This window comes from Psychrobacter sp. APC 3279, assembly GCF_030407795.1.
GTDB lineage: Bacteria > Pseudomonadota > Gammaproteobacteria > Pseudomonadales > Moraxellaceae > Psychrobacter.
The window spans coordinates 57,672-153,869 of the sequence record NZ_JASDCR010000007.1 but is presented as its reverse complement, the minus strand read 5'-3'; the positions used below and the strand labels follow the sequence as shown (position 1 = coordinate 153,869).

Sequence of the window (96,198 nt, the reverse complement as noted above, 5' to 3'; positions counted from 1 at the left end):
GCTTGCTGCTGTTCTCGCGGTAGAACCGGCAACAAATAACTCGATTAGTCTGCTTTGTTTATACCAACTTAGTTTACTCTTTCTCATAGTGCTATCCTAAATAATTTTACTTATCTAGGACAGCCCCTAAAATAATTATCATGGTGAAAACTCAGTCCATACTGATAGGATTCATAGTATCTTAACGCTAGCGTCTTTTATATGTTAGGTTAGTTTTAAACGAAGATATAAAGTAAAAAAATAATAGATAACACGACGTACGACTAAAAGGCTCCTTATGCGCTCTCAATCTCTTTTGAATTTATTGGTGATCAATGATGATCAGCTCTACGCTGAACGTCTTGTACAGTTATTGAGTCCTTATTATGATAGTGTAAATTTAGGGTTTTTGGACGATAAAGAAGAGCTATTGAAACTTCTGCGCCAACCGTGGGATGTACTGGTATTTGGCAAAGCTTATAATATGAGCTTTACCGATGTGGTAAGCATTGTACAAGAGCAAAATATCGATCTGCCGATGATCTGTTTAATGAATGAAGAGGTAGCGTCAACTGCCTACAATGAGTATGAGCTACCGACTATTATTAGTGGCACGATGGTCAAAGCGCTTGAAATGGATCAAGAAATGCCAGTCGTAATGGCTATTTGTCTGCAGCATAGTAGTTTGCGCAGTCGCCGTGAGCTAAAAACCTTACGTCAAGTGCTTTCTGAAGCAGAACAACGTGCCAATGTGTTGATTAAGAACTCTAAGAGCGCGGTCGCTTATATAGACGAAGGTATTCATATATTTGCTAATGAGCCCTATCTTCAGCTATTCGGCTTTAAATCGATGAATGAAGTGGTAGGCGTGCCTATTATTGACTTGATTTCAGGTAGAGATAGTGTCCAAGGATTTAAACAGTTTTTACGTCAGTTTGACAAAGGCAGTCGCCAAGACGTTGAGTTTAATTTTGAAAGTGTACGGACAGATGGTAGTACTTTTGAAGCAAAGCTACAACTAGCATCAGCCACGTTAGAGGGCGAGCCAGTCATTCAGATTATTATTCAGCAGAATAGTAATAATAGTGCGGAGGTTGCTAAGCGTTTAGCTGAAGCTGAACGTAAAGATAATTTAACGGGCCTAGATAATCGTCGCGGTTTTGAAGATCAGATGATAGCGATACATCAGCAGGCGTCCCAAGGACTAATAACAGCAGCCCTGCTATATGTGCAGGTTGATAATGTAGGAAAAATAAGAAGTAGTTTGGGTCTACAAGGAATAGATGCAACGGTCAAACAAGTTGCCCACACGTTGACTGAGCTAGTACCTGATGGGCATGTAAGCCGTTTCAGCGATACCGCATTCACGATATTAGTAAAAAACAAGACGACGAATGATCTTGAAGAACTTGCTGCGCATATCGGTTCGTCTATAAAGGGTATGTTTATTGAAGTTGATAAACGTACAACGAATACAACAGTTAGCATTGCTATTGTCAAAATCGAAAAAAATACGGTAGAGCCTGTCATCATATTAGAACGCGCCATGGATGCTATCAGCCAAATCATGGTAGAGACTTCTAATAGTGGTGGGTCTTACCGTATATATGACCCAAGCGAACATGCCAATAGCGATGATCATGCACTTGCTGAGTCATTAGTGGATGCCATTACTAATAACCGCTTTGAGCTATCATTTCAGCCGATATACGACATCAACAACGATCGTAGCGACTTTTTTGAAGTGTATCTGCGGTTACCGCTGTCAGATGCTGACAATACGGTATTAACCCCTGATCAATTTATGGCGGTGGCTAAAAAACATCAACTGTTAGAAAAGATTGATCGATGGGTGCTTATCAATGCCTGTAAGAAAATCAATGACGTCCGTAAGGTTCATCCTGAAGCCAGATTGTTAGTACAATTAACTAATGCTTCACTGGTTGATAAAAAACTGCCGATTGTCGCCAGTCAATTGATAAAAGCGGTAGGCGGCGCAGCTGGTGTATTGACACTACAGTTCAATGAAATAGATATCTCTGATCACTTAACCGTCGCCAAATCTCAATTTTCCGCACTCAGCGATGTTAGCTGTCAACTAGGTATTAATAATTTTGGCTCTTCTGTCAAATCTATTGAAATTGCCAATTTTGTCCAGCCTGATATGGTACGCTTGGCGCGCAGTTATATCCAAGATATTGGTTCAGCAGAAAATCTAGAAACGGTTAAATCTCTTATTGCGCGTACTAATGATATCAAGGTTGATGTGCTCATGCCTTATATCGAAGATGCAGCAACGATGTCGGTCGCTTGGAGTGTGGGCGCGCGCTATTTGCAAGGGTATTATTTAGAAGAGCCTAGTAGCACAATAAAGGTAGCGAGTTAAAAGGCCAATACATCATATCGTTTATGTTATGGCGATGATATTCCTCAACCAAAGATTGCTAAAAATGTCCCTTATCAATAGATATCAAATGAGCAGCCTTTTGGCTGCTGTTCTGTTGCTCACAGCTTGTGAGAAAACACCACCTGACCACCGTGCTCCTGTGACTCTACCCTTATATACTGACGGCGATGCAGACAACGGCTCGATAATTTATAAAGATGCCTGTGGTCAATGTCACCAACGTAATGCGGGCCTGAATAAGAAAGGCCCACAATTAATGAATATATATGGTGCGCCGGCTGCCGAGTTAAAAGATTATACCTACAGCAAAGGACTAGAAGATTCAGGTTGGGTGTGGGACGCAGAGACACTCGATCCATATATTGCAGATGCCCAAAAAGCCATGCCAGACTCCAAAATGCTGTCTGACCCGATGCCAGATGCGAAAGAGCGTGCCGATATCATTGCTTATTTATCTACGCTCCGTGCTGCTGCACCAACCGCTACAGATGATATAAACTGACATCTGACTTATCATCGTTATGACCCAAAAAATGAGCCAATAACCTACTATGACCCATGCAGCTAACGATAGATCATTATCCACCTCTGAAAAAACAGCGAATCCGCTCAGCCAGTCCATACCTAGTACGGCTGATTTTCAACGCAATCAGCAGCAAATTGCACAGCTGTTAGCGCAATTAAATCAGATTGTATTGGACAAACCGCAAGCAGTTAGGCTAGCACTCAGTTGTATCTTAGCAGGCGGTCATTTGTTGTTACAGGACTTGCCCGGTATGGGTAAGACGACTTTGGCACAGGGCTTGGCACAGTTGTTAGGTTTGAGTTTTAGCCGAGTGCAATTTACCAATGATATGTTGCCTGCTGATATTTTAGGTATGAGCATCTATGACCAAAGTAAACAGCAATTTGAGTTTCGTCCGGGTCCTATCTTTACTCAGTTATTACTTGCTGATGAAATCAACCGTTCCAGTCCCAAAACGCAGAGTGCGCTACTTGAAGCGATGGAGGAGCGACAAGTCACGCAAGATGGCCAGACGTATCCTTTGCCGCAACCGTTCTTTGTCATTGCCACTCAAAATCCATTGCAACAAGCAGGTGTCTATCCGCTCCCAGAGTCGCAGTTAGACAGATTTTTATTATGCTTATCGTTGGGTTATCCATCGCCTACCGCAGAGCGTGAGCTGCTAAAAGGTAAAGATCGTCGCGAGCTACTCAAAGACTTGAATACGGTACTTGATACTGAAGCTGTACTATTGGCTCAGCAGGGTGTTAGGCAGGTTTATGTGGCAGATACTGTATTGGATTACTTGCAAAGACTGGTTGCAAAAACTCGCGCAAGCCAGGAGTATCATGGCTTATCACCTCGCGGCGTATTGTCGCTACAACGTGCTGCCCAAGCGCATGCCTATGTATCGGGATATATGGAAGTGACCCCTGAAGATATCCAAGCGGTGTTTGCTGCGGTTACTGATCATCGCCTCGGTCAGCGTTTCGTACCCGCGCATGTGACTGGTGGACAAGCGACAAAAACCATCGCCCAACGTATCCTAGCAGAAGTATTAGTCGTCGCTTAGCAGCTGATATGCTGTTTGACCGTATTGATTAACTGCATCGGTGAAATGTAGTTCTACACATAGTCAAATCTATATAACTTAGAGAAAATATCAAAGTCACTCAGTTCACTATTTACGGTATTTTCACCCGCTTTTCTTGTATTCAAATTGTCCTGAATCAACTGTATCGTTCTATTCGTGAGTTTGTTTGTCAGTCAGATACAAATACTGACAGCATTGTTATTTAGATGGTAATAATAGGGTAGTCATGAGCTTGTTGCCAAAGGCCTTAACCGCACCAATAAAATCAGCTCTGAGCCGCTGGTTTGCCGCGCGTGCACCTAAGAGTGATAGTGCTACGCTTAATTTGCGTAATGTCTATATTTTCTTTAGTCGTGAAGGGATGCTATTCGCCGTATTGTTAGTAATTACCTTTATCGCGGGTATCAATTATGGCAACAATTTGGTGCTTGGTTTGTGCTTTTATCTGGTCAGTATTTGGTTAATTAGTTTTCATGTTACTTTTGCTCATATATCTGGTCTGCAAGTGCGTCTGCTAGAAGTCACTATGACAGAAGCTGGCTTGCCTGTTTGGGTTACACTACAGTTGAATAGTGATAGTCGCCAACCACGGCGTCAGTTGCTATTTGAATTTGAGCAGATAACCAATAAGAAAACCAAAAATGGCACAAACACGCAAAGCTCAATACTCATCACGCGATTACAAGGTGAGCAAGTCGTTCGACTGCCTGTCCAGACCTACAACCGTGGTCAGCTTGAACTACCGCGGTTAAAAATAAAAACAGTTTATCCATTAGGTATTATGCGTGCATGGTCTTATGTCTACTTTGCGCGTACAGCTTGGGTATATCCAAAACCTGAAGTTTTTGACTGGCAAGCAAAATATGCAATTGCAAGCTTAGAGGATTTACCAACAGGTGGGCAGTATAGACAGGGTCAGGACGACTTTGAGCGATTAGATAACTATGTCGAGGGTGAGTCATTGGCCCGAGTCTCTTGGGGGCATGTGGCGCGGGGACAAGGTATGCTAACCAAGCACTTCGCTGATCCGGTTGGTCATGAGCAAATGCTTGATTATGCAGATATGCCAGCTGCACATCACGAGCACAAACTTGCACAATTGGCTTATGGCGCATTGACGCTAGGTCAGCTAGGCGTGCCGTTTCAAATGCGTTTACCTAGTGATACTCCTTCTACTGCGGAGATGGGTAACGGGGAATCCTTTGCGCAAGCATGCTTGCTAAGGCTTGCGAAAGCACCATGATCAACTCTATACGCTCATCTTCTGCTGATGTTGATACACTGTCCACTGAGTATTCTGCGGTCGATGCTACAAAAACGGCCAGCTTTGAGCAGTTGGCGTTAGGTCAAAAAGTCTCAATTCGACCTGAGCGAAATGACGCTAAATGGTATCGTAAGTTATTTGCACTGCCAGCTTATTATTGGGTATTAATTGCCCAAGTCGTCGTTGTGTTACCGCATGCCGCACATTTACCATTATGGCTGATAGGATTTGCCGCCGTCAGTATCGTCGCTCAACTGCCTCATATCAAAGCTAAATTCAAAAAACTATCGCACCTAAAGCGTATTTATCAAAGTATGCAAATGCTAGGATTTTTGTTGGGGCTATTAGGTCTATGGCTAACCTACAATACAGCATTTGGGCTTGATATGGGTGTGGCATTTTTGGTGTTATGCCTAGTTAGTAAGCTATGGGAGCTGTATAAGCGCCGCGATGCCTATGTGATATTGAATTTATCATTATTCGTGCTTGCGGCATTATTTTTGATGGACCAAGGTTTACTGACTACTTTAGAAGTGATCGTTGGCGCAGTCATTGTATTGCTAGCATTTATTGCGCTTAATGATGATAGCAATGCGAGCGGTGATGGACGCTTGCGTACATTGGGCGTGTTAGGTGTTGGCGCATTGCCATTATTGGTGGTGCTATTTCTGTTTTTTCCGAGACTGCCACCACTGTGGTCCGTACAGCTCTCAGGTCAGCAAGCAACCACAGGTGTCTCTGATAGTATGTCTCCTGGTGACTTTGCTAATTTAGGACAGTCAACTGAGCTGGCCTTTCGGGTAGAGTTTGCTGATGAGCGTCCACCGCAACAGCAGATGTATTGGCGCGGTTTGGTATTTAGTGATTTCGATGGTGTCACATGGCGACCGGCTTCCCAAAAGGATCAATGGTCATCGAGATTGCAAGCACCTGCATGGATTCAGAACGCCTTTGCTACTGTACCTGATGAATCAAGGGCGGCACCTGTCAATTACAAGGTTATCTTAGAACCCACTCAGCAAAATTGGCTATTTGGTCTTGATTATCCGTTCTCTGAGCAGCCAGATATCAATACTACCTCTGAATTTACCTTATCAAAGGGTCAACCTGTTACGCAGCAGCTTCGCTATGATGTGTTGCAGTTTGCACAGATGCGTATTGATCCGGTTCTGACAGAGGCATCAAGACGTGAGAACCTTGCCTTGCCTAATGAAGGTAACCCTCAATCGCGCGCGCTGGCTAAGCAATTATTTAAGCAGTCAGGTTCAGACCCTGTGCGCTACATAGCGGCTATCGAGCAATGGATCAATCGAACAGAGTTTCGCTATACGTTGTCGCCACCACGGCTCAATACCAATCGGATTGATGAATTTTTATTTGAAACCAAAGCAGGGTTTTGTGAGCATTATTCGTCAAGCTTTACCTTTATGCTACGCGCCGCTGGTATTCCTGCACGAGTAGTAGCGGGCTATCAAGGCGGTGAGCCGAGTCGCAATGGTAACATATGGGAAGTGCGGCAAATGGATGCGCATGCATGGACTGAGGTTTGGCTTGAGGGTCAAGGCTGGGTACGTGTGGATCCGACAGCCTTTGTGGCGCCTGAGCGAGTAGAGCAAGGTATGAATACGATGACCCAGCAGCAAGGGGCGGCTATGTTTGGCAATGGCGCCAGTGCACAAATCAGCTATCAGCAGTATCAAATGCTGCAAACGCTACGCCGCCTATCAGACCAAGCGAGCTACTACTGGCAAAAAGACATAGTCGGCTATGACCAAGACAAACAGGCCGACTCGCTACTCAAATGGTTCAATATCAGCTCAATCATGCAGCAAATCATTTGGTTAGCCACCAGTGCAGTTTCCGTTATGGCTATCTTAATATTTGTCATTTGGTATCGCCGCCGCAAACGTTGGCATCCAGCAGACCTGCCTCTTGCTCAGCTCTCAAAACGTGTTGCCAAACACGACAAATTATTAGCCCGCAATGATAACGAAGGTCAGCTAGCTTGGTTGGAACGTTTGGCATCGGCTATTGATAGCCGTCAGGGTGACAATGCCCAATCTGCTACGAGTCAGCTAACAGATAGTAGTGACCCAATCGTTATTCAGACAAAGCTTATTGAAGTTAGACAAAACTACCGTCAGTTACGCTATGGACGACTGAGTACATTTGATAGCAGTCATAGCGAGTATCAAGAACGACTCAAACAACTTAAAAAAGACGTACGTGCATTGTTATAAAGATTTTGGGTGATAGTACTATTAAGTTACTAAGGTATTTTGAGCTAATTAAAAAACAGATAAGCGAATTAGTGGATAAGTAGATAGGTGGTTAGATGGCAATATATGTAGATTTTGTGCAGATAAAATTCAAAGGCCATAAGTGGTGTCATATGCTGGCGGATAGCTTGCAAGAGCTGCATGATTTTGCAGCATTTATTGATGTGGATGCGCGACTATTTCATCGTAATGCCAGCTATCCTCATTATGATATCACGGTTCAAATGCGTGAAATCGCTATTGCACAAGGTGCTATTCCTGCCGATAGAAAAAAGATTATCGAATGCGCAAAGAAATTAAAAGTAGAGTTGAATGACCAGATAGAGCAAACTAGTCATTCTTGATATGAGGGATTTTTAAGTAAATAAGTAATATTTCCACCGCACATTTCACTTATTTACTAAACTATATATTTATTCAACTATATCGAGCACATTATTTTGCCGTTGCTGCAGTACTGATAGTGTTAAGTGCTTTTGAGATATTAGCAATCTCGGTATCACAACCTTTGATATTGTGGCGTGTCTTGAGGTAGTCAGGGTTATTGTATGACAGCCATACTTTTTTATCAGCATCTTCGCTAATTAAGATTTTCTGCGGCAAATCAATGGCAACGGTTTGTTCACAGTTCATTAATGGCGTACCTGCTTTAGGGTTACCAAACATAATGACTTGCGTTGGCCTCAATGATAAGTCGGCACTCTGTGCATTTTTCTGATGGTCGACTCGTGCAAATACTTTCATACCTTTGCTTTCGATAACTGAGACCAGCTTGTCTGCGGTATCTTTGACGGAGTGATTGCTCTGTAAAGTTACCAAGCCTTTTTCGGCATTGATAGAGGTAGTAGTGTCTGTCATAGCACCAGTGCTCTTGGTTTTATCTAGCAGCGTATCGATACTGGCACAAGAGGAAACGGCCACTGCTAGTGCAGCGATAGAGACGATTTTAATCATAATGACACCTTTAAGTTGTCTGTAGTATGGTTAGTCCTAACTATAATGAGCAACATCGAATATTCATTGTGCGTAATCAGGTTTGTGATTGCAATACGTCTTAACAGAACGTTAAACCAAATGTTCTGCTAGATAATCTACGAGCAGTCTAATCTTTGGTGATAAATGACGGTTATGTGGATAAATGGCCCAAATGCTTTCTTCGGGCTCTCTATAGTCATCAAGTAAACTGACCAACTCGCCAGACGCTAAATACTTTTGCACATAGTAATCAGGCAGCTGTACGATACCTAACCCTTTTAGTGCAGCATCGACCAGACTATAGCCGCTGTTATATTGCACCGTACCAGAGACACGCAGGTTCCTTTCTACGCTCGTTTGTTGGTTGTTCGTCTTACTATGAGCATCCCTGTTCTCTTGTACTTTAGCAGTATCTATAAAGTGCCAGTAGTCACGAGTACCCAATAGGCAGTTATGTTGACTTAAATCACTTAGATGGTGTGGTACGCCGTGTTTTTTTAGATAAGAGGGTGCCGCGCAGACAAAGTTAGTACGCAGGCTAAGTTTCTTTGCCATCATCGTCGAGTCATGCAATTTGCCAATACGAATGGCCAAATCATAACCCCCTTCAATCAAATCAATTTTCTGATTACTCAAAAAGGCAGTCACTTCGATATCGTGATATTGCATCATAAAATTATTGATAAGTGGTAATAACTGCTGCTCACCATAAGTAACGGGCGCTGTTAGTTTTATTCTGCCTTGAGGCTTTGATTGTAAGTTGCTTACGGCTTGCTCAGCGGCATCCAAGCCATCGAGCACACTGCGGCAGTGCTGATAGAATACGCGGCCTTCTTCGGTTAATGAGACCTTGCGTGTGGTTCGATATAGCAGCTTTATATTTAAGCGTTTCTCTAACGCGCTGATCTGACGGCTGATTTGTGCCGTCGAGATACCCAGCTCTTTTGCACCACGCGTAAAACTCTCATATTCTGCGACATAGACAAACTCGCTAATCCCTTCCCAGTGCATGATTATTACCAATATGTAAAAGATATTTGCAAATATAGCATATTGTTATCCGCTCAGAAACAAATATAATGGTTAGTATCAATGTAAATAGATGGTGTTTTACTGTCATCGATGCTTGCCTAGAGAGGGCAGGCAAGATAAGCTCAGTCTATCTTTATTTGTTTTAACTGTGGATATAGTGAACGCCAAAATCCATAAAGTGTGTTAGCAAGTTATTAGAATTGTTTGTGCTTATAGCGAAACTTTCATGTCGTCATCCATAAATAACAATCAATTAAAAAAGAGAGATTCTTATGTCAGATAAATTTATTAAATCAAAAGCCGCCATCGCGTGGGGTCCAAAGCAGCCACTATCTATCGAAGAAGTGGACGTCATGCTACCGCGCAAAGGCGAAGTATTGGTAAAAATCGTTGCTAGTGGTGTTTGTCACACAGATGCTTTTACCTTATCTGGTGAAGATCCAGAAGGCGTGTTCCCTGCGATCTTGGGTCATGAAGGCGGCGGTATCGTTGAGCAAGTTGGCGAAGGCGTGACCAGCGTTCAGGTCGGTGACCATGTCATTCCGTTATACACGGCAGAATGCGGCGTCTGTAAAATGTGCCGCTCAGGAAAAACCAATCTTTGCTCGGCAGTACGCGAGACTCAAGGTAAGGGCTTGATGCCAGATGGCACCACACGTTTTTATAAAGACGGCGAGCCTATCTACCATTATATGGGTTGCTCAACTTTCTCTGAGTACACGGTTTTACCAGAGATTTCTTTGGCTAAAGTTAATAAAGAAGCGCCATTAGAAGAAGTTTGCTTGCTTGGTTGCGGCGTGACTACTGGCATGGGTGCGGTCATGAATACTGCAAAAGTTGAAGAGGGCGCTACAGTAGCTATCTTTGGACTGGGCGGTATTGGACTGTCAGCAGTGATTGGTGCTGCCATGGCAAAAGCCAGCCGTATTATCGCGATTGATATCAATGAAAGCAAGTTTGAGTTAGCCAAAAAGCTAGGGGCAACTGACTGTATTAACCCAAAAGATTATGACAAGCCGATTCAAGAAGTTATCGTTGAGCTAACTGATGGCGGTGTTGATTATTCGTTTGAATGTATCGGTAATGTCGATGTTATGCGTTCAGCGCTAGAGTGCTGCCATAAAGGTTGGGGCGAGTCGGTCATCATCGGTGTGGCTGGCGCTGGACAAGAAATCTCAACCCGTCCATTCCAGTTAGTGACTGGTCGAGTCTGGAAGGGCTCAGCATTTGGCGGGGTAAAAGGTCGCACAGAACTACCAGGTTATGTCGAGCGCTATCTAGCGGGTGAGATTCCTTTACAGGACTTCATCACTCATACTATGCCGATAGAAGACGTCAACGAAGCGTTTGACTTGATGCACAAAGGCGAAAGTATCCGTACGGTTGTACATTTTTCAGAGTAATTAGCAACAATATTACTGTTTTAGAAATGCTTTATTAAAAATAAAAAGGCTGCTTCAATATTGAGGCAGCCTTTTTTAATGTTATTTGCACACATAGCTTAAAGGTTAAATGTATCAAGCACTTTTTTTGCTAATGATTAGATCCGCTAGTGTCGATAAATCTGATGCGGTCAAATTAGGAACTGGTACATTGGGCGCGTTCAGCATAGCATTATAGGGACGGGTCAAAAATGCACCGCGACAACCTGCTGCCTGCGCGCCTATGGTATCCCAGAGATGACAGGCGACAAGGCATAAATCTGACGTATCAACGGCTAGCGTATCAGCCACCAGTTGATAAGCATCAGGTGCTGGCTTGAACTTGCCAACAGTCTCAATACTAAAGTGCTGCTCAAAGAATTGGCTGAGACCTGCTTTTTCTAATGGCGTTGGGGACGCACTGCTTGCTGAATTGGTCAGCGTGACCAGTCGAAACCCTGCATCGCGCAAACGAGTCAGTGCTGGTGCAGCATCAGGATGCGCCGGCAACGCGCTCATTCTTTCTTTGAGCTCATTGATATCGTCGTCTGTCAAAGTCACTTGTCTGATATCAGCAACCATTCGCAACGCCCCAACGCCAAGCTCACCAAAAGGTGTATAGAGGTCAGACAATGTCATAGTCTGCGAGTACAGTATCAGTTGAGCGAACCATTCTCTTAGTACTCTTTGCTTACCAAAGACGCGCGTGAATAAAGGCGTTAGCGTGTCGATATCGAGCAATGTTTCATTGACGTCAAACACAATAATCAAGGGAAAGCGTTCAGAAGACATAAAGCATCCTTTTATAGAATGACATTTTTATAACGTCGTATGGTTTACTCAGTCATGTTGGCCAATTGCTCTAAAATACTGATGTAGTTCTCGACCCCTTGAGCACCGCTGACCAGATGACGCTCATTAAAGATAATCGCTGGTACACTTTGGATGCCTTGCTGTTGCCAATGCTGCTCTTCTGCTCGTACTTCTTTCGCAAAAAATTGACCTTCCAACACTGCCAACGACTCACTACGATCAAGCCCAGTCTCTGCTGCAATATCGGCAAGCACATTGATATCTGAGATCTCTCTGTTATTGGTGAAATGCGCGGCAAACAAGGCTTGCTTTAGCTCATGCATGCGGCCTTGTTGATCAGCGAAATGTAGCAGCTGATGCAAGTTAAAGGTGTTGTGCATACGTGTGTCATCATTGAAATTAAATTCAAAGCCAACTTCCTGTCCAGCTTCAGTCATTCTGATTCGGCTAGCATCTGATTCTTGCTTAGTAGAGCCATACTTCTCGATGATGTGCTCACGTAGATTTTGACCTTCGCTTGGCATATTTGGGTTTAGCTCAAACGGATGCCAGTGGATAGTGTGAGCGGTATTGGTTTGCTCAAGTGCTGCTGCCAATTGGCGATAACCGATAACGCACCAAGGGCAGACGACGTCTGAGACGATATCTATTCGGAGTGGTTTTTCTGATGTGCTCATATTTCCTCGCGGGTATTATTATGTATGTTTTATTTGAGATGTATAGATAGAGGCATATCAGTTGGAATCAAGCAGATTTACCTAGTTATCAGACAACTATAACTAGTTACCATATATCAAGTCAGTTCATACTAAGAGAATGACTAAGTGATTACAATGTAGTCTGCGCAGTCGGCGTCGCCAATTCGGTAGCGTAATTGTAACCATTACTAATAAGAAAGTAGGCGTTTTTGCAATACGCTGACTCAGTCATAACAAAACCTACGAATACTTAACCAAGCAGGCATGGTCATAAAATAGCTTTTTATTTAAAGTGGCTTCGTTGAAATGATAATTGAAAAAGAAAAATTCTAAGCAAGAATAAAAATTAATATCAATAATGGAGTCACAGATGAAAAATATCACTGAAGCAATGAACTGGCGCTACAGCACAAAAGAGTTTGATACCAATAAGAAAATCTCAGCAGAAGATTTCCAAAGTCTAAAAGATATTTTGCGCCTAAGTCCTTCGAGTACGAATATTCAGCCTTGGCATTTTGTCATTGCTGATGATGAAGCTGGTAAAGCCCGAATCGCGAAAGGTACTGAAGGCATGTACGAGTTCAACGATGCCAAAGTAAAAGGTGCCTCGCACGTCATTGTATTCTGTAGCCGTGTCTATGCAGATGATGAGTTTTTGGATGAGATACTAGAAAAAGAAGAGGCAGATGGTCGTTTCGCAGAGCCAAAATTTAAAGAGCAAATGCATCAGACGCGTAAAATGTTTTTAGACATTCGTCGTTATGAGCAAAAGGACGAACCACATTGGTTGATAGAGCAGTTGTATCTTAATATGGGCGCTCTACTACTAGGAGCGGCAACCTTAGGTATTGATGCGGTTCCGATGGAAGGGGCAGACTTAAAGGCACTTGATGAAGAGTTTGATTTACGTAGTAAAGGCTACACTGCTGTGGCGGTCGTATCGCTTGGTTATCGTAGTAAAGATGACTTTAACGCTGAGCTGCCAAAATCACGTTTTGATGAAGAAACGATTATCACGAAAGCCTAGCCATTTATTATCTAAGCAAAGAACATTTTTAATAGACATATTTACTAAATACTATATGTAAAAAGTCTATTTAAGAGCCACATAAACTGACTGTTTATGGGGCTTTTTTTATCGAGATTTACTTTGAAATAACGTTAAAAACTGAGGATGAAAAATATACCACCTATTAGCAGCGCTAACATTTCGATACTCTCGCAGATTAGAAACTACACTGGAATCCCTACAAAGTAAAAACAAAACAACTGTTTTCATACGTCATAATAAATTTATTGACGCTGTCATTTTGAAGCGTATTTCACCATTCCATTATATTCATCTGCCAGCGAGAAGCCAGCATGTCTACTTTGACCTTAACAATCAATAAGCAAGATTATCAGCTCGAGAATCTTGACGCCCGTACGACACTGCTCGACGTCTGTCGTCAGCACCTACAAATTACTGGACCCAAAAAAGGCTGCGACCACGGTCAATGCGGAGCATGTACCATGCTCATCAATGGACGACGGGTTAACTCTTGTCTGACACTCGCCGTTATGCATGATGGTGATGACATTACAACGATCGAAGGCATTGGAATGCCAGAGTCATTATCGGCATTGCAGCAAGCATTTAAGGATAATGACGCTTTTCAGTGCGGATATTGCACGCCTGGTCAGATTTGCTCAGCGACCGCATTGATAGAAGAAGTGAAACAAAATTGGCCAAGCCATGTGAGCACCGACTTAAAAAATCCTGATGGTCGCCTTGTACAAGAAATTGCTGAGCGCATGAGCGGTAATATCTGCCGCTGCTCAGCCTATCCAAATATCATTAAAGCCATTTCACAAGTGCTTGAGAGCCAGGTTTCAGAGAGTCAAGTATCAGAATCTAGTACTCAAACAACAGGCAACGTAGTGCAAAACTCAAGCGTAACAGGTATCTGGTCACCGCCACCGAGCGAGGCGCAACTTGGTAAGACCTCAGCGAATAACAAGACAGCAACTGCTACAACAGGAGGTCGCTCATGAAACGCTTTGAATATAGTCGTGCTGATGTACCAGAGCAAGCGGCAATATCTGCCAGTACCAAAGATGCGTCTTTTATCGCAGGTGGTACCAACTTATTAGACTTAATGAAGCTAGAGATTGAGACGCCAATTAAATTGGTCGATATTACCCGTTTAGAATTAGAGCAAGTTGAAACCACTGCCGACGGTGGTTTGCGTATCGGTACGCTTGTGACCAATAGCGACTTGGCAGCGCATCCTGAAGTCATTGCCAATTATCCAGTATTGTCCAGAGCGATTTTGGCAGGAGCGACTGGCCAGCTGCGTAATAAAGCAACGACTGGCGGTAATTTCTTACAGCGCACCCGTTGTTATTATTTTTATCAGACAGACAGCGCCTGCAACAAGCGTGAACCGGGCACAGGTTGTCCAGCTATCAATGGCGAGAACCGTACGCTGGCTATTTTAGGTACGAGCGATGCCTGTATTGCGCAGCATCCATCTGATATGGCGGTAGCAATGCGCTTGCTAGATGCCACTATCGAGACAGTCAAAGCTGACGGATCGACTCGTTCTATCAATGTGAAAGACTTGTATTGCTTACCAAAAGATACGCCGCATATCGAAAACGTATTAGAGGCAGGCGAGTTAATTACTCATGTTGTATTACCTGCGCCTATCAAGGGTATGCACACCTATGACAAAGTGCGCGATCGCGCCTCTTATGCATTTGCGCTTGTGTCCTGTGCCGCAGTGATAGACGCTGAGGATAGTGGCAATCTAAAGACGGTACGATTGGCATTTGGTGGTATTGGTACTGAGCCATGGCGTAACGAAGCGGTTGAGGCACTGTTGACGGATACCGATGGCAATAATGACGTTATTGCGCAAGCCGCCGATCTGCTATTGAATGATGCCAAAGGTAATGGTCAAAATGACTTTAAGATACCGTTGACGCGTCGCCTACTAAAACAAGTCATTCAGCGCGCATTAGCGGGCGAGGGAGCATAATCATGTCATTATTTGAATCAATCACTCAGTCAGAACCGACCAAAAAAATGACCATGGATGAACCTGTTGAGTCTTTGTTTAGCACAACAGCGAGTAAACTGGTTGGTAAGCCAATTAACCGTGTTGACGGCTCGCTAAAGGTTAGTGGTCAAGCGCATTATAGTGCCGAAATCCATTTAGACAATAAAGCGTACGGTGTTTTAGTCGGTGCGACTATTGCTAAAGGGCAAGTCGAGAATATCGATAGTAGCTCTTTAGATGGCATTCCCAATATTATCAAGGTCGTGACAGACCCTAAGCACTTCTTGCGTAATTCTCAGCAAGGCGGATTAAAAAAAGCGCCAAAGCAGGGAGCAACTGAGATTTTTTATCATGGTCAGCCTATTGCGGTGGTCATCGCTGAAACCTTTGAAGCAGCAACAGAAGGAGCGAACGCACTTAAAGTCACTTATAAAGATGAGACTGACCAAGCGGCATTGAATTTTACCAAAGAGTTGTCTAACGCCCATGAAGTTGATGAGAAAAAAGGCTCTGACAAAAATTATGTCCAAGGCGATCCTGAGCAAGGATTGGCTGATGCTGAGGTGACGCTTGATCGTTTCTATCATACGCCAAGCCAAAACAGCTCGGCGATGGAGCCACATGCGACATTGGCACATTGGGAAGGGGATAAGCTCGTTCTTTATACGGCAAATCAAATGCTGGCGTCTTGTAAGCAGCAAGTCATGGATGCACTAGACTTAGACAAAGATCAAGTTCAATTAATTGCACACTATGTTGGTGGTGGGTTTGGTAGCAAGCTCGGTATCGCTCCTGAATCTATTGCCGCTGCTATTGCGTCAAAAGATCTTGGTCGACCAGTATTGATTACCATGACCCGTCCACAGGTGATGGAAGCAACGGTCAGACGCTCAAACACTCGTCAGCGTATTGCAATTGGCTGCGACAAGGATGGCGTTATCGATACGTTGATTCACGATACTATTTCTAGCAATTTGCCAGATGAAGCGTTCTTTGAGCCAACTGCCTTGTCTACGCACTATCTATACAGTGGTAAAAACCGCCGTGTAAACTATGAAATGGTCGACATGAACCAAGTGCTATCAGGTTCGATGCGTGCGCCTGGTGAAGCGGTCGGTATGATTGCCGTTGAATGTGCGATGGATGAGTTGGCTGCGCAATTAGATCTTGATCCTATAGAGCTGCGCCGCCGTAATGAGCCCGAAAAAGACCCTAGTAAAGACATTCCATTTTCGACGCGCCAACTGATTGCCTGTATGGAGCAAGGCGCTGAGCAGTTCGGTTGGAGTCATCGCAACGCAAAGCCTGCTAGCCAATTAGAAGGCGACTGGTGGATAGGCACAGGCATGGCTGCGGCCGCACGTGGTAATCAGTTACAGTCTTCTGAAGCGCGCGCAACGCTGCAAATCGATAAGTCAAAAGCGCTCGGTATTAAAGCCGTTATTGAGACAGATATGACGGATATCGGTACAGGGTCTTATACAGTGTTTTCTCAGGTAGCTGCAGACCTGTTAGGACTACCTATTGACCATATCGAGATGAAATTAGGCGATAGTGCCCTGCCGCCTGCATCAGGTTCAGGTGGTAGCTGGGGCGCTGCGAGTGCAGGTAGTGGTGTCTACCTCGCTTGTGAGCAGTTGCGTGAAATGCTAGCAGAAAAAGTCGGTCTATACTCTGATACGATTCAGCTAGATAATGGTCGAATTAAGCAAGTAGGCAAGCACGACTTAACAGCGGTAGAGGCAGCCAAAGAGAACGGTCAAGCGTTCGCTGATAGTACTATTGATAAAATATCAAAAACTACAGGAGTTTCATTTTCAGAGAATGTATTAGAAGAACAGTCAGAATTAGAAAAATATAATTTTGACAATACAGAATCATATGCGCTTGCTGACGTGGTCGCAGGATATGATGGGCAAAAAGTCAGTGCTAAAGGACAGATAAAGCCAGGTAAAAATGGTAAAAAGTATCGTCAATCTTCTTTTGGTGCAAACTTCGCTGAAGTGGCCGTGCATAAGGTCACTGGTGAGATTCGAGTAAAACGCATGACGGGTGCATTTGCTGCAGGTCGTATTCTTAACCATAAAACAGCGACTTCGCAATGCTATGGCGGTATGGTGTTTGGTATTGGTTCAGCGTTGATGGAAGAGGTCATTCACGATAAACGTGATGGTCGCCTATGTAACCATGACCTTGCTGAATATCATGTGCCAGTCAATGCCGACGTACCACAGCTAGATGTGATACTGGTCGAAGAGGATGATCCTTATACCAATCCAATGCACATTAAAGGTATCGGTGAGACCGCGATTGCTGGTGCTGCTGCCGCGATTGCTAACGCTGTCTACAATGCCGTCGGCGTACGTGTTTATGATTTTCCGATTACGCTTGATAAATTGCTTTACGAGATGCCAGAGTAATTTTTTAAGCCATATGTATGACAGGAACCCGCTTAATGAGCGGGTTTTTATAACTCAATCAGCAGTATATTTCGTCATTATCAAGAAAATAACTACCAAATAAGAGGCGTTATGAATCAGGTCGCTGACATTCTTAAGCTGGCAATCAAAGTTAAGCAACAAGGTATTGATGCTGTATTGGCAACGGTCGTACGTACTGAAGGCTCAGCGTATCGCCGTGCTGGCGCCATGATGCTTATCTGTGAGGATGGTCGATCAGTTGGGATGATTAGTGGTGGTTGCTTGGAGCCGCATATTATCAAACGTGCCTTTTGGCTTACTCGTAACGGTGCCAATGTGCAAGTCTATCAGACGGGTGATGACATTCAATATGCTGACGATGGCCAAGCGCAAGCAGGTGTGAAGCGAACCAAGTCTGATATATATGATGGATCGGATAACGGTTTAGATGGCGGTTTAGATGAAGCGGACTTTGATGAGCTAAATTTTGGATTGGGCTGTAATGGACGAGTGCATGTATTGTTTGAGCGACTAACGACAGCAACGCCATTGCTAGAGACAATCCGTAATGTTCGACGTACTCAGCAGCCGATTACTGTAGCGACTTTAATTCGTGCTAACGACTATCAGCATCAAGATTCTATAACGCAAAACAGTGATAAATTTCATATTGGGATGAGAGTTAATTTAGATGAGTACCGCAGTTTGGGAAGTGTTTCTGCACTAGGGAAAACAGCTCTTTCAAGCATACTTGCCAGTACTGTAGAAGAGTTAGCACAATATAAGCTGTCTGATAAAAATGCCGAATATGTGATAGTGGAAAACGGTGAGGTAAATACAGAGTGGCTTGTACAACGCCTGCAACCACAATTGCGTCTATTGATTTGCGGCGCAGGTAACGACGTGATGCCGCTTGTAACCATGGCCAAGCTACAAGATTGGCATGTGACAGTTATAGATAGCCGCGCGCAATATGCGACACGTATGCGGTTTCCTCAAGCGGACGTTGTGATGTCGCTATCTTTAGATGAACGTGAGAGTTTGCTTGAGCTCAGTAATAACGCAGCCGTCGCTCTGATGTCACACAGCTTGAGTCAAGATCGTGCTCGTCTAGCAATACTGCTCGAGCATGCAAACAATTATAAATACTTAGGGCAATTGGGGCCGCGCTATCGTACTGAACGCTTGATTGATGAAATCAGCATGAATATTAGCAATCCTACTATTTTAAAAGCTGGTATCCGTAAATTGCATTATCCGATTGGTTATAAGCTTGGTGGAGACGGTCCTGAAGCATTGGCACTTGGTATCATGGCACAGATAAATGCGGTCATGCACAGTCAAACTGCATTATTAGGTGGCTCACAAAATAACTTTCCAAGTATCCTAGCGGTGAGTAGTGATACGGATGCCAATACTGTCCAGAGTGGCGTATGAGTAAGGGTGCATTTACAGAAGGTACTGAACATACAGAAAGTACTGAGAAGCAGAGTCAAAATCATACGGTCATCATCTTGGCAAGTGGCCTCAGTCAGCGTCTCGGTCAACCAAAACAACTACTCGTTAAGAATGGCGAGCCACTAGTTACTTATATGATCCGACTGACATTGACTACCAATCCGCAAGCCATCGTCGTTGTCATTCCTGATAACCATCGTTTGATTGCTAGTGCGATTACAGCGTTGGCCAATCAATATCCAACGGTTCAGATAGTGGTGAACTCACAAGCTGATACTGGTATGGCGGATAGTTTAAGTCTGGGTATTGAGACAATTTCTGCTATTGAATCAACTTCAATCGAACGAGTGCTCATCATGGGAGTCGATCAAGTATTATTAGATGAACCACATTTAACCGCTTTGCTAGCGGGCAAACAGACGGTAGTAGCCAGTCGCTATCACAGTTGGCAACGTTTAGAAAAACATCAAAATCTGGATAAAGCGGTATCTGATATCATAGGTCTACCTTTAGCAATTAACTATAAACTGCTGAGACAGTGGCAGTCAGAATTGATAGGAGATAAAGGGCTTCGTCACCTCATTAGAGGGTTGCCCGCTGATCAAATAGGTGAGGTCGATAATGACCAACTTAGTTACGATATTGATACGCCCGAGCAGCTAGCATTTGCCAAACAAAAAGGCTGGCTTGATAGCTAGCATAATTAATTTAATTTATTTTGAACAGTATTCATTTTGAACAACGAAATGCGAGAGAATAAAATTATAAATACGATAGAAACCGAACGACTGTACCTACGACAGTGGCAAGCGAGCGACTTTGCGCCATTCGCTGAAATGAATGCTGATCCTAAGGTAATGGAATACTTTCCTAAGTTATTAACTACTTCCATGAGTAATACTATCGCCAAAAAATGCCAGTCGCTGATTGATGATAATGGGTGGGGTTTTTGGGCGGTGAGTCTAAAAGAAACAGATACTTTTATCGGTATGGTTGGGTTAAATAACGCGAATGCCGAGATGCCGTTTTCTCCTGCTGTCGAGATTGCTTGGCGGCTACATAATGATTATTGGGGATTAGGGTATGCGACAGAGGCGGCAGGGGCTTCATTGAATTTTGCGTTTGATACATTAGGACTAGATGAAGTCGTTGCCTTTACGGCTGTTATCAATAAACGCTCACAATTGATTATGGAGCGCCTTGGTATGACCAATACACAAGAAAACTTCTATCACCCGATGCTTGACCGCGATCATCGACTTGCTGAGCATGTGCTATACAAAATTACTCGGCAGCAGTGGCAAGGTATTCAGTAGTGATATAGTTAACGATGACGAGGTATAAGAAACTTACTATAAAACTGCTGAGTATCTTTATTTACCTTGAGCAGTCTCATCACGTGAAAACGTCAAAATATGCCCTTTAAAAGGCAAGTCTAGATAAGTCGTATTTTCAGGTTTTACATGCTTACTACTAAAGCCAAATTCAGTCATCTTATTGGTTAGCTTGTTTTTTCGACCGCGACCAGGATCGACCACGATGACCTCGCAAGTCGGCATAGCATGGCGGTCAATGAACTCAGCCAATATATCAATGTGCTGATCTTCATAAAGCAAGTCACTGCCGATAATCATATCAAACTTGCCAAGATGGCTATTGTCTTCTGCCCAATCTAAACGCTCAAAATTAATCTCTTTGTTATTATTCAGCGTGGTATTCCTATCAAGGAAATACTCAACCGTTGGATGATAGTCAGTCGCTGTGATGTCCGCATGCCTATGATTCAATAGCAGACTAGAGAGCGCCATACCGCAGCCAACTTCCAAGATACGTTTGCCTGCAATATCGTAATCAAGCATATGATTGGCCAGCACCAAGCTTGAAGGCCATATCACCCCAAACATCGGCCAAGAAGCAGAGCAGATGCCCAAATTTAACGCTTCGTCATCAGGGTCGCTAAATTGTTGATTATCACGCAAAGTACAAATATGAATGTCGGTGTTGCCAATTTCAATCGTTTGATAACGCACGCGCACAGTGGTCAGCGAAGTCATAAACTGTCCTAAAAAATAAGCAAGAATGCAAGGTTTGGCAGGAGTTGCCGATTTCGGTAGGGTACGACGTTGGAAAAGATAATTAAAATGTTGGAAGCTGTATAGATGTTTGAATAATTAGAGATTTGTGGCAACTTAAGTTGTGGCAAGAAAATACCTAAGTGTATGAGAAGAGTATGACCTAAATTCTAACAAGTTATTGTTAATTCTGAGAGTATTGTTATTGCTGCGTAGAGTTGGCTGATATCAAAGAGTGATATAGATAAAAATGGTACGAAAAAGATTTATCTGAGAATAAGCGGTACGCTTGATTTTAGCTAAGCACACTGCTTATGCTCGCGTAAAAGATTGAGATTAGGCATCAAATCAGACGATACAGTGGAATGAATTAAGTCAGTTAAGAAACCTCCTTAGTTAAGAAATCTCAATCCAGACGTTTTAAGGGCCCATACTAGCTCGACAAAAGCACGACTGTTGGTCAAAGGTTCGCCATCGATGATGAGGACGTAGCCTGCATTATCTATCCATAAAAACACAAAGCTGGTCTCAGGAATGAGTAGGTCGACCTGTTGAAAAAATGAGATGGCTTGGCTTTCTACCGCCCAACCACGTTGCTTTTGGCGGAGCATAAAGCCTGAAAAATCAGCGGCGGCGACACTGAGCATGTCCGCTTCTTCTTGACTATAGCCCACTCGTGCCAAACAAAACCCTTCATCAGATCCAATCGCGGCTCGGCGTTTACCAGATAAGCTCGCCACGACATAAGGCAAAAACTGGTCTAATGGCAAGTTAGGCGCTGGTAAAAACAGCGACAGCTTTTCAATCCAACCTTGTTCGATAAAGCCTTGTAGCCATTGTTCAGAATATCGCTGAAGCCAGTCAGCAGCGAGCAGTGTCTGATCATAAGACAGTAAATTCTGTAATGCCAACTGCTCATCAGTTGGTTCGTTCTGTGAAAACGCTTCAAAAATACCAGCTGGCGTCAGAGTAAGATAGGTTTTATCAGCATTTAAGTAAGAAGACATAGTAACTACCATTATGATAAAAGTGATTAATAAGTGACAAATTAAGCTTTCATATCGTTGAGTTCAAATAATTTCGATACAAGGAAACCGAGCGTAAGTTATACATTAGTATGCTTAGTGAAGATGACGATGTAGCAGCTTTATATGGATTTGACTATAGTTTGATCGAGATGATGTTGGCAGTTGTCCCAACGCGCATCGAACTGCCAATCACTTTTACCCAAGCGAAACCATACCAACGAAAATGCGAGACGATCATTGCGCGCCGTACAATGGGCAAAAAACTCATTTTCGATTTGCTCAATCGTACCCCAATCTTCGTCATCACGCGCTTGCATCAGCTCAGTGGTGATGTCTTTAGCGATTTCTCGGGCATCGTCGCTGCTGATACGCAGTCGTTGCTTTTGCTCATTGAGAGAAGGAGATATCAGCACACTCCAACGAGTGGCCAACATACTATTGCGCTGGATGTATCTTTTTTTATCAATGCACTCGCGAAAGCCTTGCTGGACATGAGGATACAAACGATCTTTGATACGAGTAAACAGATTGTTTACATCGTATGGGATATCAAACCAGCAACCATAAAAAAAGTCTGCCACTGCACCCTGTAGCGGTTCTTTCTCAGTCAATAGCAAAGCTGCGTTGATACGCTGCTCATGAAAGTGACGGTTGTTGGGTGCCAAAAATACTTTACGAGAGTAAAACCGAAATACTCGGTGCGCGACTCTTTCGTTTTCTTTGATTAGGTCTGAATCAGACATAATAATACCCTCCTGTCATCGCTATTATTACGACAGTGCTGGCTTCAGTGATAATAATGTCATACGACAAGCGATGATGTAATCCAGAGAAATAGCGCTTGATATCAATATAATGATTGAGCGACTAATCCAATAATGTCTGCATCAAATCAATCATAAATTCGGCATCTTCTTCGCTCATTGGCTCAAACCCTTGAGGCATGCCAAGCTCAGCCAAGGCTTCTTTACCATCTGCATCGTTGTGTAAATTGAGGATGGCCTCTAGGAAGATTTGCGAATCGGGAAAGTCTTCTTTAACAAGGAGTACATGGCTAATATCAGCCAAGTCACTTTCGATAAGTACTGACAGCTGAGTCTTGGTCAAGCGTGAAAAGCTATGAAAAATCTCTGCCAAAAAGAACGCGACTTGGGCTTCACCTTTAATGACTTTTCGGGCAGCCGCTTGATAGGTCTCGGTCACATCCCAGTTGAGATCAGACGCTTCTATATCGACGGCTTCTAGCAAGCGCAAGCCAATCAGTTTAACATCTCGATTGTCAGCCATCGCGACAGTAGCCCCTGCTCGAATGTCTTCCAAACGGCTGATAGTGCTATTGGCTGCGGCTGCAATGATCATCTCGTCAGATTTACCGATAGGTCGGGCAATGGCTCGATAGCCTTGCTCTCGAATGAGAGTGGCTGCATCAAAAGGGTTGGCATAAATGATTTGAATGTCACCAGCATCAATGACCTGCTCTTGCTCAGCGTGAGAGGCAGGAATATTGAGATGCATGTTTAAGTTGGCACGTTTTTGAATCAAGGTGTTGAACATGTGCCAGCCTGCAAAGCGATCAGGCGAAAAATCAGGGGCGATTAACATATTGTGTGTCGTCATGAGTTAGCCTTCCTCATCTTGTTTCATTTGGGCATATTGAGTCATCGCCGCTTCAATTTTGCTGCGTGATGGTTTGCGTCGTACCGAGGTGTAGCCGACGGTTTCGCCGCGACGCACGTTAGGCACCACAGTGGCATAGACCCAATAATGACTGCCATCTTTGCATAAATTTTTGACATAGCCATGCCATTTTTGTCCAGACTCAGCCGTACTCCATAAGTCTTTATAGGCAGCTTTTGGCATATCAGGATGACGCAAAATATAGTGCTGTTGGCCAATCAATTCATCTACGTGATAGCCACTGATTTCGACAAAGGCGTCGTTGACGTGAGTGATGATACCGTCGAGATTGGTACGTGAGACAATCAACTTACCGTCTGGGTAGGGGCGCTCTATACCAGTATCATAGACAGTTCGTGACGTGCCATCATGATAAGTCATCGTGATTTGCTCAGCAGGCATATCGGGTTTGTGTGCATCAGGGATTGGAGAACCCATGGTCATCTCCTTTGTTGATCGTTATGTAGTCAACCCTCTATAAATTGGATACGGTGTCAGCCTTGCTTAGCCTACTACTTGTAGTACTTTTACTCGGTTTTCTTATATTCAAATTATATTGAACCAACTATGTTTATAGTAATTAAAAGCTAATAAATTCGATAAGCAGTCGCTAATCAAATGAGCTTTGCCAACGCTTCTGAGGCACGCTTAATATCTAGGAATATCAAGCCAAGCTTGGCATTGGGTTTTGCCATGATGGTAAGTACGGCTTCATCGCCTGATGAGGTCATGATGACATAGCCTTTCTCACCTTGAATCATAATGCGATCGATACTACCGCGTGCCAACTCGCGTCCTGCACGATCACCTAACGATAATAATGCTGCTGACATAGCACCCACACGATCTTCATCCACGCCGGTTGGTAGAGCTGAAGCAATCATAAGACCATCGTTAGAGATTAGCGCAGATGCTTCAACATCTGCTGATGAACTGTTTAAGTCTTCCAATATCTGCTGAAATGAATCTGTACGCATATCGCTTTCTCTATACTGTTTGTTGATTTTTATTTATGAACTATAGTTAGCCAAAAATAACCCTGTTTAAAAAAGGGTATTATAAATCCTTACTAATAATATTGATATAGTAAATCCCTATTTAAAGTGAGGTTATGGAGATTTTTTTCTTTAACTTTATGAAATTTGCAACATTGTTATTAAAAAAGCCCCAATCATTGAATGATTGGGGCTTTTCTAATGACGATAAATAAAGGTAGATTGATTATAGTGTCTCGCGCCATTGTCCTTGAACCATGATACCTTGGATAGGGTTTAGCCCCATTTGATAGGCCAAGTCAGCAGGACGGGCGATATCCCACAGTGCTAAATCAGCATCACAGCCAACCTCTATTCTGCCTTTGTTAGGTAGTCCTAATGCTTGTGCTGCATAAACAGTCGAGCCTGCTAGTACTTCTTCAGGGGTGAGGTAAAATAGCGTACAGCCCATATTCATCGTCAATAACAGCGACGTTAAGGGTGAGGTTCCGGGGTTGCAATCGGTCGAAATCGCCATGGGTACGTAGTGCTTACGCAGTGCCTCAATTGGTGGCAGCTTGGTGTCACGTAACGTATAAAACGCTCCGGGTAATATCACCGCAACCGTGTTGCTAGCGGCCATTTTTTTGATGTCTTCTTCTGACAAATGCTCTAGATGATCGCTCGATAGTCCTTTATATTCAGCAACTAAGGCACTACCACCTATATCGGATAGCTGCTCAGAGTGCAGTTTGACTGGTAGATCTAATGAGCGCGCGACCTCAAAAACGCGTCTGATTTGATCGCTACTAAACGCAATGTTTTCACAGAAGCCATCGACCGCATCCACTAAGCCTTCTGCATGCAGAATCGGTAACCACTCGCAGACTTGCTCGATATAGTCGTCCGCACGGTCCTTGTATTCTAGCGGTAGCGCATGTGCCCCAAGGTAAGTAGTACTCACATGAATGTCATATTTTTCGCCAAGCTGGCGAGCGACGGTAAGCATTTTGCGCTCAGTGTCTAAGTCCAAACCATAGCCCGACTTGATCTCGATACTGGTGATGCCTTCTTTAATGAGGGCGATTAAACGCTTTTCACTTTGGGCAAATAGCGATTCAATACTAGCCTCGCGGGTGGCGCTCACGGTCGCGACGATACCGCCACCTTGTGCTGCGATGTCTTGGTAACTGGCACCTTGCAAACGCGCTTCGAACTCATTGCTGCGGTTGCCGCCATAGACAATGTGCGTATGACAATCAATGAGCCCAGGCGTTATCCATTTACCATCGGCGTCTGTGATTTGGTTCTCTTGATAATGATGCAGATGAGTAGAGATTAGTTCCTGTGCCCCAAGCCAAGCAATTTTGCCGTCTTTAATACCGATAGCCGCGTCATGTAGTTGACCATATGGGACGCTATCAGTCTCTCCTTTTTCGTAAATATCAAAACCATGTTGTGCCGAGAACGTCGCAATGTTGGCATTGATAATGAGTTGATCAAACGATGTCATAGTAGATTTGTCGAGCGTCTGCTCGCTAAAATTTTCTGATTCATTCATAGTATGCTCCTAATGATTGGGAGGCGAGTAACCTGTTAAGACCTTTTTTTGTAAGAGCTAGCTGACAAGTAAGTGCTGTTCTACAATCGTTGCCAGCAGTCGAGCAGCGACTTTGCAGCTACGACTATCAACGTCAAAGGTAGGATTAATCTCAGCAATGTCTGCCATTTTTACTTTGCCTGATGCCATGATGGTTTTTACCATACGCTCAACAAAACCCAGCTCAATGCCGTAAGCAGCAGGTGCGCTCACACCTGGAACGACACTAGATGGCAAACAATCCATATCGATGGTGAGATACACGATATCGACCTGATCTATGAAGCTTTTGACCTGCTCGGCAAGTGTATCCCAAGGCTGATAATGACAGTCTTCATCGCTAATGACCTGTACGCCCAGTTGCTCGGCGCGATCAAAAAGTGCGGCGGTATTAGAAAAGCGACTGACGCCTATACAGCAATAATGAAAGGGCTGCTCGTGTGCGTCAAGATACTCAGCAATTTGGCGAAACGGTGTCCCAGAGGTCGCCACATCAGACTGACGAATATCAAGATGGGCGTCAAAATTAATGATTCCGATTGTCGGTGCTGCGGATGTGCTGACAGTCGTGTCATTTGTTTCTTTTAACGCTTGCCATAATCCCAAAAAGCTACCGTAAGCGATGGCATGACCACCGCCAAGACCAATGGGTAGGCCACCTTGTTTGATGATAGTGCCGACTGCATCGGCGTATTTGATCTGAGCTTGCTCAAGAGTGCTCTCGGCAAAGCCGTCGTTGTCATGACAGTGAATGTCACCCGCATCACCGAGTAAGAATGGTAGTTGATCGTCAAAGCGTTGTTGCAACTTGGCAATGACTGGTAGCGTGGCAAAAGCTTGACGAATCAATGGCGGGGCGGCCCTTGCACCCACACGCCCTTGATTGCGTCTGACGCCTTGGTCACATGCAAAACCAACCAGCCCGACATTTTGAGCCTCATAAGGCTGGGCAAGCTGATACCAGTAGCGGGCGCGCGCAGTCTCAAACGGCTCAGCACGGCCTGTCCACTGGGTCATATCAGCAGGTGTATGGTTAATGGGTGTGGTTGCTACTGTCATCGTTGCTCTCCTTTAACCAATTAACTGTTACTTAGACTCGTACCAGTCGCGACGCAGTTCTTGCCAATGCTCAGCAAGTGTACCGTCTAATACCAACTGCTTGGCGGCTTCGATATCAGGGGCTAGGTAGCGATCTTTATCATAGAACGTCACTTGCTCACGTAGTTTCTGATGTGCCACTGTCAACGGCTCTGACGTCTCGAGTCCTCGATGGAAGTCGATACCTTGACCAGCAGCCAATAGCTCAATACCGATAATAGTGGCGGTGTTTTGCACCATCTCGTATAGGCGGCGTGCGCAATAGGTGGCCATAGACACATGGTCTTCTTGGTTGGCAGAAGTCGGGATACTATCGACGCTACCAGGATGGGCGATAGATTTGTTTTCTGAGGCCAGTGCTGCGGCGGTCACATGAGCAATCATAAAGCCTGAGTTGACTCCAGCATTATCAACCAAGAATGGCGGTAAGCCACAAGACAGAGTCGCATCGATCAGCAAGGCCACACGGCGCTCAGACATAGAACCAATCTCGGCGATTGCTAAGGCTAGAATATCCGCGGCAAAAGCCACTGGCTCAGCATGGAAGTTACCACCTGATATAGCAACTGGCCCATCTTCGTTATTAAAGATTAGTGGGTTGTCTGTTACCGCATTTGATTCGATGAGTAGCGTTTTTCCTGCTTGGTTGATGATATCGAGACAGGCGCCCATGACCTGCGGCTGACAGCGTAGGCAGTAAGGGTCTTGCACTCTATCGTCTTGCTCGCCGTCATGTGAGGCACGGATAGCACTGCCTTTGATGAGTTGACGATGTGCTTTGGCGATTTCGATTTGACCATGATGGCCACGTACTTCGTGAATACGTGCATCAAATGGTGAGTCCGAGCCTTTTGCAGCATCAATCGACATAGAGCCGACAATGGTGGCGGTCTCAAGCAAATCACGCGCTAAGAAATAACCACGTAACGCTAGAGCAGTTGATACTTGCGTACCGTTGATCAGTGCAAGGCCTTCTTTAGCTGCCAATGTGATTGGCTCAAGTCCATGCTGTGCTAGAGCGTCAGCAGCAGGCACTTTTTTACCGTCAACAAACACATCGCCTTCACCCATCATCGCCAGCGTCATATGTGATAATGGCGCTAAGTCACCAGATGCTCCAACTGAACCTTTGGCTGGGATATTGGGTGTGATTTGGTTGTTGATTAAGCCAAGTAAACTATCTACCACCTCGCGGCGTACGCCGGAAACGCCTTGCGCCAGACTGGCAACTTTCATCACCATAATTAGTCGTACCACGCCTGCAGGGAGAGCTTCACCCGTGCCCACTGAGTGAGAAACGATTAGGTTGCGCTGAAGTAGCTCAAGTTGGTCGTCACTGATACGCGTCTTTGCTAAGAGGCCAAAGCCAGTATTGATACCATAAGCGCTTTTGTCTCGTGCAATGATGGTACGTACATCTTCGTGCGAGGCATCTATCGCCTCATAAGCACTCTCAGGTAGTGTCAATATGACAGGCTGATCGTAGATATCACGTAGCATCTTAAAGCTAAGCTGGCGAGGATGTAGGGTTAGTTGTTTGATATTGTTCATAGGGGTAATCCTAGTTGCATAGTTATCTGGCTATTTATTTTTATAAAGTAAAATGATTCGAATTATTTGATCATTGGCAGATTTAGACCATAGTCTTTCGCTGTTTTAATCGCCAACTCATAACCTGCATCTGCATGGCGCATCACACCTGAGCCGCAGTCATTGACCAGTACTCGCGATAAGCGTTTGGCTGCAGCGTCCGTACCGTCTGCGACGATGACCATACCTGAGTGCTGCGAGTAGCCCATGCCAACGCCGCCGCCATGATGTAGTGATACCCACGTCGCGCCGCCTGCCACGTTCAGCATACCGTTCAATAGCGCCCAATCAGATACCGCATCCGAACCATCTTTCATGCTCTCTGTTTCGCGGTTTGGACTAGCGACAGAACCCGTGTCTAAGTGATCACGACCAATGACGATTGGGCCCTTTAGCTCGCCGTTTTTGACCATTTCATTAAATGCTAAGCCTGCTTTGTCACGCTCACCAAGCCCTAACCAGCAGATACGAGCAGGCAAGCCTTGGAATTGAATACGCTCTTTTGCCATATCTAACCAGCGATGAATATGTTTATTTTCAGGGAATAGCTCTTTGATTTTTTGATCAGTCTTATAGATATCTTCTGGATCACCCGATAGCGCTACCCAGCGGAAAGGACCTTTACCTTGGCAAAATAGCGGACGAATATATGCAGGGACAAAACCTGGGAAGTTGAAGGCATCTTTGACCCCTTCATCAAAAGCGACCTGACGGATGTTGTTACCGTAATCAGTCGCTGGAATGTCCATCGCTTGCAAGTCTAAAATCGCTTGTACGTGTACGGCACAAGACTGAGCAGCGGCTTTGGTCAGTGCTGCATGTTGCTCTGGATCTTCCTGAGCAGCTTTCCATTCTTCGACCGTCCAACCGCTTGGTAGATAGCCATTGATCAAGTCATGCGCTGAGGTCTGGTCGGTGACCAAATCGGGTTTCATGCCACCAGCGTTAGCACGCTTGACCATCTCAGGTAAGATATCTGCGGCATTACCAAGTAGGGCGATAGAGACAGCTTCGCCAGCGTCCGTATGTTGTTTGATTAGCTCATAAGCGTGGTCAAGATCGTCTGCTTGCTTGTCGATATAACCAGTACGCAAACGGAAATCGATGCTAGATTGCTGACACTCGATGTTTAGTGAAGTCGCACCTGCAAAGGTAGCAGCTAGTGGCTGCGCGCCGCCCATACCGCCCAGACCGGCGGTCAAAATCCAACGACCCGCCCAGCTATCATCATAATGCTGACGACCTGCTTCCACAAAAGTCTCATACGTACCTTGGACGATGCCTTGCGTACCGATATAAATCCAGCTACCAGCAGTCATTTGACCGTACATAAATAGGTCTTTGCGATCTAACTCGTTGAAGTGCTCCCACGTCGCCCAGCGCGGTACAAGGTTGGAGTTGGCAATCAAAACACGCGGGGCATTTTCATGTGTTTGAAACACGCCTACTGGTTTGCCAGATTGCACTAGTAATGTCTCGTCATCTTCTAACTCTTTTAGCGACTCTAAGATTTGGTCATAGCTTTCCCAGTTACGGGCTGCGCGTCCGATACCACCGTACACGACTAGGCTTTTTGGGTTTTCTGCCACATCAGGATGCAGGTTGTTTTGCAACATGCGATAAGGGGCTTCGGTCAGCCAACTTTTGCAATGTAGCGTGCTACCGGTAGGCGCAGCAATATTACGGCTCTCATCGCGGCGAGTCAGCTTAGTTTCTTTGTTGGTTCCGTTGTCAGTAGTCATGATCATATCCTTGTGATAGCGAATAGGGCGATAAAGTCATTAAAGTAAGTGTCTTACAGTCAGTCTAGATATTCATTTACTAAGTATTTATCTACTATTAAGTATTCATCTAAATTCATAAAAATATCGAATCGATAAAACAAATTTTCTAGCACCGCTGTAAAGTTGTATATACAAATTATCAAAGATACTTTTTTCATGCAAGGATTTTTTTCATGAGCTGATGATTTTTGTGATTAACTCAGCCAATTTAGATAACATCGAGTGAGTTGAAAAATGCCCTAGTCAATACTGAACGCTCAGACATTTTGACTAAGGCTTGCACGGTGGTCTCGTGATATTATGTGGTCATTCCTATTAGCAAAACTGACGGTCAAGGCGGATATGACAAAGACGATTCCGGCGTATCAACGCATAAAAAACGCCATACTAGACAACATTCATTCTGGTAAGTGGCAAGCGGGCAACGCGATTTCGACAGAAATGGCATTGGCTGAAGAATTTGGTGTGTCACGAATGACGGTCAACCGTGCGCTAAAAGAGCTGAGCGAGGAGCGGGTGTTAGAGCGTCGACAAGGGTCGGGCACGTTTGTCGCGCAGCAGCAGTTTAATCATACGTTTGTTGAGGTACGCAACATCGCTGAGGATTTAAAGTCTGCCAATCGTGATTATGAGGCACAGGTCGTCAGCAAGCGCGCCGTGACTGCTGCTATGCTCGATAATGAGTTGCGTCGTAAGTTTGGTATTGATGAAGGGGCTATAATTGATGAAGGGGCTACGTCTGTAAACGCGATTGCTCAGACAGATGCTAGTGATGAAGCTGTCTTGTATGAAGTAAAAATCATTCACTTTGCCGATGGTCAGCCCATACAGTTTGAAGAACGCTGGGTCGATGCCAAAAAAGTACCGAAGTTTATCGATCAGGATTTTAGTGTAGTCAATACCAGTGATTACTTGATTGCCAAAAGTCCTCTAGACAGTGGAAGCTATACCATCCGAGCATTGGCAGCCCCTGATGAGATTGCTGAGTTTTTGCAAATTGCGCCGCAGTCACCAACGCTTGTGTTGCGTCGGCAGACCTATTCGGCTGGCCAAGTCGTTACCTTTGTAAAGATGTGGCATGCGGGTGATCGCTATCAGTTCTCAGGCGAGTTATAGCAGATATAGTCAAGCCTATATAAATCCGCTACATCTTCATCCTCGCTAAGCATACTAATGTATAACTTGCACTCGGTTTCTTTGTATCGAGATGATATTGAACTGACTATAGCTTACGTATGCTCACTGATTGTGTACGTTTTTTCTGTCTAAAGTGAGATACTATATCCATAAACTGTTATTTAATAAGATAGCAATTGGCGTTAATTAAACTCGCCAGAATATTTGAACAATCGTTAAAAATTAAAATATAATATAGAAACAGTATTGAAAAATAGCCCAAATAGCCTCAAATCGGGCAACCAAAGCCGAATATCATAGAGGAGCTTATATTGTTCTTCTGTGTCGGCTTGTCCTATTTATTAGCACCGTATATTTTATTAGTGCTGTGTGTCTTATTAGCATTATGTGTTTTTACTTTATTCATTCACTCTTATAAGGACGTCTTATGAAACGTCGTACTCTTTTAGCCCTTGCCGCCAGCACTATGTTCCTTGCCGCTTGTGGTCAATCTACTACCAACGAAGCCGATACCAGTGCAACTGACAGCGCTGCAACAGGCGGTTCTGATTTGCTACAACGTATCAACAACGGCGGCACCATCAACGTCGGTACAGAGGGTACTTATCCTCCGTTCACGTATCATGATGAGAGCGGCAAACTAACGGGTTATGATGTTGAAGTAACGCGTGCAGTCGCGGATAAACTAGGCGTAGACGTTGAGTTTAAAGAAACTCAATGGGATGCGATGTTGGCTGGTTTGGATTCAAAACGTTTTGATATGGTGGCTAACCAAGTTAGTTTGACCACGCCTGAGCGTAAAGCAAAGTATGACAAAGCAATGGCTTATAGCTGGTCAGGTGCGGTTGTATTGGCACCTACTGATGACAACCGTTATAGCTCGTGGGAAGGTTTAAAAGGCCTACGTACGGCGCAATCACTTAGCAGTAACTATGGTGAGCTTGCAGAGCGTTATGGTGCAGAGATCGTTCCTGTCGATGGTATGGCGCAAGCGATTCAATTAGTGAAGCAGGATCGCGCTGACTTTACGATGAATGACAATCTAGCGGTATTGGATTATCTAAAAAAGTTCCCAGATTCTGATCTTGAGATTAAACTGACTGCACCTGCTAGTGAGTTACGTGGTTCAGGCCTAGTGCTTATCAAAGGTGATGATGAAGTCGTGGCAAAATTGGATGAAGCGATGGCTGAATTGGCGGCTGAAGGCACGCTAACTAAGCTTAGCGAACAGTTCTTTGGTGCTGATATAAGTCAACAAAAATAATGTCAGTTTCTATCATGTCAGCTTCTGTAATGTCTACATCATGGTTCGCGGACTTATTGGCAGTATTGCCATTTATGAGTCCTGATCGAGCGCAGATTGTCATCTCGTCGTTTTGGCCAATGCTCAAAGGCGGTATCTATTATTCGATACCGCTGGCATTGATCTCATTTGCGATTGGTATGGCCATTGCACTGACAGTGGCATTGATTCGTATCATTCCGCGTGCCACTTGGTTCCATGAAATCATTTATCGGCTCGCTCGTGTCTATGTGTCCGCCATTCGCGGTACACCGATGCTGGTTCAGCTGTTTATTATTTTCTATGGTCTGCCAAGTGTCGGGGTGAAGCTTGATCCCTTTCCCTCAGCGATTATCGCATTCTCATTGAACATCGGTGCTTATGCATCGGAGACAGTGCGTGCTTCGATTTTGTCAATACCAAAAGGGCAGTGGGAAGCAGGCTCGACGGTTGGTTTGACGTATCTACAGACTTTTCGTCATGTGATTTTACCGCAGGCGCTTAGAGTATCGGTGCCGCCGTTGTCCAATACCTTTATCAGTCTGGTAAAAGATACCTCACTTGCCTCACTGGTACTGGTCACTGAGCTATTCAAACAAGCGCAGATTATCACAGCTCGTAACTATGAGTTTATGCTGGTCTATACAGAAGCGGCAATTATCTACTGGGGTATCTGTCTGTTCTTGACCTTCATCCAAGGCAAGCTTGAAACGCGCCTTGATCGATATGTGGCAAAATAAGCTACGTAGTAAAATAAGTTATGGCTCAATAGACACTCGCAAATATAGACTAGGGTGTGTCATCATTTAGATAGCTAGGCTTAAAATGAGATAAATAGTAGTCAAATGAGGAAAAAATTGCAGAGAATATAGGTATATTCATAATATTTTTGACGATATTTGACAAGATTTAGCCATTTTAAGACCGCTAAATGATTGAATAGGCTAATTGATGACACGCCCTAGCCCAACAGGAATTTTTATGATCAAAGTCACTAATATTCATAAAGCCTTCGGTGGCAATCAGGTGCTAAAAGGCATCGACTTGACCATCAATAAAGGCAAAGTGGTCGTAATATTAGGACCTTCAGGATCGGGTAAAACCACCTTTTTGCGTTGTTTAAATGCGCTAGAGATTCCTGATCAAGGTGTGATTGCTTTTGATGACGATAGCTTGAGCGTCGACTTTGCCACTAAACCAAGCAAAAAAACGCTACTAGCTTTACAGCGTAAGTCAGGTATGGTGTTTCAGTCTTATAACTTGTTTCCACATAAGACAGCCATTGAAAACTTGATGCTTGGGCCTACAGTGGTACAAGGGCAGAGCAAAGTACAAGCCCGTGAGCAGGCACTGGTATTACTAGAGAAAGTTGGACTGTCGGACAAAGCGGATCTCTATCCATTCCAGCTATCTGGTGGTCAGCAGCAGCGTATTGGTATTGCCCGTGCACTTGCTATTGAGCCGTCGCTGTTACTGTTTGATGAGCCAACCTCTGCACTTGACCCAGAGCTGGTACAGGATGTGCTTGAGACGATGAAGCAGCTCGCCTCTGAAGGTTGGACGATGGTCGTAGTGACTCACGAAATCAACTTTGCTCGTGACGTTGCCGATCATGTTGTACTGATCGAAGACGGTCATGTGGTCGAAGAAGGCAGTGCTAAGCAGCTATTTGAAGACTCAAAACACCCTCGTACGCAGGCATTTTTACAACGTATTGAGCAGTAAAAACGTTTGTTTGTGCGTAAGTAATAAAAAAAGAAACCCCAATCATGATGCTATGGTTGGGGCTTTTCTTATCGAAATAAATGGGACGTATCTCAAATGGACAGACAGTAAACTATGCCCTTTGTCGTTGTTTTAACCAGCGAGGTACGCGAGTGGCGGTACCATTTAACACAGCATTTAATAAAGCTGCTAGCAAGATAAGTGCCACGCCCAAATACTGAATCCAAGACAAAGATTGATGCAGTAATAGCATCGCGAGCGCAATCGCAGTCAATGGCTCAAAAATCGTAAATACCGATGCACGAGTGGCGGGCAGCTTTTCCAATGCTTTCATATATAGCCCAAATGGCACGACGGTTCCCAGCAGTGACAATCCCAAAACATAGCCCCAAGTCATTAAGGGCAGATCTAATAGCTGCTCATAAGTGTTATAGGTCTCAGGCAAGAGCAGTAGTACGCCAGCACTAATGATAATAGAGGTAAAAAATACCAAAGGGGCAGGGTGAGCGTAATGCATGGCGCGCTTGCCCAATACGCCATATAACGAATAACACATCCCTGCTGATAGACCGAGTAAAATCCCCCAGTTAACTTTTGCTTGCTCACCTAACATGGTTAAGCCTACGCCAAACACCGCCATCAATGCCAGTAACACTGATTTGCGAGTAATGGACTCACTCAGTAAGAATTTTGAGAACAATAAGCTAAATACGGGTGCGGTATAGAGTAAGGCAACGGCAGGGCCGGCACCAACGTAGCTTACCGCAAAAAAATAGCAGACCGACATACCAAGGACACCTATCAACGACTGCATCGCCAAACCAAGCCACTGTTTTGGCTGTAATTTGATAAGGTGTGGCCACAGTGTTGGTAGCATGGCTAAAATGATAAAGGCCGCCGTGACAATTCGTAATATGGTTACTTGCCAACCACTAAATCCAATTTGGTTTAGGTAAGTCGAGAATATACCCAACGTACCCCAGCAGATAGCAGCCGTGATGATTTGAATGGTGCCTAGCCATGATTGATGCGAATGGGTCGTCATTCCGTTGTCGATGTTTGCCATACTGTTTTCTTCTTACGATCTAAGTGACACAAGATGTTGTAAGATTGCTATTAATACAATCTCTCCAAGCAATACTGAAATAAGAAAAGACAACCTGATTAAAGGCTGTCTTTTGTTTATTCTTTTGAGTCTATCACTAAAAGATAATAAGTGGCTACTAGGTCGTGTGCCAAACTCAATCAATAGTTATTCAAATGGCTAAAAAATGGCTAGCGTTTGCTAAATAACCTAAACAATATCGAATAATTGGCTCATATCATATTTGTGTTCGCATCACTTTTTTATTTCTATAGTCTCTGTTAATCAATCCATAAAAAGAATGTTTGTTCTCGGAGAGTGTTTTGCTGAATAAAGCACACTTTTTCCACTTGGGTTCTCGGCAGATGATCCGTATCGGCTCCGCAATTTTTTGAGCGCTGTTTTATCCACTGAGTCTGCTCTTTTTTAAGATCAGCCGTCATATCTTCACCGTACAGGCGTCTGACTTCATTTCGCATTACTCTGTAGCTTTCATTTAATGCTTTATCAGACGTGTTATATATCTGATCAATCAGAGCAGCTTGTGATGCTAATGGCAGATAAGTCTCGTTTTCTTTGTAGGTGGCACTATAGGTATCGACTGTCCATTTACTTCTTATAGATATCTCATGGTTCGAGGTATCTATAAACCCGTCAAAATCTTCGCCTTCAAAAGTATAACCCTGAAATCGACACGGGGTCACGCCATCTTTACATAAGCTATGCTTGGTTTGCGCAGAGTAGTATTTGATAGCATAGGGCGACTTACTAGGTTCTGGTGTTGTCTGTAATAGCCGTTCTAAATCGGGAGCGACTAGCAGCATATTGTTGCAAGTGACGCTTCCTTCTGCACAGCTCTCATAAAGGTTAAGACGTTGACCTTGGATGTCCATGCCCATTGAAAAGTTTGCCTGTACAGGTGCTACAGCCGAGCTGACAGAGGTCATTAGCATTAAGCTTGAGAGCAACGCAGTATGTCTGAGTAAGCTGGAAGTATTTAGGCTTGAGGCAGACATGGAGACGGACATATAGGTTTATACCTGTAGCAAGAAGTTACTCAGCAACCGCTTAGCGCCTTCAGTGGCAAAAGATTCAGGGTGAAATTGTACGCCTTGAATCGGATAGTCTTTGTGCGCCAGTCCCATAATCTCATCGCCCGTCAGCGCAGACTCATCAAAGCTTAATGTCGCTCGCTCGTCATTGGCGACGACTGAGGTGATCGTCAGGCAGCTTGGGATCGTATCGGCTTTTACCACCAGTGAATGATAGCGCATGATTTCAAGCTCTTGCGGCAAGCCCTGATAAATGCCCTTACCATCATGACGAATCGATGAGATTTTGCCATGCATCGGCACACTGGCACGTACCACATCACCACCGAACACATGCGCAATGCCTTGCATACCCAAGCAAACGCCTAATAGCGGCACAGTTTTGCCTAGTGTTTCAATGACCTCGCTACAGATACCAAAGTACGCGGGATCGTCAGGGGAGCCAGGGCCAGGTGAAATGATAATTCTATCAAGATTCATCGCTTGCACATCTGCTAGGGTGATTTCGTTATTGCGTTTAACGATGACGCTGGCCTCTTTATCACTGTCTAAGGTTTGTAAAATCTCACCCACGTATTGGTAGAGATTAAAGGTAAACGAGTCGTAGTTATCAATAATTAAAACATTCATGGGTTATAAACTCTTTTGTAAAAATAGTGCTAGGTAAAATATGGTCAATTTATGCAGTACTTCTAGTAGCAATTATGATTGCATAAAGCTATCTAACACGACTTTCATCGCCGACAGTTTACGCTGAATCTCTAAGTACTCATCAGCTGGGTTTGAGTCGTAAACGTTACCGCCACAAGTTTGGGCGTAGGCAGACTCGCCATTGATAAACAGACTGCGAATAGGAATGGCAAAGATACAATCACCATTGAAATTGAACGAGCCTAATGCACCGCCATAAGCACCGCGACCATCTGGCTCTAGCTCATTAATGACTTTAATGGCTTCTACTTTAGGTGCGCCTGATAGCGTACCAGCAGGGAAGTTGCTGGCAAGCGCACTAAACATATCTTCGTTAGGATGCAGGATACCAACGATTTCAGAAGAAATATGCTGCACGTGAGAGAAGCGCTTGATATCCATCAGGCTACGTACTTTTACTGTACCAAAACGTGCCACACGGCCAATATCATTGCGATGCAAATCGACCAGCATATTGTGCTCGGCAATTTCTTTGTCATCGTTGAGTAAGGCGCGGGCAAGCTTACGGTCCTCTATTACATCGGCGCCGCGTTTAGCCGTTCCTGCGAGCGGATAGGTTTCCATTTCACCTTGACGCAAGCGGAATAGCAGCTCAGGCGAGGCACCAATGATGCACTGTTGCGCAAATTTCATAAAATACATATGCGGCGATGGATTGACGGCACGCAACTTTTCATAAATCGGCATTTTGTCACCGGCAATACGATATTTAGATTTAAAGCCTACTTCACACTGAAAAATACGCCCAGCGATGATGTCTTCTTTGACTTGCATGACGACATTGGCATGCTCTTCTTGGCTCATACCATCACCTAAAAATTCAACTTTAGGCGCTTCATAGCTAGGCGTTGGCTCATCGAGTAGGGCTTTGATTTGCTCGATACGGTTTTCTTGTTGAGCAGTTGGGTAATAAAAGTAGAAAATCTCCCCAGTCATCTTATCTAGGGTCAATCCATCTAGATACACGCCAAATTTAAAGGGTTCAAAGTCTTCGCTGGCTTTTGTATTGAGGCTAGGTTCAAAGAAGTTCACGCAGTCATAACCCAAATACCCGACCAGACCACCGCTTTGATCGCGAGCGATGACATGCTGCGGTGTTATATCACGCAATAGCTGATAAGGATTGTCGGTTTGATAATGACTTACCTCAGCAGTTTTATTATCGGTAATCGCAAGCGTTTTGCGATCTAATGCGGCGATAGTCGTCACAGGGTCAAAGCCGATCGCATGATGGCGCGAGATATGGCTGTCTTCGCCCAATGATTCGAGCAAATAGCAGGTATCAAACGCGCTTTCGATACGTTTGAATAATGCAAAAAAATCGATATCTTGCGTCAGTTTGATACGTTGTGGTTTGCTCGGGATATCGATAGGAGCAGGTTTGGTCTGTGTGCGAGTACTAGAGGTCATAACAAAGTCCGAAATGGTTCAAATATGTGTTGATTAATAAGTGTGAGAGTTGTCAGTAAAAAGCTAGATAGTAACGTTCAAAGGGTTAAGAGCAGTCTCTATGTGTGGCTAGTAACGCGCTGACATCATGGCTTTGCTTGGCCTTGGCACCGCGAGAGACAGTGGCGATACCAACACCTAATTGCTCAGAGATATCACGCTGAGTGATGCCACGATCTAGCAAGTCAAAAATGCGAATACGATTGGCGATGTCATGCTGTTCTTTATCGGTCAGCAAGGCACTGAGCAGCTTTTCGATATCTGCGCTATCAGTACAGTTGGTCAAATGTTTCACTAAGCTCTGATAAGGATCGGTAGTCATAATAGGTCATCTTAGCCAAAGAAAATAGATAGGTCGCTTGTTGAGCGATTTTTCGCTGAGAACCATCTTGTTTCAGTATTCTAGTACAGTAGTACAAGAAATACAAGTGATAAGTTGAGTTAATAGCAGGCTGCTGTAGAAGTGATGATTTTTAAGCCTTGTTTATACAGATTCAACTCGTAGTCATTGTCATATTTGATAGCATATTTATAGTTGGTACCAAGCGTTGCTGTGTTTCCTTGGCATACTAAGCACTAGAATTGAGAATGTATAATATTAATTATTGCCAAATTGTTAATACTTAGTTATTATGCCTCTCATTATTTAAACGCTAATTATTATCATTAACATTAATCATGTTATTCGCACGATGAGTTAAGTGTTTTAATGTATTTAATCTTCTGGTGGGCACTATTTTAAAGGTTGTTTGACGATAGCCCTCAAAAATAATTCTAAAAATTCTAATTTCTGACAGTAAACAAAGTGAGTAAATGTGTTATGCGCGAAGTAAAGTTATCTAGTCAATTGACAGTATTGTCTATCGGTGTCGCCGCTGTATTGTGGACGCAAGCTGCCAGTGCCGCAACGGCAGCAGATATGCCAAACACAACATTGCAGACTATCACTGTAACAGCAAATAGCTCAGTACGTGACGCTGTACAAGAAGACTCTGTCTACATAGATGACTACACCCCAGCTGCACAAGCCAGCCATTTGAGCGATTTTCTGGACGTTGTGCCAGGGGTAAGCGTGGGCGGTACCTCATCGGTCAACCAACGTATTCGTGTACGTGGTCTTGATGATACCAACCTAAAAGTAACGATTGATGGCGCACGTCAAGAAGGCGCGTTGTTCTACCATATGGGTGATGTCACTATTGATCCAGATCTGCTAAAACAAGCAGAAGTCGCTGTTGGTAATAACTCGGTGACGCTAGGTAATGATGCTCTTGGCGGTGCGGTTGCTTTTGAGACAGTCGACGCGGCAGATTTGCTTAAACCTAACCAAAAAATCGGTGCTAAAGTCAATGTGGGTTATGGTAGTAATAATGACGAACTATTGACTTCAGCTACAGTATTCGCTGCCCCAACTGATAATATTGATCTACTTGCTTACTATGGTAAGCGTGATACTAGTTCGGGTGAAGATGGTAAAGGTCGTGAGCTTTTCGAAGATAGCGAAAGCGAAAATATTCTATTGAAAGCAGGTGCTAATATTGCTGATGCTCATCGCATTGGCGCAAGCTTTAGTCGTACTGAAAAAGATGGTATTTTTCCATTCCGCCCAGACTTTCCTAGCCTGTCCGATGAGCGAATACCGCAAAACATAAGCAGAGATACTTATACACTCGATCATACTTATAATCCTGTAAATCAGCTGATAGATGTTGATACCACCATCTATCAAACAGAGACACAAATATTACGTGATTCTGACAATGTGGGTAATTTTGACTTTGATGCTCAAGTAAAGACTACAGGCGGTAAAGTACAAAACACTAGTATCATCGATAGCAGTATCATCAATGGTGTACCAGGGGTTCATAAGTTAATCGCTGGGGTTGAGCATTACAAGAAAGAATCAGAAATGATTCGTGACGGCGCTGCGGCAGGCAGTGATGAGGCAACCAATACTTCTGTATATTTAGAAGACCAATGGCAAATGGGTAAACTGTCCTTAACGCCAGGTGTGCGCTATGATCGCTACGAATCTCCAGAGTTTGTCTCTGGTGGCAAAACGTATGACAACGTCGTCGGTGCACTGGCTGCCAGTTATGAGATTGCCCCGCGTACCCAAATATTCGCGAGCTATACTCAGTTATTTAACGGTCCAGACTTAAGCCAAACTGTTTTTAATGATGACGGAGCAGAGACTTATGCCAATAAAAATCTAAAAGCGGAAGAAGGTTCTAACGCTGAGGTTGGTATTGCGACGACATTGCGTGGTTTAACGCTTGCTGATGATGCTCTGCAATTGAGTGGTAAGTATTTCGTAACTGATATTGAAAACTATCAGCAATTTATTAGAACAGGGAATCGAGAAGGTCGATATGGTCTAAACTGTACTACTGGTGAACGTGGCTCTGAAGGTAACCTACAAGACTGCCAAGGTACAATTAACAGCGATGAAGACTACGAAATCAAAGGGGTCGAACTAGCAGCCAATTATACGACTCGTGACTTTGGTATGGGGCTAAGTTATTCGCGTGCTCGTAGCGAAGGTGATAAGACAGGCGATAGTATTCCATCAGTCAGCGGCGGTAGTGCGGACTCGGGTGATCGTTACATGGTAAACTTAAATTATGCACCAACTGATATCGTTGATCTAGGTTGGCGCAGTACTTATGTGTCATCAATTACAGATAATAATCAAGATACTAAGCCAAGCTACGATGTTCACGATATTTTTATGACTTATACGCCAACTCAGATCGAAGGTATTAAAGCGACTTTAGGTGTATACAATATCTTTGATGAAACTTATGCTAACCACTCATCTCGATTAAGCTCAACCAGTGATGCTGCTACTGATTTCGACATGGGACGTAATATCAAAACGTCTTTAACTTATCAGTTCTAATCTAGCTTATCGAATTTAAATCTAATCGTACTTATAAAGTCAGCTGTCTTACACGGGAGCTGGCTTTTTTTGCGAGATTTTTGAGAGTGCGATTTATCGAAGAGTAGATGTTAAGTTGCTCGTTTGGTAGAAGGTGAGGCTACCGTATAAATAGCATATGAGTTAAATCGTATGCGAGCAATACGCCAATACTCTAAACAACAGCGAGCTATCATCGAAGCTCATTTATATCTCTCAAATTATCAGGAAATAATTGTGAGTGAATACGGGCATAGAGTAAGTAAACGTCGAAATTCTGGATTTAACGCATAATGTTTCTGACTGGCCGAATTATCATATTGGAAATATCGACAAGATTTGACAGGGTAGCGATTATACAACTGAAACTATCAGGCATTTCTATAAAGATATTAAGCATTAATTAAACCGTTAACTAAACCAAATATAAGAATGCAAACATTAATGATAATAATTATCATTAATGTTTGCATTCTTATATTTAACTTGCTAAAGTGTGTTTCGCTCATTACAGAACAGTTAATGGCCCTTTGCTCTATTCTATTTATAGAGACTTTTTTACGCTAAATATTTAATTCATTGGCTAATTAATGACAGTTACAGCGTCATCAAACTTTTAACCCTACTCAGTACATACCCTTATTCGTTTACTCTCAATAGCTAAGCCGCTTGGCGATATTTTAGTCATGTTTTTATAACACATATATTTACGGACACGTCTATCCGACAATCGTATGTCAATTTTAGACGTTTATTTATGTGTACTTGCACCGAGAATGCATCCGAAGCATTGCATAAAAAGTGGCTAAAACCATTCACTGACGATGAGATAAACAGGTATTAACGAAATTGTGCGCTTCAAGGAATATTACTTATGTCAAACCAATCAGGTTGCTCTGATTTCTCAGTCATCACTTCTCCAAAAAAACTTCAACGCGTCGTGACTGGTAAGCTTTTACTAAGTATCGCTGTGACTTCTATTCTTAGTAGTACAGCCGTTGCTGCCGAGGGTGATGACAATATGATACAGGGAGCAAGTGGGCAAGAAGCTGTGCCTACAGCCACATTGGATACAATTGTGGTGCGGGCAGCAAGGGACGAGCTAGAACAAGCGGCAGGGCTGTCTATTATTAGTGAAGAAGCCATCGAAAAAGCATCAGTTTCTAATGATATCTCGGAAATTGTACGTAAGATGCCAGGTGTGAATTTGTCGGGTTCATCAACGTCAGGTCAGCGTGGTAACCAACGTCAAATTGATTTGCGTGGTATGGGACCAAACAATACACTTATCTTAATCGACGGCCGTCCTGTCACTTCTCGCAATTCCTCACGACCTAGTCGTGGGAGTGAGCAAGACACGCGTGGTGACTCGCAGTGGGTACCACCAGGCGCTATCGAAAGCATCGAAGTATTGCGTGGTCCAGCAGCAGCCCGTTATGGCTCTGGTAGTATGGGCGGTGTGGTAAATATCATTACTAAGAGCCCGACTGAGCCAGAGTTTTCTATCAGTGGTCACTATGAGGCACCAGAGAGCGATCTAGAAGGCAGTAGCTGGCGTACCAATATCAATATGGCAGGTGCCTTGACAGATAAACTGTCCTCTCGTACGACCCTTGGATATCATGATAGTGAAGCAGATGACCCGTACATCAATGCAGCAGAAGCGCTAGATGACTCAGTAGCAGCAGGTACTGAAGGTGTCGAAAATATCGACGTGCGCCAAGTATTTGAATACGCGATGGATGCGATAAATACTGTCGGTTTTGAAGTGAACTATAGCCGTCAAGAAAACCGCTGGGCGGGTGACTCGTTGTTCCAATCAGTGAATGAAACGTTGATAGACGAATTAGACGGCGAAACAACGAGTAAAATGCAACGCTATGGCGCGGCGATCACGCACCGAGGTGAGTATGATGATGCTAGTAGTAACAGTTTTGTAGAGTATACTCGGACAGTTAATGAGCGTCTGGGTGAAGGCAGTGCGGGTGGCGGTGAAGGACAGATTGTCATACCTGACGACGGAGAGGCGTTTGAGTGGACAGAGGCGACTTACGATACGCTGAATGCTAAATCAGAATGGGATATTTACTTTGATCGTCATACCTTGACTGCTGGTGCAGAGTTCCGCGGTGAAAAGCTGGATAACCCTGTGGTATCTGATATGACATTTGAAGATGGTTTTGAGTTTGGTGATGTAGAGACCGATCCTGACAAGCGCGATCCGACCTCAGATGCCTACCTCGTCGGTGCTTATTTAGAAGATAACTATGAGATCACGCCTGATTGGTATGTCACGCCAGGCTTACGTTTTGACTATCATAGTGAAGCTGGCAGTAATTGGTCGCCTAGTATCAATACTACTTGGCACTTTAGTCCTGATTGGTCAGTGAAAGGCGGCGTCAGTCGTGCGTTTAAAGCCCCTTCATTATATCAGCTTGATCCAAACTATATTTACTATACTGGTGGCAATGGTTGTCCATCTTGGGTACCTCTTGATGAAAGAGGTTGCCACGTATTAGGGAACCCTGACCTAGAAAATGAGACATCTTGGAATAAAGAGATCACCTTTACTTATGATGATGGTACTGGACTGAATGCAGGCTTGACTTATTACCATAATGCCTATGATAACCGCATTGGCGCTGGTACGGATCGTGTGGCGGTAGATACAGCGACAAATCGTTCTATCTTTCAATGGGACAATCAAGGTGAAGCAATTGTCGAAGGTTTAGAAGGTTTTGTACAAGTACCAGTCACTGACAAGGTTTCGTGGTCTACCAATATCACCAGTAACATCCGCTCAGAGCGAAAAGACAATGGCGAGCCATTATCACTCATTCCTAAGTTCACTGTAAACACGGGTGTGGATTGGGATATTACGCCTCGCTGGAATGCCGACTTTGATGTGAGCTACTACGGCACGATTGAAGCCCCTACGATTTCAGTTACGACTGGAGAAGATAGTGGTGACCCGTTGCTTGATCGCGAACCGTATGCCATTGCCAACGTGAGCACTCGCTATGATTTGACAAAAGCGATTACTGTTGGAGCTGGTATCAAAAACTTGTTTGATGAGGGTGTTTATCGTGAGGGTACCGCTACGAACGCAGGTGCACGTACGTTCAATGAACCTGGTCGTACTTATGTGTTCGACGTTAGCGTTGATTTTTAGGAGGTAGACACAGGGTTTGTTAAGTTAGAAAAAGGTCTGAGCTATTTGCTTAGACCTTTTGCGTTGTTAGGGCAGGTTTTCATTTTTAAAATAAGCCCATGTCCCCGTAAATATTTTTAATAATTCAATAACTTACTATCACAATATAACAGCAGATTTATTTATGTCATTTAATTTTCGCTATAGCTGTCTTTGGATTCACCGTTATACGGGGCTCGCCATGGCAGTTTTTTTAATTATCACTGGTATTACTGGCACATTATTGGCATTTCATGACGAGCTAGACGATGTCTTCAACCATAAACTGGCTCAGGTTGAGAAACAAAACGCATCACATCTGCCTATTGCCGAGCTTCATGACAAGGTCATCAGTGCGTACCCTCAATATGCTTTTTCTAGCATGCCAACCTCGATAACAGCAGAGAGGTCAGCCGTATTTTCGGTAGATAGAGCACGAGGCAAAGCCGCCCAAAACCAACCAAAAGCACCGTTTCAACAAGTTTATGTCCATCCTTATACTGGCGATATCATTGGTACTCGTGATAGAGATGAGTGGGCATGGCACAACACCATGTGGAAAGTGTTTTGGTTACATCGCGATTTATTACTGGGTGATATTGGAAAATTGCTACTAGGGATTGTCGCGCTCGTGTGGACGATTAATTGCTTTATTGGCTTCTACTTAACATTTCCTAGAGCGATTAAGAAAAAAGCACAGAACCAAACCTCGCCTAAAAAACGCGCCTCCTTTTTGAAACGCTGGTTACCAGCGTGGAAAATTCGTACCAAAAGTAATATGTTTAAATTGAATTATGATCTACACCATGCTTTTGGGCTATGGTTATGGATCATGCTGTTTGTCATCGCGTGGTCTAGTGTTGGTTTTAATTTAAGAGAGGTCTATCAACCTGTGATGCATGCTGTCGTAGGGCTTGAGGGAAGAGGTGAAAGACAGGAGAACTCAAGAAAGCCATCAGAAAAAGCAGAGCAGGCGTCTGATGCAGAAACAGCGACTAGAGTTGAAGCTGTAAGCAATGAAGTTATCGATGTCGAAGCTGTTGATGTGGTCAACAAAGCCAATAGCATTGCTTATTTAAGTGAGCAGGCAAACATCGCTGCCCAAAGCAAGGGTATGCTAGTACGAGAGTTTTTAGGCATACGTTGGATTGAGGACGAGGGCCAATGGCAGCTGCGCTTTAAGACAGATAAAGACATTGGTAAAAAAGGCGGTGCATCATCCATCACGGTTAATGCAAAAACAGGTAGCGTTGAACAGGTGAACTTTGGCTATCAAAACTCATCATTTGGCAGTAAGACTAACAATTGGTTATTGACCTTACATATGGGTCATATTGGCCATGGCATCGGCCACTTACTGTATCAAATATTTTTAGCACTGGTAGGTTTGGCTGTGACAGTGTTGTCCATTACGGGCGTTTATCTATGGTGGAAAGGTCGACAGCAGCGACTTAAAGCAGCGCAAAAGCTTAAATAGATATTAAGACATAAAATTAATGTGCTCAGTATAGTGCTAGTACCAATGTACTGGCACTATATTGAGTTTTTTATTGCGTACTTGAGTCTAACCAGTCACTAAACCGTATCGACAATCACTGGACGACCCTGATGACTTAGGACAGTGACATCGACGTTATATAAATCTTTCATCGTCTCTTGAGTAATAACATCAGCAGGGCGACCAACAGCCGTCACTTCTCCTGCTTTCATCGTAACCACTGTATCGGCAAATTGTGCTGCTTGATTGATATCATGCAGAACGATGACCACGGTTTTCTGCTGATTGTGGCTCAGCTGGCGTAGCTCACGCATGAGTCGACCAGCATGATACATATCTAGGTTGTTCAGTGGCTCATCGAGCAATAGATAGGGCGTATCCTGGCAGACAATCATAGCGATCAGCACGCGCTGTCGCTGTCCACCCGATAGCGTTGACAAGAAACGCTCGGCAAGTGGCTCAAGCTCAAAGCGCTCGAGGATTTCCTGTACTTTTTGCTGATCGTCAGCGGTCGGTTGCCCTTGATGATAAGGATAACGACCAAACATCAGTAGCTCATGTACGCGTAGGCGCCCTTGCACATGGTTGTCTTGCCCAAGCATCGCGACCGTTTTGGCCAGTGTCCGCGCCTGACAGCTGACAATATCACGTTCCTCATTATCTACAGCGAAGCTCACCTGCCCAGATTGTAGCGGCTGCAAACGGGCCATGACAGAAAACAACGTAGACTTCCCAGCACCATTAGGCCCAATCAAAGCAATCACCTGCGCCGTTGGGAGGGACAACGTAATGTCATGCAGAATTTGTTGTTTACCAATATGGTGAGAGATATTATTTAGTTTAATCATAGTCAGTCTTATTTAAAAAAGTCTTAGGGTTTTCTCTATCAACAGGATCAGCTAAATAAACAATGTTAGCTAAGTAATCATAAAGAACGACGCTGAGACATAAATATCAATGCTAAGAACATCAATCCGCCCGCTAGCTCTATCACCACTGACAATACGCCTGCCATATCTAGCACTTGCTCAAAGAGTGTTTGACCCAGCACTAAGCAAATCATAGCGACCAAACTGACCAATATCAGCCGCTCGGTGTGATACATATGTCGAGCGATACGATTGGTCAATGCACAAACCAATAAACCAAAGAAAGTCACTGGACCGACCAGTGCAGTAGCCGTGGCAACCAGTACAGCGATGACAGTTAATAGACCAAAGGCCAGACGTTGATAGTTGATACCAAGATTGACGGCTTGTGCTTGTCCAAGCATCAATACATCGCACTGATAACGCCAGCGCCATACAAATATCGCGGTGATGGCACAGATAAATAAGCTGATACCTAGTAGCTGAGGGTTGACCGTATTGAACTGCGCGTAGCTGGCAGACTGTACGACCACAAAATCATCAGGGTTAATCAGCCGTGCAATGAGTGCTGATAAACTGCGAAATAACACGCCAAAGATAACGCCCACCAATATTAGCCGTGTCAGATCCTGACTGCTTTTAGAAAATAATAACTTAAACAATAATAAAGATGCCCCAAACATCAGGACAATCTCTAGCGTGAACTTGGCAATAGGATCGAGACTGGTAAAGCTAATCGCACCTAAAAAGAAAACCAGTAAGCTCTGCAACAGAACATAGAGTGAGTCAAACCCAAGTAGGGAGGGCGTTAGAATTGGATTGTGAGTCAACGTCTGAAACAGCAACGTCGACACGCCAATCGCATAGCCAACCACCATCAGTGCTAGCAGTTTTTTGCCGCGTAATGGTAGCGCAAAGTCCCAATAGCCATTGACATTGAGTGTCATAAACAAGGTCATCGAGATAAGTAGAATAATAGCTGCTATGGATTTTGGATGGGCAGCTATCCATGTCCAAAGCTTTGCCAACTGACTTTGGGCAGCGGCTGAATACTGACCATCTGCTGAAGATGAGTTATCTATCGCTGTGCTGGTTTTGGTAGCATCAGTCTTGGTAGAAGTAAGCTTAGTTGATGAGAACATACAAAAATCCTATGGTGCCAAGCTTATCTAATAAGGCAAAAAATGAACGACGGTAAGCGAGTGTTGAAAACTAATACACAGTTAGTGAACATAGTGCTACTGCTCAGCTGGTGCACGTAATAACAGCCATAAAAATAACACTGTACCAACCACACCAAAAATAGTGGCGACTGGCACTTCAAATGGATAGCGAATAGAGCGCCCGATAATATCGCATAGCAGCACGGCTGAAGCACCAAGTAGGGAAACTGCTGGCAAGCTACGACGTAACTTATCTCCCATTAGGCGACTCACAATGTTTGGCACGACCAGCCCAATAAAAGGAATCATGCCTGCAGTCACGACCACGACAGCGCTCATCATGGCTACCATACCCACGCCAATCCAAGTGACTTGACGCTTACTAATACCCAAGTTCAAGGCGATATTGTCACCCAAACCGACGATAGTCAGCTTGTCAGCAATAATATAAGCCAGCACACACAGTCCACCCGTCAGCCACAACAGCTCATAGCGCCCTGCCAATACGCCCGAAAAATCACCAAACTGCCACACGCTCAGCATTTGTAGTGATTCGGTTTGATAGGCGATGAAGGTAGTGACTGCTTCAATAATGCCGCCAAAGACAATGCCAATCAGTGGAATCATCAAAAAATCAGTGGGCGGTATTCGGTGAATGAGCAGCATAAATAGCATCATGCCAAAGACAGCAGCGATGGTTGCCACGCCCATTTTGACAATGAGCGCACTGGCAGGGAACAGCAGACTGACCACCAGCAAACCAAGTGCAGCGCTCTGAGTTGCACCAACCATAGATGGCTCTACAAAGCGATTTTTTAATATTACTTGGATAATCATCCCAGCCACTGCCATTGCAATGCCCGTCAAAATAATGGCGATGGTACGCGGTATGCGGCTCACCAATAGCAGCGAGCTATCAGAATTAGCACTCTGAGTCAGAAGACTCTGCAAGATACCTGACCACGAAAAGTCGGCCACACCAATAGATAAGCTCAATAACACCAAAAGCCCCATAAGAATGAGGCTTGCTGTATTGATGAACCATGGTGGTATGACAGTACGTCGATGTAACGCATTGCCAGTACCGCTCTGCCAGCTTGACGCTGATGGAGCAGTACTGGATTTGAGCCTAGCATGAGTACGGTGTGAAAATAACGACATAATCTCTACTGGCTTAAAAATGAGCAGGGTTAACGGTAATAATTACCTACTTGAGCAATAATTGTTTGTATAAGCAACGACGTTATTTAGCGTTAGTAAAAGCATCTTTGATCGTCGTTAGATCCTGCATCCACTGGTAGTAGCCGCCAAATGCTAAGTAAGAATCTGGGCTCAAATAAACCACTTGCTGCTTGCTCCATGCATTGCTCTGGGCAACCAGTGGATTGTCTAATACAGCCTTGGCACCAATACCGTCTTCACCAATTGCAGCACTACGGTCGATGACAAATAACCAATCTGGATTGGCTTTTTGGATATATTCAAACGATATCGGCTGACCATGAGGCGCATCGGCAATTTTGTCATCCGCCATTGGTACACCTAACACAGTGTGGATAAAACCATAGCGAGACTTGTCACCATAGGCTGACATCTTATTGCCATTGACCATCACGACTAGGCCAGAGCCTTTATTTTCTTTTGTTAGACTTTTGGTCTCAGTGATGAGTCCATCGATGTTCTGTTGTAGCTTAGCGGCTTGATCGCTTTTACCAAACAGCGCACCTAGATCATGCATGCGCTGCTTGCTTGACTCATAGATATTGGCTGTATCAATACTCATGTCTAACGTTGGGGCGATACTTGACAGCTCGTCGTATTTTTCTGCCATGCGTGAACCGACCAAAATAGCTTGTGGCTGCATTGCATTCAACGCTTCAAGATCTGGCTCAAACACAGTACCTACCGATTTTGGATCAGGTTGCGTCTCTGAGTGTAGATTCTTTAGTAATAGACCACCAGGCATACCATCGACCGCCACATCTAGCGCGGCCAAGTCTTGCATCAACGTCATGTCATAGACGACAAGTGGCGATGGGTTCATAGCCAGCTCAACATCACCTTTTACAGTATTGACCATGATTTTCTCAGCAGATACAGCGTCGTTATTAGCAACGTTCTGTGATTCATCAGCCGTTGGGTTTTCAGTTTTGGCGTCTGCTGGCTCAGAGTCATTAGATTCAGGCGAGCTACATCCTGCCACTACCGTAGCTAATAACGCTGTCATGGCAGCAGTCAGTAATGGACGTTTGAAAACAGAGGCGGTAGATCTGCTAGATAATAAAGGTGTCGGCATAATGAACTCGGTCTATCAAAAAATGTTTAAGCAATTGTCTAAAATAATTGCAAATGAATGACGCTAAAAATATTAAGTCTGAAAGATGCTTGAGATAAAAAGCATAAAATAAATAGTCTACTTAGTACCAATTACTAACTTTTTATACGAATAGTTTTTATAAAAATAGTATGGGTAGACAACACAGCGGTTATAATAAAGTAGTTGAGACTCATTATCAATATAAATGATAATGGTTTTTATTAACAGTACTTGTTATATTAAACGCAACGTATCATTTGATGAAAAGGTAAGGTTCATAGTAATGAAATCTAGAAGTAGTTAACGTTCATAGAAATGAGCGTTGAGATAGGTAAAACTATTAAGCAATGCCATGTGTCAAAGATGTATTAAATAGCGAAAATATTGTAAATTATTATTGATAATAATTATCGTTTGCATTATTATCTACGCCATTCTACTCTGAGTAATAAACATTAGGCTGTTATGAGTTCAACGGATTTAGACGCGCCACCACTTAAGTCGTTATTGCTAGCTATTGTTGCAGTCTTAGGACTCCATGTGCTTGCCGCAATTGCACTAGTGGCAATAAAAACGCCTGAACTCAAACCTGAGCCAAAAAAAGAGATGTCACCACTTGAGATAAAGTTTGTGTCATTACCGGCAAAAACGGTCTCAACTGAAGTAGAAAAACAAACAGTCACAGCCAAAAAAGAAGTACAGCCTGAGGTACAAGTTCAGCCAGTGCCGCAACCTGAACCAAAGCCTAAAGAGCCGGTTAGACAACCAACAGAGACACCAGTAAAACCAAAAGAGCCTGTTGTAAAAAATATAGAGCCGAAAGTGACGCCTGTTATAGCGTCAGAAAAGCCGCGTCCTGATACCAGTCAAAAAGTAGCCCCAAAAGAGCCGCTACCGAAACCGAAGGTTGATAACTCAGCAGCTGAAGCACAACGTCAAGCAGCTGCCCAAGCTGAATCAGAGCGCCAAGCCAGAAAAGCTGAGCAAGAGGCGCAAGCTAGGGCAGAGCAAGAAGCTAGAAGAGTCGCTGATGCCAAAGCTGCCGCTCAAGCGAAGGCTGCCGCAGAGGCCGCCGCTGCACAAGCACGAGCTGAGGCAGACGCAGCAGCTGCTTTAGCACAGAGTAATGAGCCTGTAAGCTTCACTGCTAGCTCAGCCAACTGGGCCTCTGCACCAAACTTTATTTTTCCTGAGCGCGCTGCACGTAGAGCCCGTTCTGGTGATACGCTCAACGTTGTCTTGGTATTACGAGTCAATAAGCAAGGCGGTATCGATAACGTGCGAGTTGCTCAATCATCAGGTAATCCGCTAGTAGACAAAGAAGCCCGACGTCAAGTGCGATCTGGCAAGTTCAAACCCTTTACTAAGAATGGCGTACCCGTGGTAGGTGATGTAACTCTACCGATCAGTTACGCGGTTCCTTGATAGCTCACATTTTATAACAACGTATTTATTGATAATCTTTCATTATAAAACTAAACATGATATTTACCTCAGTATCATGTAATGGCATTACACATTAAGGAGTCTGACATGGACTTTATGCAATACTGGCAGATCAGCGACATGGTGACAAAAACGTTGTTCTTTTTGTTGCTTGCGTTATCTATTCTCTCTTGGGTGACAGGTATCGTCCGCGTATTGCAAAGCCGCAAACTGGCGACCAATGTAGCAGATGATTTAAGTCAGCAATTACAAGCCAGACAGTCTGATTTGGCTGGTACTGATGCTGCCACACGCCGTTTGGTGACTGAGCAGACTTTGCTCAAGCATATCGGTCGCTATCGCTTTGCTAGTGAGCGCGGTCTGCCGATTCTTGGTACGACAGCAGCGATTGCACCGTTCATCGGCTTGTTTGGTACGGTATGGGGTATTTTCCATGCCTTGCACAACATCGGTATGAGTGGTCAGGCAGGATTGGGGCAGGTTGCAGGGCCAGTCGGTGAAGCACTGATTATGACAGGTCTTGGTATTGCAGTAGCGATTCCAGCCGTGGTGTTTTACAACCTTGCGGTACGTATCAATCGCCGCATAATGTATCAAGCTAACGACAGAGCGCATGATTTATTGGCGCAATCAACGGGTCTTGTGGATACTACCAAGGTAACCGCGAGCGCCTCACAAGTACACGCTGCAACAAGCAGTCGTTCAACGACGAGCGAGACGCAGCATACTAATAACTACAGTAATTCTGTGCCAAAGCAGCTATAGATAGTGTTTATTTTGCAAGCATTAAATCTGCAAGCGCTAAGTCTATAAAGGCTAAAACAACAAGTCGACAAACCGTCAAAAAGCGGCTTGGCTGTGTGAAAATAACTAAAAGCATTGAGAGTAACTATGGCATTTCAATTGGGTGATGATGACGTACGAAGCATGGATGAGATGAATCTCATTCCGCTTATCGATATCATGCTGGTATTGATGATTATATTTTTATTGACAGCGACCGTGTTGAATCCGACGGTGCCTTTAGATTTACCAGAGACTAGTGCCGCGCTCAATGAAACGCCGCCAGAAGCGATCCAAGTCAGTATTGATAAAGATGCAGGGATATTCTGGGATAGCGATCCAATCAGCATGGAAGAGTTAGAGACACGCTTGCAGCAGCAAGGCGCGACTGGTAAGAATCCAGCGGTACAGTTACGTGCGGATAAAGAAGGCAAGTACGATACGGTCGCTCAAGTCTTAGCAGCGGCAAGTAACGCTGGACTGACCAAAATCGCATTTGTGAATGAGTAGTTTAGTAGCTAAATCTTTAAGAACTTAGGCACTGAATAGTTTAAGCACTGTGAGTCAGTGCTAGTAGCTTTGACTTTATATTAGAAAACTGGCTAGATAAATCAATAGCCCAACCAGCAAGACAATTAGCACCATTATAATAAAAACAATTAAAATAATAAAATTTTCTCCAACCTCATTAACTACTTAAACCTCAAATTAAGTCGTTAGTGAGGTTTTCTTTTTTTACCAACCGTAGCCAAATGGACGATAGCCGTAACCAAAACCTGCATGTCTGTAGCCAAATGGGTAAGGTGAGCGTAAGTAGTCGAGATCGCGCTGACGGATATAGTAGTAGCGCCCTTGAGAGTAGGCTTCTTCTAACTTCTCAATACCTTCTAACGGACAGACAGGTTGCCAGTCATAGCCTTCGCGACCGAGCTTATAAGCATTCAGCTCGGTACAGTAGTTTCTGAGACCTTGTTGACGGCCTTGCTCCCATTGGATACGGTTAGGGCTAGCACCGCCGACACTAGCGCAGCTATTGGTATAGTGACCGAAGTAGGCACCTGAACGTCCTTGCGAGCCATCAGCATAGCCGACTTCTTGCCAGTTACTGCTTTGACACTGCTGCGGCGTTAGGCTCTGAGTCGTGGCACAGCCCGATAATGTCAGTACGACCGCGCCAAGTAGCGATAAGCTCATGCCTGCTTTGCTCATGACTTTACTTGTCAGCTTGCGAGCGTGATAAGCGCCCGATGAGTTTGACTCAATAAGATAATTCATAATAAACCTGCGCGCGTTTAAAATTATGGTTTATCATAGCACTTTTTTGCGCTGACCACTTTTCGTATCTGGTTTTTATAGCGTACTGTACTCGGTAAGTTTATATACGCTAAATAATTGATTTAATAGCGTAACTTGCTAAATTGTCATATGCTTTAGAAGCGCTTGTTGCACCGCGATTGGACGACAACGCTTGATTTTTAATGGTTCGTGCTCATTATAAGCCCTTATATATCGTTGTTTATTATCCTGCTAATCGCAAATCTATATGTACTATTTATAAATAACGGTTCACTAGCGATATTTACCTCTATATCTCTTAGTATCTTTTTCATTTAGTCAAAAGGCCAGACCATCATGGGAACATTGATTGGCGTTATCATTGTACTATTCGTATTAGGGAGTATGATGGCGCTCAAACCGAACGGTATCGATCAGCGTTTGGATAAGCTACGTATGACCGCGCGTCGTTTACAGCTCAATCCAAAGCTCGTTTCGTGCCCTGATTGGATAAAGGGGAAGGATAATGAGTATGGCCGCGGTATGCTTGGACAATACTGCCTGATATTTGAAGACACTAAACTGCCGCATACCCGTTATCAAGTGATTGATGGACAGTGGCGACCAGAAAGCAGTTTTGTCGATACCAGTACAGATGATAAGACGCTTACTATTCCCAGTGCGATTCGTTCTAGTCAAATCAGCAATAATCCGACGGTCAAAAAAACTGATTTTAGCTTGGATCAAGTGCCGTTAGATTTGCCGGTAAGTATTGAACCGTTTGTTAAAGGTCTATTGACCAAGGCAAATAGCATTATTATTTATTGGGAAGATATTGCTTATGTACGTCCAGCATCTAATCCTACGTACCATCAAAAACGGATCGAAGCGGACTTATTAGTGCTCAAAGAAAACCTTGAGAAGTGGGCGCTACAGATGCAAAAACAAGCATAAACCTAGTAAAGCGTTTTTTCGTCTCCATTAAAGGGCAATATGCAAGCGGTTTGTCATATTCAAATTATTTAAAGTTGACAGTTTAACGCTTAGCAGTGTAACGTCTTTATAACTATATCTTTATTTTATGGTTATTATTTGTTTTATAACCTTTTTTATCAGCAGCGATTATTACTATAAATAGCTGAACCATGGCCAAACCATGAGTATCCGCTTCCATAAATTGCCGTGCTGCTGAATTTAACCTTACTTTTAATTTACTTATATTATGGTGTCGTCAAACATGGCAAAAACCACAACCAAAAAAAGTCCAGCACCAGCTGCTGACAGCCCAAAGGGTAAGTCTTTGGTGATTGTAGAATCACCAGCCAAGGCAAAAACGATTAATAAATACCTTGGTGATGACTTTATCGTACGCTCAAGTATCGGTCACGTCCGTGATTTGCCGGTCAGTGCGAGCAAAAGCGCAAAGAAAGCAACGGCCGCTAAAAAAGATGACAGTCTGACCAAAGAAGAAAAAGCGCAGCAAGCACTGGTACGCCGCATGGGTGTAGATCCAGAGCATGACTGGGCGGCAGTCTATGAAGTACTACCAAACAAAACCAAAGTCATTAAAGAGCTTAAAGCATTAGCCAAAGACGCTGATAAAATCTATCTAGCAACGGATATGGATAGAGAAGGGGAAGCGATTGCTTGGCATTTAAAAGAAGTCATTGGCGGCCCTGATAGCAAGTATCAACGTGTGGTCTTTAACGAGATTACCAAGTCAGCTATCCAAAGTGCGTTTAAACAGCCTTCAAAATTAGATATTGACCGCGTGAACGCGCAGCAAGCACGCAGGTTCTTAGACCGTGTGGTTGGGTTTATGGTATCGCCGCTACTATGGCAAAAGATTGCTCGCGGACTATCAGCTGGCCGTGTACAGTCAGTCGCCATGCGTTTGGTCGTCGAGCGTGAGCATGAAATTCGCGCGTTCATTCCAGAAGAATACTGGCAAATTCATGCTGATACGCACATTGCCAATGACAAGGCTAACAAAACATCAGATGCCGAACAAATCGGTATTCGTTTAGAGGCGACCAAACAAGGCGGCAAAACTCTAAAACTTGGTAATAAAGAGCAGACTGATAGAGTGCTTGAGATACTCAAAGCAAGCGATTTTATCGTTAAAGAGCGTGAAGAAAAACCAACGCAATCACGTCCAAGTGCGCCCTTTATCACCTCAACTTTGCAACAGGCTGCTAGCACGCGCTTAGGATTCTCTGTTAAGAAAACCATGATCTTAGCGCAGCGTCTATACGAAGCGGGTTATATTACTTATATGCGTACCGACTCGACGTTCTTATCAGGCGATGCGCTTGCTGCTGTCCGAGGTCATATCGAAGACAGTTATGGCACAAAATATGTGCCCGAAAAACCAAATTTCTATGGTAACAAGCAAGGTGCACAAGAGGCGCATGAAGCGATTCGTCCTTCTAATGTCAATATGAAATCAACGCAGCTCAAAGGTGTTGAGCGCGATGCTATTCGCTTGTATGAGTTGATCTGGCGTCAGTTTGTGGCGTGTCAGATGTTGCCTGCCAAATATCTATCAGTGAACCTGTTTGTCGGTGCAAGCGATATCGAGTTAAAAGCGCGCGGTCGTACCATGGTGTTTGATGGCTATACAAAAGTGATGCCACCAGCCAAGACTGACGATACGTTATTGCCAGATGTCAAAAAAGGCGACAAATTAAACCTAGATAAACTTGATCCAAGTCAGCACTTTACTAAGCCTGCGCCTCGCTATACTGAAGCCAGTCTAGTAAAAGAGCTTGAGAAGAAAGGCATTGGTCGTCCATCGACGTATGCCTCAATCATCTCGACCATTCAGGATCGTGGTTATGTGAAGCTTGAGAATAAGCGTCTGTTTGCCGAAAAAATGGGTGATATCGTCACCGATAGATTGACGGCTAGCTTCCCAGATTTGATGGATTATACCTTTACTGCTGCGCTTGAAGACAAGCTCGATCATGTCGCCGAGGGTGAGCAAGACTGGAAAGACGTGCTCGATAATTTCTATGGTGAGTTTAAAACGACTCTAGAGCGTGCCAAAGAAAAAGACGGCATGCGTCCAAACGATCCGACTGACGTGCCAGATGTCCATTGCGATATCTGTGATCGTCCGATGCAGTTGCGCACAGGCTCAACAGGCGTATTCTTAGGCTGTACTGGTTATAACTTACCGCCAAAAGAGCGCTGTAAAGGCACCAAAAATCTAATGCCAGTCGAAGCATTTGCCAATCTAGATGATGCGGAAGGTGATGACGAAGCGGCAGAAGTTAAAGATTTGATGGAGAAAAAACGCTGTCCGAAATGTGGTACGGCGATGAATGGTTATATCGTCGATGGTGGACTCAAACTACACATTTGCGGTAACAACCCTGATTGCGATGGTTATATTCTAGAAGAAGGCAAATTTGAAGTACCTGGCTCAGATGCACCAACTATTGACTGTAATAAGTGCGATGGGCAGATGGAGCTTAAAACAGGACGCTTTGGTCCGTATTTTGCTTGTCAAAACTGTGATAACACGCGTAAAGTACTAAAAACAGGCGAAGCTGCGCCGCCGCGTATGGATCCAATTCATCTGCCAGAGCTCAAGTCAACCAAGCATGATGATTACTTCATCTTGCGTGAAGGGGCGGCTGGGATGTTCTTGGCAGCATCTAAGTTCCCAAAAGTGCGCGAGACACGTCCGCCAAAGCTGGCTGAGCTACGAGAAATTAAAGATAAAATGGAAGATAAGTTCCAGTATTTGTTTGCAGGGCCAGATGAGGATCCTGAAGGCAACCCAACCATATTGCGCTGGTCACGTAAGAAAAAAGAGCAGTATATCGGCTCTGAGAAAAACGGCAAGGCCACACGTTGGGGTGTTTACTGGCGTAAAGGTGAATGGGTAGAGGAGTAACTATTGTTACATCCAATATAGTGCTTTTATAGCGTCAGACTCATTTAATGTACTAAAGGTACAATTTGCATTGGTCTTTCTTTTATTGGCTTAAACAAACCTAATAATTACTTCCAATAAAAAACCCTCTTATAATTTAAGAGGGTTTTTTTGTGCTTATAATATTTCTTTTAAGCCATTTCTACGTTTGCAGACTTAGCCTAAATTCATATGTTTGCACAGTATTAGTTTTTTACGATGATACCGCAACCAATACGATCGCCTGCATTACCTGAAGGCTGACTGGTATAGTCGTCAACGCCAGCATGTACGATAAAGGCCAAACGATTTACGCTATATTTACCTGCTTCAGTCGCTGCAATTTTCTTATTCACATAGTTAATAGTAGCAACACCATCTTCATTAGCAGTTAAGTTTGGCAAGTCACCAGCATGACCATTCATATCATCTGGATTAGAGTGTGGCTTGTTGTCTGGATTGAAGTGACCGCCTGCTGCTTTACCCATGACGTCACAGCTACCTGTTTCGTGGATATGTAATGAAACAGTTCTGCCTGGCTGTAGATTAGTGAGTTTACCGTAAACTTGGACGCCACCATCAACTGGACGTAAGAAAACTTGACCAACTTCTTTCTTCTTACCATCTACTGTTTGTATGGTTGATTTTAGCGTTGGCTGTGCTAAAGGATTGCCCGTTTGCATTTGGCTTTCTACCGTTTGGCAACCAGTCATTGCTAACGCCGAACCGCATAATAGGGTACTTGCAAGTAATGTCTTATTCATTATTATCTCCAATTGTTTGAGTTGTTATTTTCAATCTTCATTAAAGCCACGAATATCTATCGTTATTGTTCTATAAAAATCGGTGTCAATATTCGTTAACATCGGAGTCAGTATAGCCAAGCTAACGCTATAGTTATTCATCAAATGCGCAACAATCAGTTAATAAATGTAAGTAACGTATGGGTTTGAAAAACGAAATAGCATAAATAATTTTGAAATTAAATGGCTTTAAGTATGTGAGGAACCTACTAAGAAGGATATGAATTGCAAGCAAATAAATAATAAACAGGCATAAAAAAGCCGCCCATCATTGTGATGAGCGGCTTCCTAATCTATAGAACTGGCTTAATAAAGGGTCAATTAATTGTGCAGTGCTTTACCAGAGGTTTTATCAACAGTCACTTTGGCAGGTTTGATTGGTGTTGGCATACTCACCAAAGCAACCTTTAATATTTCCTCAATCGTAGCGACTGGCTGAATGGTTAAGCCTTCTTTGACGTTATCAGGGATGTCAGCCAGATCACGCTCATTGGTCGCTGGGATCAAGACGTGCTTGATACCGCCGCGATGTGCAGCAAGCAACTTCTCTTTGAGACCGCCAATACGTAGGATTTTACCGCGTAAGGTAATCTCACCTGTCATCGCAATATCTGGACGGATAGCGATACCTGTCAACGCAGAGACGAGCGCTGTCGTCAGTGCACCACCAGCAGATGGGCCGTCTTTTGGCGTCGCACCCTCTGGCATATGGACATGGACGTCTGTTGTTTTAAACGTCTCGTAATCGATACCTAAGCTATCACCGCGAGCACGAACCACACTCATGGCTGCGCGAATCGACTCTTTCATCACATCGCCTAGTGAACCAGTAAAGCTAAGCTCGCCTTTTCCTTTCATGCCGACCGCTTCGATGGTCAATAGCTCACCGCCGACCTGAGTCCATGCAAGACCAGTAATACGACCAATCTCAGGCTCTTCTTCAGCCAGACCGTAGTCATACTGATGCACACCTAGATAGTCATCGATGTTTTTGTCATCGACTGTCACTAGCTGACGTTCTGCTTTTTTCGGAGCGCGAGCACCATGAGTTTCAACCGAACCGCGAACCACTTTACGGCAGATTTTGTTCACTTCACGCTCAAGGTTACGCACACCTGCTTCACGGGTATAGCTACGTACGATGCTGTGCAATGCCGCTTCAACAATCTCAATTTCGCCTTCTTTAAGACCGTTTTGTTTAATGGCTTTTGGTACTAGGTATTTCTGTGCAATATTAACTTTTTCTTCTTCGGTATAACCCGGCAAGCGAATAACTTCCATACGGTCAAGCAGCGCAGGCGGAATATCCATACTGTTGGCAGTACAGATGAACATCACTTGCGACAAATCTAAGTCCATATCTAAATAATGGTCGTTAAACGTATCGTTCTGTGATGGATCCAATACTTCAAGCAACGCTGATGCTGGATCACCGCGGAAGTCTTGCGCCATCTTATCGATTTCATCCAATAAGAATAATGGGTTTTTGACTTCTACTTTTGCAAGAGACTGAACGATTTTACCCGGCATCGCACCGATATAGGTACGGCGATGACCACGAATCTCTGCTTCATCACGTACGCCGCCAAGTGCCATACGCACAAACTTACGACCCGTGGCACGGGCGATAGATTCGCCTAGTGAGGTTTTACCGACACCTGGAGGACCGACGAGACATAGAATCGGGCCACGAAGTTTTTTCACGCGTGATTGCACGGCGAGATATTCTAAGATGCGGTCTTTCACATCTTGCAAGCCATAATGATCTTCGTCTAATACCGTCTTAGCTTTGTCTAAATTAATAGATACTTTAGTCGTCGCATTCCACGGCGTGTCCAAAATCCATTCAATATAATTACGTACCACTGACGATTCGCTTGATGCAGGTGGCATCATTTTGAGCTTTTTGAACTCTTGCTCAGCTTTTTTGCGCACATCTTCTGGCAGGTCGGCATCTTCTAAACGCTGTTCTAACTCAGCCACATCATCTTCACCATCGAACGCGCCGTCATTCATATCTGACAGCTCATTTTTGATGGCTTTCATCTTCTCATTTAAGAAGTATTCGCGCTGATTGTCTTCCATCTGCTGACGGACAGCATCTTGGATATCTTGTTCGATGTTTTGCTCAGCACTTTGCTTAACCAGATATTCAGTCAAAGTATTGATATGCGTTTTGATATCGTCTTCTTCTAAGAAAGACTGTTTGATATCAAGATCCATCGACACACGAGTTGAGATGAAATAAACCAACTCAAGCAAGTCGTCGATACGTTTGGCCACACGAGTCAGCTCACGTGCATTGCGAAGTCGCGCATCTGCATAGCTTTCGAATAATGTGGTTAACGCTTGAATGGTGTTTTTCTGTTGGCTCTCATCCATGCTGACATCAAGATCGGCACGCTCAAATCTCGCCATCAATAAATCGTCATGGCCTTCTATATTATCGACACGAGCGCGGTATTGACCTTCGATCAATACTTTAATGCAGTTCTCATCGCTGTCATGTGGCATGGTGCTGACGATGCGACACACCGTACCGTACTGATACAAGTTATCTTGATCAATATCTTCGGTCAGTGAGTCTTTTTGCGCGACTACCAGTACTTTGTTGCCATACTCAGCCTGTGCCAACTCAACCGCTTTCACCGATGGTGCGCGTCCCACAAACAGTGCAATTTGCATATGTGGATAAACGACGACGTCGCGTAATGCTAGCAGTGGCAGATAGCTTTCATCTTCATTGTCTTTGACAGCGTTGGATGAGGCATTTGACGCATCCGTAGATGAGCTTTCTGTCTCATTATTCGCGTCAGTACTTATGTTAGCGTCAGTGTCAGTATTTACATCAGACGTCGTGTCAGTGTTAAGGGCAGATGATACATCGATGTCGATGTTGTCTTTATCAATATTATGTTCACTCATATGTTTTTCCTCGTTCCCCAGACTTGTAAAGTCAAGTTCGTGGTTCATGTTTAGATAAATGGTGCTCACGAAAAAAATTGCAAGGCTGATTGGTGAAGTCGTCTGCTTATCTTTGTTAAATAGTTGTCTGAGTGCCCAGTTATTAATGCAATCAATGTTACCAATGACATGTCGTCAACGGTATAACTGGTCTGTGAAGGATAAAGACAGTCAGAAATTATAGAAGAGGGTTTAGATGTATAGGTGGTATTTGGCTACCTATGTTGATGCCTAATCGGTTCTATGCGTAGGCTTTATACCCAAAATAAGGTAAACTGGCGCGCGTCTAAAACAGGCTCTCATATTGAGACGTTTTAGACAACAGGGCGATATTCATTAGTTTCAATATTCATAGGTCTCATTAAGACCAAAGTATAAAGAACAAGGGGCAACACATGGCCATCAATGCAGTATTGCTAGCAGTTATTATCATGCTAGGACTGTCACTTTCGCGAGTGCACGTGGTGCTCAGTTTATTAATCGGGGCGCTGGCAGGTGGACTGCTAGCAGGGCTTGGTATTACTGATACGCTCAATGCCTTTCAAGAAGGCATCCGTAATGGCGCAGAGATTGCGTTGTCGTATGCATTGCTTGGAGCGTTTGCGGTAGCGATTGCTCATTCGGGATTACCGCAATCGTTGGCAGGCGCGGTTATCAAGCGTATTGATGCTGCGGGCACGAGTGGCATGATTAAGTACATGCTGTTTGCAGGCCTCATTACCATGAGCTGCTTTAGTCAAAACTTAATCCCTATTCATATTGCCTTTATTCCGCTACTGGTACCGCCATTACTACTAGCATTCAATCGAATGCAGATTGATAGACGCCTGATTGCTTGTCTGATTACTTTCGGGCTAGTCACCACCTATATGTTTATTCCTTATGGTTTTGGTGATATCTACCTCAATCAGATTATGCTAAAAAACGTGGGTGAAGCGGGTATTGATGTTGCCAATATTTCTGTGGTGCAAGCCATGGCGATTCCTGCATTGGGTATGCTAATTGGTTTGCTGGTTGCCGTATTTATCAGCTACCGTAAGCCACGCGCATATCAGCAGATTTCGATAGATCAGCAAGCGCATGATGCCGTAGTAGAAGGTGATGCATTAAGCAAAACTGCTGCTGGCGCACAGTCGCAAAGCAAGCTAAAGACACTGGTTGCACTGGCTGCTATCGTGACTGCTTTTGTGGTGCAGCTATATACTGATTCGCTACTACTGGGCTCAATGTTTGGCTTTGGTGTGTTTATGGCGACTGGCGTGGTGAAGTGGCGTGATGCTGACGGCGTCTTTAATGACGGTATCAAGCTGATGGCGATGATTGGCTTTATTATGATTACCGCGCAAGGTTTTGCTGAAGTAATGAAGGCGACTGAGCAGATTCAGCCATTAGTCGATGGGGCAGCATCACTGTTCGCTGGTAACAAAGCAATGGCCGCATTTATCATGCTACTCATTGGTTTGATTGTGACCATGGGTATCGGCTCGTCATTCTCGACCATTCCGATTCTGGCCGCGATTTATGTACCGCTATGTATCTCGTTAGGGTTTTCACCATTAGCAACTGTAGCGATTATAGGTACGGCGGGCGCGCTGGGTGATGCGGGTTCGCCAGCGTCAGATTCGACATTAGGACCAACCTCTGGTCTAAATATCGATGGTCAACACGACCATATTAAAGACAGTGTGATACCGACATTCTTGCATTACAATATTCCGCTACTGGCCTTTGGTTGGATTGCAGCGATGGTGCTGTAGTAAATGATTTGAATGATTGGGTCTGATATAAAGGGCGAGTATAGCTATAAGCTATGCTCGCCTTTTTTATTTCTCTTTATTGCTTAATTAATATGTTTTTTAATACTCATCATCAAAATCATTTATCTCACCATTCAAACTACTCAAAAACGCATCGCTTTGCGCGAGCAATTCATTTAAGCGCTCTTCATTGACTAGCCTTGTCATCTCCTCAGCGCTAAAAGGTTGCTCTTGACTGTAGTAACGCAGCTCCCTAGCGTCCTCATTGCCTAATGTTTGCAAATATTCATCCACACTGTCTGCACTGGAATCAGCAGCGCTAGAGTCTTTTTCAAATTTTTTATTGTTATTTTTCATCAAAACCACCTTATGCCGCTTGGGGTAATTAAGCTGTCTAAAGGCACATCCCACGGTTGACGCGCTAATTGTTCAACCACTTGAAAATCATAGCACCAGCCAATTTTTAACGGCCTTGAAGCCCCTGAACGATAGCTGTTACCAAGCGTTGTATCATAGAACCCGCCACCCATGCCCATACGGTTGCCGTTTAGGTCTACTGCCACCAGTGGACAAATAATCACGTCTAGTTCTGAGGCCCATAATAGAGCGCGGCTGTGGTTTTGCTTCATACCTAATTGATGAATGCGAGTGGGGACATTGACCAGTTTTGAATGATAAACAGGTACAAAGCGCAATCGTTTATCATCGCTGCCATTGCTAGCACGACCAAGTGATCCGACGACTGGTAAATAAGGTAAATAGCCTAAGCGTTGACACCAGTCTAATATTAGCTGAGTAGGTAGCTCACCAAATCCATCATAATAAAGCCCAATACGTGCATGTGTAGGCAATCGCTGCTGTAGTTTGGTCAAATGTAAGCTCGCAGACTGAGCAAGTTGTCTACGTTCGCCATCAGTTAACTGGCGACGTTGGCGAGTAAAGTGCCGTCTAGGCGGATTACTGATGACAGCTTCGGATGGTTCAGCATTTTTTGAATCCGAATTATTTGGATCAAGGTTGTTTGAATCAAAGTTATTTGGCTCAGGTCGTATTGGTTTAGGGTTCATGGTTTCAGAGTGCATAATTTTAGAGTGCATAGGTATCCCATCCAATGAAGTATTAGATTGATGGTGACAGGTGTTTTTAGACATTCGTTTTTAGGTATTGCTCAAGGCTATTTGTGAATATTCAACACGCCTTAGTCATGCTATCATAACGCCACTTTACATCGTATTTCCGTTTATGTGCAGCAGCTGTTGCACTTTTTATCGTTCAGTTATCTAACAACAAACCAGTAAAGAGGGTAGTTATGTCGACACAGAATCAGGCAACTCGTACCGAAAAAGACACCATGGGCAACGTAGAAGTCCCAGCTGATGCTTATTGGGGTGCGCAAACTCAGCGTAGCCGCGAAAACTTCAAAATCGGTGGCGAGACTTTGCCGCGTCCAATGATTGAAGCGATGGCACTGGTCAAAAAAGCCGCTGCGATTACCAATGCAAGCCTAGAGCGTATCGAAGGTGACAAGCGTGATCTCATCGTACAAGCCGCTGACGAAATCATCAATGGTGGTCTGGTCGATCAGTTTCCGTTGGTTGTATGGCAGACAGGTTCTGGCACCCAGTCAAACATGAACATGAACGAAGTACTCGCCAACCGTGCCAACGAAATAGCTGGTTCTGAGCGCGGCAGCTACACGCCAATTCACCCAAATGACCATGTCAATCATGCACAGTCTACCAACGACAGCTTCCCAACGGCGATTCGTGTGGCGGCTGCGCGTCAGATCAACAGCTTGTTGATTCCAGCGGTACAAGCATTGCGCGATACCCTTGATAAAAAAGCGAAAGAGTTTGATAGCATCGTAAAAATCGGTCGTACGCACTTACAAGACGCCACGCCTTTGACCTTAGGCCAAGAGTTCAGCGGCTATGTGAGCCAACTTGACCATTCATTAACTCGTATCGACAACGCGCTACAAGGTCTATATGAATTGCCACTAGGCGGCACTGCGGTTGGTACTGGTCTAAACGCCCATCCTGACTATGCGGTAAAATCAGCTGAGCAACTATCAACCTTGACTGGCTTGCCATTCGTCACATCACCAAACAAATTTGAGGCACTAGCCGCTCGTGATGCCGAAGTATTTGCCTCAGGCGCACTAAAAACGCTAGCCGCTAGCTTAAACAAAATCGCGAACGACGTACGTTGGTTGGCATCAGGTCCTCGTTGTGGTTTGGGCGAGTTGACGATTCCTGAAAATGAGCCAGGCTCTTCTATCATGCCGGGTAAAGTAAACCCAACGCAGTCAGAAGCAATGACCATGGTTGTCGCTCAGGTCATGGGTAACGACACGACTATCAGCATGGCTGGTGCGTCAGGTAACTTTGAGCTAAACGTTTATAAGCCAGTTATCGCGTTTAACTTGTTACAGTCTATCAAATTGCTTGGCGATGCTTGCAACAGCTTCAACGAAAACTGTGCCGTTGGTATCGAGCCAGTAAAAGACAAAATCGATGACTTCTTGCACAACTCATTGATGCTAGTCACGTCATTGAACCGTCATGTTGGTTATGAAAATGCCGCAAAAATCGCTAAGACGGCTTATAAAGAAAACAAGACTTTGAAGCAAGTGGCGGTTGAGCTAGAGCTATTAACTGAAGCTCAGTTTGATGAGTGGGTCATTCCTGCTGATATGGTACATCCTAAGTAAGCAGTAGACCAAATAATGACCTGTTACGGCTTCAGACTCGCTTAATGTACGATAAGTACCATTTGCAATTGTCTTTCTGGTAGCAGCATTCATATTTGTTCCACTTAGAGCTTAGAAATAAAAAGACCTTGTCACTTCTTATACGAGAATGTGACAAGGTCTTTTTTTACTTTAAATCAAACCAGATTTATTTTTGATTTTTAAATAAATCTGGTTTGATTTATTTTGGATTTAAATATATAGTGTCTACAAATCAGCGTAGAGGTGTATAAACATGTCAGACATAACAAGTAAGATTATTGAGACCCAGAAAGCAAAGAAAATTAAAAGTGAGTTTGTTGCAACTACAGTACGTATTCCAAAAGAACTTCAATTAGCCATCGAAGATCTTGCAGAATATCTGTCAATCTCAAAGCAGGATGTCATGCTTGATTTGATAGAAGAAGGGATCAAGGTTGCAGAAGGTGTTCTTGAAAATAACGAAATTAAAGACTCAATATCTACAAATTTTCATGTTTTAAACACTAATAAAAGACATGATTTAAATGCTCAAAAAGAGATGTTAGGCCAAGGTATAGCGGCTGCGTATTACGGTGATTGGAAACTTGAAATAAACAAAATCCAAAAAAATGACACCGTTTTTCTGTACGAGAATGGCGTAGGTATCGTAGCTTATGGAAAAGGTTCAGGAGAAACGCTTAAAAAAGACTATGAAGGTGAAAAAAATCAATGTCATTATCAAAAGTTAATAGATTTCGTAGTCTTAGAATCACCAATATCAGCATCGAAAATTAAAAAAATTCTTGATCGTAATGTGGTTTTTCTTCAGACAAGATCCAGCATGCCTGATGGTCAAAAAATCTTAGATGAAATCGCTGTCTAAGATACTTATTGACTTCATATTTTTAATCAAAAACTAAGGATGAGTTATGTTTGTAGATGAAGGTCATAGAATACACGACGTCTATCAAATTACCAAAGAGCAGAAAGGTAAAATAAAGGCTTTCCTGCAAGGTGGTGTATATTGCTGGTGTAAGAATAGAAAAGATGAATGGTTTTCGTTAAGAGATTTGATGGGTGGTGATAATTTTCATTGGCAAGGAACGCCTTTGATTGAACTATATGAAAAGCACAAAGATAAAGAAGATTCTGTAAAATCAGCTGGTATAGATGCAGGTTGGTTGTTGAAAGCTGTTATATCTGAAGATGAAAGAAGGTTTGAGACGAAAACAGAATCACTTATAAGAAAGTATCGTTGGGTTGATGGCAGTATTTTAGAGTAGGAAAAGTAATTAAATACTACAATTTATTGAATTAAGGTTGAATTAATACCCAGCGTGTTTAATATGAGTTTGATATGAAAAAGACCTTACCACATCACGCGGTAAGGTCTTTTTCATATCAAACATCTAATCTCAATTAGAACTTATAAAGTAAACCAAGTGTCGTCGCTGCTTCAGTACGCGAGTCGACCATTGGGCTATCGTACTGCTCATTTGGTACATAGCTTACGCTTTGATTGGCAAATCCTGCCCAGCGCTCATTAAAGTCATAGTTAGCGCTAATGTTGATATACGGATTCAGGCTTGAGTTGGATTGATAAGCGTCAACGCCTGTCTCTGCTGACTCTTTTTCACTGACGCCATAGTAGTATTCATTATAGTCAGCATCATGATATTCAAAGCCAATGCTTGGATAGACCGTTAGCTTGCCTTTAGTAATTCTAGAAAGGTAAGTCAAGCGAGCCGTGTTACCGCCACTACGATCTAATACATCAGCACCTATTTGCGCGCGGATGCCACCGATAGCGGTACGACGCTGGTAGCTTAGACCTGCTTCTGCTGATGATTTACGCTCATCCAAACCTTGTAGTGCACCATTGGCATCATCAGGTTCAAACTCAGAACCCGCAAGCTTGGCATAGGCAGATAACTGATTGACACCATCATTGATCAGATATGCACCAGCTTGTGCACCGCGTACATAGACTTTGTTATTGTCATAAAATGCACCTGGTAGCACGCGCACTTCAGTACTGTCTTCGAGATCATAGGCTGATTTGACCGCCATGACATTGACCCCAACGCTGAGCTCAGCATCTTTGTCAGTCGGCAGGTTATCATTAAAAAGTGCGGCGTTAGACAGGCTAGCCACACTAAATAGTGCAGTAGCGGTAAACGCGCTAAACATAGTACGTGTAGAGATATTAGGTAGCGCTGCAAGTTTTAACATAATTGGATCTCGTAAGTGAGTATAAATAACTGAGTGGTGCGATTAAGCAAAACGTGTTCAAAAGAGTAAGCAATAAAACGAATCAGTAATATAGGTCAGTATGCTGTTTTTGGAGTCTATATAGCAATGATAGATAAGTATGAGCATTTACTCAATGGCTTTTAGTACTTGCAGTAATTGCTGATGAATATCTTGCCACCACCAGACAAAACTAATGCTGATAAGTAACATCGCAAGCCATGGTAATAGCTGCCAAATAATAGAAGGCTTTTTAAGTGCTTTGGGTTCGATACTCTTATGAACAGCTTCATTACTTAACGGTGAATTGTTAGCAGTAACGCTTTCAGCATATATGTCTGCTGTATTCGTTTCATTGTTGGCAAACGCAGTATCTTGCTCGGTTGAATTGGCATTAAGATGAGGCGATTGGTCGATAGAAGTGGCATCATACGAGCTTTGATTATCGTATTGTGCACGATATTGGCCACTATACTGACTGTTATATGATGAGTTGTCGTGAGTACTGTATGAGTAGTTGGTTTGATAAGGGTTAAACGTGCGCTGCTGCTGAATCGCTGCATTCTGTATAGCAACGGCTAGACGCTGACGGTAGCCAATGGCAAAAGCCAACGCAATCACTAGTCCTGTGATTGCGCCACCGATATGACCAGCATTATCAATACCCGGTACAGCAAACCCATAGACGAGGTTGATGCCCATAATAAATATCAGGCTTTTAAGATTGAGTACCATGCCATTGACCGATATTTTAAATAGTGCCGCGATTAATAATGCCGCGCCAATGCCCATGATACCGCCTGATGCACCAGCTGATAGTCCAGGCTGTCCCGTGCCATCCAAAATACTTTGCCATGTCACATAACTATTGAGTAAGTTACCACCGATTGCCGCTAGTAAAAATAACGCCAAAAACTTGGCTGAGCCAAACATCGGCTCGGCAATCTGCCCAAAGAAATACATGGCAAACCCATTAAACAATAAATGCATCAGACCGATGTGCAAAAACGCACTACTGACCAAGCGCCAAGGATCATCGCCCATGGTAAATGGCAACGCATTGGCACCCCATTTAAGCAATGCCTCAGTAGAGGGGTTATTGGCATCGACACCTGTCAATATCTGCATAATAAATAGCCCGATAAAGCTGGCTAATAGCAGGGTAGTGACGGGTGCTGTTTTTAATAGTTGTTGAATGGTCATAAAAGCGAGATATCATCAAAATGTTGTATATATAGTATAAAGGGTATGGCCAGATAATGTTATTTATCCGCAGGTCATCATAGTACAAGTTTTCATAGTCTTGATGGCTGATAGCTTTTAAAACTAGATAGTTCTTAGAAAAAGTTCTTAAAAATGAATAGTTCATTAAAGCGGATAGGTCTTAAAAATGGATAGCTCTAAAAGTTACCAACTTTAAGATTCTCATAAGTACCTTTTACCAAGATATCATCCGTAACTTTATTGATATCGGTATGACCGCAGAATGCCATTGAGATATCACACTCTTTATAGATGATTTCGAGCGCGCGGCGTACGCCATCTTCACCATAAGCGCCCAATCCATAGAGAAAAGCGCGACCAATCATCGTGCCTTTTGCACCTAGCGCAATCGCTTTTAGCACATCTTGACCAGAGCGAATGCCACTGTCTAACCACACTTCAATATCGCTATTCTCAGCATGGACGGCTTGTACGATGTCAGATAGTGCAGAAATAGAAGACAGTGCACCATCTAATTGACGGCCTCCATGGTTTGAGACGACCAGTGCATCGGCACCGCTACGGGCCGCCATGATGGCATCTTCGGGTTCCATGATGCCTTTGATGATGAGCTTGCCGCCCCACATATCTTTGATACGCGCCACATCATCCCAGCTCAAACGTGGATCGAACTGCTCTTCTGTCCATGAGCTCAATGAGGACAAGTCTTCAACGCCTTTGGCATGACCGACGATATTGCCAAAGCTACGACGTTTGGTACCTAACATGTTCATACACCACTGCGGCTTGGTCATTAGGTTTATGATGTTGGTAAGTGTCGGTTTAGGCGGAGCAGACAAGCCGTTTTTGATGTCTTTATGACGCTGACCCATGACCTGCAAGTCGGCAGTTAATATTAGGGCTGAACAATTGGCATCTTTGGCCCGTTGAATCAGATTGGCCATATAATCTTGATCGCGCATGACATATAACTGAAACCAAAACGGTTTGCTGGTATGAGTGGCGATGTCTTCGATAGAGCAGATGCTCATGGTCGAGAGCGAGAAAGGCACGCCAAATTTTTCAGCGGCACGCGCGGCATGAATCTCGCCATCTGCCCACATCATACCAGTGAACCCAGTCGGAGCGATGGCAACGGGCATATTGACGGACTCGCCAATCATTTGTGTCGCTAGACTGCGATTGTCCATATCGACCAATACTCGTTGGCGTAGCTTAATACGGTCAAAGTCAGTTTCATTACTACGATACGTGGTCTCAGTCCATGAGCCTGAATCGACATAGTCATAAAACATACGCGGCACTTTACGCTCGGCGACACGGCGTAGGTCTTCAATCTCTGTTATTTTCTTTAGTACTGGTTTTAAATCTTTCATGATTTCTCACCACTTCATCATCGTAATAGGATGTTTTTCTGATAGGTCTAATGCTATTAAGCGAGCAGCTGTTGTAAATCCATCACCGAAAACGGATAGTTTAATCGTTTGGATGGTGTCAAAATCACAGGGATAGCTGTGGCAAATTCCATCATCAGCGCCTCATCAAGGTCTGCAATATCGACATGTTGGTAGCTAATCGGTTGTACCGCCTGAAACTGAGTGATTATTTGCTCAGCGATATCACATAAATGGCAGCCCGAGGTACCGAGTAGCCACCATTGATTGTTATTTTCAGTGCTGTCTAGGCTTGGATTTGCTCCAATAACACGCGCTCGTAATACTTCTATATTATCATCGTGCATGGGTAGTCTCTTATCTTCATACTGATTGCAAAGCGCTGATGCTCAGCACGCGCTTATCTAAAACATAAAATGCTTTAACGGTCATTACATCATAAAGAAGTGGGGTAAATAATGACAGCGATTGTGAGATTAGGTAAGATGACCTGTTATTGATCGTTATTAATGACGAATGTTCAACAGTTAATGATTGGCTATATATAGCCCGTTTACAATCATTGATGCTTAGTTGATGTCTCATAGTCATTGATAGAGTATCAACCTTATCTTATTACTTTTTTAACCACTCGGATATCGCGCATGGCAAGTTTTGGCACATTTATTAAACGTCTGTTATTGGCAATTATGCTATTGGTTGTCGCATTCCATATATTGGTCGTCGGGCTATTATTAATTTGGAAAACGCAGCCAATCAATAACAGCATGTTTATGTTGACGCATCGCCTAACGGGCGGCACGGTCACTCAGACATGGGCTGAATATGATGCGATTGCCAAATCTGCCAAGCAAGCAGCGATTGTGAGTGAAGACTCAACGTTTAGTCAGCACAGTGGTTTTGATTTTAAAGGAATTAAGGCCGCACAAAAGAAGAATGAAGAGACAGGCAAAATGTCTGCTGGTGGCTCAACGATTACTCAGCAATTGGCAAAGAACTTGTTCCTCACCTCGCATCGCTCTTATGTGCGTAAAGCGGAAGAGGCTGTCATCACTGTGATGATTGAGACGCTATGGGACAAGCAGCGCATTATGACCGCTTACCTAAATGTGGCGGAGTTTGGTAATGGTATCTATGGTATTGATGCAGCAGCGCATCATTATTTCGATAAGTCTGCGGCCAATCTAAACCGAGATGAGTCAGCGCTTCTGATTGCGATGCTTACCAATCCAAAGTACTACGAAGACAATCAAGGTGATAAGCGTTTGCGTAACAAGCAACGTATTATCAAAAAACGCATGAAAAATGCTGTATTACCGCAAGCAGCTTCATAAATATAAAGCATTAGGGCTAAGTTATAGGCTCGGATTGTTGTAGGCTCGGCTATTTCGAATAAGACTAGGACATGCCCTAGAAAAGACAGAACGATAAAAGATGATGGCGTATCGATAACGCAAAAGGAGTAGTGACGTGGTAGAGATGACTAGTAATCAGGGCGGCGGTGATGTTAACAATATGATTAACGTTAATAAGGTCAACGAGGGCGCTAATGACAATATTGATAAAGCGATTAGTATAGATAGTAGTGTAGATAATAGCCCAAATAACTTGGCCGAAATTGAATGGCAACGCTCAGCAGATGGCAGCTATTCACCGAGCAGTTATATCAATCGTGATTTGTCTTTACTACAGTTTCATCTGCGAGTATTAGCGCAGGCATCTAGTTCGCGTCACCCATTGCTTGAACGCTTATTTTTCTTGATTATTTTTTCATCCAATCTCGATGAGTTTTTTGAGATTCGTGTCGCTGGCATCATGCAAAAGCTTAACATCGGTGATGTATCGACCAGTGCTCATGGCATGCGTCCTAGCGAAGTGCTAAACGAGATATCTATTATCACTCATGCCGCAATCAGTGAGCAGTATCGTATTCTCAATGAGGATATCTTGCCAGCGCTTGCGCTCGAAGATATCCGCTACCTAAAGCGTGATGAGCTAAACGCTGATCAGTCTGCATGGATGAAGCGTTATTTTACGGAGCAAGTCGTACCCGTACTGACGCCGATTAGCATTGATCCGGCGCATCCATTCCCGCGTCTTGTAAATAAAAGCTTAAACTTTATCGCTACCTTGGAAGGCAAAGACGCCTTTGGACGTGATATCAACTTGGCGATTGTGCCTGCGCCGCGTAGTCTACCGCGTGTGATTCGTCTGCCAGATGAGCTAACTGGTGGTAAAGAGCATCATGTGATGCTATCCGCTATCATTCATGAGCATATCGGTGAGCTGTTCCCTGGGATGAGTGTGACAGGCTGTCATCAATTTAGGCTGACACGTAATGCCGATTTAGATTTGGCCGATGATGTCGAAGACATTGCCAAAGCACTAGAAGGCGAGCTTGAAAACCGCCGCTTCGGTGACAAGGTACGCCTTGAGGTCACAACCGATTGCCCAACGCATATCAGTGAGTATCTGCTCAATGAGTTTGAGTTGCATGACAATCAGCTATACCGTGTCAATGGCCCAGTCAACCTAACGCGTTTGCTGTTTGACTTTAATATTCCTGCACTACGCTATCAGCCATTTACTCATGTTGTGCCAAAGGCATTTCGCCGAGAAATGGATAAGTCAGATAAATCGACCAGTATGTTCGCCGCCATGCGTAAGAGCGATGTGTTGGTTCATCATCCTTTTCATGCGTTCTCACCGATTATCAATTTACTTTGGCAAGCAGCCAGCGATCCCAAAGTATTGGCAATTAAACAAACGCTATATCGCTCAGGCACCAATTCAGAAATTGTCAAAGCACTTGCCGCCGCTGCTCGTAATGGCAAAGAAGTCACGGCTGTTATCGAGCTGCGTGCGCGTTTTGACGAAGCATCTAATATCGCAGTTGCCAACTATCTACAAGAAGCAGGCGCGGTCGTGGTCTACGGTATCGTCGGTTACAAGACCCATGCCAAGCTCATGCTAATCGTACGCCGCGAGGAAGACCGAATCCGTCGTTATGTCCATCTGGGCACCGGTAACTATCACGCGGCCAATGCTAAGGTTTATACGGATTATGGTCTGTTTAGTGCAGATCCTGATATCTCAGAAGACGTTCACAAAATATTCCAAGAGCTAACCGGCATGGGCAAACCTGCCAACCTCAAAAAACTATTACATGCACCGTTTACTTTGCATGAGAAATTGATGAGCTTTATCGATGATGAAATCGCTCATGCCAAAGCGGGTAAACGTTCTCATATCATTATTAAAGCCAATGCGTTAACTGAGCGCCGCCTCATTGATAAATTATATGATGCCTCGCAGGCAGGCGTTAAGATTGAGCTTATTTTGCGGTCTATGTGTTGTCTACGTCCACAAGTAAAAGGGCTGTCTGAAAACATCACTGTGCGCTCTGTTATCGGACGGTTTTTGGAGCATACGCGCGTTTATTATTTCTATAACAATGGTGATGAGCGTCTATACTGCGGTAGTGCAGACTGGATGGATCGTAACCTATTCCATCGTGTAGAAGTGGCGTTCCCGATTGAGAATAAAAAGCTATTTAAGCAGATTTATCAGGATGGCTTAATTAACTACTTACAGGATAATACGCAAGCGTGGACACTTGATGGCACTGGCGTTTGGCAGCAATTACAGCCAGCAGCAGGTGAAGAGCCACACGTCGCACAAGAGCATTTATTAAAAACGATCAATCGTGTCGAGGAATCTAGCTAATTTGCAAAGATACCTTTAGGCAATAATCAGCTATTCGACTATTCAGTTATCTATCTGACCAAGCACTGGTAAATACTGGTGCTTGGTTTTTTTATGCTCATCAATTGCAAAAGTTACAAACTGACTTGCAACCTCACAATTATTCACATATTGATACGGCAGTACACTGGTGCATTACCCAAGGTCATACCTATAATTAATATCAATTCTGACGCTACTTGATAAGTATTGGCTACTTATTTGAGCGTTGGTACAAGTTCAAAACCATGTAATCAAATCATAAGAATAGGAAATAAATCATGAGTACTACTAACGATGACAATTCAGATATCAAGCAAGCTGCAGAACAGGTAAATGGTCAGGAAGTTGAGAAGAACTTAGCAGAGAATAAAAAGGTTGATGCTCCTGAATCATTAAGCGAAGAAGAGCAAACGCCTTTTATCGATGATGATCTACGTACTGATAAGTAATCTACGACATCAAACATCAAACATCGAATTAATAATAACAAATAATAAAGCGAGGGATACGCCATGACTATGCAAGAACCAGTAACACCAGTAGCAACGGAAACAGAAGAAAAGGTAATCGTGGATGACCCTGCTGCTAATGAGTTAGAAAACCCTAAAGATAGCTATGCAGGGCGCAAGCACAAGCCTGAAATCGATGGCCCTGAGCAAGACTCACAAGAGACCGACGAAGTTTATGCTGATCCACGTAAAGAAGAGAATCTTCCAGCTGGTGGCAAGAACGCAGCAGAACTAAGTGCCTACGACTTGAGCCAAAAAGGTAACGAGTAAAGGACTATAGATAACAGCGGGCTAACCAAATTGATAAAATTATAAATATAAAAGAGGATATGATAATGCAAGCCAAAGACTCAGCAATAGACAAGGCAAAGATACTAGGATCTGACGATCATAATGCAATTGAGAAAAATACCACTGAGAACAAAGGAACTGATACTTTTGATGAATCTGTGGTCGACTCAGAACACGTAAATGATAATGACAATCCAGCGCGCCAACCAGATCGCCGTGATCAAGAAGGAAGTACTGCATTTGACGATAATATTAATGAAGATACTGTCGGTAGTGCAGCACCAAAGAGTGAGGGTATTAATGATTTAAATCGTTATGCCAATATTGATAACGCACAAACCCGTATCTTAAATCCTGATGAGAAAGACTAAATGGGTTTAAATCTCAAAAGATATATAGTGTTTCTTGGGTTAGACGAGTAATTATCATAGTAGGGAGTACCAATGAATAACTCACATAACGAAAGCGTCAATAGTGATCATAATTTGAAAGATGCAGATGACAATAATGGTATTGTTCCTGATGATGCATTACAAAAAGCAAATCCAGCCGCAGCAGAAAAGGCTACAGAAGATCATGATCCGCATAATGTCGCTAAGAGTAACAAACAGTATGACAGTCCATTGATGGAAGATGACAAGTAAAATTCCAGGATATCGGTAGCTATTAGTATTTGTACATAACTAGGCATTTGTATATAGATAAAAAGGCACTGTGTTTGGTAAGAGTATATAACTCGTATCAAACACAGTGCCTTTTTTTGCTTCCTACATTTTTACTTTCTACATTATATAGGTAACAGGTTTAGGTAAGGCGTGGGCTTTAAGCAGGTGTACCACTATGAAAACGTAGCTCAGCATCTGGGCTACTTATTAATTCAGCCTCTACTTCCTTAAAGAAAGCAACTCGCTCATCGATATTCTCATCTGATAATGATTGAGCGAGTGCAAGATAATCTTCAAAATGACGGCTCTCTGACTTGAGTAGATAACGATAATACTTCGCTAAACGCTCATCGTCGATGACTTCGGCCAACGCGGCAAAACGCTCACAAGAGCGTGCCTCAATAAATGCCCCAATTATCAATACATCAACCATCGCTGCTGGCTCGTAAGTGCGCTTATGCTTCAACATACCTTTAGCATAGCGTCCAGCACTTAGATATTTCCATTCCTGCCCACGCTCATTCATGATGCCCAACACTTGCTCGTAGTGCAGCATCTCTTCACGTATTAGCTGTGCGAGTTTACGCTGCAAGTCATACGAGAACTCATAACGAAATATCAAATTCATGGCAGTGCCAGCGGCCTTTTTTTCGCAATTGGCATGGTCTTGAATAATCATAGGTAGGTTTTCAATCGCAGCATTTACCCAAGATTGCGTGGTTCGAGCACCTAAGAAATTATAAACAGGAGATAAGTCTACCTTTATAGGAGTACGTAGATGCGTAATATCGACACTGTCTTCTTCAGGCAGCTCTTTTTCGATTAAATCTGTTCTAGTACTATTATTTACAGTTTGAGAAATATTTTCTTCGACAGATTTTTTTTCGATACTATCGTTATCTATAGTATTTGCTGTTGATTGGAATGTTGCGAGGTCTTGTTGATTGATAGTCATAGTTTAAGGAAGCTTTATTTATGAATGGTGATATGAGTAATTATATCGTTAGTCTGACCTAGATACGATGCTAAATAACTGACAGTCATCAATAAGTGTTTATTAATAGATAACGATTAAGCATAATTAAAGATATCAATGATTACTTACTGTTTATAATAACGTTGCTGCATCTAATTCCCAGATAATGATTATAGCTCCTAGAGCAGGCCACTTATACATTATCATTATTAAACAGCCTAAGTATTTACTTAGTGAATGGTGTTTCCTTGTTAATTTTATTATTTGATAGTAGGATGAGATTTTGCTCTTTAAGCATTTCGTCTTATTTTTATGATTCACTATTAGTAAAGAGTAAGTCTAATATCAATAGATTGCCTTTTACTAGAACATCAAATTTGTAGATATATCTTCTTAGAAAAATTAGAGAATCAAAGATTCCACAATGAATGAAATATGAACTTTTAAACCTCACAAGATTAAAAAATCTTAAACAGTTACTGTCACAACTCAGTATTAGTACCCCTCACGAACAGATAAGGATAACAATATGAGCCAGTCTTCTAACACCAATCGTATTCAAAAAGGCAGTCTTGCCATCGATCAGCAGTTATATGACTTTATTGAAAACGAAGTATTACCGAAAGTCGGTGTGGATTCAGACGATTATTGGTCAGGTTTCGAAAAGGTTATTAAAGAGTTTACCCCGCGCAATAAAGCACTATTGGAAACTCGTGACAAGATTCAAGCACAGATTGACCAATGGCATCTAGATAATCCTGCAAAAGATGGCGAAATCGACTATCCAGCTTATAAGACATTTTTACAAGAAATTGGTTATTTGCTACCTGAAGGCGAAGCATTCACGGTTGATACCAAAAACGTCGATGACGAAATCGCGCACATCGCAGGGCCGCAGCTAGTCGTACCAGTTCGTAATGCTCGTTATGCGCTTAATGCGACCAACGCACGTTGGGGTAGCTTATACGATGCTTTGTATGGTACCGATGTTATCAGCAGTGATAATGGTCAAGAAGCGGGTGGTAGCTATAATCCTACTCGCGGCGCTGCTGTTGTCGCTTACGCTAAAGCGTTCTTAGATGAGCACTTTACACTAGCATCCGGCTCTTACAATGATGTGACTGGCTTTAAAGTAGTCGATGGCAAGCTTGAAGTCGTACAAGGTGATAGCAGTACTGAGCTAAAAGATACGGCTAAGTTTGTCGGTTTTGTCGGTGACGCTGAAGCTCCTACAGGTGTACTGTTAAAGAACAACGGCTTGCATGCTGAGATTCAAATCGATAGTAATCATCCAGTGGGTAAAGACGATCCAGCAAACATCAAGGACGTACTGCTTGAGTCGGCTATGACAGCCATTCAGGATTGTGAAGACTCAGTCGCTGCGGTAGATGCAGAAGAAAAAGTCGAAGTCTATCGTAACTGGCTTGGCTTGATGAATAGCGACCTACAGGAAACCTTTGAAAAGGGTGGCAAAACGCGTACGCGTAAGCAAAATCCAGATCGTGAATATAACACGCCAGATGGTGGCAAGCTGATCTTGCCAGGTCGTTCGCTATTGTTGATTCGTAACGTCGGTCACTTAATGCAGAACCCTGCCATCTTAGTCGATCTAGGCGAGGGCCAAGAGCAAATATTTGAAGGCTTAATGGATGGTTTAATCACGCCATTGTTATCACTTAATGATATCAAAGGCAAAAACGAGCTATCAAACTCGCGTCAAGGCTCAATGTATATCGTGAAGCCAAAAATGCATGGTCCTGAAGAAGTGAAAATGGCCAATGACTTATTTAATGCGTCAGAAGACCTGTTAGGTCTAGAGCGCAATACGCTAAAAATCGGCATCATGGATGAAGAGCGTCGTATGACGGTCAACTTAAAAGAAGCTATCCGCCAAGCTAAAGAGCGTGTTATCTTTATTAACACAGGTTTCTTAGACCGTACTGGTGATGAGATGCATACCAGCATGAATGCAGGTCCATTTGTACCAAAAGGCGAGATGAAATCGCAAGCATGGCAGCCTGCTTACGAGCAGTGGAACGTTGATATCGGTCTAGAGACAGGCCTACAAGGTCGCGCGCAAATTGGTAAGGGTATGTGGGCTAAGCCTGATGAAATGAAAGAGATGATGGATACTAAGGCTGCTCATCCTAAGTCTGGTGCTAGCACTGCGTGGGTACCATCACCAACGGGCGCTACCTTGCATAGCATACACTATCATCAAGTGAGCGTAGCTGATGTACAAGACACGCTAAAATCACGCGAGCGCGCTAGCTTGGACGACATCTTGACCATCCCATTAGCAAAAAATACCGACTGGACTGACGAAGAAAAGCAGCAAGAGCTTGAAAACAATGCTCAAGGTATCTTGGGTTATGTCGTACGCTGGGTAAATCAAGGCGTTGGTTGCTCCAAGGTGCCTGATATCAATGATGTCGGTCTCATGGAAGATCGTGCTACTTTGCGTATCTCAAGCCAACATATTGCTAACTGGTTGCATCATGGCGTGGTTAGTGAGCAGCAAGTGATGGATACGATGAAACGCATGGCCAAGGTCGTCGATGAGCAAAATGCAGGCGATGATGACTATCAATCAATGGCAGATAACTTCGATAGCTCTTATGCATTCAAAGCCGCCTGTGATTTAGTCTTCAAAGGACGCGCACAGCCTAGTGGTTATACTGAGCCATTGTTGCATCAAGCACGTTTGGATCTTAAAGCAAACGCTTAGAACAATAGACTAAATATGACAGGTATTTGAGCATACTTGATGAGCAAGTATGCCAGTCAGTCTTGCTCGTTTGTAACTGATAAATTTGCTCAAATAGATTATTAACTTCTTAATTAGCGCTATTTATTTTTAGTAAATAGCGCTTTATTTTGGACTATTATTCGATGTTTATTATAAAAATTTAAGAATATTAGTAATCATATTAACCAATATTATTCGTATCTAATTGAGTAAGCGGAAGTTTTTTAACAATCGTTCAAATAAAATGAAGGGTCTATTATTTGATAATAGATGTATCGAAAAGGCAAAAAAATATGTTGCAAATTATGTCAAAGTTGTTATGCTTGTACTCGAAGTATGAGTTTGGTAACGGATGTTACGCAATGGAAGGATAAAAACTAAAGATTACATGGCAGTTACTTTTTTAATCCCAGTTATGTAAATCATGGTTTTTTTCATCTTACTGTAATAGAACTTCGCCACACTTGTTTCTGACTAATCTCGGTAGCCAGTTACACATTATATCTTTGAGGATTTGTGACGATACCATTATGGGCGCCAGCTAATCATAGCTTGCTCATTACTACAATTGTAAAGTGGAGATACCCCATGAAAAAACTACTTTTAGCTACAGCAATCGCAGCCCTATCTGTATCTGCAGCAAATGCAGCGCCAACTCTATACGGTAAAGCATTCGTTACTGCTGATTATGTAAATGCTGAATTTGATGCAGTTGGTAGCGCGAATGATCGCGATGAAGATACTGTAGAAATCAACTCTAACTCTTCACGTATTGGTATCAGAGGCTCTGAAGCTCTAACTGCTAACACTGACGTTATCTATCAGCTAGAGTATGGTACTTATGTTGATGGTGATGAAGATGGTTTTAAAAACCGTGATACATATCTTGGTGTCGTTAACAAAAACTTTGGTGAGATCCGTGCTGGTAAAAACCAATCTACTTTGGATTATGTAAACAACGTAATCGTTAACGATGGTTATTGGGATAACCTAGGTGGCAACAAGCTTGAGTCAAATGAAGAGCAAGGTGGTTTGAATATGGCAGACAGTGGCCGTATCGCTAGCTCTATTATCTGGAAAGCACCTAAATACAACAACCTACCGTTAGCGCTTGCTCTCATGTACAGCTCTGATGAAGACAATGGCAATAGTGATGACGGTTTTGGTGCATCATTGATGTTTGATCAAGGTACTGGCTTTACTGCTGGTGTGGCATATGATAAAGATCAAAACATCGATGGTGATATCATCCGTGGTACAGCAACTGTCGATCTAGGTAAATACATGGCCGCTCCTATTACTTTAGGTGCATTGTATCAAGTAGCAGATTTTGACTACGAGGGTGATACCGAAAAAGAGAAAGGTTTTGTTCTTAGTGCAGCAATGGGTTTAGCCAACTTTGCTCGTCCAGCAACCATCTATACTCAGTACAACAATACCTCGAACCTAGATGGCGTCGACAACGCTGATTCAGACCAAATAGTGGTCGGGGGTAAATACTTCTTCAAAGACAACATCATCGCTCATGCTTATGCGGGTATGAACAAAGCTGAAAACGTCCAACCTACAGGTACAGACGATAAGCCTTATGTAGGCGGTAAAGGTGATGTTGATGTAGTAGTAGTTGGTGGCGGTCTAGAATACTTATTCTAGTAACAACTAGAATTTGACGCCAAAAAACTCATCCTTCGGGGTGAGTTTTTTTGTTGTATGTATTATTTGTGACAAAAGTCTACCGCTGAGGTAGAAAACAAGAGTTTCAGACAGTTTGCATTTTTGCCCTATATTTTATGGCGTATTTTTAGTAAAATCCTTCTTTACCAATTGTTGATGAGTACTATGACCAAGTTTATATTTGTGACCGGTGGGGTAGTGTCCTCACTAGGAAAAGGTATCACCGCCGCTTCTCTTGCTGCGGTCTTAGAAGCACGTGGCGTGACTGTCACGATGACCAAAATGGATCCGTATATTAACGTCGATCCAGGTACGATGAGTCCGTTTCAGCATGGTGAAGTATTCGTCACTGAAGATGGCGCAGAGACCGATTTAGATCTGGGCTATTATGAGCGCTTCTTGCGTCACTCAAAGATGAGTAAAAGTAATAACTTCACCAGTGGCCGTATTTATCAAAATGTTTTAAATAAAGAACGCCGTGGTGAATACCTTGGCGGTACGGTACAGGTTATTCCGCATATTACTGATGAAATCAAAAACAAAATCCTTGCCAGTGGCGAAGGGTATGATATCGCTATTATCGAAATTGGCGGTACCGTTGGTGATATCGAATCACTTCCGTTTATGGAAGCCGTACGTCAGATGCAAGTAGAGCTTGGCCGTAATAGAGCCATGCTAATGCATCTTACTTTAGTACCGTATATTGCTAGTGCGGGTGAGACCAAAACTAAGCCAACGCAGCATTCAGTGAAAGAGCTGCGCTCTATTGGCCTACAGCCTGATATCTTAATCTGCCGCTCTGATCATCATATCTCACAAGATAATCGTCGTAAGATTGCGCTATTCACCAACGTTGAAGAGCGTGCGGTCATCATGTGTGAAGATGCACAAAGTATCTATCAGATACCGCGCACACTACACGAGCAAGATCTTGATGATCTAATTTGTGAGCGTTTCGGTCTTGATGTGCCTGAAGCTGATTTGAGCGATTGGGATAAAGTGGTTGAAGCTCAGTTGAATCCAGAAGGAACAGTGACTGTTGCAATGGTCGGCAAATATGTTGAGCTTCCAGATGCTTATAAATCTATTAACGAAGCATTGCTTCACGCAGGTATCACTCATAAAGTAGACGTGAAGATTGATTACATCGATGCTGAACGTCTAGAAGATGACGATACTTTACTTGCGCAGCTAAACGATGCTGATGCTATCTTAGTACCAGGCGGTTTCGGTGAGCGCGGTACGATGGGCAAGATAAAAGCCATCACTTATGCTCGTGAAAACAACGTTCCGTATCTAGGCATTTGCCTTGGTATGCAGTTGGCTGTGATTGAGTATGCGCGTAACGTACTTAACATTAATGCCAACTCTTCTGAGTTTGATCGTAAGACAGCTGAGCCTATCATTGGTCTGATCACTGAGTGGTTAGATGAGCGCGGCGAGCTACAGATTCGTAGTGATGATTCAGATTTGGGTGGCACGATGCGTCTAGGCGCACAGCAAGCAGAGCTGGTTTCTGGTAGTAAGCTAAGCCAAATTTACGGTGCAAGCAATATCACTGAGCGTCATCGCCATCGCTATGAGATGAATAACCGTTATATCGAGCCACTAGAGCAAGCAGGTATGACCATCTCTGGTTATTCTGCCAAGCAGCATTTGGTAGAGTCGGTAGAGATCTCTGAGCATCCGTGGTTTGTTGCTGTACAGTTCCATCCAGAGTTCACTAGCTCACCACGCGGTGGTCATCCATTGTTTAATAGCTTTGTAAAAGCGGCTAAGAACCACAACGAATCAAAATAGCTCTCAGAATGTAATGTATATTGAAAGCGTTTATTATAAAAAAGACTAATCTCCGGATTGGTCTTTTTTTGTTTAATTCAGGCTGTTTGTTGTTATTAGCCAAAATCATTTTTACTAATGATGTCTAATTACGCTTGCATACTTTTTTTAATCAGCCTATCGGTTACAATATGGGATAGAGATATTAATAACAAAATTAGAGGTAATGGCTTCATGGAAAACTTATTGACCGCCCAATCACATATCACGCTCAATACTCCTAACAACGATACGATTAATATTGGTAACGATCAGCCTTTTGTATTGTTCGGTGGTATGAATGTTTTAGAGTCTAAAGAATTGGCATTTGAGATTGCTGAGCAGTATGTTGATATTTGCCAGCGCTTGGGTATCGGCTATGTTTTTAAAGCAAGCTTTGATAAAGCCAACCGCTCAAGTTTGCATTCGTATCGTGGGCCCGGTTTAGAGGAGGGTATCGATTGGCTAGGTCAGATCAAAGAAAAATTCCAAGTACCGATTATCACTGATGTGCATGAGCCACATCAAGCAGCACCAGTTGCTGAAGTGGCTGATATTATTCAGTTACCTGCATTTTTGTCGCGTCAGACAGATTTAGTGCATGCGATGGCAAAAACAGATGCCATTATTAATATCAAAAAGGCGCAGTTTTTGGCCCCTCACGAGATGCGTCATATCGTTAATAAGTGCCTAGAGGGTGGTAATGATAAATTGATACTTTGTGAGCGTGGTAGTGCTTTTGGCTATAATAATTTGGTCGTGGATATGCTTGGTTTTGATACTATGAAGCAGATGGATATACCGGTATTCTTTGACGTGACGCATAGCTTACAGCAGCCAGGTGCACGTAGTGATAGCGCTGGTGGACGTCGTGAGCAGATTACAACGCTTGCCCGTGCAGGTATGGCTACAGGATTGGCAGGGTTATTTTTAGAAGCGCATCCAAACCCAGAAACTGCAAAATGTGATGGTCCATGTGCGCTGCGTATGAGCCAACTAGAGCCTTTCTTACGTCAGCTTAAGCAAATTGATGATTTGGTCAAAGGTTTTGAAGTATTGGATACTCATTGATACGGTACGTAATAAGAGGGCTATACAATGGCAATTCAGATGGCGCAAGTAAGCATCGAAAATATCGATGATGCAAAGGGCTTAGATAGCGTAATGATTGTGCTTAAGAATATCTCAGGCGTGACGGCTATTAATTTGGATCCTAAGCATAATGTCGCAACGGTGAGCTATGATGATACAGATACTAGTATCCATGCCTTAACAGCAGCGATTAGTATGGTGGACTATGTGACTCAGCCATTTCCGATCGATTCACCGCAGAACCCGCACCATAACGATTTATAATTACAAATAGCTATTGCTATAAATTTGTCGATGCGCTCTTTTACGTTTTTATTAATAAGTTGCTGTCTTGTTAATAGCATCTCGTTAATAAAGCAACAACCAAACGGCCTTGTTGTCGAGGATAATAGGGCTTATGCTTATTTAATGTAGCTTTGATAGGTGCTCTTACTTTGATAACTTAAAAAATATCAAAGTTATTATTAACAGAATAACTATTAGAGTTGCTCATTACTAATAAAAATAAGGAGCCCAATATGGCAGATCAAACACGTATTATTAAAATTGATGGTATGACCTGTGGCGGATGCGTAGCAAGCGTACATACAGCAACAGCCGATATTGATGGATTAGAGACTATTACTGTTGATCTCGCTGACAACTTAGCGACGATAACCTTTGATGATAGTAAAACCAGTGCAGAGGCTATTGCTTCAGTTATCGACGATGCGGGATTTGAGGCGACAGTTGCTAACTCATAAATCTCATCTTCTATGTAAAGAACCAGCTAACATGTTATTACAAGCATGATAGCTGGTTTTTTAATGATTAACGATTATGAGTATTCAGCTTCAATATTTTGATACATTGCTACTTTGTCTAAAATACTCATGCTGAATACGATATAACCTAATTGCTTTATTTGAATTTTTTACCAACCCACTGATATTTTATCGTGGTTCCTACGAATTTATAGGTACCATGACGAGTTTTATTTATGAACGATACCACCCGTACTACCAAAGATGAGTCTTATGATGTCGAAACTGATGTTGAGTCCAACACGCCACTGACACCGCAACGCGCGCATTTGCAATTGGCGATTGATGGCATGACTTGTCAGGCCTGCGCCTCAAGAATCGAGAAGGTGCTTAACAAAAAGCCTTCGGTGTACGAGGTAAGTGTAAGTTTTGCTGGCGAGACTGCCAATGTCGATTATGATCCGACCCAAACGACGCCCGAACAGGTGACGGAGTGGGTGAATAAAACAGGCTTTGTCGCTAATGTGCAGGCAGCCGATAGCTTATTTGCTCAGACTGACGAAGATACCGCCACTCAATACCCATGGCGTTTGATCGGATTATGGGTTTGTTTGGTGCCATTTTTGGTGGGTATGGTAGGTATGTTGGCGGGTTTTGGTATGGCGTGGATGCCGCCAGTCTGGGTGCAATTTATTTTAGCGACCATAGTACAGTTTGGTTTGGCGTTGCCGTTTTATAAGAGCGCATGGGCATCTATAAAAGGTGGCCTTGCCAATATGGATGTGCTGGTGGTCATTGGTACAGTGACGATATGGGCGTATTCGACTTATCTTTGGCTCACGCATGGCGATGGTACTTTAAACAGTCTTTTGCAAAGTGGGCATCTGGGCGGACACGGTGCTAGTAACAGCCCAGCCGTATATTTTGAAGCAGGGGTGATGGTCATTGCCTTTGTACGTACAGGTAAATATCTTGAGGAACGTACCAAGAAGCACAGCCTAAACAGTATTGATTTATTATTGTCATTGACACCTGATGAAGTAGAGCAGCAGCAGCCAAATGGTGAATTTCATCGTATTTCGTTGTCTGACGTGCAAGTGGATGACGTCCTACGTGCAAAACAAGGCAGCCGCGTCGCTACAGATGGTACCGTCATAGAAGGCAGCGGCTGGTGCGTGGAGAGTCATTTAACTGGCGAGTCGGTAGCTCTCAAAAAAGAACAAGGCGATGGATTGCTGGCAGGTGCCTTGGTAGAGAATGGCAGTCTGCTATACCGTGTCAGTGCGAAGGGCAGTGATACTAAGCTGGGTGATATGGTGCAAGCATTGAGTGATGCACAAGGTTCAAAAGCCAATCTAGCGCGTCTCGCGGATCGAGTAACGGCTATTTTTGTCCCCGTAGTGGTAACGATTGCGTTGGTTACTTTTGGGGTCACATGGTGGCTGACAGGTATGGTTGATACTGCACTAATGCACGCAGTATCGGTGTTGGTCATTGCTTGTCCTTGTGCGCTTGGTTTGGCCACGCCAGCGGCGATCATGGCTGGTATGGGTGTTGCCGCGCGTCATGGTGTTTGGTTCAAGGATGCACAAAGTCTTGAGGCAGCAGGCAATATCGATACGGTAGTGCTCGATAAAACGGGCACATTGACTATTGGTAAACCTACTATCGTCGATCATGTCATGGTGGATAAGTCGCTTGCTGTGGACGATGTATTGCAGATTGCGGCCAGTGTCGAGGCGCACGCCAGTCATCCATTAGCAACTGCTCTGGTAAACACAGCTAAAGACCGCCAATTAAATCTATTTAATGTGACTGATATTAGTGTGATAAAAGGCGCTGGTATACAAGCAAATATCGAAGGGCTTGGATTAATAAAAGTGGGTACGGCAGAGTTTGCGAACCTGACGCTGCCAAGATTTATGCCAAAAGTATGGCAAATTGCCAGTACCGTTGCGATTAGTATTAATGACGAGCCATTAGGCGCGTTTGCCCTAGCTGATGACTTAAAGGCAGATACGCCGCAAGCAATCGCTGCACTACAAGATGCGGGTATTAATGTGATTCTGATGAGTGGTGATAAGCAGTCCGTCGTCGATCATGTAGCAGGGCTGTTGGGCATTGATAAGGCTTATGGCAAGATGAGCCCGCGTGACAAGGCCAGTCAAATTGCATTATTGCAAACTGCTGGTCATAAGGTAGCGATGGCAGGAGACGGCGTCAACGATGCGCCAGCGATGGCCACTGCTGATGCCAGTTTTGCGATGTTTGAGGGGACTGATGTCGCTCAGCATAGTGCCTCTGCACGTCTAATGGGTGAGTCGCTCATGCATATCGATGCGGCACAAAAAATCGCTCAAGCAACACTACGCAATATTAAGCAAAATTTGTTTTTTGCCTTTATTTATAACTGTCTTGGGATTCCACTTGCTGCGTTTGGGTTTTTGAATCCGATGATTGCGGCGGCAGCTATGGCACTTAGTTCTATCTCAGTTTTGATGAATGCGCTACGATTGACACGTTTTAAGACAGAAGTTGAGCTAGATAATACGGTATCAACCTCTCATACGGATAAAGAACGCATAGCGAAATAGTAGCTATCATATTTGCTTAGGTATTTTATAAATATAAAACAGATAGCCATCGCATATCTGTATATCTAGAATTGTTTTTATGACGGCAAGTCGGTGTAAGATAAGGGAAGTTTGGTAAAATATATGCTATGATGCCAAGCACTATAGCCGACTATTAATCTGCTCCATACACCTCTAATCGTTAGGCAACGATAGCCACAAGATAGAAAGGTATGAAGGGTTTTTAGGACTATGCGCTATATGATATTTTGCTTTATCTTTTTTGTATGCTAGCTGCCGTTATTTATCTCACAAACTTGGCATGACCAAAGGAATTAACAGACATTATGTACGCTGAAGAAACCAACAACGTCACCGCAATTAAAGACATTCGCGCTCGTGAAATTTTAGACTCGCGCGGCAACCCAACTATCGAAGCTGATGTTATTTTAGCTGACGGTACCGTCGGCCGTGCTGCTGCTCCAAGTGGCGCATCAACAGGCTCACGTGAAGCGCTTGAGCTACGTGATGGCGACAAGACCCGCTTTATGGGTAAAGGCGTCAAAAAAGCCGTTTCTAATGTCAACAGTCAAATCCGCAGTGCCTTGATTGACAAAGATGTGACTGAGCAACAGGCTATTGATGATGCCATGATTGCACTAGATGGTACAGAAAACAAAGAAAGCTTGGGCGCCAATGCCATGCTAGCTGTGTCACTTGCGACTGCAAAAGCCGCAGCCAAATCACAGAATCTGCCATTACATCAATACATCGCTAATCTACGTAATCAAACGTCGTTGACCATGCCTGTACCGATGATGAACATCTTGAACGGCGGTGAGCACGCGGACAACACAGTTGATATCCAAGAGTTTATGATTGAGCCTGTGGGCTTCACAAGCTTCTCAGAAGCGCTACGTGCTGGTACAGAGATTTTCCATAGCTTAAAGTCAGTATTGAAATCACAAGGTCTAAACACTGCCGTTGGTGATGAAGGTGGTTTTGCACCGAACCTACGTAGCAACGAAGAAGCTATCACGGTTATCATGCAGGCGATTGAGCAAGTTGGCTACAAAGCTGGTGAAAATATTCATCTTGCGCTAGATTGTGCGGCTAGTGAATTTTACAAAAACGGTCAATACGTTTTGGCAGGTGAAGGTAATAAAGCCTTTGATAGCCAAGGGTTCTCAGACTATCTAGTTGGGCTAGCACGTCAGTATCCTATTATCTCTATCGAAGACGGTCTTGATGAGTCGGATTGGGATGGCTGGAAATATCTGACCGAGCAGATTGGCGATAAAGTCCAATTGGTTGGTGATGATTTGTTTGTAACCAATCCTGCAATCTTGCAAGAAGGTATTGATAAGCATATTGCCAATGCTATTTTGATTAAATTTAATCAAATTGGTACTTTGTCAGAAACGCTAGATGCGATTTATATGGCTAAGAAAAATGGCTATGCAACCATCATTTCACATCGTTCAGGTGAAACTGAAGACAGCACCATTGCAGACTTGGCAGTTGGTACAGCGGCAGGCCAGATCAAAACTGGCTCACTATGCCGTTCAGACCGCGTAGCGAAGTACAACCAATTGCTACGTATCGAGCAGCAAGTACGCGCAAGCTACCGTGGTCGTGAAGAGTTTATCGGTTTACGTGGCTAAGAGTTTAACTGGCTTTTTAGCGTAATATACGTTGAAAAGCCTAGACTCATCAGCTGAAGTCAATATTTAGGCGGTATATATCATTTATATATCGCCTAATCAGCTTAGACTTTACTATCTTTTTTATATCGTTTGGCGTTATTACCTTATGAAATATTTTAGCCAATTTATACTACTTGCTTTAGCCGTTGCAGTGCTTTTAGGATTGCAATATCAGTATTGGTTGGGTGAAAATGGTCGTTTTGAACACAATAAATTAACAGCTCAAATTGAAGAGCAACAACGCTTTAATGACAATCAAGTTGCAGCAAACAACTTACTACGCACCGATGTTCAAGATTTAAAAACAGGACTTGAGGCCGTAGAAGAGCATGCTCGCTTAGATTTAGGTTTAATCAAACCCAATGAGACTTTTGTCCAAGTATCTACTGCACCAACCACGCACAGCAACTATTAGCTTTATAAATACACTAGCTTTCACAAATACACTAGCTTTGACGACATGAATTAATTTTCATGATGCATCATCATAATGTTGTTATCTGACAACATTCATCACACTTAACACCTGCTTTATTCCTCTTTACATATACTGTCATGGGCTCAAGCCATGAGTACACTACTATGAATACAACCTTTAATATACATGCCATGATCGTCGCAGCTGGTCGCGGCAGCCGTTTTGGTGCGTCTATCGCCAAGCAATATACAATGCTAAAAGGTCAGACGCTGTTGCAGCATAGTGTGGCACGACTTGCTTGTAACGATTACATTGATAATTGTCTATTGGTCATATCAGCCGATGACAGCACGGCACAACAATTAGATTTTGCACTTCCTGTGCGCTATACAGTCGGCGGAGCGGAGCGTTGGCAGTCAGTACAGGCAGGTGTGGAAGCAATTAGTCTGACAGGTGCTGATGATTCAGATTTGGTGCTTATTCACGATGCAGCACGTCCCGCTGTACCAAGTTCAGATATCGATCAAGTGATTAAAGCAGCGATGTTTGAGCCTTACGGCGCTATTCTAGCGACACCAGTGGCCGATACGTTAAAAGCTTCCTATCAGCGAGCTATATCCACAGAAGAGAGTAGTTTGCATTCTTATACCAAATCTACCATTGATCGTAGCAATATGTGGCAAGCACAAACCCCACAAGTATTCCGCTTAGGTCAATTAAAAAAAGTTCTAAATCATGTGTTTGAACATCAGCTAAGCATCACAGATGAAGCCAGTGCTTTTGAACAACTAGGTTTACCAATACGCTTAGTCTCTGGTAGTCGCCAGAATATAAAACTGACTTATCCTGATGATGCGGTACTGTTAACAGCGATTATGGCGCTTCAGTCTTAGCCTCAAGTCTACTTCTGTTAACGAGTATCAGTTTTACTCCTTTTATACTTAATAGTAGCCATGATAAGTATTAGGGCTGCAGTAATCACTATATCCTCGTTAAAATTTTCTATACTATTTTTAAAGATTAATCCAAAAATCAACTATTACTAAATCCTATACCAAGAATATATATAATCTACTTTGGAATATAGTATGGTTGTTACATATGTTTTTTGTGTCTAAGCGGGCCTATGTCTAGTAATAGGTTGCTTTAATGACCAAACTAACCTATGATGTAACTAACTTAATACAATTAATATAAAAACTTATAAAATCAATAATATATCAGACTAATTCATTACGCTTAGTTATGTTGTCTCTATATTTTTTCTGAAGTTAGTATGATTGTTTTAGCGACATTTACCTGATAATAGGGAGAAGCTGATTGTCAACAATCAACGATTCAACAAATCCAGTAACGCTAGATCTCTGCCAGCTTGTATATATAAGCCGGATTACCTCTGCTGGTCTTTCAAGTCCTAGCACGCTTAATGATATCTCAGAGACCGCAGTTGAACGCAACCAAATAGATAATATCACGGGTATTCTTTGCTATGGCAATGGCTACTTTTTACAGTGTGTCGAGGGATCAGAGCAGGCACTAACAAACCTAAAAAATCGTTTGTTGGTAGATAATCGACATAAAGAATTAAAAATTTTAGATTTTTCTGAAATTACTAAACGCCGTTTTGCCAGTTGGTCATTACGTTCAATTACCCTTGAGCGTTGGATGACTAAAGAGCCTGAGCTTAAAAAGTTAATGCCATTTAAGCCGTATGAGTGGGATTCTAATGAGTGGCAGAAGTTCTTAGACATATTGCAGGGATACTATGAAGAGCAAACGAGAACAGGTAACGTTGATACGCCTCCTGTCAAATACAGTACGCTAGGGGTGACTTTAAGTAAGGTTGTAGGGCAGCATCAGGCGTTCTTTTTAATCCAGACGATATTGGGATTGATGATAGTGGCTACGTTGCTATGGTTGCTGCTGTAATCGACAGATATGAATAAGGTTCCCATTGAGCCAAGCTATATTTATAATTAATAAGACAACCATATAGAAAAAGCCAGCATTCAAGTGATGCTGGCTTCTTTATTTAAAAGAATAAGTTGGCTTTTAATAACAGACATAAAAAAACCCAGTTCATAATAAATTATGAACTGGGTTTTTGGTGGTACGCTTGTTAGTCTAATCTAGTGCTAAGCAATAGTGCTAACAAGTGACGCCAAATAGTGGCGTCCCCAGGGGGATTCGAACCCCCGTTACCGCCGTGAAAGGGCGGTGTCCTAGGCCTCTAGACGATGGGGACTAGTAACAACACTTCAACTGCTTTCACCATTTATGCTAAAGTGGTGCGTATTTTAATAGCGTCGGCGCTTCCTGTCAAGCCTTTTTCTACGTCTTTTTAAAATTAAATATCTTTTTTTAATTGCGCGACGTGGATGTAGGTCATTTCGCTTTAAATGATAGCGAATCCATAAAGAAGTACAGGCACTAATCGTCAGTGCGAGCAGCATATAACCGAGAATGGTGCCCCATAACTTGAGCTGTGGATCCATAATAAAGTCCCTCCTGTTAATCTTGATAATGCTTACTATCAAGACAGTGTGAGCAACTTAAACCATCTATAGGATATAACTATATCGCTTAAGAGTGACATTTTATCATCAGACAGTTATTCATATCCAATAGAACAACTACGTCTGTCATCAATAAATAGTTCCATCTATATATTATGATATCAATCATATCCCTATTGATTGCCAAATCAAGATGTCAAAGTCATCAAGTATTACAAATAGCACTATTATGTATGATTGGCAATATAGGATATGTGACTTATTTACTATCGCTATCAGTTGACTCTTCTTTCGCCTCTTCATTATGCAGCGCATTGGCCAACATAGGGTAGTTATTTAGTATATGGCAAAATAGCTCAGCAGTCTTTTGAGTGTCATACAGAGCTGAGTGAGCATTCTTACCATCAAACTCCAATCCTGCTGCTTTACAAGCGCGTGCTAGGACGGTTTGACCAAAGGCTAATGCTGATAAGGTGACGGTATCGAATACTGAAAAGTTATGAAATGGATTGTGGTTTTTGCTATTGGTTCGTAGCACAGCTGCATTCAGAAAAGCCAAGTCAAAATGGGCATTGTGCCCAATTAAGACACATTGACGGCATTCTTCGTCACGGCGTACGTCTTTTAACCCTTTAAAGATTCGGCGCAATGCTGTCTTTTCATCTTCCGCAATAGATTTACGCATTGGGTTTTTAGGGTCAATACCGGTAAAGGCAAGCGCACTTGGCTCTAAGTTTGCGCCTTCAAAAGGCTCGATATGAGCGTTGAGAGCTTCACCTGGATAAAATACACCTTGCTCATTCAGTAAGACTGGGATACAGGCAATTTCTAACAGGGCATCGGTCTGGGCGTTGAAGCCTGCTGTTTCCACATCGACGACGACAGGCAAGAACTTGCGAAAGCGGTCTTTTAAGGCCATAGGCGCTTGCTCATCTGTCGCTGAAGCTACATCTTTCGGGGAATTGCTTAGAGTAGCATCAAGACTAGCAGGTTTAGGGTTTGATAAGTCTTCGTCAGGCAAGGTCGCTATGTTTTGATTGGTCATATAAAGTTAAATCACTTTTATCAGTCGTACTAATATATTGAATAAGAAATAAGCATCCTATGATACTAACTGTACCTTTAGTACAAAGACATCTACTACAAAGGTATCATTAATATCATAGGATAAAATAATAGGTCATTTATTGAATGCTAAGCTTTGCGGGCGTTAAGCCTTAATCGACCAAGGTAGCGTCTCACCTGCCATTAGGGGCGTCAATGATGTACCATCAAAATAAGGATAGTCAGTCGGTACTTGCATAGGTGTGTTGACAAGCGTGACAGTGCTTTCATTTAGAGGCAAGCCGTAGAACTGAGCGCCAAAACGACTGGCAAAGCCTTCTAACTTATCTATTTTCCCAACACTATCAAAGGCGGTCGCATATAAAGGCAGCGCCGTGGCTGCACTATAGCAACCTGCACAACCACAAGCGGCTTCTTTTTTGTCTGTCGCATGTGGCGCAGAGTCGGTACCCAAGAAGAACTTTGGATTACCACTAGTAGCTACATCTAATAGCACTTTTTGGTGGCTTTCACGCTTCAAAATAGGTAGGCAATAAAAATGTGGTTTGATGCCACCAACCAATAAATGATTGCGGTTAAACATCAAATGCTGCGGCGTAATAGTGGCAGCAACATGGTTACCTTGTGACAATACAAAATCTGCCGCATCGCTGGTAGTGATGTGCTCTACTACTATTTTCAACGTAGGGAATTTCACGATAATTTGTGCCAACACTTCATCTAAGAAACGCTTTTCGCGATCAAAGATATCTATATGGTCTTGAGTAACTTCACCATGGATTAGCAATGGCAAATTATATTTTTCTAATGCTTCAAAGACATCGACGCAGGCATTGATATTGGTGACACCGTCTGCGGAGTTGGTAGTTGCTCCTGCAGGGTAGAGTTTGACTGCCTGTACGATACCTGACTGCGCTGCCAACTCGATGTCTTGGGCAGTGGTATTATCCGTTAAGTATAGGGTCATACGCGGATCAAAAGCTGACTTGCGCTCAAGACTTAAGTTACTTGCTGCTAATTGCTCCATGATACGTGCGCGGTAAGCAATCGCATCCTGCGTGTTTTTGACTGGAGGCACCAGGTTTGGCATACAGATGACACGGTTGAAGCTGCTTGCTGCATGAGGTACGGTCGTGCTCAAGGCTAGATCGTCACGCAAATGAATATGCCAATCATCTGGCTGAAGGATGGTCAATTCTCTAATCGAATCAGTCATAGTGTCAAAGCGCTCTATATCGTCAAATAAAGGAAACAAAAGGGAGTAATACTGTGGGTCTATCATAACAGATTTGCCCAGTTGACTAAATATACGGCGAAATATCTGTGCATAATTTGAGGACATGCTCCAAGTGCTTTAAAATTTACGCCAAAAGCGCACGCCTTATGGCAGTTAGACTTTTGCCCATAGTAAATATGATGTACACTGAGCAGGTAATTATCGTTCGACTTGCTTTCGATTTGATCGTCGCCTTTTCTAAAACTATATTTCATAATGGGAGTTATTCATGGCTCAACTT

At 43.4% G+C, this 96,198-nt stretch carries 84 protein-coding genes, 1 tRNA gene and 1 pseudogene (1 of these 86 cut by a window edge); 48 read left to right on the top strand and 38 right to left on the bottom strand.

What is annotated here, in order from left to right; genetic code table 11:
- A pseudogene (locus QL898_RS05370) lies at positions 1-87 on the bottom strand (IS1595 family transposase); the annotation flags it as partial.
- Between the two features lie 190 nt (positions 88-277).
- Here QL898_RS05370 and QL898_RS05365 point away from each other — a divergent pair.
- The 6 genes from QL898_RS05365 to QL898_RS05340 all read left to right on the top strand — a co-directional run bounded on the left by QL898_RS05365 (position 278) and on the right by QL898_RS05340 (position 7,871).
- Entirely contained in the window at positions 278-2,365 is a 2,088-nt protein-coding gene (locus tag QL898_RS05365; protein ID WP_290176059.1) for a GGDEF domain-containing phosphodiesterase, read from the top strand.
- Between the two features lie 64 nt (positions 2,366-2,429).
- Positions 2,430-2,888 (top strand): c-type cytochrome, encoded by a 459-nt coding sequence (locus QL898_RS05360; protein WP_290176058.1) that lies wholly within the window; start codon positions 2,430-2,432, stop codon positions 2,886-2,888.
- 49 nt (positions 2,889-2,937) lie between these two features.
- The gene (locus tag QL898_RS05355) at positions 2,938-3,963 is read left to right on the top strand and encodes a MoxR family ATPase (protein WP_290176057.1); all 1,026 of its coding nucleotides are present in this window, start codon (positions 2,938-2,940) and stop codon (positions 3,961-3,963) included.
- A gap of 247 nt (positions 3,964-4,210) precedes the next feature.
- On the top strand, positions 4,211-5,227 hold the full coding sequence (locus QL898_RS05350; protein WP_290176056.1) for a DUF58 domain-containing protein: 1,017 nt from the start codon (positions 4,211-4,213) through the stop codon (positions 5,225-5,227).
- Positions 5,224-7,488, top strand: coding sequence for a DUF3488 and transglutaminase-like domain-containing protein (locus QL898_RS05345; RefSeq protein ID WP_290176055.1), 2,265 nt, complete (start codon positions 5,224-5,226; stop codon positions 7,486-7,488). The genes QL898_RS05350 and QL898_RS05345 overlap by 4 nt, the downstream gene beginning before the upstream one ends.
- A gap of 95 nt (positions 7,489-7,583) precedes the next feature.
- Positions 7,584-7,871 (top strand): DUF4031 domain-containing protein, encoded by a 288-nt coding sequence (locus tag QL898_RS05340; RefSeq protein ID WP_290176054.1) that lies wholly within the window; start codon positions 7,584-7,586, stop codon positions 7,869-7,871.
- Between the two features lie 91 nt (positions 7,872-7,962).
- Here QL898_RS05340 and QL898_RS05335 read toward each other — a convergent pair whose 3' ends face one another.
- On the bottom strand, positions 7,963-8,481 hold the full coding sequence (locus QL898_RS05335) for a DUF302 domain-containing protein (protein WP_290176053.1): 519 nt from the start codon (positions 8,479-8,481) through the stop codon (positions 7,963-7,965).
- Between the two features lie 111 nt (positions 8,482-8,592).
- Positions 8,593-9,513, bottom strand: a complete 921-nt coding sequence (locus QL898_RS05330; protein ID WP_290176052.1) for a LysR family transcriptional regulator — start codon at positions 9,511-9,513, stop codon at positions 8,593-8,595.
- 293 nt (positions 9,514-9,806) lie between these two features.
- Here QL898_RS05330 and QL898_RS05325 point away from each other — a divergent pair, with 293 nt between their 5' ends.
- Positions 9,807-10,937, top strand: coding sequence for an S-(hydroxymethyl)glutathione dehydrogenase/class III alcohol dehydrogenase (locus QL898_RS05325; protein WP_057761290.1), 1,131 nt, complete (start codon positions 9,807-9,809; stop codon positions 10,935-10,937).
- 114 nt (positions 10,938-11,051) lie between these two features.
- On the opposite strand, the gene QL898_RS05320 is transcribed toward QL898_RS05325, so the two are convergent.
- Together QL898_RS05320 and QL898_RS05315 are read right to left on the bottom strand one after the other, a co-directional pair.
- Positions 11,052-11,747, bottom strand: coding sequence for a haloacid dehalogenase type II (locus tag QL898_RS05320; RefSeq protein ID WP_290176051.1), 696 nt, complete (start codon positions 11,745-11,747; stop codon positions 11,052-11,054).
- Between the two features lie 44 nt (positions 11,748-11,791).
- The gene (locus tag QL898_RS05315; RefSeq protein ID WP_290176050.1) at positions 11,792-12,445 is read right to left on the bottom strand and encodes a DsbA family oxidoreductase; all 654 of its coding nucleotides are present in this window, start codon (positions 12,443-12,445) and stop codon (positions 11,792-11,794) included.
- A gap of 391 nt (positions 12,446-12,836) precedes the next feature.
- On the opposite strand from QL898_RS05315, the gene nfsB reads away from it, so the two are divergent.
- The 7 genes from nfsB (at position 12,837) to QL898_RS05280 (ending at position 20,704) form a co-directional block, all read left to right on the top strand.
- Entirely contained in the window at positions 12,837-13,493 is a 657-nt protein-coding gene (gene nfsB, locus QL898_RS05310) for an oxygen-insensitive NAD(P)H nitroreductase (protein ID WP_290176049.1), read from the top strand.
- A 335-nt stretch (positions 13,494-13,828) separates the two neighbouring features.
- Positions 13,829-14,500 (top strand): 2Fe-2S iron-sulfur cluster-binding protein, encoded by a 672-nt coding sequence (locus tag QL898_RS05305; protein ID WP_290176048.1) that lies wholly within the window; start codon positions 13,829-13,831, stop codon positions 14,498-14,500.
- Positions 14,497-15,489, top strand: a complete 993-nt coding sequence (locus QL898_RS05300) for a xanthine dehydrogenase family protein subunit M (RefSeq protein ID WP_290176047.1) — start codon at positions 14,497-14,499, stop codon at positions 15,487-15,489. The genes QL898_RS05305 and QL898_RS05300 overlap by 4 nt, the downstream gene beginning before the upstream one ends.
- A gap of 2 nt (positions 15,490-15,491) precedes the next feature.
- Positions 15,492-17,930: a xanthine dehydrogenase family protein molybdopterin-binding subunit gene (locus tag QL898_RS05295; protein WP_290176046.1), complete on the top strand. Its 2,439-nt coding sequence runs from the start codon at positions 15,492-15,494 to the stop codon at positions 17,928-17,930.
- Positions 17,931-18,041: 111 nt separating this feature from the next.
- Complete coding sequence (locus QL898_RS05290; protein WP_290176045.1) at positions 18,042-19,367, top strand: XdhC/CoxI family protein; 1,326 nt, start codon at positions 18,042-18,044, stop codon at positions 19,365-19,367.
- Positions 19,364-20,086, top strand: a complete 723-nt coding sequence (locus tag QL898_RS05285) for a nucleotidyltransferase family protein (protein ID WP_290176044.1) — start codon at positions 19,364-19,366, stop codon at positions 20,084-20,086. The genes QL898_RS05290 and QL898_RS05285 overlap by 4 nt, the downstream gene beginning before the upstream one ends.
- Before the next feature lie 48 nt (positions 20,087-20,134).
- Positions 20,135-20,704, top strand: a complete 570-nt coding sequence (locus QL898_RS05280; RefSeq protein ID WP_201548174.1) for a GNAT family N-acetyltransferase — start codon at positions 20,135-20,137, stop codon at positions 20,702-20,704.
- A gap of 57 nt (positions 20,705-20,761) precedes the next feature.
- Here QL898_RS05280 and QL898_RS05275 read toward each other — a convergent pair whose 3' ends face one another.
- The 10 genes from QL898_RS05275 to hutU all read right to left on the bottom strand — a co-directional run bounded on the left by QL898_RS05275 (position 20,762) and on the right by hutU (position 31,169).
- Positions 20,762-21,442 (bottom strand): histidine kinase, encoded by a 681-nt coding sequence (locus QL898_RS05275; protein WP_201548175.1) that lies wholly within the window; start codon positions 21,440-21,442, stop codon positions 20,762-20,764.
- 410 nt (positions 21,443-21,852) lie between these two features.
- Entirely contained in the window at positions 21,853-22,467 is a 615-nt protein-coding gene (locus tag QL898_RS05270) for a hypothetical protein (protein WP_102093870.1), read from the bottom strand.
- 140 nt (positions 22,468-22,607) lie between these two features.
- On the bottom strand, positions 22,608-23,231 hold the full coding sequence (locus QL898_RS05265) for a hypothetical protein (RefSeq protein WP_290176043.1): 624 nt from the start codon (positions 23,229-23,231) through the stop codon (positions 22,608-22,610).
- 124 nt (positions 23,232-23,355) lie between these two features.
- Positions 23,356-24,105, bottom strand: coding sequence for a PhnD/SsuA/transferrin family substrate-binding protein (locus tag QL898_RS05260; RefSeq protein WP_290176042.1), 750 nt, complete (start codon positions 24,103-24,105; stop codon positions 23,356-23,358).
- 3 nt (positions 24,106-24,108) lie between these two features.
- Complete coding sequence (locus QL898_RS05255; protein WP_101205202.1) at positions 24,109-24,603, bottom strand: PAS domain-containing protein; 495 nt, start codon at positions 24,601-24,603, stop codon at positions 24,109-24,111.
- Between the two features lie 176 nt (positions 24,604-24,779).
- A complete protein-coding gene (locus QL898_RS05250) occupies positions 24,780-25,142 on the bottom strand; it encodes a roadblock/LC7 domain-containing protein (protein ID WP_010201036.1) in 363 nt (120 codons plus the stop codon).
- Between the two features lie 244 nt (positions 25,143-25,386).
- Positions 25,387-26,700 carry an imidazolonepropionase gene (gene hutI / locus QL898_RS05245; RefSeq protein ID WP_290176041.1) on the bottom strand — a complete coding sequence of 438 codons (1,314 nt, stop codon included), beginning with the start codon at positions 26,698-26,700 and terminating at the stop codon, positions 25,387-25,389.
- 57 nt (positions 26,701-26,757) lie between these two features.
- A complete protein-coding gene (gene hutG, locus QL898_RS05240) occupies positions 26,758-27,798 on the bottom strand; it encodes a formimidoylglutamase (RefSeq protein ID WP_290176040.1) in 1,041 nt (346 codons plus the stop codon).
- 27 nt (positions 27,799-27,825) lie between these two features.
- Positions 27,826-29,388, bottom strand: coding sequence for a histidine ammonia-lyase (gene hutH / locus QL898_RS05235; protein ID WP_290176039.1), 1,563 nt, complete (start codon positions 29,386-29,388; stop codon positions 27,826-27,828).
- Positions 29,389-29,450: 62 nt separating this feature from the next.
- Complete coding sequence (hutU, locus tag QL898_RS05230) at positions 29,451-31,169, bottom strand: urocanate hydratase (RefSeq protein ID WP_290176038.1); 1,719 nt, start codon at positions 31,167-31,169, stop codon at positions 29,451-29,453.
- 384 nt (positions 31,170-31,553) lie between these two features.
- On the opposite strand from hutU, the gene QL898_RS05225 reads away from it, so the two are divergent.
- The 4 genes from QL898_RS05225 to QL898_RS05210 all read left to right on the top strand — a co-directional run bounded on the left by QL898_RS05225 (position 31,554) and on the right by QL898_RS05210 (position 35,355).
- Positions 31,554-32,327 (top strand): UTRA domain-containing protein, encoded by a 774-nt coding sequence (locus QL898_RS05225; protein ID WP_290176037.1) that lies wholly within the window; start codon positions 31,554-31,556, stop codon positions 32,325-32,327.
- Between the two features lie 448 nt (positions 32,328-32,775).
- Positions 32,776-33,612 carry an amino acid ABC transporter substrate-binding protein gene (locus tag QL898_RS05220; protein ID WP_057761253.1) on the top strand — a complete coding sequence of 279 codons (837 nt, stop codon included), beginning with the start codon at positions 32,776-32,778 and terminating at the stop codon, positions 33,610-33,612.
- 14 nt (positions 33,613-33,626) lie between these two features.
- Positions 33,627-34,370, top strand: a complete 744-nt coding sequence (locus QL898_RS05215) for an amino acid ABC transporter permease (RefSeq protein ID WP_057762590.1) — start codon at positions 33,627-33,629, stop codon at positions 34,368-34,370.
- 241 nt (positions 34,371-34,611) lie between these two features.
- Positions 34,612-35,355: an amino acid ABC transporter ATP-binding protein gene (locus tag QL898_RS05210; RefSeq protein ID WP_160022473.1), complete on the top strand. Its 744-nt coding sequence runs from the start codon at positions 34,612-34,614 to the stop codon at positions 35,353-35,355.
- 112 nt (positions 35,356-35,467) lie between these two features.
- Here QL898_RS05210 and QL898_RS05205 read toward each other — a convergent pair whose 3' ends face one another.
- The 5 genes from QL898_RS05205 to QL898_RS05185 all read right to left on the bottom strand — a co-directional run bounded on the left by QL898_RS05205 (position 35,468) and on the right by QL898_RS05185 (position 39,973).
- Entirely contained in the window at positions 35,468-36,421 is a 954-nt protein-coding gene (locus QL898_RS05205; RefSeq protein ID WP_160022475.1) for an EamA family transporter, read from the bottom strand.
- Positions 36,422-36,720: 299 nt separating this feature from the next.
- Positions 36,721-37,455 carry a lysozyme inhibitor LprI family protein gene (locus QL898_RS05200; protein WP_160022477.1) on the bottom strand — a complete coding sequence of 245 codons (735 nt, stop codon included), beginning with the start codon at positions 37,453-37,455 and terminating at the stop codon, positions 36,721-36,723.
- 18 nt (positions 37,456-37,473) lie between these two features.
- On the bottom strand, positions 37,474-38,121 hold the full coding sequence (locus QL898_RS05195) for an aminodeoxychorismate/anthranilate synthase component II (RefSeq protein ID WP_160022479.1): 648 nt from the start codon (positions 38,119-38,121) through the stop codon (positions 37,474-37,476).
- Positions 38,122-38,193: 72 nt separating this feature from the next.
- A complete protein-coding gene (locus QL898_RS05190; RefSeq protein ID WP_160022481.1) occupies positions 38,194-39,612 on the bottom strand; it encodes an anthranilate synthase component I family protein in 1,419 nt (472 codons plus the stop codon).
- Positions 39,613-39,697: 85 nt separating this feature from the next.
- The gene (locus QL898_RS05185; protein ID WP_114700514.1) at positions 39,698-39,973 is read right to left on the bottom strand and encodes a Trp family transcriptional regulator; all 276 of its coding nucleotides are present in this window, start codon (positions 39,971-39,973) and stop codon (positions 39,698-39,700) included.
- Between the two features lie 498 nt (positions 39,974-40,471).
- Between QL898_RS05185 and QL898_RS05180 the strand changes: the two genes are divergently transcribed.
- The 3 genes from QL898_RS05180 (at position 40,472) to QL898_RS05170 (ending at position 47,238) form a co-directional block, all read left to right on the top strand.
- Positions 40,472-42,553, top strand: a complete 2,082-nt coding sequence (locus QL898_RS05180; RefSeq protein WP_290176035.1) for a TonB-dependent receptor — start codon at positions 40,472-40,474, stop codon at positions 42,551-42,553.
- An 892-nt stretch (positions 42,554-43,445) separates the two neighbouring features.
- Positions 43,446-45,743, top strand: a complete 2,298-nt coding sequence (locus QL898_RS05175) for a FepA family TonB-dependent siderophore receptor (protein ID WP_290176034.1) — start codon at positions 43,446-43,448, stop codon at positions 45,741-45,743.
- Positions 45,744-45,906: 163 nt separating this feature from the next.
- Entirely contained in the window at positions 45,907-47,238 is a 1,332-nt protein-coding gene (locus QL898_RS05170) for a PepSY-associated TM helix domain-containing protein (protein ID WP_290176033.1), read from the top strand.
- Positions 47,239-47,336: 98 nt separating this feature from the next.
- On the opposite strand, the gene QL898_RS05165 is transcribed toward QL898_RS05170, so the two are convergent.
- The 4 genes from QL898_RS05165 to QL898_RS05150 all read right to left on the bottom strand — a co-directional run bounded on the left by QL898_RS05165 (position 47,337) and on the right by QL898_RS05150 (position 51,587).
- Positions 47,337-48,107, bottom strand: a complete 771-nt coding sequence (locus tag QL898_RS05165) for an ATP-binding cassette domain-containing protein (protein ID WP_290176032.1) — start codon at positions 48,105-48,107, stop codon at positions 47,337-47,339.
- Between the two features lie 77 nt (positions 48,108-48,184).
- Positions 48,185-49,270, bottom strand: coding sequence for an iron chelate uptake ABC transporter family permease subunit (locus QL898_RS05160; protein ID WP_290176031.1), 1,086 nt, complete (start codon positions 49,268-49,270; stop codon positions 48,185-48,187).
- A gap of 96 nt (positions 49,271-49,366) precedes the next feature.
- Positions 49,367-50,305 carry an iron chelate uptake ABC transporter family permease subunit gene (locus tag QL898_RS05155; RefSeq protein WP_290176064.1) on the bottom strand — a complete coding sequence of 313 codons (939 nt, stop codon included), beginning with the start codon at positions 50,303-50,305 and terminating at the stop codon, positions 49,367-49,369.
- A 229-nt stretch (positions 50,306-50,534) separates the two neighbouring features.
- Positions 50,535-51,587, bottom strand: a complete 1,053-nt coding sequence (locus tag QL898_RS05150; RefSeq protein WP_290176030.1) for an ABC transporter substrate-binding protein — start codon at positions 51,585-51,587, stop codon at positions 50,535-50,537.
- 486 nt (positions 51,588-52,073) lie between these two features.
- On the opposite strand from QL898_RS05150, the gene QL898_RS05145 reads away from it, so the two are divergent.
- From QL898_RS05145 to QL898_RS05135, 3 genes are all read left to right on the top strand, one after another.
- Complete coding sequence (locus QL898_RS05145) at positions 52,074-53,033, top strand: energy transducer TonB (RefSeq protein ID WP_290176029.1); 960 nt, start codon at positions 52,074-52,076, stop codon at positions 53,031-53,033.
- A 108-nt stretch (positions 53,034-53,141) separates the two neighbouring features.
- On the top strand, positions 53,142-53,819 hold the full coding sequence (locus QL898_RS05140; RefSeq protein WP_290176028.1) for a MotA/TolQ/ExbB proton channel family protein: 678 nt from the start codon (positions 53,142-53,144) through the stop codon (positions 53,817-53,819).
- Between the two features lie 126 nt (positions 53,820-53,945).
- Positions 53,946-54,347 carry a biopolymer transporter ExbD gene (locus QL898_RS05135; RefSeq protein WP_025651314.1) on the top strand — a complete coding sequence of 134 codons (402 nt, stop codon included), beginning with the start codon at positions 53,946-53,948 and terminating at the stop codon, positions 54,345-54,347.
- Between the two features lie 225 nt (positions 54,348-54,572).
- Here the strand turns inward: QL898_RS05135 and QL898_RS05130 are convergent, their stop codons facing one another.
- Positions 54,573-55,112 (bottom strand): DUF2799 domain-containing protein, encoded by a 540-nt coding sequence (locus QL898_RS05130; RefSeq protein WP_290176027.1) that lies wholly within the window; start codon positions 55,110-55,112, stop codon positions 54,573-54,575.
- Positions 55,113-55,469: 357 nt separating this feature from the next.
- On the opposite strand from QL898_RS05130, the gene QL898_RS05125 reads away from it, so the two are divergent.
- Together QL898_RS05125 and topA are read left to right on the top strand one after the other, a co-directional pair.
- Positions 55,470-56,066, top strand: a complete 597-nt coding sequence (locus QL898_RS05125) for a hypothetical protein (protein WP_290176026.1) — start codon at positions 55,470-55,472, stop codon at positions 56,064-56,066.
- Between the two features lie 283 nt (positions 56,067-56,349).
- Positions 56,350-59,016 (top strand): type I DNA topoisomerase, encoded by a 2,667-nt coding sequence (topA, locus tag QL898_RS05120; protein WP_290176025.1) that lies wholly within the window; start codon positions 56,350-56,352, stop codon positions 59,014-59,016.
- A gap of 224 nt (positions 59,017-59,240) precedes the next feature.
- Here topA and QL898_RS05115 read toward each other — a convergent pair whose 3' ends face one another.
- Positions 59,241-59,798, bottom strand: coding sequence for a superoxide dismutase family protein (locus tag QL898_RS05115; protein ID WP_057761216.1), 558 nt, complete (start codon positions 59,796-59,798; stop codon positions 59,241-59,243).
- A 360-nt stretch (positions 59,799-60,158) separates the two neighbouring features.
- Entirely contained in the window at positions 60,159-62,762 is a 2,604-nt protein-coding gene (gene lon, locus QL898_RS05110) for an endopeptidase La (protein ID WP_290176024.1), read from the bottom strand.
- A 434-nt stretch (positions 62,763-63,196) separates the two neighbouring features.
- On the opposite strand from lon, the gene QL898_RS05105 reads away from it, so the two are divergent.
- A complete protein-coding gene (locus QL898_RS05105; RefSeq protein ID WP_290176023.1) occupies positions 63,197-64,558 on the top strand; it encodes a Na+/H+ antiporter NhaC family protein in 1,362 nt (453 codons plus the stop codon).
- A 99-nt stretch (positions 64,559-64,657) separates the two neighbouring features.
- Here the strand turns inward: QL898_RS05105 and QL898_RS05100 are convergent, their stop codons facing one another.
- Positions 64,658-64,915: a hypothetical protein gene (locus tag QL898_RS05100; protein WP_290176022.1), complete on the bottom strand. Its 258-nt coding sequence runs from the start codon at positions 64,913-64,915 to the stop codon at positions 64,658-64,660.
- The gene (locus QL898_RS05095) at positions 64,915-65,655 is read right to left on the bottom strand and encodes a 5-formyltetrahydrofolate cyclo-ligase (RefSeq protein ID WP_227679308.1); all 741 of its coding nucleotides are present in this window, start codon (positions 65,653-65,655) and stop codon (positions 64,915-64,917) included. Before QL898_RS05095 ends, QL898_RS05100 begins: the two co-directional genes overlap by 1 nt.
- Positions 65,656-65,867: 212 nt before the next feature.
- Between QL898_RS05095 and fumC the strand changes: the two genes are divergently transcribed.
- The 3 genes from fumC to QL898_RS05080 all read left to right on the top strand — a co-directional run bounded on the left by fumC (position 65,868) and on the right by QL898_RS05080 (position 68,554).
- Positions 65,868-67,271 carry a class II fumarate hydratase gene (fumC, locus tag QL898_RS05090; protein ID WP_290176021.1) on the top strand — a complete coding sequence of 468 codons (1,404 nt, stop codon included), beginning with the start codon at positions 65,868-65,870 and terminating at the stop codon, positions 67,269-67,271.
- Between the two features lie 274 nt (positions 67,272-67,545).
- Positions 67,546-68,154 (top strand): hypothetical protein, encoded by a 609-nt coding sequence (locus QL898_RS05085; protein WP_290176020.1) that lies wholly within the window; start codon positions 67,546-67,548, stop codon positions 68,152-68,154.
- 46 nt (positions 68,155-68,200) lie between these two features.
- Positions 68,201-68,554 (top strand): hypothetical protein, encoded by a 354-nt coding sequence (locus QL898_RS05080; RefSeq protein ID WP_290176019.1) that lies wholly within the window; start codon positions 68,201-68,203, stop codon positions 68,552-68,554.
- A 136-nt stretch (positions 68,555-68,690) separates the two neighbouring features.
- Here QL898_RS05080 and QL898_RS05075 read toward each other — a convergent pair whose 3' ends face one another.
- The 4 genes from QL898_RS05075 to QL898_RS05060 form a co-directional block, all read right to left on the bottom strand.
- Complete coding sequence (locus tag QL898_RS05075; RefSeq protein ID WP_290176018.1) at positions 68,691-69,503, bottom strand: MipA/OmpV family protein; 813 nt, start codon at positions 69,501-69,503, stop codon at positions 68,691-68,693.
- A 147-nt stretch (positions 69,504-69,650) separates the two neighbouring features.
- Positions 69,651-70,724: a rhomboid family intramembrane serine protease gene (locus tag QL898_RS05070; protein ID WP_290176017.1), complete on the bottom strand. Its 1,074-nt coding sequence runs from the start codon at positions 70,722-70,724 to the stop codon at positions 69,651-69,653.
- Positions 70,725-70,921: 197 nt separating this feature from the next.
- Positions 70,922-72,121, bottom strand: coding sequence for an alpha-hydroxy acid oxidase (locus tag QL898_RS05065; protein WP_290176016.1), 1,200 nt, complete (start codon positions 72,119-72,121; stop codon positions 70,922-70,924).
- 56 nt (positions 72,122-72,177) lie between these two features.
- A complete protein-coding gene (locus tag QL898_RS05060) occupies positions 72,178-72,486 on the bottom strand; it encodes a glutaredoxin family protein (RefSeq protein WP_290176015.1) in 309 nt (102 codons plus the stop codon).
- A 297-nt stretch (positions 72,487-72,783) separates the two neighbouring features.
- On the opposite strand from QL898_RS05060, the gene mtgA reads away from it, so the two are divergent.
- From mtgA to QL898_RS05030, 6 genes are all read left to right on the top strand, one after another.
- A complete protein-coding gene (gene mtgA / locus QL898_RS05055; RefSeq protein ID WP_102093061.1) occupies positions 72,784-73,473 on the top strand; it encodes a monofunctional biosynthetic peptidoglycan transglycosylase in 690 nt (229 codons plus the stop codon).
- 145 nt (positions 73,474-73,618) lie between these two features.
- Entirely contained in the window at positions 73,619-75,865 is a 2,247-nt protein-coding gene (gene ppk1, locus QL898_RS05050; RefSeq protein WP_290176063.1) for a polyphosphate kinase 1, read from the top strand.
- A gap of 299 nt (positions 75,866-76,164) precedes the next feature.
- Entirely contained in the window at positions 76,165-76,335 is a 171-nt protein-coding gene (locus QL898_RS05045; RefSeq protein WP_185156594.1) for a hypothetical protein, read from the top strand.
- Positions 76,336-76,398: 63 nt separating this feature from the next.
- Entirely contained in the window at positions 76,399-76,665 is a 267-nt protein-coding gene (locus tag QL898_RS05040; protein ID WP_102093062.1) for a hypothetical protein, read from the top strand.
- Positions 76,666-76,730: 65 nt separating this feature from the next.
- Complete coding sequence (locus tag QL898_RS05035; protein WP_227679310.1) at positions 76,731-77,057, top strand: hypothetical protein; 327 nt, start codon at positions 76,731-76,733, stop codon at positions 77,055-77,057.
- Positions 77,058-77,129: 72 nt separating this feature from the next.
- Positions 77,130-77,330: a hypothetical protein gene (locus QL898_RS05030; RefSeq protein ID WP_290165717.1), complete on the top strand. Its 201-nt coding sequence runs from the start codon at positions 77,130-77,132 to the stop codon at positions 77,328-77,330.
- A gap of 178 nt (positions 77,331-77,508) precedes the next feature.
- Here QL898_RS05030 and QL898_RS05025 read toward each other — a convergent pair whose 3' ends face one another.
- The gene (locus tag QL898_RS05025) at positions 77,509-78,306 is read right to left on the bottom strand and encodes a tRNA-(ms[2]io[6]A)-hydroxylase (RefSeq protein WP_290176014.1); all 798 of its coding nucleotides are present in this window, start codon (positions 78,304-78,306) and stop codon (positions 77,509-77,511) included.
- A 550-nt stretch (positions 78,307-78,856) separates the two neighbouring features.
- Between QL898_RS05025 and QL898_RS05020 the strand changes: the two genes are divergently transcribed.
- From QL898_RS05020 to QL898_RS04970, 11 genes are all read left to right on the top strand, one after another.
- A complete protein-coding gene (locus tag QL898_RS05020; RefSeq protein WP_290176013.1) occupies positions 78,857-81,055 on the top strand; it encodes a malate synthase G in 2,199 nt (732 codons plus the stop codon).
- A 609-nt stretch (positions 81,056-81,664) separates the two neighbouring features.
- Positions 81,665-82,729 (top strand): porin, encoded by a 1,065-nt coding sequence (locus QL898_RS05015; RefSeq protein WP_290176012.1) that lies wholly within the window; start codon positions 81,665-81,667, stop codon positions 82,727-82,729.
- 186 nt (positions 82,730-82,915) lie between these two features.
- A complete protein-coding gene (locus QL898_RS05010) occupies positions 82,916-84,550 on the top strand; it encodes a CTP synthase (RefSeq protein ID WP_201548206.1) in 1,635 nt (544 codons plus the stop codon).
- A gap of 213 nt (positions 84,551-84,763) precedes the next feature.
- Positions 84,764-85,639 carry a 3-deoxy-8-phosphooctulonate synthase gene (gene kdsA / locus QL898_RS05005; protein ID WP_201548207.1) on the top strand — a complete coding sequence of 292 codons (876 nt, stop codon included), beginning with the start codon at positions 84,764-84,766 and terminating at the stop codon, positions 85,637-85,639.
- Positions 85,640-85,666: 27 nt separating this feature from the next.
- Positions 85,667-85,924 (top strand): heavy-metal-associated domain-containing protein, encoded by a 258-nt coding sequence (locus QL898_RS05000; protein ID WP_290176011.1) that lies wholly within the window; start codon positions 85,667-85,669, stop codon positions 85,922-85,924.
- 254 nt (positions 85,925-86,178) lie between these two features.
- Positions 86,179-86,403 (top strand): cation transporter, encoded by a 225-nt coding sequence (locus QL898_RS04995; protein ID WP_201578727.1) that lies wholly within the window; start codon positions 86,179-86,181, stop codon positions 86,401-86,403.
- A gap of 236 nt (positions 86,404-86,639) precedes the next feature.
- Positions 86,640-88,997, top strand: a complete 2,358-nt coding sequence (locus QL898_RS04990; RefSeq protein WP_290176010.1) for a cation-translocating P-type ATPase — start codon at positions 86,640-86,642, stop codon at positions 88,995-88,997.
- Positions 88,998-89,323: 326 nt separating this feature from the next.
- Positions 89,324-90,640 carry a phosphopyruvate hydratase gene (eno, locus tag QL898_RS04985; protein ID WP_290176009.1) on the top strand — a complete coding sequence of 439 codons (1,317 nt, stop codon included), beginning with the start codon at positions 89,324-89,326 and terminating at the stop codon, positions 90,638-90,640.
- Positions 90,641-90,788: 148 nt separating this feature from the next.
- Positions 90,789-91,097 (top strand): septum formation initiator family protein, encoded by a 309-nt coding sequence (locus tag QL898_RS04980; RefSeq protein WP_290176008.1) that lies wholly within the window; start codon positions 90,789-90,791, stop codon positions 91,095-91,097.
- 167 nt (positions 91,098-91,264) lie between these two features.
- The gene (gene ispD, locus QL898_RS04975; protein ID WP_290176007.1) at positions 91,265-91,993 is read left to right on the top strand and encodes a 2-C-methyl-D-erythritol 4-phosphate cytidylyltransferase; all 729 of its coding nucleotides are present in this window, start codon (positions 91,265-91,267) and stop codon (positions 91,991-91,993) included.
- 427 nt (positions 91,994-92,420) lie between these two features.
- Positions 92,421-93,029: a BLUF domain-containing protein gene (locus QL898_RS04970; protein ID WP_290176006.1), complete on the top strand. Its 609-nt coding sequence runs from the start codon at positions 92,421-92,423 to the stop codon at positions 93,027-93,029.
- Between the two features lie 240 nt (positions 93,030-93,269).
- Here the strand turns inward: QL898_RS04970 and QL898_RS04965 are convergent.
- The 4 genes from QL898_RS04965 to pyrC form a co-directional block, all read right to left on the bottom strand.
- Positions 93,270-93,345: transfer RNA gene (locus QL898_RS04965), tRNA-Glu, on the bottom strand.
- A gap of 52 nt (positions 93,346-93,397) precedes the next feature.
- Complete coding sequence (locus tag QL898_RS04960; RefSeq protein ID WP_134292217.1) at positions 93,398-93,595, bottom strand: hypothetical protein; 198 nt, start codon at positions 93,593-93,595, stop codon at positions 93,398-93,400.
- 280 nt (positions 93,596-93,875) lie between these two features.
- The gene (gene rnt, locus QL898_RS04955) at positions 93,876-94,535 is read right to left on the bottom strand and encodes a ribonuclease T (RefSeq protein ID WP_290176062.1); all 660 of its coding nucleotides are present in this window, start codon (positions 94,533-94,535) and stop codon (positions 93,876-93,878) included.
- A 291-nt stretch (positions 94,536-94,826) separates the two neighbouring features.
- A complete protein-coding gene (pyrC, locus tag QL898_RS04950) occupies positions 94,827-95,897 on the bottom strand; it encodes a dihydroorotase (protein WP_290176005.1) in 1,071 nt (356 codons plus the stop codon).
- Between the two features lie 289 nt (positions 95,898-96,186).
- Between pyrC and QL898_RS04945 the strand changes: the two genes are divergently transcribed.
- On the top strand, positions 96,187-96,198 hold the 5' portion of the coding sequence (locus tag QL898_RS04945; RefSeq protein ID WP_057761167.1) for an argininosuccinate synthase. Its footprint extends 1,227 nt past the window's final position; only the first 12 of its 1,239 coding nucleotides appear in the window; the start codon lies at positions 96,187-96,189; its stop codon lies beyond the right edge, outside the window.

What these genes read in the sequence shown, in the direction of transcription:
- eno (WP_290176009.1), top strand. Translation starts at nt 89,324, where the DNA reads ATGTACGCTGAAGAAACCAACAACGTCACCGCAATTAAAGACATTCGC.
- QL898_RS05295 (WP_290176046.1), top strand. Translation starts at nt 15,492, where the DNA reads ATGTCATTATTTGAATCAATCACTCAGTCAGAACCGACCAAAAAAATG.
- QL898_RS04960 (WP_134292217.1), bottom strand. Translation starts at nt 93,595, where the DNA reads ATGGATCCACAGCTCAAGTTATGGGGCACCATTCTCGGTTATATGCTG.
- QL898_RS05275 (WP_201548175.1), bottom strand. Translation starts at nt 21,442, where the DNA reads ATGACTTCGCTGACCACTGTGCGCGTGCGTTATCAAACGATTGAAATT.
- QL898_RS05355 (WP_290176057.1), top strand. Translation starts at nt 2,938, where the DNA reads ATGACCCATGCAGCTAACGATAGATCATTATCCACCTCTGAAAAAACA.
- pyrC (WP_290176005.1), bottom strand. Translation starts at nt 95,897, where the DNA reads ATGACTGATTCGATTAGAGAATTGACCATCCTTCAGCCAGATGATTGG.
- fumC (WP_290176021.1), top strand. Translation starts at nt 65,868, where the DNA reads ATGTCGACACAGAATCAGGCAACTCGTACCGAAAAAGACACCATGGGC.
- QL898_RS05140 (WP_290176028.1), top strand. Translation starts at nt 53,142, where the DNA reads ATGGACTTTATGCAATACTGGCAGATCAGCGACATGGTGACAAAAACG.
- QL898_RS05080 (WP_290176019.1), top strand. Translation starts at nt 68,201, where the DNA reads ATGTTTGTAGATGAAGGTCATAGAATACACGACGTCTATCAAATTACC.
- hutH (WP_290176039.1), bottom strand. Translation starts at nt 29,388, where the DNA reads ATGAACAATATCAAACAACTAACCCTACATCCTCGCCAGCTTAGCTTT.
- topA (WP_290176025.1), top strand. Translation starts at nt 56,350, where the DNA reads ATGGCAAAAACCACAACCAAAAAAAGTCCAGCACCAGCTGCTGACAGC.
- QL898_RS05075 (WP_290176018.1), bottom strand. Translation starts at nt 69,503, where the DNA reads ATGTTAAAACTTGCAGCGCTACCTAATATCTCTACACGTACTATGTTT.
- QL898_RS05255 (WP_101205202.1), bottom strand. Translation starts at nt 24,603, where the DNA reads ATGGGTTCTCCAATCCCTGATGCACACAAACCCGATATGCCTGCTGAG.
- QL898_RS05265 (WP_290176043.1), bottom strand. Translation starts at nt 23,231, where the DNA reads ATGTCTGATTCAGACCTAATCAAAGAAAACGAAAGAGTCGCGCACCGA.
- rnt (WP_290176062.1), bottom strand. Translation starts at nt 94,535, where the DNA reads ATGGCCTTAAAAGACCGCTTTCGCAAGTTCTTGCCTGTCGTCGTCGAT.
- QL898_RS05015 (WP_290176012.1), top strand. Translation starts at nt 81,665, where the DNA reads ATGAAAAAACTACTTTTAGCTACAGCAATCGCAGCCCTATCTGTATCT.
- QL898_RS05135 (WP_025651314.1), top strand. Translation starts at nt 53,946, where the DNA reads ATGGCATTTCAATTGGGTGATGATGACGTACGAAGCATGGATGAGATG.
- hutU (WP_290176038.1), bottom strand. Translation starts at nt 31,169, where the DNA reads ATGACTACTGACAACGGAACCAACAAAGAAACTAAGCTGACTCGCCGC.
- QL898_RS05100 (WP_290176022.1), bottom strand. Translation starts at nt 64,915, where the DNA reads ATGAAAAATAACAATAAAAAATTTGAAAAAGACTCTAGCGCTGCTGAT.
- QL898_RS05115 (WP_057761216.1), bottom strand. Translation starts at nt 59,798, where the DNA reads ATGAATAAGACATTACTTGCAAGTACCCTATTATGCGGTTCGGCGTTA.
- QL898_RS05020 (WP_290176013.1), top strand. Translation starts at nt 78,857, where the DNA reads ATGAGCCAGTCTTCTAACACCAATCGTATTCAAAAAGGCAGTCTTGCC.
- ppk1 (WP_290176063.1), top strand. Translation starts at nt 73,619, where the DNA reads ATGACTAGTAATCAGGGCGGCGGTGATGTTAACAATATGATTAACGTT.
- QL898_RS05025 (WP_290176014.1), bottom strand. Translation starts at nt 78,306, where the DNA reads ATGACTATCAATCAACAAGACCTCGCAACATTCCAATCAACAGCAAAT.
- QL898_RS05175 (WP_290176034.1), top strand. Translation starts at nt 43,446, where the DNA reads ATGTCAAACCAATCAGGTTGCTCTGATTTCTCAGTCATCACTTCTCCA.
- kdsA (WP_201548207.1), top strand. Translation starts at nt 84,764, where the DNA reads ATGGAAAACTTATTGACCGCCCAATCACATATCACGCTCAATACTCCT.
- QL898_RS05165 (WP_290176032.1), bottom strand. Translation starts at nt 48,107, where the DNA reads ATGATTAAACTAAATAATATCTCTCACCATATTGGTAAACAACAAATT.
- QL898_RS05145 (WP_290176029.1), top strand. Translation starts at nt 52,074, where the DNA reads ATGAGTTCAACGGATTTAGACGCGCCACCACTTAAGTCGTTATTGCTA.
- QL898_RS05180 (WP_290176035.1), top strand. Translation starts at nt 40,472, where the DNA reads ATGCGCGAAGTAAAGTTATCTAGTCAATTGACAGTATTGTCTATCGGT.
- QL898_RS05085 (WP_290176020.1), top strand. Translation starts at nt 67,546, where the DNA reads ATGTCAGACATAACAAGTAAGATTATTGAGACCCAGAAAGCAAAGAAA.
- QL898_RS05360 (WP_290176058.1), top strand. Translation starts at nt 2,430, where the DNA reads ATGTCCCTTATCAATAGATATCAAATGAGCAGCCTTTTGGCTGCTGTT.
- QL898_RS05195 (WP_160022479.1), bottom strand. Translation starts at nt 38,121, where the DNA reads ATGAATGTTTTAATTATTGATAACTACGACTCGTTTACCTTTAATCTC.
- QL898_RS05250 (WP_010201036.1), bottom strand. Translation starts at nt 25,142, where the DNA reads ATGCGTACAGATTCATTTCAGCAGATATTGGAAGACTTAAACAGTTCA.
- QL898_RS05335 (WP_290176053.1), bottom strand. Translation starts at nt 8,481, where the DNA reads ATGATTAAAATCGTCTCTATCGCTGCACTAGCAGTGGCCGTTTCCTCT.
- QL898_RS05010 (WP_201548206.1), top strand. Translation starts at nt 82,916, where the DNA reads ATGACCAAGTTTATATTTGTGACCGGTGGGGTAGTGTCCTCACTAGGA.
- lon (WP_290176024.1), bottom strand. Translation starts at nt 62,762, where the DNA reads ATGAGTGAACATAATATTGATAAAGACAACATCGACATCGATGTATCA.
- QL898_RS05200 (WP_160022477.1), bottom strand. Translation starts at nt 37,455, where the DNA reads ATGTCTGCCTCAAGCCTAAATACTTCCAGCTTACTCAGACATACTGCG.
- QL898_RS04995 (WP_201578727.1), top strand. Translation starts at nt 86,179, where the DNA reads ATGGCAGATCAAACACGTATTATTAAAATTGATGGTATGACCTGTGGC.
- QL898_RS05190 (WP_160022481.1), bottom strand. Translation starts at nt 39,612, where the DNA reads ATGACCTCTAGTACTCGCACACAGACCAAACCTGCTCCTATCGATATC.
- QL898_RS05205 (WP_160022475.1), bottom strand. Translation starts at nt 36,421, where the DNA reads ATGGCAAACATCGACAACGGAATGACGACCCATTCGCATCAATCATGG.
- QL898_RS05150 (WP_290176030.1), bottom strand. Translation starts at nt 51,587, where the DNA reads ATGCCGACACCTTTATTATCTAGCAGATCTACCGCCTCTGTTTTCAAA.
- hutI (WP_290176041.1), bottom strand. Translation starts at nt 26,700, where the DNA reads ATGAATGAATCAGAAAATTTTAGCGAGCAGACGCTCGACAAATCTACT.
- QL898_RS05160 (WP_290176031.1), bottom strand. Translation starts at nt 49,270, where the DNA reads ATGTTCTCATCAACTAAGCTTACTTCTACCAAGACTGATGCTACCAAA.
- QL898_RS05045 (WP_185156594.1), top strand. Translation starts at nt 76,165, where the DNA reads ATGAGTACTACTAACGATGACAATTCAGATATCAAGCAAGCTGCAGAA.
- QL898_RS05035 (WP_227679310.1), top strand. Translation starts at nt 76,731, where the DNA reads ATGCAAGCCAAAGACTCAGCAATAGACAAGGCAAAGATACTAGGATCT.
- QL898_RS05350 (WP_290176056.1), top strand. Translation starts at nt 4,211, where the DNA reads ATGAGCTTGTTGCCAAAGGCCTTAACCGCACCAATAAAATCAGCTCTG.
- QL898_RS05340 (WP_290176054.1), top strand. Translation starts at nt 7,584, where the DNA reads ATGGCAATATATGTAGATTTTGTGCAGATAAAATTCAAAGGCCATAAG.
- QL898_RS05070 (WP_290176017.1), bottom strand. Translation starts at nt 70,724, where the DNA reads ATGACCATTCAACAACTATTAAAAACAGCACCCGTCACTACCCTGCTA.
- QL898_RS05095 (WP_227679308.1), bottom strand. Translation starts at nt 65,655, where the DNA reads ATGCACTCTAAAATTATGCACTCTGAAACCATGAACCCTAAACCAATA.
- QL898_RS05225 (WP_290176037.1), top strand. Translation starts at nt 31,554, where the DNA reads ATGACAAAGACGATTCCGGCGTATCAACGCATAAAAAACGCCATACTA.
- ispD (WP_290176007.1), top strand. Translation starts at nt 91,265, where the DNA reads ATGAATACAACCTTTAATATACATGCCATGATCGTCGCAGCTGGTCGC.
- QL898_RS05305 (WP_290176048.1), top strand. Translation starts at nt 13,829, where the DNA reads ATGTCTACTTTGACCTTAACAATCAATAAGCAAGATTATCAGCTCGAG.
- QL898_RS05040 (WP_102093062.1), top strand. Translation starts at nt 76,399, where the DNA reads ATGACTATGCAAGAACCAGTAACACCAGTAGCAACGGAAACAGAAGAA.
- QL898_RS05130 (WP_290176027.1), bottom strand. Translation starts at nt 55,112, where the DNA reads ATGAATTATCTTATTGAGTCAAACTCATCGGGCGCTTATCACGCTCGC.
- QL898_RS04990 (WP_290176010.1), top strand. Translation starts at nt 86,640, where the DNA reads ATGAACGATACCACCCGTACTACCAAAGATGAGTCTTATGATGTCGAA.
- QL898_RS05345 (WP_290176055.1), top strand. Translation starts at nt 5,224, where the DNA reads ATGATCAACTCTATACGCTCATCTTCTGCTGATGTTGATACACTGTCC.
- nfsB (WP_290176049.1), top strand. Translation starts at nt 12,837, where the DNA reads ATGAAAAATATCACTGAAGCAATGAACTGGCGCTACAGCACAAAAGAG.
- QL898_RS05325 (WP_057761290.1), top strand. Translation starts at nt 9,807, where the DNA reads ATGTCAGATAAATTTATTAAATCAAAAGCCGCCATCGCGTGGGGTCCA.
- QL898_RS05260 (WP_290176042.1), bottom strand. Translation starts at nt 24,105, where the DNA reads ATGACGACACACAATATGTTAATCGCCCCTGATTTTTCGCCTGATCGC.
- QL898_RS05125 (WP_290176026.1), top strand. Translation starts at nt 55,470, where the DNA reads ATGGGAACATTGATTGGCGTTATCATTGTACTATTCGTATTAGGGAGT.
- QL898_RS05270 (WP_102093870.1), bottom strand. Translation starts at nt 22,467, where the DNA reads ATGTCTTCTTACTTAAATGCTGATAAAACCTATCTTACTCTGACGCCA.
- QL898_RS05315 (WP_290176050.1), bottom strand. Translation starts at nt 12,445, where the DNA reads ATGAGCACATCAGAAAAACCACTCCGAATAGATATCGTCTCAGACGTC.
- QL898_RS05280 (WP_201548174.1), top strand. Translation starts at nt 20,135, where the DNA reads ATGCGAGAGAATAAAATTATAAATACGATAGAAACCGAACGACTGTAC.
- hutG (WP_290176040.1), bottom strand. Translation starts at nt 27,798, where the DNA reads ATGACAGTAGCAACCACACCCATTAACCATACACCTGCTGATATGACC.
- QL898_RS05210 (WP_160022473.1), top strand. Translation starts at nt 34,612, where the DNA reads ATGATCAAAGTCACTAATATTCATAAAGCCTTCGGTGGCAATCAGGTG.
- QL898_RS05320 (WP_290176051.1), bottom strand. Translation starts at nt 11,747, where the DNA reads ATGTCTTCTGAACGCTTTCCCTTGATTATTGTGTTTGACGTCAATGAA.
- QL898_RS05300 (WP_290176047.1), top strand. Translation starts at nt 14,497, where the DNA reads ATGAAACGCTTTGAATATAGTCGTGCTGATGTACCAGAGCAAGCGGCA.
- QL898_RS05185 (WP_114700514.1), bottom strand. Translation starts at nt 39,973, where the DNA reads ATGACTACCGATCCTTATCAGAGCTTAGTGAAACATTTGACCAACTGT.
- QL898_RS04980 (WP_290176008.1), top strand. Translation starts at nt 90,789, where the DNA reads ATGAAATATTTTAGCCAATTTATACTACTTGCTTTAGCCGTTGCAGTG.
- QL898_RS05220 (WP_057761253.1), top strand. Translation starts at nt 32,776, where the DNA reads ATGAAACGTCGTACTCTTTTAGCCCTTGCCGCCAGCACTATGTTCCTT.
- QL898_RS05060 (WP_290176015.1), bottom strand. Translation starts at nt 72,486, where the DNA reads ATGCACGATGATAATATAGAAGTATTACGAGCGCGTGTTATTGGAGCA.
- QL898_RS05155 (WP_290176064.1), bottom strand. Translation starts at nt 50,305, where the DNA reads ATGGGGCTTTTGGTGTTATTGAGCTTATCTATTGGTGTGGCCGACTTT.
- QL898_RS05285 (WP_290176044.1), top strand. Translation starts at nt 19,364, where the DNA reads ATGAGTAAGGGTGCATTTACAGAAGGTACTGAACATACAGAAAGTACT.
- mtgA (WP_102093061.1), top strand. Translation starts at nt 72,784, where the DNA reads ATGGCAAGTTTTGGCACATTTATTAAACGTCTGTTATTGGCAATTATG.
- QL898_RS05215 (WP_057762590.1), top strand. Translation starts at nt 33,627, where the DNA reads ATGTCAGCTTCTGTAATGTCTACATCATGGTTCGCGGACTTATTGGCA.
- QL898_RS05105 (WP_290176023.1), top strand. Translation starts at nt 63,197, where the DNA reads ATGGCCATCAATGCAGTATTGCTAGCAGTTATTATCATGCTAGGACTG.
- QL898_RS05030 (WP_290165717.1), top strand. Translation starts at nt 77,130, where the DNA reads ATGAATAACTCACATAACGAAAGCGTCAATAGTGATCATAATTTGAAA.
- QL898_RS05170 (WP_290176033.1), top strand. Translation starts at nt 45,907, where the DNA reads ATGTCATTTAATTTTCGCTATAGCTGTCTTTGGATTCACCGTTATACG.
- QL898_RS05365 (WP_290176059.1), top strand. Translation starts at nt 278, where the DNA reads ATGCGCTCTCAATCTCTTTTGAATTTATTGGTGATCAATGATGATCAG.
- QL898_RS05330 (WP_290176052.1), bottom strand. Translation starts at nt 9,513, where the DNA reads ATGCACTGGGAAGGGATTAGCGAGTTTGTCTATGTCGCAGAATATGAG.
- QL898_RS05065 (WP_290176016.1), bottom strand. Translation starts at nt 72,121, where the DNA reads ATGAAAGATTTAAAACCAGTACTAAAGAAAATAACAGAGATTGAAGAC.
- QL898_RS05290 (WP_290176045.1), top strand. Translation starts at nt 18,042, where the DNA reads ATGAATCAGGTCGCTGACATTCTTAAGCTGGCAATCAAAGTTAAGCAA.
- QL898_RS05000 (WP_290176011.1), top strand. Translation starts at nt 85,667, where the DNA reads ATGGCAATTCAGATGGCGCAAGTAAGCATCGAAAATATCGATGATGCA.